96 protein-coding genes (2 of these 96 running past the window's edge) are annotated in these 115343 nt (G+C 30.0%); 68 read left to right on the plus strand and 28 right to left on the minus strand.

Annotated features, from left to right (window positions below; all coding sequences use genetic code 11):
* The 3 genes in view from MED152_RS10395 to MED152_RS10405 are tightly spaced (each overlapping or abutting the next) and all read left to right on the plus strand, a layout consistent with a single transcriptional unit that may run on beyond the window.
* Positions 1-1426, plus strand: the 3' portion of a protein-coding gene (locus MED152_RS10395) for a hypothetical protein (RefSeq protein ID WP_015481838.1). The gene continues 905 nt to the left of window position 1, outside the view; the window shows 1426 of its 2331 coding nt (coding positions 906-2331); its start codon lies beyond the left edge, outside the window; it ends in the stop codon at positions 1424-1426.
* The gene (recO, locus tag MED152_RS10400) at positions 1426-2148 is read left to right on the plus strand and encodes a DNA repair protein RecO (protein ID WP_015481839.1); all 723 of its coding nucleotides are present in this window, start codon (positions 1426-1428) and stop codon (positions 2146-2148) included. The genes MED152_RS10395 and recO overlap by 1 nt, the downstream gene beginning before the upstream one ends.
* The gene (locus MED152_RS10405) at positions 2148-4637 is read left to right on the plus strand and encodes a TonB-dependent receptor (protein ID WP_015481840.1); all 2490 of its coding nucleotides are present in this window, start codon (positions 2148-2150) and stop codon (positions 4635-4637) included. The genes recO and MED152_RS10405 overlap by 1 nt, the downstream gene beginning before the upstream one ends.
* Positions 4638-4642: 5 nt before the next feature.
* Here MED152_RS10405 and MED152_RS10410 read toward each other — a convergent pair whose 3' ends face one another.
* The 3 genes from MED152_RS10410 to MED152_RS10420 are packed head-to-tail and all read right to left on the minus strand — an operon-like array spanning position 4643 to position 7058.
* Positions 4643-4990: an SdpI family protein gene (locus MED152_RS10410; protein ID WP_015481841.1), complete on the minus strand. Its 348-nt coding sequence runs from the start codon at positions 4988-4990 to the stop codon at positions 4643-4645.
* 23 nt (positions 4991-5013) lie between these two features.
* A complete protein-coding gene (locus MED152_RS10415; protein ID WP_015481842.1) occupies positions 5014-5880 on the minus strand; it encodes an acyl-CoA thioesterase II in 867 nt (288 codons plus the stop codon).
* Complete coding sequence (locus tag MED152_RS10420) at positions 5877-7058, minus strand: peptidogalycan biosysnthesis protein (RefSeq protein WP_015481843.1); 1182 nt, start codon at positions 7056-7058, stop codon at positions 5877-5879. The genes MED152_RS10415 and MED152_RS10420 overlap by 4 nt, the downstream gene beginning before the upstream one ends.
* 197 nt (positions 7059-7255) lie before the next feature.
* Here MED152_RS10420 and MED152_RS10425 point away from each other — a divergent pair, with 197 nt between their 5' ends.
* The 7 genes from MED152_RS10425 (at position 7256) to MED152_RS10450 (ending at position 14940) form a co-directional block, all read left to right on the plus strand.
* Positions 7256-8371, plus strand: coding sequence for an efflux RND transporter periplasmic adaptor subunit (locus tag MED152_RS10425; RefSeq protein ID WP_015481844.1), 1116 nt, complete (start codon positions 7256-7258; stop codon positions 8369-8371).
* A gap of 4 nt (positions 8372-8375) precedes the next feature.
* Positions 8376-11708 carry an efflux RND transporter permease subunit gene (locus MED152_RS10430; RefSeq protein ID WP_015481845.1) on the plus strand — a complete coding sequence of 1111 codons (3333 nt, stop codon included), beginning with the start codon at positions 8376-8378 and terminating at the stop codon, positions 11706-11708.
* A complete protein-coding gene (locus tag MED152_RS10435; RefSeq protein ID WP_015481846.1) occupies positions 11695-13038 on the plus strand; it encodes a TolC family protein in 1344 nt (447 codons plus the stop codon). The genes MED152_RS10430 and MED152_RS10435 overlap by 14 nt, the downstream gene beginning before the upstream one ends.
* Positions 13039-13104: 66 nt before the next feature.
* Positions 13105-13236 carry a hypothetical protein gene (locus MED152_RS13860; protein WP_015481847.1) on the plus strand — a complete coding sequence of 44 codons (132 nt, stop codon included), beginning with the start codon at positions 13105-13107 and terminating at the stop codon, positions 13234-13236.
* Between the two features lie 85 nt (positions 13237-13321).
* Positions 13322-13963, plus strand: coding sequence for a Crp/Fnr family transcriptional regulator (locus MED152_RS10440; protein WP_015481848.1), 642 nt, complete (start codon positions 13322-13324; stop codon positions 13961-13963).
* 56 nt (positions 13964-14019) lie between these two features.
* Positions 14020-14316 carry a thioredoxin gene (trxA, locus tag MED152_RS10445; RefSeq protein WP_015481849.1) on the plus strand — a complete coding sequence of 99 codons (297 nt, stop codon included), beginning with the start codon at positions 14020-14022 and terminating at the stop codon, positions 14314-14316.
* Positions 14317-14361: 45 nt separating this feature from the next.
* The gene (locus MED152_RS10450; RefSeq protein ID WP_015481850.1) at positions 14362-14940 is read left to right on the plus strand and encodes a methyltransferase; all 579 of its coding nucleotides are present in this window, start codon (positions 14362-14364) and stop codon (positions 14938-14940) included.
* Positions 14941-14989: 49 nt separating this feature from the next.
* On the opposite strand, the gene MED152_RS10455 is transcribed toward MED152_RS10450, so the two are convergent.
* The gene (locus MED152_RS10455) at positions 14990-16168 is read right to left on the minus strand and encodes an acyl-CoA dehydrogenase family protein (RefSeq protein WP_015481851.1); all 1179 of its coding nucleotides are present in this window, start codon (positions 16166-16168) and stop codon (positions 14990-14992) included.
* 177 nt (positions 16169-16345) lie between these two features.
* Between MED152_RS10455 and rnpA the strand changes: the two genes are divergently transcribed.
* From rnpA to purD, 17 genes are all read left to right on the plus strand, one after another.
* The gene (gene rnpA, locus MED152_RS10460) at positions 16346-16744 is read left to right on the plus strand and encodes a ribonuclease P protein component (protein WP_041383598.1); all 399 of its coding nucleotides are present in this window, start codon (positions 16346-16348) and stop codon (positions 16742-16744) included.
* A complete protein-coding gene (locus tag MED152_RS10465) occupies positions 16728-18359 on the plus strand; it encodes a S41 family peptidase (protein ID WP_015481853.1) in 1632 nt (543 codons plus the stop codon). The genes rnpA and MED152_RS10465 overlap by 17 nt, the downstream gene beginning before the upstream one ends.
* A 27-nt stretch (positions 18360-18386) precedes the next feature.
* The gene (locus tag MED152_RS10470; RefSeq protein WP_015481854.1) at positions 18387-20066 is read left to right on the plus strand and encodes a hypothetical protein; all 1680 of its coding nucleotides are present in this window, start codon (positions 18387-18389) and stop codon (positions 20064-20066) included.
* Positions 20067-20093: 27 nt separating this feature from the next.
* Positions 20094-21140 (plus strand): hypothetical protein, encoded by a 1047-nt coding sequence (locus MED152_RS10475; protein WP_015481855.1) that lies wholly within the window; start codon positions 20094-20096, stop codon positions 21138-21140.
* A 2-nt stretch (positions 21141-21142) separates the two neighbouring features.
* The gene (gene rfbB / locus MED152_RS10480) at positions 21143-22150 is read left to right on the plus strand and encodes a dTDP-glucose 4,6-dehydratase (RefSeq protein ID WP_015481856.1); all 1008 of its coding nucleotides are present in this window, start codon (positions 21143-21145) and stop codon (positions 22148-22150) included.
* 4 nt (positions 22151-22154) lie between these two features.
* On the plus strand, positions 22155-23009 hold the full coding sequence (gene rfbA / locus MED152_RS10485) for a glucose-1-phosphate thymidylyltransferase RfbA (protein WP_015481857.1): 855 nt from the start codon (positions 22155-22157) through the stop codon (positions 23007-23009).
* The gene (gene rfbC / locus MED152_RS10490; protein ID WP_015481858.1) at positions 23009-23539 is read left to right on the plus strand and encodes a dTDP-4-dehydrorhamnose 3,5-epimerase; all 531 of its coding nucleotides are present in this window, start codon (positions 23009-23011) and stop codon (positions 23537-23539) included. Before rfbA ends, rfbC begins: the two co-directional genes overlap by 1 nt.
* 57 nt (positions 23540-23596) lie before the next feature.
* Positions 23597-25033 (plus strand): oligosaccharide flippase family protein, encoded by a 1437-nt coding sequence (locus MED152_RS10495; RefSeq protein WP_015481859.1) that lies wholly within the window; start codon positions 23597-23599, stop codon positions 25031-25033.
* The gene (locus MED152_RS10500) at positions 25030-25971 is read left to right on the plus strand and encodes a glycosyltransferase (RefSeq protein WP_015481860.1); all 942 of its coding nucleotides are present in this window, start codon (positions 25030-25032) and stop codon (positions 25969-25971) included. The genes MED152_RS10495 and MED152_RS10500 overlap by 4 nt, the downstream gene beginning before the upstream one ends.
* Positions 25972-27186, plus strand: a complete 1215-nt coding sequence (locus MED152_RS10505) for a hypothetical protein (protein WP_015481861.1) — start codon at positions 25972-25974, stop codon at positions 27184-27186.
* Positions 27176-28357 (plus strand): glycosyltransferase, encoded by a 1182-nt coding sequence (locus MED152_RS10510; RefSeq protein WP_015481862.1) that lies wholly within the window; start codon positions 27176-27178, stop codon positions 28355-28357. Before MED152_RS10505 ends, MED152_RS10510 begins: the two co-directional genes overlap by 11 nt.
* 64 nt (positions 28358-28421) lie before the next feature.
* Positions 28422-29198: a 2OG-Fe(II) oxygenase gene (locus MED152_RS10515; protein WP_015481863.1), complete on the plus strand. Its 777-nt coding sequence runs from the start codon at positions 28422-28424 to the stop codon at positions 29196-29198.
* 2 nt (positions 29199-29200) lie between these two features.
* Complete coding sequence (locus MED152_RS10520; RefSeq protein ID WP_015481864.1) at positions 29201-30307, plus strand: DUF1972 domain-containing protein; 1107 nt, start codon at positions 29201-29203, stop codon at positions 30305-30307.
* Positions 30308-30659: 352 nt separating this feature from the next.
* A complete protein-coding gene (locus MED152_RS10525; RefSeq protein WP_187288759.1) occupies positions 30660-31499 on the plus strand; it encodes an O-antigen ligase family protein in 840 nt (279 codons plus the stop codon).
* A complete protein-coding gene (locus MED152_RS10530) occupies positions 31496-32851 on the plus strand; it encodes an exopolysaccharide biosynthesis polyprenyl glycosylphosphotransferase (protein ID WP_015481866.1) in 1356 nt (451 codons plus the stop codon). Before MED152_RS10525 ends, MED152_RS10530 begins: the two co-directional genes overlap by 4 nt.
* Positions 32852-32854: 3 nt before the next feature.
* Positions 32855-33628 (plus strand): glycosyl transferase family 2, encoded by a 774-nt coding sequence (locus MED152_RS10535; RefSeq protein ID WP_015481867.1) that lies wholly within the window; start codon positions 32855-32857, stop codon positions 33626-33628.
* Between the two features lie 44 nt (positions 33629-33672).
* Positions 33673-34947, plus strand: a complete 1275-nt coding sequence (gene purD / locus MED152_RS10540; RefSeq protein ID WP_015481868.1) for a phosphoribosylamine--glycine ligase — start codon at positions 33673-33675, stop codon at positions 34945-34947.
* A 3-nt stretch (positions 34948-34950) separates the two neighbouring features.
* Here purD and MED152_RS10545 read toward each other — a convergent pair whose 3' ends face one another.
* Both MED152_RS10545 and MED152_RS10550 read right to left on the minus strand, forming a co-directional pair.
* Positions 34951-35991, minus strand: coding sequence for a cell wall metabolism sensor histidine kinase WalK (locus MED152_RS10545; protein WP_015481869.1), 1041 nt, complete (start codon positions 35989-35991; stop codon positions 34951-34953).
* Between the two features lie 10 nt (positions 35992-36001).
* Positions 36002-36691: a response regulator transcription factor gene (locus MED152_RS10550; RefSeq protein WP_015481870.1), complete on the minus strand. Its 690-nt coding sequence runs from the start codon at positions 36689-36691 to the stop codon at positions 36002-36004.
* A 188-nt stretch (positions 36692-36879) separates the two neighbouring features.
* On the opposite strand from MED152_RS10550, the gene MED152_RS13425 reads away from it, so the two are divergent.
* A complete protein-coding gene (locus MED152_RS13425) occupies positions 36880-38979 on the plus strand; it encodes a T9SS type A sorting domain-containing protein (RefSeq protein WP_015481871.1) in 2100 nt (699 codons plus the stop codon).
* Between the two features lie 86 nt (positions 38980-39065).
* Positions 39066-39785, plus strand: coding sequence for a 3'-5' exonuclease (locus MED152_RS10565; protein ID WP_015481872.1), 720 nt, complete (start codon positions 39066-39068; stop codon positions 39783-39785).
* Here MED152_RS10565 and MED152_RS10570 read toward each other — a convergent pair.
* Positions 39782-41650: an ABC-F family ATP-binding cassette domain-containing protein gene (locus MED152_RS10570; RefSeq protein WP_015481873.1), complete on the minus strand. Its 1869-nt coding sequence runs from the start codon at positions 41648-41650 to the stop codon at positions 39782-39784. The two genes, MED152_RS10565 and MED152_RS10570, sit on opposite strands and share 4 nt — an antisense overlap.
* A gap of 308 nt (positions 41651-41958) precedes the next feature.
* Between MED152_RS10570 and MED152_RS10575 the strand changes: the two genes are divergently transcribed.
* From MED152_RS10575 to MED152_RS10595, 5 genes are all read left to right on the plus strand, one after another.
* Complete coding sequence (locus tag MED152_RS10575) at positions 41959-42975, plus strand: sugar nucleotidyltransferase (RefSeq protein ID WP_015481874.1); 1017 nt, start codon at positions 41959-41961, stop codon at positions 42973-42975.
* Positions 42976-43956: a lipopolysaccharide assembly protein LapB gene (locus tag MED152_RS10580; protein ID WP_015481875.1), complete on the plus strand. Its 981-nt coding sequence runs from the start codon at positions 42976-42978 to the stop codon at positions 43954-43956.
* Position 43957: 1 nt separating this feature from the next.
* Positions 43958-44728: a DUF4292 domain-containing protein gene (locus MED152_RS10585; protein WP_015481876.1), complete on the plus strand. Its 771-nt coding sequence runs from the start codon at positions 43958-43960 to the stop codon at positions 44726-44728.
* A complete protein-coding gene (locus MED152_RS10590; protein ID WP_015481877.1) occupies positions 44728-45963 on the plus strand; it encodes a murein hydrolase activator EnvC in 1236 nt (411 codons plus the stop codon). The genes MED152_RS10585 and MED152_RS10590 overlap by 1 nt, the downstream gene beginning before the upstream one ends.
* A 129-nt stretch (positions 45964-46092) precedes the next feature.
* Positions 46093-46653: a type 1 glutamine amidotransferase domain-containing protein gene (locus MED152_RS10595; RefSeq protein WP_015481878.1), complete on the plus strand. Its 561-nt coding sequence runs from the start codon at positions 46093-46095 to the stop codon at positions 46651-46653.
* Positions 46654-46703: 50 nt separating this feature from the next.
* Here MED152_RS10595 and MED152_RS10600 read toward each other — a convergent pair whose 3' ends face one another.
* From MED152_RS10600 to MED152_RS10610, 3 genes are read right to left on the minus strand one after another with little or no spacing between them, the layout of a single operon-like run.
* Entirely contained in the window at positions 46704-47207 is a 504-nt protein-coding gene (locus MED152_RS10600) for a mechanosensitive ion channel domain-containing protein (protein WP_015481879.1), read from the minus strand.
* Positions 47208-47210: 3 nt separating this feature from the next.
* Complete coding sequence (locus MED152_RS10605) at positions 47211-47723, minus strand: acyl-CoA thioesterase (RefSeq protein WP_015481880.1); 513 nt, start codon at positions 47721-47723, stop codon at positions 47211-47213.
* 43 nt (positions 47724-47766) lie between these two features.
* On the minus strand, positions 47767-48672 hold the full coding sequence (locus MED152_RS10610; RefSeq protein WP_015481881.1) for an SPOR domain-containing protein: 906 nt from the start codon (positions 48670-48672) through the stop codon (positions 47767-47769).
* A 94-nt stretch (positions 48673-48766) separates the two neighbouring features.
* Here MED152_RS10610 and dprA point away from each other — a divergent pair, with 94 nt between their 5' ends.
* Together dprA and MED152_RS10620 are read left to right on the plus strand one after the other, a co-directional pair.
* A complete protein-coding gene (dprA, locus tag MED152_RS10615) occupies positions 48767-49873 on the plus strand; it encodes a DNA-processing protein DprA (RefSeq protein ID WP_015481882.1) in 1107 nt (368 codons plus the stop codon).
* 38 nt (positions 49874-49911) lie between these two features.
* Positions 49912-50970 (plus strand): hypothetical protein, encoded by a 1059-nt coding sequence (locus MED152_RS10620; RefSeq protein WP_015481883.1) that lies wholly within the window; start codon positions 49912-49914, stop codon positions 50968-50970.
* 52 nt (positions 50971-51022) lie between these two features.
* Here MED152_RS10620 and MED152_RS10625 read toward each other — a convergent pair whose 3' ends face one another.
* The 4 genes from MED152_RS10625 to mfd all read right to left on the minus strand — a co-directional run bounded on the left by MED152_RS10625 (position 51023) and on the right by mfd (position 59234).
* The gene (locus tag MED152_RS10625) at positions 51023-52387 is read right to left on the minus strand and encodes a hypothetical protein (protein WP_015481884.1); all 1365 of its coding nucleotides are present in this window, start codon (positions 52385-52387) and stop codon (positions 51023-51025) included.
* Positions 52388-52399: 12 nt separating this feature from the next.
* Entirely contained in the window at positions 52400-54811 is a 2412-nt protein-coding gene (locus MED152_RS10630; RefSeq protein ID WP_015481885.1) for a TonB-dependent receptor plug domain-containing protein, read from the minus strand.
* Positions 54812-55044: 233 nt separating this feature from the next.
* On the minus strand, positions 55045-55902 hold the full coding sequence (locus MED152_RS10635) for a DMT family transporter (protein WP_015481886.1): 858 nt from the start codon (positions 55900-55902) through the stop codon (positions 55045-55047).
* Positions 55902-59234: a transcription-repair coupling factor gene (gene mfd, locus MED152_RS10640; RefSeq protein WP_015481887.1), complete on the minus strand. Its 3333-nt coding sequence runs from the start codon at positions 59232-59234 to the stop codon at positions 55902-55904. Before mfd ends, MED152_RS10635 begins: the two co-directional genes overlap by 1 nt.
* 160 nt (positions 59235-59394) lie before the next feature.
* Here mfd and MED152_RS10645 point away from each other — a divergent pair, with 160 nt between their 5' ends.
* Positions 59395-59907, plus strand: a complete 513-nt coding sequence (locus MED152_RS10645; protein ID WP_015481888.1) for a hypothetical protein — start codon at positions 59395-59397, stop codon at positions 59905-59907.
* Between the two features lies 1 nt (position 59908).
* Here the strand turns inward: MED152_RS10645 and MED152_RS10650 are convergent, their stop codons facing one another.
* Both MED152_RS10650 and MED152_RS10655 read right to left on the minus strand, forming a co-directional pair.
* Complete coding sequence (locus tag MED152_RS10650) at positions 59909-60385, minus strand: thioredoxin fold domain-containing protein (RefSeq protein WP_015481889.1); 477 nt, start codon at positions 60383-60385, stop codon at positions 59909-59911.
* Between the two features lie 5 nt (positions 60386-60390).
* The gene (locus MED152_RS10655) at positions 60391-62622 is read right to left on the minus strand and encodes a TonB-dependent receptor (protein ID WP_015481890.1); all 2232 of its coding nucleotides are present in this window, start codon (positions 62620-62622) and stop codon (positions 60391-60393) included.
* Positions 62623-62718: 96 nt separating this feature from the next.
* On the opposite strand from MED152_RS10655, the gene MED152_RS10660 reads away from it, so the two are divergent.
* From MED152_RS10660 to MED152_RS10730, 14 genes are all read left to right on the plus strand, one after another.
* Positions 62719-63375, plus strand: coding sequence for a metal-dependent transcriptional regulator (locus MED152_RS10660; RefSeq protein WP_015481891.1), 657 nt, complete (start codon positions 62719-62721; stop codon positions 63373-63375).
* Positions 63372-64208 carry a ZIP family metal transporter gene (locus MED152_RS10665; protein ID WP_015481892.1) on the plus strand — a complete coding sequence of 279 codons (837 nt, stop codon included), beginning with the start codon at positions 63372-63374 and terminating at the stop codon, positions 64206-64208. The genes MED152_RS10660 and MED152_RS10665 overlap by 4 nt, the downstream gene beginning before the upstream one ends.
* A 116-nt stretch (positions 64209-64324) precedes the next feature.
* Positions 64325-67450, plus strand: a complete 3126-nt coding sequence (locus tag MED152_RS10670; RefSeq protein WP_015481893.1) for an exodeoxyribonuclease V subunit beta — start codon at positions 64325-64327, stop codon at positions 67448-67450.
* A 46-nt stretch (positions 67451-67496) separates the two neighbouring features.
* Entirely contained in the window at positions 67497-68690 is a 1194-nt protein-coding gene (gene kbl, locus MED152_RS10675; protein WP_015481894.1) for a glycine C-acetyltransferase, read from the plus strand.
* 115 nt (positions 68691-68805) lie between these two features.
* Positions 68806-70164, plus strand: coding sequence for an OmpA family protein (locus MED152_RS10680; protein WP_015481895.1), 1359 nt, complete (start codon positions 68806-68808; stop codon positions 70162-70164).
* 152 nt (positions 70165-70316) lie between these two features.
* Positions 70317-71828: a F0F1 ATP synthase subunit beta gene (atpD, locus tag MED152_RS10685; RefSeq protein WP_015481896.1), complete on the plus strand. Its 1512-nt coding sequence runs from the start codon at positions 70317-70319 to the stop codon at positions 71826-71828.
* A 100-nt stretch (positions 71829-71928) separates the two neighbouring features.
* A complete protein-coding gene (locus MED152_RS10690; RefSeq protein ID WP_015481897.1) occupies positions 71929-72222 on the plus strand; it encodes a F0F1 ATP synthase subunit epsilon in 294 nt (97 codons plus the stop codon).
* Between the two features lie 239 nt (positions 72223-72461).
* On the plus strand, positions 72462-73085 hold the full coding sequence (locus MED152_RS10695; RefSeq protein WP_015481898.1) for a hypothetical protein: 624 nt from the start codon (positions 72462-72464) through the stop codon (positions 73083-73085).
* Positions 73086-73676: 591 nt separating this feature from the next.
* Positions 73677-74429 carry a sensor histidine kinase gene (locus MED152_RS10705; protein WP_015481900.1) on the plus strand — a complete coding sequence of 251 codons (753 nt, stop codon included), beginning with the start codon at positions 73677-73679 and terminating at the stop codon, positions 74427-74429.
* Positions 74422-75063, plus strand: coding sequence for a response regulator transcription factor (locus MED152_RS10710; protein ID WP_015481901.1), 642 nt, complete (start codon positions 74422-74424; stop codon positions 75061-75063). The genes MED152_RS10705 and MED152_RS10710 overlap by 8 nt, the downstream gene beginning before the upstream one ends.
* A gap of 20 nt (positions 75064-75083) precedes the next feature.
* Positions 75084-75479, plus strand: coding sequence for a 30S ribosome-binding factor RbfA (rbfA, locus tag MED152_RS10715; protein ID WP_015481902.1), 396 nt, complete (start codon positions 75084-75086; stop codon positions 75477-75479).
* A gap of 15 nt (positions 75480-75494) precedes the next feature.
* Positions 75495-76697 carry an ABC transporter permease gene (locus tag MED152_RS10720; protein WP_015481903.1) on the plus strand — a complete coding sequence of 401 codons (1203 nt, stop codon included), beginning with the start codon at positions 75495-75497 and terminating at the stop codon, positions 76695-76697.
* A gap of 61 nt (positions 76698-76758) precedes the next feature.
* Positions 76759-77262: a hypothetical protein gene (locus MED152_RS10725; protein WP_148284813.1), complete on the plus strand. Its 504-nt coding sequence runs from the start codon at positions 76759-76761 to the stop codon at positions 77260-77262.
* Complete coding sequence (locus MED152_RS10730; protein ID WP_015481905.1) at positions 77262-77849, plus strand: hypothetical protein; 588 nt, start codon at positions 77262-77264, stop codon at positions 77847-77849. The genes MED152_RS10725 and MED152_RS10730 overlap by 1 nt, the downstream gene beginning before the upstream one ends.
* Before the next feature lie 246 nt (positions 77850-78095).
* Here MED152_RS10730 and dusB read toward each other — a convergent pair whose 3' ends face one another.
* The 5 genes from dusB to MED152_RS10755 all read right to left on the minus strand — a co-directional run bounded on the left by dusB (position 78096) and on the right by MED152_RS10755 (position 85053).
* The gene (dusB, locus tag MED152_RS10735; protein WP_015481906.1) at positions 78096-79097 is read right to left on the minus strand and encodes a tRNA dihydrouridine synthase DusB; all 1002 of its coding nucleotides are present in this window, start codon (positions 79095-79097) and stop codon (positions 78096-78098) included.
* 6 nt (positions 79098-79103) lie between these two features.
* Positions 79104-79505, minus strand: a complete 402-nt coding sequence (locus tag MED152_RS10740) for a DUF4345 domain-containing protein (RefSeq protein ID WP_015481907.1) — start codon at positions 79503-79505, stop codon at positions 79104-79106.
* 36 nt (positions 79506-79541) lie between these two features.
* Entirely contained in the window at positions 79542-83003 is a 3462-nt protein-coding gene (locus MED152_RS10745) for an Ig-like domain-containing protein (RefSeq protein ID WP_015481908.1), read from the minus strand.
* A gap of 419 nt (positions 83004-83422) precedes the next feature.
* Positions 83423-83806 carry a hypothetical protein gene (locus MED152_RS10750; protein ID WP_015481909.1) on the minus strand — a complete coding sequence of 128 codons (384 nt, stop codon included), beginning with the start codon at positions 83804-83806 and terminating at the stop codon, positions 83423-83425.
* A gap of 23 nt (positions 83807-83829) precedes the next feature.
* Positions 83830-85053 carry a M28 family peptidase gene (locus MED152_RS10755; protein ID WP_015481910.1) on the minus strand — a complete coding sequence of 408 codons (1224 nt, stop codon included), beginning with the start codon at positions 85051-85053 and terminating at the stop codon, positions 83830-83832.
* Between the two features lie 43 nt (positions 85054-85096).
* Between MED152_RS10755 and MED152_RS10760 the strand changes: the two genes are divergently transcribed.
* From MED152_RS10760 to MED152_RS13755, 5 genes are all read left to right on the plus strand, one after another.
* Entirely contained in the window at positions 85097-86194 is a 1098-nt protein-coding gene (locus MED152_RS10760) for a PD40 domain-containing protein (RefSeq protein WP_015481911.1), read from the plus strand.
* A 70-nt stretch (positions 86195-86264) separates the two neighbouring features.
* A complete protein-coding gene (locus MED152_RS10765) occupies positions 86265-86543 on the plus strand; it encodes an EF-hand domain-containing protein (RefSeq protein ID WP_015481912.1) in 279 nt (92 codons plus the stop codon).
* Positions 86544-86549: 6 nt separating this feature from the next.
* The gene (locus MED152_RS10770) at positions 86550-86825 is read left to right on the plus strand and encodes an EF-hand domain-containing protein (protein WP_015481913.1); all 276 of its coding nucleotides are present in this window, start codon (positions 86550-86552) and stop codon (positions 86823-86825) included.
* Between the two features lie 112 nt (positions 86826-86937).
* A complete protein-coding gene (gene lepA, locus MED152_RS10775; protein WP_015481914.1) occupies positions 86938-88734 on the plus strand; it encodes a translation elongation factor 4 in 1797 nt (598 codons plus the stop codon).
* A gap of 10 nt (positions 88735-88744) precedes the next feature.
* Positions 88745-88915: a hypothetical protein gene (locus tag MED152_RS13755; RefSeq protein WP_015481915.1), complete on the plus strand. Its 171-nt coding sequence runs from the start codon at positions 88745-88747 to the stop codon at positions 88913-88915.
* A gap of 84 nt (positions 88916-88999) precedes the next feature.
* Here MED152_RS13755 and MED152_RS10780 read toward each other — a convergent pair whose 3' ends face one another.
* Together MED152_RS10780 and MED152_RS10785 are read right to left on the minus strand one after the other, a co-directional pair.
* Entirely contained in the window at positions 89000-91372 is a 2373-nt protein-coding gene (locus tag MED152_RS10780) for a TonB-dependent receptor (protein ID WP_015481916.1), read from the minus strand.
* A gap of 211 nt (positions 91373-91583) precedes the next feature.
* Entirely contained in the window at positions 91584-92282 is a 699-nt protein-coding gene (locus tag MED152_RS10785) for a zinc metallopeptidase (RefSeq protein ID WP_015481917.1), read from the minus strand.
* Positions 92283-92427: 145 nt separating this feature from the next.
* Here MED152_RS10785 and MED152_RS10790 point away from each other — a divergent pair, with 145 nt between their 5' ends.
* From MED152_RS10790 to MED152_RS10815, 6 genes are all read left to right on the plus strand, one after another.
* Entirely contained in the window at positions 92428-93459 is a 1032-nt protein-coding gene (locus MED152_RS10790; protein WP_015481918.1) for an asparaginase, read from the plus strand.
* A 237-nt stretch (positions 93460-93696) separates the two neighbouring features.
* Positions 93697-94419, plus strand: coding sequence for a MotA/TolQ/ExbB proton channel family protein (locus tag MED152_RS10795; protein WP_015481919.1), 723 nt, complete (start codon positions 93697-93699; stop codon positions 94417-94419).
* 8 nt (positions 94420-94427) lie between these two features.
* Positions 94428-94889 (plus strand): hypothetical protein, encoded by a 462-nt coding sequence (locus MED152_RS10800; protein WP_015481920.1) that lies wholly within the window; start codon positions 94428-94430, stop codon positions 94887-94889.
* A 3-nt stretch (positions 94890-94892) separates the two neighbouring features.
* Positions 94893-95537 (plus strand): biopolymer transporter ExbD, encoded by a 645-nt coding sequence (locus MED152_RS10805; protein WP_015481921.1) that lies wholly within the window; start codon positions 94893-94895, stop codon positions 95535-95537.
* 24 nt (positions 95538-95561) lie between these two features.
* Positions 95562-96032, plus strand: a complete 471-nt coding sequence (locus tag MED152_RS10810) for a biopolymer transporter ExbD (protein ID WP_015481922.1) — start codon at positions 95562-95564, stop codon at positions 96030-96032.
* 113 nt (positions 96033-96145) lie between these two features.
* Positions 96146-96820, plus strand: coding sequence for a porin family protein (locus MED152_RS10815; protein WP_015481923.1), 675 nt, complete (start codon positions 96146-96148; stop codon positions 96818-96820).
* On the opposite strand, the gene MED152_RS10820 is transcribed toward MED152_RS10815, so the two are convergent.
* From MED152_RS10820 to asnS, 3 genes are all read right to left on the minus strand, one after another.
* Complete coding sequence (locus MED152_RS10820; RefSeq protein WP_015481924.1) at positions 96815-97414, minus strand: hypothetical protein; 600 nt, start codon at positions 97412-97414, stop codon at positions 96815-96817. The genes MED152_RS10815 and MED152_RS10820 overlap by 6 nt on opposite strands.
* Positions 97414-98868 carry an RNA polymerase factor sigma-54 gene (gene rpoN, locus MED152_RS10825; RefSeq protein WP_015481925.1) on the minus strand — a complete coding sequence of 485 codons (1455 nt, stop codon included), beginning with the start codon at positions 98866-98868 and terminating at the stop codon, positions 97414-97416. Before rpoN ends, MED152_RS10820 begins: the two co-directional genes overlap by 1 nt.
* 83 nt (positions 98869-98951) lie before the next feature.
* A complete protein-coding gene (gene asnS / locus MED152_RS10830; protein WP_015481926.1) occupies positions 98952-100385 on the minus strand; it encodes an asparagine--tRNA ligase in 1434 nt (477 codons plus the stop codon).
* A gap of 146 nt (positions 100386-100531) precedes the next feature.
* Between asnS and MED152_RS10835 the strand changes: the two genes are divergently transcribed.
* The 6 genes from MED152_RS10835 (at position 100532) to MED152_RS10860 (ending at position 112298) form a co-directional block, all read left to right on the plus strand.
* Positions 100532-101509, plus strand: coding sequence for a hypothetical protein (locus tag MED152_RS10835; RefSeq protein ID WP_015481927.1), 978 nt, complete (start codon positions 100532-100534; stop codon positions 101507-101509).
* A gap of 10 nt (positions 101510-101519) precedes the next feature.
* Positions 101520-102917, plus strand: coding sequence for a LytTR family transcriptional regulator DNA-binding domain-containing protein (locus MED152_RS10840; RefSeq protein WP_015481928.1), 1398 nt, complete (start codon positions 101520-101522; stop codon positions 102915-102917).
* Positions 102918-103046: 129 nt separating this feature from the next.
* Positions 103047-103796, plus strand: a complete 750-nt coding sequence (locus MED152_RS13430; RefSeq protein ID WP_015481929.1) for a response regulator transcription factor — start codon at positions 103047-103049, stop codon at positions 103794-103796.
* A gap of 79 nt (positions 103797-103875) precedes the next feature.
* A complete protein-coding gene (locus MED152_RS10850; protein WP_015481930.1) occupies positions 103876-107733 on the plus strand; it encodes a leucine-rich repeat domain-containing protein in 3858 nt (1285 codons plus the stop codon).
* A gap of 10 nt (positions 107734-107743) precedes the next feature.
* Entirely contained in the window at positions 107744-111187 is a 3444-nt protein-coding gene (locus MED152_RS10855; RefSeq protein WP_015481931.1) for a T9SS type A sorting domain-containing protein, read from the plus strand.
* 79 nt (positions 111188-111266) lie between these two features.
* Positions 111267-112298, plus strand: a complete 1032-nt coding sequence (locus MED152_RS10860) for an ATP-binding protein (protein ID WP_015481932.1) — start codon at positions 111267-111269, stop codon at positions 112296-112298.
* Positions 112299-112300: 2 nt separating this feature from the next.
* Here MED152_RS10860 and MED152_RS10865 read toward each other — a convergent pair whose 3' ends face one another.
* Positions 112301-113029, minus strand: a complete 729-nt coding sequence (locus MED152_RS10865; RefSeq protein WP_015481933.1) for a LuxR C-terminal-related transcriptional regulator — start codon at positions 113027-113029, stop codon at positions 112301-112303.
* Between the two features lie 177 nt (positions 113030-113206).
* On the minus strand, positions 113207-115343 hold the 3' portion of the coding sequence (locus MED152_RS10870) for an RND family transporter (protein WP_015481934.1). It continues 242 nt past the right edge of the window; 2137 of the gene's 2379 nt are visible here — the last part of the coding sequence; its start codon lies beyond the right edge, outside the window; its stop codon occupies positions 113207-113209.

The raw sequence follows: 115343 nt of genomic DNA on the forward strand, positions 1-115343 counted from the left end.
TCAATTTGGAGTGTTGTCTAGAAATTTGGGGCAAGCTGCAAATTTTACAGAGATTCATCCAGAAGGGCCTTTGTCTAACGATGTGTTTTCAATAGCAGCAAAAGACAACGACCTGTGGGTGGTTTATGGAGGTTATAATTTGTTTTACAGTCCATTATTAAAAAGACAAGGATTTAGTCATTATAATGGAGAAGAATGGTTTAATACACCTTTTGATCCTAATTTTCCAGTGATTGATTTGAATCATGTTTCTATAGATCCAAATGCAGAAAATAGAGTCTACATAAGTTCTTTTGGTGATACAAGTGATATTAATTCGGTTTCAACAGGAGGACTTTTAGTAGTAGAGAATAATGAAATAAGCACATTTTACAATCGCTTAAATAGTGGTTTAGAAGATTTAGAACCCACACAACCTAATAGAGTAACTTTACGAATAAGCGGTTCTAAATTTGATAGAGAAGGCAATCTTTGGGTAGCCAATATTAATAGAACAGATGAGCTTAAAAGGTTGTCACCCTCTGGAGTTTGGAGTAGTTATGATTTAAGTGGATTAAAAATCAATCCAACCTTTTTTGGTTTAAGTGAAATTGCAATAGATAACAACCAAACCATTTGGATGGGTACTAGAAGAAATGGTATTTATGCCTTTAATGAAAATGGCAATAGAACTAGAGCATTAGTAACCACGCCAAATCTTGGTAATTTGCCAGATACAGATGTGTTAACAGTGGCAGTAGACAGATCTAATAGAATTTGGATGGGTACCAGAACAGGAATGGTTGTATTTAGAAATGCATCTACCGTTTTTGATGCAGAAGTTTTAAACGCACAACCTGTAATCATAGAAGAAAATGGTGTAGGTGAACGCTTGTTAGGAGACCAAAGAGTAAATACAATAAAGGTTGATGGTGCAGACAACAAATGGTTTGGAACAGAAAATGGTGGAGTTTTATATACGAATCCTTCAGGAACAACTACCCTGAATAATTTTAGCACTCAAAATTCGCCTTTACCATCTAACAAAATTTTGAAAATTGCTATAGATGATTCAAGTGGAAAAGTGTTCTTTGCTACTGAAAAAGGAATAGTTGCCTACAATAGTAATGTAGCACCTTTTGGTGAAGTTTTAGATGAAGTTTATGCCTACCCAAACCCTGTTTTAAAAAACCATAATACTGTTACAATAACTGGTAGAAATGGAAATAATTTACCTAAAGGTACTAATGTAAAAATTCTTGATGTTGCAGGCTATTTAGTTTATGAAACCAATGTTGTAGAAGGGCAAGAAGTTCAAGGAGGTAAAGTAGTTTGGGATAAGCGAAACCTTGCAGGTACTAAAGTTTCATCTGGTGTGTATATTGTTTTGTTGTCTAATGATGATGCCTCTGAAACTGCAACAGCTAAAATTGCAATTGTAAATTAATGGCAATTGTAACTACAAAAGCAATTGTGCTTAGTGCCATTAAATATGGTGATACCAGTTTAATTGTAAAATGCTATACACAAGAAGAAGGTATTAAAACTTATATGATTAGAGGTGTTTTAAAACCTAAAAAGAAAGGTATAACTGCTGCTTATTTTCAGCCACTAACCCAATTGAAAATTGTAGCCAATCACAATTCGAAAAATACATTAAACTCGCTTAAAGAAGTACAGGTTCATCAGCCTTATAAAACAGTATACAGCAATATTGTAAAGCAGTCTGTAGTTTTATTTTTATCTGAAGTTTTGAGTAATGCCATACAAGAAGAAGAGCAAAATACCACTCTTTATGAGTATTTAGAAACAGCATTACAATGGTTAGATTTGCATGATAATGTTGCCAACTTTCACTTGTTGTTTTTACTAAATTTAACTGGTTTTCTAGGTTTTTATCCAGACTTGTCTGATCATACTAAAAATGGTTTTGATCTGTTAGAAGGTGTTTATTCTGATAATTTTGCCAATAAAAATGTAATTCATAAAAACGATTTTTATCAATTTAAAAAGCTGTTAGGCATAAATTTTGATGAAATACAAGAAGTGTCTTTTAGTAAAGAAGAAAGGCAGGTAGTTTTGCAGATAATAATTCAGTATTTTAAACTACATTTGGGCAATTTTAGAAATCCTAAATCTTTACAAGTTTTAGAAACCGTTTTTAGTTGATGATGAAGAACATTTTTATTTATTTTATTTTTTTGGTTGGTGGCTCATCTATAGCGCAAACTGTTAAAGTTTTAGATAAAGAAACAGGCAGAGGAGTTAAAAATGTTAGTATTTTTAATGAGGATAATACTGTAAGTTTATCTACAGATAAAGAAGGGTTTGCAGATGTATCTCTAATTAAGGATAATGAGGTAATTATATTTTCTCACATCTCATATGCAGTTTATCGCATAAAAAAATCAAACTTAAAAAATCGAAATTTTGTAATTCAACTCATCAAAGAATCTGAACAACTAGATGAGGTTGTAATTTCTGCATTTAAAAAAGATGTAAAAACCAAACGAATTGCAGAACGAATAGCTGTTGTTTCTAAAAAAGATATCCGTAAAATTTCGCCACAAACTTCTGCAGATTTATTAGCAGCAATTCCTGGTATTAAAGTACAAAAATCTCAATTTGGTGGTGGTAGTCCTGTAATTAGAGGAATGGAATCTAACCGTGTTTTATTGGTGGTAGATGGTGTTAGAATGAACAATGCAATATATAGAAAAGGGCACTTACAAAATTCAATAACACTGTCTCCTAACTTACTTGAGAAAACAGAGGTTGTGTTTGGACCATCTTCTGTTATTTATGGTTCAGATGCTTTGGGTGGTGTTATTCATTATTACACAAAAACACCTCAATTATCAGAAAATAACGAGGTAAAAAGTCAACTTTTTTCTAGATTTTCAACAGTAAATCAAGAAATAACCACAAGTGTTTCTGCTGAGTTAAGTTTCGAAAAATGGGCATCTTTTACAAGTATTTCTTATTCTGATTTTGGCGATTTAAGAGCGGGTAAAAATAGAAATCATGGTTTTGAAGATTGGGGTAAAGTGTTCTATTATTCCGAAAATGTAAATGGGAATTACGCTGCAAATCCTACACTGAATTCAAATCCTAATTTATTAAGAAATACTGGATACAATCAAACAGATTTCTTACAAAAGTTTTTCGTGCCTTTGTCAAAAGACACCGATCTTAAAGTAAATTTACAGTATTCTACGTCTTCAGATATTCAAAGGTTTGATAGGTTAACAGAGTTAACAGACCTTACAGATGTGTCTTCTTTAAAGTTTGCAGAATGGTATTATGGGCCTCAACAAAGATTTTTATTATCCTCTCAATTAGATGTTCATCCGCACAAAAATTGGTTGGAAACAGGAACAATAACAGCTGCTTATCAAAATATAAAAGAGAGTAGAATCCAAAGAAAATTTGGTAGTTTAGATAGGTCTTATAGAGAGGAAACTGTGAATGTTTTCAGTTTAAATGGCGATTTTTCTGTGCCTTTAGCAAATAATAATTCACGAATTTTATCTTACGGATTTGAGTTTGCTTATAATGATGTTGCATCGAATTCATTTGGAAAAACCTTAAACATAGAAAATGGTCAAATCAATGGTTTTTCTAATGATTTTAAGGTACAGTCAAGATATCCAGATGGTGGTAGTAACTTTTTAACTTCTGCAGTTTATATTGGTTACAGGCAAGATTTGAATAGAAAATCTACTCTAAACTCTGGTATTCGATTTACAAATATTCAGAAAAATGCAACTTGGATCGATGAGACATTTTTAACCTTCGATGATAAAGATATATCTAGAAACAATTCAGCTGTAACAGCCACTTTAGGATATGTTTATAAACCAAATACAAATTGGCAATTAAACAGTGTTTTATCTTCTGGTTTTAGATCTCCAAATATTGATGATGTAGGTCGTGTTCGAGAAAAATCTGGTAATGTAACTATCCCTAATATTAATGTAAATCCTGAATTTGCATACAATGCAGAGTTTGGTTTACAGAAGTATTTTAATAATAAAAAATTTAGGCTAGGAGCTAATTTCTATTACACTCTTTTAGATAATTATATTCAAAGAGATTTTGTGTACAATGCAGATGGTTCTATTCAGCAAGTAGAATTTGATGGCGAATTCGGAAATGCAGTTAATAATCAAAATAAAGGTACAGCTTATATTTTGGGGTATACAATTAATTATTTGGGTAAAATTTCTAAGACGATTAATACATCAGGATTTGTAACCTATACAAAGGGTAGAACTTATGATACTGAAGAACCAATGTCATCTATTCCGCCATTATTTGGTCAGTTTGAGGTAAATTATAAGAAAGAAAAATTGGCTTTAGGAGCAGAGTTTAGATTTAATAGTAAAAAAGATATCGAAGATTTTAATTTTACAGAAGGTACAGACAATCACGATTTAACTCCGATTGTAAATGCTAATGCTACCAGTGATGAAGATATATACTTTGGTTCTCCTAGTTGGATGACTTTTGGATTAAATGGATCTTATGATGTAAGTACAAATTTTTCTGTGCAAGCCAGATTAGACAATATTTTTGACGAGCACTACATTGAATTTGCTTCTGGTGTATCTTCTCCAGGAAGAAATTTATCTGTTTCTTTCGTGGCTAACTTTTAACTAGATTATTTAATACGTTTTCCTTCGTCATCGAAGTTTTCATTTATTGCACGTTCTGTTTTAATTAAGCTAACCAAAATTGCTAACGCCACAAAAACCATAGGTTGCCAAGTTAATTGTTCTACACTAATACTTGTTAAAACCAAAGCTGCTAGTAAAGAAATACCACTATATTTTAAAAAAGCCACATTAAAAGTTGAGTTGGCAAAATGCCAAATATCTTCATTTTGCATGGCTTTTGGAGTTCTGTAACCATATAAACCATTGATTTTTTTTGGTGGAAATTTCCAGAAAATAATGCTAATTAAAAACAATACACCATTTGTAGTTAATATATAAATATAAGGTTCCATTTAAAATCTGTTTTTGTTATATTTTATTTTTTTATAGGTCTCATTAATCCTTCTTGAGCAAAAGAAGCCACCAATTTACCATCTCTGGTAAAAATGTTTCCTCTGCACAAACCTCTTGCACCATAAGCATTTGGTGAGTCTGCAGAAAAGAGCATCCAATCATTAAAATCAAAATCTCTAAAAAACCACATAGAATGATCTAAACTTGCAGTCATTGTATTTGCAAAACTATAGTTTTCTGCATTAGGATTAAAGGCTGCATTTAGAACATTATAATCAGAAATATAGGTTAGTATTTGGTGCTTTAATTTTAAGTCCATTTTAGGAATAGTGCCTTTTAATTTAAACCAAATTTCTTCTTTAGCTTCTTTGTTTTCTGGCTTTAAAGGATTTGGTACAACTACAGGCTTAAATTCAATTGGCCTTTCTATACTTAAAAAAGACTTGACACCTTTTGGTAAAAAGTCGCCAAATTTTACAGCCATTTCTTCCCAACTCAATAATTCTTCTGGCTGTTTTACATCAAAATTCATTTTTGTTTGATGCTCAAAACCTTCCTCCTTTTTATGGAAAGATGCAGCAAGAATAAAAATGGTTTTTCCATTTTGGCTAGCAGTTACTCTTCTTGTGGCAAAACTACCTCCATCTCTCATAATAGCAACATCATAAGAAATAGGAACCTTCAAATCTCCTGCCTCTAAGAAATAAGAATGCAAAGAGTGCAAAAATCGATTTTCTGGAATGGTTCTATAAGCTGCATTAACGGCTTGTGCTAAAACTTGACCACCAAAAACAATAGCACTACCTATGGTTACACTTTCTCCTAAAAAAGTACGTTCATTTACTTCTTCTAAGTTTAATAAGTTTATTAATTCTGCACTTGTTTTCATTGGGGTTTATTTTTAAAAGGTAAATTTTGACGAAATGGAGTGGGTTGCACTCTCATTAAAAATAACTTTATTAATTTATTGGTTATACTTTTCTTATGACGAAGGTACATGGTTAAATCTTGTGGTTCTGCACCTACAGAGCTTTTAATTTCGCTTGCTGTTCGTCCAAAGTTCAAGGTTTTTAAATTATGATCAATAGCAATTTTAATATAATCGTAAAGCATTCTTTGATAGATGGCCAATTGTTTATTTAAACTATAATCTATGCCTACAAAATGTGCATCCAGATTTTTGTTATTTATAACGCCAGTCATAAAACCAACCATTTTATCTTCTAAATAATACGTTTTAATAATGTAATTGTTATTTAATTGATTGATAAAATCTTTGTAGGTGCTTAAATTAAAATCACTCAAATTAAAAGAAGCATTTTTTGCCACTTTTTTATAAAGCTCTTCCATTTTAGGAAGCTGTTCTTCTATAGAGTTTTTGGTTACAGTTTTTACAATTAAACTTGCACTTAATTTAAAGGCTTTTTTTGCTTTAACTCTAAATTTGGTTTTAAGGGCTTGTAAATAATCATCAAAATTTTGCCAACTTTCATCTATATGCAATACCATATTAGGCTCAACAGAAAAAGGGTGATAGTTATAATCTTTTAATTCATTAGTTATTGAAAGAGATTCGTTTACAAAATCTTTTAAAAGAAAAGCATCAATTTGCAATTTATCGTTTTTGTTGACGTAATTAAGAATGGCCTTTGCCAATTCTTTAATAGTTTGCTTTTTATCAAAACCGTTCGCTATTAAAATGCCATGTTCTCCACTTACAAAGGTATTACCACAAATTAAAAGTTTAAAAGGTTTTTTCTTAGGAAATAAGTTTAATTTTTGACCAAATTCTTTTACTTGTTTCGCAAATGATTCTAAATCATTCTTTACGGTTTCAAAGTAAAAATCTACTATTTGTATAGAGCCAAAACACTTGGCATTTTGCGCTTCATCTAATAAAACCACATAGAAAAAATCTAAATTTTCATGATTATCTTCTATTGATTTTAAAAAGGCCTTTTTGAAATAAACATTATCATTAGCATTTAAAGAGCTCCAAACTTTACTAGGTATTTCATCAACAGACGAGTAATAATTAGCACTGAGATTTTTAGTGGAACAATTCAAAGAATGTATAGTGTTTTTTTGGTTTTGCAAAGTTCTTAAAAATAAATCAGTTTAAAAATTTTGCCATAGAAATAAACAATTATAACGTTTCTTTAACATAGATTAATGAGCACAAATGCACTCTGTTCAATCAAAAAAGTATCTTTGTAGCCTATTTTAAAAAGCTTGTTTACAAGTTCACTTCAACTAACTAAGTTATGAGAAAAGTAATTTTGGCTATTTTAGGTGTAGCATTTATTGCTGGCGCTGTTTTATTAGGTAATTATTTTATCGATAAAAATCAAAAACCAAGACCAACCTTTAAAAAAAGTGTAAAAACTGTTTTTGTTAAGGAAGTTATCAACGAAGAAGTTCCTATAATTTTAACGGCAAATGGTAACCTACAAGCAAAGAATAAAATAGATGTCTTTTCTGAAGTACAGGGTGTATTAAATGCCGGTTATAAGGCGTTTAAGCCAGGAACAAAATATAATAAAGGCGAAATATTATTAAGCATAAATAGTGATGAGTTTAATGCAAGTTTAAAATCACAAAAAAGTAATTTATTCAATTTAATTACTTCTATACTTCCAGATATACGTTTAGATTATACATCAGAATTTAAAAAATGGGAAACGTATTTGCAGAATTTTGATATCAATAAAACCATTGCAAAATTACCTGAGTTTGCTACAGATAAAGAAAAGTACTTTATTTCTGGTAGAGGAATTTTAACAGCGTATTACAATGTAAAAAACTTAGAAGTTCGTTTGTACAAACATCAAATTAGAGCCCCATTTACAGGTGTTTTAACTGAGGCTTTAGTTACCCCAGGAACTTTAATTAGATCAGGTCAAAAATTGGGTGAGTTTATAGATACAGATATTTATGAAATGGAAGTTTCTGTAAGTGCAGAGTTCGCAGATTTATTAAAAGTAGGTAATACTGTAAAGTTGAATAACCTAAACAAGTCTAAAAATTACAAGGGCAAAGTAATTCGTGTTAATGGTAGAATTGATCAAGTTTCTCAAACCATTACAGCGTATATTGATGTTAAGCATCCAGATTTAAAAGAAGGTATGTTTTTAGAGGCGAATTTAGAGGCAAAATCAGAGTCTGATGCCATTGAGATTTCCAGAAAATTATTGGTAGATAATAGCGCAGTTTATACTGTCAAAAATGATAGTGTATTAACATTATCAACGATAGAACCAGTTTATTTTGGTGCAGAAAAGGTGATTGTAAAAGGTTTAGAAAATGGCGATAAGATTTTAACTCAAAATTTACCTGGTGCTTTTGATGGAATGATTGTAAAAACAGAATCTAAAAAGTAATTATATGAAAAAAATAATTACTTATTTCATAAAGTATCCTGTTGCTGTAAATGTAATGATTTTTGCGTTTATCATCTTTGGTGCAGTTGGTGCAATTAGTATGAAATCTTCCTTTTTTCCTTTGGTAGATTCACAGTTAATAAGAATCAATTTAACGTATCCTGGAGCTTCACCTGCAGAAATGGAAGAGGGTGTTGTGCTTAAAATTGAAGATAATTTAAAAGGAATTGTTGGTGTAGAAAGAGTAACTTCTGTATCTAACGAAAATGCTGCAGTTGTAAATGTAGAGGTAGAAAAAGGTAAAAATATAGATGTTGTTTTATCGGATGTAAAAAATGCAGTAGATAGAGTGCCTTCTTTCCCTTCAGGGATGGAACCTGCAGTAATTGCTAAAGTAGAAAGTATTAGACCCACAATTAGTTTTACAGTTAGTGGCGAAAATGTATCGTTAAAATCTTTAAAACAGTATGCTAGAAATATTGAAAATGATATTAGAGGTATCGAAGGCATTTCTCAAGTTGCCATATCTGGTTTTCCTGCAGAAGAAATAGAAATTGCAGTTCGTGAAAATGATTTGTTGGCGTACAACATGTCTTTTACGGAAGTTGCAAACGCTGTTAGGAATTCAAATATTTTAATAACGGGTGGTAATATTAAAACTGCAGAAGAAGATTATTTAATACGTGCAAGTAATCGATCTTATTATGGTGTAGAATTACAGAATCTTATTGTTAGAACAGAAACTAGTGGTAATATTATTCGCTTAAAAGATGTTGCAGAAGTAAGGGATACTTGGTCAGAGAATCCAGATCGATTGTTCTATAATGGAAATTTAGCAATCGATATTACAGTAAGTAATACAAATAACGAAGACCTTATTTCATCTGCAGAAAAAATTAAAGAATACATTTATGAGTACAATCAAAAACAACAGAATGTTCAGTTAAATGTTTCTAGTGATGCTTCTATTACTTTAAATGGTAGAACAAAATTATTGATAGAAAATGGTGTTGTTGGTATATTATTAGTGCTTTTCTTTTTAGCATTATTTCTAAACTTACGTTTGGCAATTTGGGTAGCTTTTGGCTTGCCTGTTGCCTTTTTTGGTATGTTCATTTTTGCAGCGCAATTTAGTGTTACCATTAATGTATTATCACTTTTCGGAATGATTATCGTTATTGGTATTCTGGTTGATGATGGTATTGTAATTGGTGAAAATATTTACCATCATTATTACGATTTGGGAAAATCTAAAATACAAGCTGCAATAGATGGAACAATGGAAGTGATTCCACCAATTGTTTCTGCAATTCTAACCACTATTATTGCATTTTCTACCTTCTTTTTTGTTGATGGTAGAATAGGTAGTTTCTTTGGTGAAGTATCTACAATTGTATTATTAACACTATCTGTTAGTTTAATTGAAGCTCTTATTATTTTACCTGCACATATAGCGCATTCTAAAGCGTTAAAGAGAAGAAAAGAAGAAAATTTAGCAGCCAATTTTAATTTTGATCACTCAGAAATTGAATCTATAGAACACAAGAAGAATCAAGTAATTGTTGTAAAAAATGGTGAAACTATAATTCTTGAAAAAGAAAGTAAAGTAGATGCCTTTTTTGCAAAGGTGAATGGTTTTGCAGATAAATATTTAACTCTTTTTAGAGATAAATACTATGTGCCTTTATTACGTTTTTCTCTTAAAAATAAGTTTTTTGCATTTAGTGTACCTATTGCTATTTTGATTTTTAGTTTTATGGCTATTGGTGGTGGAATTGTAAAAACATCATTCTTTCCAAGAATTGCGAGTGATAGAGTTCAGATTTCTTTAAATATGCCTCAAGGTACAAACGAGCAAATTACAGATTCTATTATCTCTTTTATAGAAACCAAAGTTTGGGAAGTCAATGAAGAATATACAGCCAAACAAACAGGTAATATTCAGGTTGTAGAAAATGTAATTAAAAGAGTTGGGCCAGGTTCTGCAAACGCCACTTTAACTGTAAATCTTTTGCCTGGAGAAGCTAGAGATGTTTCATCACCAGAAATTACAAATGCTATTAGTGATAGAGTAGGTAAAGTATATGGTGTAGAAAGTTTGGTTTTTGGTTCTGGAGGTAATTTTGGAGGTAGCCCAGTTGCAGTATCACTTTTAGGTAACAATATAGAAGAACTTAAAGCAGCAAAAGAAGAGTTAAAGTTTGAGTTAGAAAATAATTCGCTGTTAAAAGATGTTTCAGATAATGATCCTGCAGGAATTAAAGAGGTTAAAATTACTTTAAAAGACAATGCCTATTTACTTGGTTTGAATCTGCAATCTATTATGACACAAGTTCGTTATGGATTTTTTGGTTTTCAAGCTCAACGTTTTCAAAGAGGGCAAGATGAAATAAAAGTTTGGGTGCGTTATGATAAGCAAGATAGATCTTCTATAAAAGACTTAGATGATATGCGAATCATAACTCCTACAGGTAATAGAATTCCGTTTTCAGAAATTGCAAATTATGAAATTGAAAGAGGTGATATTGCTATCAATCACTTAGAAGGGAAACGTGAAATTCAAATTACAGCAGATTTAAAGAATTTAGAAACTAGTGCAACAGAAATATTAGATGATATTAAGGCGAACATTATGCCAGAGATTTTATCTAAATACCCAACTGTTTCACCACTGTTTGAAGGTCAGAATAGAGAGGCTAAAAAAACTACAGATTCTGTAAATGTTGTTGGGCCAATTATTTTGTTATTAATTTATATTGTAATAGCATTTACATTTCGTTCTTACAGTCAGCCAATTTTATTACTTATTATGATACCTTTTAGTATGATTGGTGTTGTCTGGGGGCACTATTTCCATAATTTCCCAATCGGTATTTTATCATGGTTAGGTATTATTGCATTAATAGGAATCATGGTAAATGATGGTTTGGTTTTAATAGGTAAATTCAACAGTTACCTCAAAGAAGGTATGAAATATGATGATGCTTTAATAGCTGCGGGTCAATCAAGATTTAGAGCTATTTTTCTAACTTCATTAACTACAATTGCAGGTTTAGCACCACTTTTATTAGAAAAAAGTAGGCAAGCACAATTTTTAATACCAATGGCTATTTCTATTGCTTATGGTATAGCAATTGCAACGCTTTTAACTTTAGTTATGTTACCACTTTTACTCTCTGTATCTAACTCATTAAAAGTAAATATTAAGTGGTTAAAAACAAATAAAAGGGTTAGTAAAGAAGAAGTAGAAAGAGCCATTATAGAATCTAAGGTTGATGAAGATGATGATGAGGATACAAGTTTAAACCCTAAAAATGTAGTTTATGAAATTGAATAGATACAGCACACTTATAGGTTTATTCATATTGAGTTTTAACGGATTTACTCAAGAAGTTTTAACCAAAGAAAGAGCATTAGAAATTACATTAGAAAATAATTTCGGAATTAAAATTGCGAAGAATAATTTAGCAATAGCAGAGAATAATACAAGTATTTACAATTCAGGAAAATTACCAACTGCTACCATAAATTCTGGTGCTAATTACAGTAGAAATAATCAAAGTTTAACCTTTACAGATAGAGATACAGGAGATGATTCTGAGATTTCAGGAAATGGAGTTGTTGCCAAAACTTACAACGCATCTTTAGCTTTAAACTATACCATTTTTGATGGTTTTGGTCGTAAGTACAATGTAGAGCAGTTAAAACAAACGTATAATTTAACTGAGCTACAAGCTAGAGAAACTATAGAAAATACTTATTTACAGTTGTTTACTACATATTTTCAAATAGCACGTTTATCAGAAAATACAGACAATTTAGCAGAAGCACTTACCATTTCTAAACAGCGTTTACAACGTGCACAGTATCAGTATGATTATGGACAATCTACCAAATTAGAATTTTTAAATGCACAAGTAGATGTAAATAATGATAGCATAGCATTAATTGCTGCCAAACAACAATTAAACAATGCCAAACGTGGTTTAAATGTAATTTTAGGTAAAGATACTAATGCTAAGTTTTTAGTAGAAACAGAAGTAGAATATAACAATATGCTAAGTTTTGAAGAGTTAAAAACAAAAACTTTGCAAAACAATTCTTTGCTAAAACAAAACGAACAGAATATTGCAATTAGTGAGTTTAATGTTAAAATTAATAAAGCTAGTTATATGCCATCTTTAAATTTTAATGCTTCTTATGGCTACAATAGAACTAGAAATGAAAATTTAATAAATCCTTTTGGAGCGAAGTTAATCACTTCAGATGGTTTAAATGCAGGTCTTAATTTAACCTGGAATATTTTTGATGGAGGCTCAACAAAAACTAGAGTAGCAAATGCTAAAATTGCCTTAGATAATCAACAAATTTTATTAGAACAGCAGAAAGTTAATATAGAGAACAACTTAAAAAATACGTGGGAGAACTATAAAAATCAGCTATTTATTTTGAGTGCACAAGAACAAAATGTACAGAGTAATCAAAATAATTTCGATAGAACTCAAGAGCGTTTCAAATTAGGTCAAATTACATCTGTTGAATTTAGGCAAGCTCAAATCAACTTAATTAATGCAAAAACGGCTTTAAATAATGCAAAGTTCGATGCAAAGTTGATAGAACTGCAGCTATTGCAATTAAGTGGAGATATTCTAAACGTGAAATTGTAGAAACCTGATATTTATCATTTCTCATTATTTACGTATTCTCTAATTTTATATTCAAATTAGAATCTTATGAATATGCTTAACTTTCCTTTAGTTTCTTGGGTAAATGGTACTGTTATGATTGGTGTTTTTGTACTAGTTGTTCTAGGCTTAGTACTTGCAGTTTATCTTTTAATGAAAACAGATCAAAAAGCAAAATAGCACAATAATCTCATTATAATTGGTGCTTAAATAGTTTTTCTATGTGTCTATGAATTCTTAAATTTATACATAGAAAAAATTATACATGTCTGATTTTAATTCAAAACTAAATTCCAATTTTGGCTATTTATTTGAAACCGAACTTTTAGAAGAAATCGAAAAAGTTGGTACCTATAAAACTGTATCTAAAAATGAGATTATTATAGATATAGAAGATTATATAAATGCAATGCCACTTCTGTTAAATGGTGCTATAAAAATTTTAAGAGAAGACGAAAAAGGAGATGAGTTGGTTTTGTATTACTTGGAAAAAGGAGATACATGTGCAATAACGTTATCTTGTTGTATGGGCCAAACCAAAAGTAAGATTAGAGCAGTTGCAGAAACTGATGTGTCTTTAATTATGTTACCAAAAGAAAAAATGACAGCTTGGCTTAGTACTTATAAAAGCTGGCAATCTTTTATACTACAAAGTTACCATAACAGGGTAGAAGAACTTTTACAAGCTGTAGATACTATTGCCTTTTTAAAAATGGATGAACGTTTGTTTAAGTATTTAAAAGACAAAGCTATGGTAAATAGTAATGATGAGTTAACAACAACCCATAAACAAATATCCGATGATTTACACACCTCTAGAGTTGTAGTTTCTCGTCTTTTAAAAAAGTTAGAGAATGATGGTAAAATAAAGCTTTTTAGAAACAGTATAAAAGTTTTAGAATTGTAACAAACGTTACTAAAAATGGCGCTATTAAAATTTACCTTTGAGAAAAATATTGAAATATGAGTAGTTTTACAGAAATAATAAATCAGAAGAAACCTGTTTTAGTCGATTTTTTTGCAGTATGGTGTGGTCCATGTAAAATGATGAGTCCAATTTTAAAAGAGGTAAAAGCAGAATTGAATGATGAAGTTTCAATAATTAAAATTGATGTTGATAAAAACCAAAGTTTAGCCGCAAAATTTCAAGTAAGAGGCGTACCAACATTTATGCTTTTTAAAGATGGAAAGCAAGTTTGGAGACAATCTGCAATGTTGCAAAAAAACGATTTAATTTCAGTGATTAAACAGTACAGTTAATATTAATTCAAACACCTTTTTTTAGGTGTTTTTTTATTTTTTAAGATGATTTTTGACGAACAATTTTGGGATAATAAATACATAACGAATAAAACAGGATGGGATTTAGGGCAAGTGTCACCACCCTTAAAAGCCTATTTTGATCAACTCACAAACAAAGACTTAAAAATATTAATTCCAGGAGGAGGCAATTCTCATGAAGCAGAATATTTATTGGAAAATGGTTTTACCAATGTTTATGTAATTGATATTTCTAAGTTAGCTTTAACTAATTTAAAGAATAGAGTACCAGGTTTTCCATCATCGAATTTAATTCATCAAAACTTTTTCGAATTAAACCAAACATTTGATCTTGTTATAGAGCAAACCTTCTTTTGTGCTTTAAACCCCAATTTAAGAGAGGAATATGTTTCTAAGATGCATAGTGTTTTAAATGACAATGGCAAATTGGTAGGCTTACTTTTTGATGCGAAATTAAATGAAGATCATCCACCTTTTGGAGGTAGTAAAAAAGAGTATACATCTTTATTTCGAAACCTATTTACAATTGAAGTTTTGGAAGAATGTTATAATTCTATAGAAAATAGAAAAGGAATGGAGTTGTTCTGTAAGTTTGTAAAATAAAAAAACACCAAATTATTTGGTGTTTTTTGTCTTTAAAGAACTAGTTATTTTATTTAAAACCATTTAAACCTGTAATGTCTAAACCTGTAATTAGTAAGTGAATATCGTGTGTACCTTCATAGGTAACTACACTCTCTAAATTCATCATATGACGCATTATAGAGTAATCTCCAGAAATACCCATTCCACCCAACATTTGCCTTGCTTCTCTTGCAACTTTTAAAGCCATTTCTACATTATTACGCTTTGCCATAGAAATTTGTGCTGAGGTTGCTTTACCTTCGTTTTTCAAAGTTCCCAATCGCCAAGCTAATAATTGTGCTTTGGTAATTTCTGTAATCATTTCAGCAAGTTTCTTTTGTTGTAGTTGAAATTGACCAATTGGTTTGCCAAATTGCTCACGTTCTTTCGCATAACGTAAAGCAGTGTCATAACAATCCATAGCTGCACCAATGGCACCCCAAGAAATTCCATATCTAGCTGAATCTAAACAACCTAAAGGCGCTCCTAATCCAGATTTATTTGGTAATAAATTTTCTTTTGGAACTTGTACATTATCAAAAATAAGTTCTCCAGTTGCAGAAGCACGTAAAGACCATTTATTATGTGTTTCAGGTGTAGAGAATCCTTCCATGCCACGTTCTACAATTAAACCATGAATTCTGCCTTCTTCATTTTTAGCCCAAACCACAGCAACATCGCAAAAAGGTGCATTTGAAATCCACATTTTAGCCCCATTTAAAAGATAATGATCTCCTTTGTCTTTAAAATTGGTTTCCATTCCACCAGGATTAGAACCATGATTTGGCTCGGTTAAACCGAAAGAACCCATCCATTCACCAGAAGCTAGTTTTGGTAAATATTTTTTTCGTTGTTCATCATTTCCATAGGTAAATATAGGATACATCACTAAAGAAGATTGTACTGAAGCAGTAGATCTTACACCAGAGTCGCCTCTTTCAATTTCCTGCATGATTAATCCGTACGAAATTTGATCTAAACCAGCACCACCAAATTCTTCTGGTATGTAAGGACCAAAAGCACCTATTTCTGCTAAACCATTAATTATTTGTTTTGGAAATTCAGCCTTTTGAGCATAATCTTCAATAATTGGTGATACATCACGTTTAACCCAATCTCTTGCAGAGTCACGAATTAATTTATGCTCTTCTGTAAGTAAATCATCTATGTTATAATAATCTGGTGCTTGAAATAAATCTGGCTTCATCTATGAATCTTATTTTTCTATTTGTGTAATATTTAACAAAAATATCAATATTTGTTTTATTTACAACAATTTAAATTATAAATGCTGTAAGTTTTGCGTATATAAAAATACGTAAAATTTGAAAGTTACTTCAAAGAAACGTTTTAAAAGTTATTGTTTTCTGTTAAGTTTGTAATGATGAAGTATACCCTTGGAAAACAAGAGAGATTAAAAAGTAAAAAACTCATAGAAAAGCTATATAAAGAAGGCAGTTCTGTAAAAGCATTTCCGTTAAGAATGGTTTTTTTACAAACAGAACATACTTCAGAGTATCCTGCACAAATGGGAGTTTCTGTAGCCAAAAGAAATTTTAAAAAAGCACCAGATAGAAATAGACTTAAAAGGTTAATGCGTGAAAGTTATCGTTTACAAAAAGAAATTGTTTACAATAATGCAGATAAGCCTTATGTTTTTATGATTTCGTATCTTGGTAAAGAAGAAAAAGAGTATCATGAAATCTATACTAAAATGAACAAATTGTTGCATTTGTTTGTAAGTGAGATAAAAAACAAAAAAAACGATGAACATCAATCATAAAAAGAAAATAGGCATTGTTGTATTTGTGGCAGTGCTTTTTTTATCATTTTCATTTAAATCTAAATTTTTTGAAGTAGCAAAACAGATTGAGATCTACAATTCTTTATTCAAGGAGTTAAATATGTATTATGTAGATGAAATTAATCCTGCAGATTTAACAGATAAAGTTATTAAAAACACCTTAAAAGATTTAGATCCTTACACTAATTTTTATAACGAACAAGATGTTGAAGATGCTAAAATTAGAAGAGAAGGTGAGTATGCAGGAATTGGTGTTTCTGTGTATTACACAAATCAAGGAATTCAAATTAAAGAAATTTACAAAGGGTTTTCTGCTGATAAATCTGGTTTAAAAGCAGGTGATATAGTTGTTTCTGTGGATGGCCAATCATTAAAAAATATGGAGAGAGACGAACTTTCTATGTTTTTAAAAGGTACACCAAACACAAAGGTGAATGCCAAAATTTTAAGGCAAGGTCAAATTCTAGATAAAGTTTTGGTGAGAGAAAAGGTTGTTGTAAACCCTGTGCCTTTCTATCAAATGATAAACGAAGAGACTGGATACATTACCTTAACTCGATTTAATAATAAAGCTTCCTCTGAAGTAAAAAAGGCTTTTATTGATTTGAAAGCCAAAGGAATGAAAAAATTGGTTTTTGATTTGCGTTCAAATCCTGGTGGATCGCTTTTAGAGGCTATAAATATTTCTAACTTTTTTGTACCAAAAGGCAAAACCATTGTAACAACAAAAGCAAAAATTAAAAAATGGAGTAATAATTATAAGGGTTCTAATGATCCTTTAGATTTAGAAATTCCGATTGTAATTTTAGTAAACGGAAGTTCTGCTTCAGCATCAGAAATTGTAAGCGGTTCTCTGCAAGATTATGACAGAGCAGTTATTATGGGTCAGCGTTCTTTTGGTAAAGGTTTAGTTCAACGTCAAAAAGAACTTACCTATGGTACACAATTAAAACTAACTATTTCTAAATATTACACCCCTAGTGGAAGGTGTATACAAGAATTAGATTACACCAATAGAGATACTAAAACAGGTATTGTACCTAAGTTTTCTGATAGAGGTATTAACGCTTTTAAAACGGCTAATGGAAGAACGGTTTATGATGGAGGAGGAATTATGCCAGATGTGGAAATTAAATTATCAGCTAAAACAGAGGCTACAGATGCATTAATAGGCTCTAAAGCATTGTTTAATTTTGCCACAGACTACTATTATGAAAACACAAATATTGCAGATCCAGAAAACTATGTTTTTACAAAAACTGATTTTAAAAAGTTTACGAATTATTTAGTTAGCGATACTACGTTTGTAACTCCACAAGAAAAAATGTTCGAAAAAGCATATTTAGCTACCGAAAACAATGCTATTGCTAAAGAATACCAAAACTTAAAAAACAGTTTAGTTGAACAAAAATTAAGTGCAATTAAGAAGAATGAAGATATACTTACAAATTTGTTGCAAGAAGAAATCTTGTTAAAATATTATTTTAAAGAAGGGGTTTATCAAAATAGAATTAAGAAGGATGAGGTTATTTCTCAGGCAGTTAATTTGCTTAATAATCAGCCAAAGTATAATCAAATATTATCAGGCAAATAACTATATATTTGCAAGACAAAATTTAGAATGTTACATACCAAAAATATAGAGAGAACAAGGGCTCAAGAGTCTACAAATGCCATTGAAAAATTATACATTTCAATGCGACACCTATTTACAAGAGGTTTTTATAAACCAATGGGTGTTTCTGGAGAAACTTTACGAAAATCGTTATTGTTATTACGTCCAGAAATTTACGGTTCTATTGCAGAAGAAAAAATTGAATTAGATGGTTTAGTTTATGTAATTGAAAGGTTGCCAGAAGGAATTGAGCAATGTCAATTTATTAATTTAACTGCAGATGAAGGTTATAAAAACTCTCATTTTAAGGCAATAATTCCACCAAAAAGAAGAAGAAATTGCTACAGAATTGATAAAGATCAAATGAATATTGAAATTACCAGAGGTAGATCTGAGATTTATGATATTCTAACCCACTTAACATTTTTATTTATAGAGTCTCATAAAATTCAAGAGCGAGTTTCTATTAATGAAGGTGAAGATTTTACCAGAGAATGGCTTCATTTAGAGGATGTTGTTTTACATCAAAAAGAAATATCCGAAGAAGAAAAAGAAGTAATTATTGTTCATTTGGGTAATATTTTAGGTAGAACTTTTGATGAAGTTTCTGCCACTTACAAGATTTTTTCAACAGAAGAAAATCCACATAAATTTTTCGGATTAATTTATTGGTTAGGAAAATTAGCCATTAAAGAAGTGCTTGAAAGTAAAAAAAGAACAGTAACCTTTAGCTCACTATTAATAGAAGAAATTGGGCATCATATTTATGGTGAAATTTGGGCAAATGACATCAAACATATTTTAAAAGAATATCAATTATTAGAAAGACCTTTGCATATTATAAGTGCAAATATGCACAGTGTTCTTAATTCTATTTATGCAAAAGGAGCTTTGCCAAAAGAAGCAGAAAGTCATAAAGAATTTGAACTTTATCAACTTTTAAGTAATTCAGATAGTAAACCATTGCAAAAGAAAGTGATGGATTATGCTTCAAAAAATGGTTTGATTTACGTTAAAGATACTTCAGGTACCAATATTAATGTACAAATTATTGATACAGATAAAATAAATTTTAATGATTCTCCGTTTCAAAAACAGCATTCTTTAGAAGAGAAACCTGTAATTATTGTTATGGATTATGCTTTTGGTGAACAAGCTTATGAAACGATGGACGAATTGTTAAAGCCATATGAAGCAGATGCAGAAAAAGTTCACTTAGATGTTAAATCTATTTCAATTATGGGTAAAGCTGGTATTTTAGAAGGTGGTAAAGGAGATATAATGATTCCTTCTGCCCATATTTTTGAAGGTACAGCAGATAATTATCCTTTTAAAAATGAACTTAAGAAAGAAGATTTAGAGGGTTTTGGAGTAAAAGTTTTTGATGGTTCTATGATTTCTGTTTTAGGTACATCTTTACAGAATAAAGATTTATTAAAATTCTTTCATGATTCTACATGGAATGTAATTGGTTTAGAGATGGAGGGTGCACATTACCAAAAGGCAATTCAGTCTGCATCTAAAATTAGAGGTAATATTTCTGAAGATGTAAAAGTAAGATATGCTTATTATGCCTCAGATAACCCTCTGGAAACAGGAGCAACATTGGCTTCTGGAGGATTGGGGATGACAGGTGTTACACCAACATATGCCATAACACAGAGAATTCTCGAACAAATATTTTAAATTAAACTAGCTTTAATATATAGTAATATGTCAACAAATCAACCAAACAATAAAAACGAAGAAGAAGTAGATTTAGGATCATTATTTGTAATTATTGGTAAAGGATTCAAAAACTTTTTCAATTTTATTGGTAATATCTTTAAAGGGATTTTCGACTTTTTTATCGTTATTCTTTTATTTCTAAGATCTAATTTTATCAAAATTTCTGGGGCTTTACTTCTAGGAATTATTGTTGGTTTCATTTTTGAGACCTCAAAACCAGATTCTTTTGGCTCAGAAATGATACTTCAACCAAACTTTAAAAGTTCTAGACAGCTCTACAATAACATTAATTTTTATAATGATCTTGTAAAACAGAAAGATACAGCAGCGCTTCAAAAAGTATTTAATTTAGATAAAGCTGAGGCAGCTTCATTACAAAAATTTACCATTGAGCCAATTAGGGTTGAGAACGATATTATAAATGCTTACGATCAATTAGTTTTAGAGGTAGACACTTTAACCATTAAAAGTTACGAATTTGAAACTTTTAAAAATTCGTTTACAGACTATGATTATAATTTTCACAAGATTAATGTAGTCGCTCAAAAAAATGATGTTTTTGATAAGTTAGATGAGGTTATAATTTCATCTGTTGTAAATAATAAATATTTCAAAAGATTTAAAGAACTAACCAATGAGAATCTAAACAGAAAAGATTCCTTATATCGTAAAAATTTAGTTCAGTTAGATTCTTTGAGAAGGGTCTATATGCAGGTAATGCTAGAAGAAGCTAAAAACCCAAATTCAGGAACAAGTATAGATTTAGGTTCAACTGCAACTAAAACCACAAATGAATTAGAGCTTTTTAATACGAATAGAAGACTTAATTCAGATCTAGAAGAAATATCAGAAGAGAAATCAAAAAATTACGAAGTAATCAATGTAATTTCTAATTTTCAACCTATTGGTCATGAATTTAAAGAGGTTACCAAAAATTATGCATTTTTAGTAGGTATTGCATTTGCAGGTCTAATGATCTTAATACTTCTGTTAATTAAATTGAATAGGTATTTAGAAAACTATAATAAATAGCTATGAAATCACTTTTAATCACTGGTGGAGCAGGCTTTATTGGCTCTAATTTTATACCCTATTTTTTAGAAAATAATAAAGATGTAAAGGTTGTAAATTTAGACTTGTTAACTTACGCTGGTAATTTAGAGAATTTAAAGGAAATTGAAGATCACGATAATTATGATTTTGTAGAAGGTGATATTTGCGATAGAAAATTAGTAGAATCACTTTTTAATAAACATAATTTTGATGGAGTAATTCATTTTGCAGCAGAATCTCATGTAGATAATTCCATTGAAAACCCAGATGCATTTGTAAGAACCAATGTCTTTGGAACGTTTAATATAATTGATGTTGCAAAGAACTTTTGGATGCATTCTCCATTTCAATTTAATGAAGGTTTTGAAAATTCTAGGTTCCATCATATTTCTACAGACGAAGTTTATGGTACATTAGGAGATTCAGGCTTATTTACAGAAAAAACACCTTATTCACCCAATAGTCCTTATAGTGCTTCAAAAGCATCTTCAGATTTTTTGGTGAGAAGCTATTTTCATACGTATGGTATGAATGTAATTACAACAAATTGTTCTAATAATTATGGTCCTAAACAGCATAATGAAAAGTTAATACCCACCATTATTAGAAAAGCTTTATCGAATGATAAAATCCCCATTTATGGAGATGGAAAAAATATTAGAGATTGGTTATATGTTTTAGATCATTGTAGAGGCATTGATTTGGTGTATAAAAACGGTAAGTTCGGTGATACCTACAATATTGGGGGTAGAAATGAAAGAGACAACTTATATATTGCCAATAAAATTTGTGAGATTTTAGATGAAGTTCAACCTAAAAATGAATCTTATAAAAATCAAATTAGTTTTGTAAAAGACAGACCTGGTCATGATTTTAGATATGCTATAGATGCTGATAAAATAGAGCGTGAATTAGGCTGGAAAGCTCAAGAAAATTTTGAATCAGGAATCAAAAAAACTATTGAGTGGTATTTAAAAAAATATCAATAAAATTATGAAAGGAATAGTTTTAGCAGGAGGTTCAGGTACAAGATTGCATCCACTTACGTTAGCCATAAGCAAGCAATTAATGCCTGTTTATGACAAACCTATGATATATTACCCAATTTCTACCTTAATTTCTGCAGGTATCAGTCAAATATTAATTATATCTACACCAAAAGATCTTCCACTTTTTAAAGATCTTCTTGGAGATGGAAGTAAAATTGGATGTCAATTTGAGTACGCAGTTCAGGAAAGTCCAAATGGTTTAGCAGAGGCATTTATTATTGGAGAAAAATTTATTGGCGATGATGCTGTAGCTTTAATTTTAGGCGATAATATTTTCTATGGATCTGGTTTGGCAAAACTGCTCAAAGAAAACACGAATCCAAAAGGAGGAATTGTATATGCTTATCATGTAAACGATCCAGAAAGATATGGTGTTGTTGAATTTGATGATGATAACAAGGCTATTTCTATTGAAGAAAAGCCAGATCATCCGAAATCTAATTACGCAGTTCCTGGAATCTATTTTTATGATAACAAGGTTGTTGCAATTGCAAAAAATATACAACCAAGTAAAAGAGGTGAATTAGAAATTACAGAAGTAAATAATGTATATCTAAAAAAAGGAAAACTTTCTGTAGAAATCTTAGATAGAGGTACAGCATGGTTAGATACAGGAACTTTTAACTCTTTAATGCAAGCAGGTCAATTTGTTCAGGTTATAGAAGAGAGGCAAGGCTTAAAAGTGGGTTCAATCGAAGAAGCAGCTTTTAGAGCAGGTTTTATAAGTAAAAAAGAAATGATAGCGATCTCAGAACCCTTGCTAAAAAGTGGATATTCTAACAATTTGTATAAGATATAATGAAAGTTACAGAAACATATTTAAAAGGTTGTTTTGTTATAGAACCAACAGTTTATAAAGATGAAAGAGGAACCTTTGTGGAAAGCTTTAACCAACAAGAGTTTGAAAAGGCTATAGGCACTACAGTTAATTTTGTTCAAGATAATGAGTCAGTTTCTAAAAAAGGTGTTATTCGTGCTTTACATATGCAGAAAGAGCCTTATTCTCAAGCAAAGTTAGTACGTGTAGTAAAAGGAAGGGTTTTAGATGTAGCCGTCGATTGTAGAAAAGACTCTCCAACTTTTGGTCAACATTTTTCCATTGAATTATCTAGAGAAAATGGGAAACAACTTTTTATTCCAAGAAATTTTCTACATGGTTTTTCAACATTAGAAGATGATACTATATTTAATTATAAATGTGATAATTATTATCAAAGAGGCTCTGAATTAGGTATTATTTATAACGATGCAACTTTGGGAATTGACTGGAAAATAGGAAGTGAGGAGATAATATTGTCAGAGAAAGATGCTATTTTAGGAGCATTTTAAAAATAATTAGTTTATCTATATGAAGTTGGTTCTTCTTATCGCAAAAATCACAAGCTATTGAAGTTAATAAAGAAAAACTTTATTTATAATAATTTATATAACCTCGTAAATTTATTAATTCCATTAATTATTTTTCCTTATATCTCGAGGATTTTTGGTCCTGTAGGTTTGGGTAAAATAAGTTTTACAATTTCATTGGTAAGTACTTTTGTAATTATTAGTTCTCTAGGTATTCCAATTTATGGAATAAGAGAAATTTCAAAAGTTAAAAATGATAAGATATTATTATCCAAAACTTTTATCGAAGTTTTTAGCATTCAACTTATATGGCTAATAATTATCATGTTATTTTATGGCATTTGGATTAGTTTCACTAATACTTTTCAAGGAGACTATATTTTAAAAATAGTGTCTTTTTTTCATTTAGTAGGGTTAGTTTGTATTATTAATTGGTTTTATCAAGGAATAGAAAATTATAGATTTGTAACAATTGTTAATGTTGGAATTAAATTTTTAACAATAATTTTAGTTTTTCTTTTTGTTAATAATGAAGACCAATATTGGCTTTACTACTGTATTTTAGTAGGTCCAATTTTTTTAGCGTTTATATTAAGCCTTATAAACACCAAACAGCATCTAATTTTTTCTTTAAAAAATCTTTCTCTAAAAAAACACGTAAAATCAATTGGAATTATATTTGCTACACAAGTTGCAATAGGTGTATATACCAATTTAAGTATTGTTTTCTTAAAATACTTTTCTAATGATGAACAAGTGGGTTTTTTTACTCCAGCTTTAAGATTAGTTAAAATTTCTACGACTGTAATTACGGCTTTAGGCATTGTTTTAATACCTAAAATAACTGAGTTTGTTAAGAATAATAATATAACAGAATGTAATCTTATAATAGTAAAGTCTATTAAGTATACTTTTTTGGTGTCTAGCCCTTTAGTGGTTTTAATTTATTTAAATGCCAATGAGATAATATTAATCTTTGCAGGAGAGAATTTTAACCAATCTATTGTATTGTTAAAATATTTAACTCCACTTATAATTTTTATAGGGCTTAGCAATATTTTTGGGTTGCAAATTTTAATACCTTTTCACAAAGAAAAATTGTATTTGTATGCGGTTGTATTAGGTTCTGTATTTAGCATATTTTTAAACTATTTTTTAATGACAACTCTACAGTCAAAAGGGGCGGTTTATGCTATTTTAATAACAGAATTTATTATTGCACTTTGCACTGGCTTTTATGCTATTAAAACGTTGTCTTTTAGGTACCCTTTTAAAACAATTTTAATTTATGTCTTTCTGTCGTTATTATTTATACCTATTACATTATTTACAGGAGTTTATTTTAAAGGTTGGGTTTTATTAATTGTAAATTTCGGGAGCTGTTTTTTGCTTTACTTTTTTGGTTTAATTTTATTTAACGAACGGTTTTTTATCGATAAAATATTTTATCCAGTTTTTAAGATTCAAATAAAATGATTGTAACAGCAGTGATTGTAACTTACGGAGATAGATTTTGTTTTTTAGAAAAAGTTATTTTTTCTTTAATAGAAGAAAATGTCGATAAAATTGTTGTAGTTTTAAATGGTATTCTAAAAAGTAGTAAAGACAAGATTTTTCTTTTACAAAAAAACTATCCAGAAATTCATTTATTAGATCTAGGCATTAATACAGGTTCTGCAGGAGGTTTTTATAATGGAATAAAAAAAGCAATAAAATTACAAACCGATTTCATTTGGTTGTTAGATGATGATAACAAACCAGAAAAAGAAGCCCTTCATAACTTACTTAAAAACACTAGTGATATAGCTTTTAATCATCAAAAAGATGCACTTTTATCTTTCCGAAAAGATAGACCTTTATATTTATCTGCTAAAAATAATAATAATGGAAGTTTAATGCTAAAAGAACAAAATGCTGCTTTAGGTTTTTCAGTGTTTAGTAGTAAAACATCATTTTCTAATTATAACAAAAAAGGTTTAAAGGTAGCCCCTTATGGGGGTCTTTTTTTTCATAAAGATTTAATTGATAAAATAGGTTTGCCAGATCAATCTTATTTTTTATATGGTGATGACTTTGATTTTTCTATTAGAATATCTAAAAATAATGGGAAAATTTTATTGGTTGAAGAAAGTGAAATAACTGATATAGAAAAATCTTTTCATCTTAAAGAAAAAAAGTGGTACCAAACTAGATTTCATTTAACAGATAATTATCTATTAATAGAGTACTCTGTTAAAAACGGAATTGTTTTTGAGTTGAGTCATATTGTGAAATTAAAATTAAATTATATTATAAACCTTTTTCTATATTCTTTAATAGTTAGTTTTTTACTATTGTTATCTTTAGAGCTTAAAAAGACTAAGGCTTTTTTAAAAGGTGTATTTCGAGGATATGCTAAAGCAAATAAAAGTTAAATGAAAATTAACCTTCGCATTATAAATGACTTATATATGATAGTTTTTATCATATACTATTTTGTTCTTTCTGGTTTTTTAAGTTTTTTTTTAGGAGTTTCAAATACTATTATCAGTCTTTTTTTTTCTTTCTCTTTCATTTTTTGGTATTTAATAAAGCCTAACCGAATTATAAGAAAAGAAATATTAAATTTTGGACAGATTACTGTATTTATAATTATTTATATTTTTTTTACTTCTTTTATTAATAAACAAGGTATAATAAGACCAATAATTTATTCACAGTTTTACGTTATTCCTTTAATTTTATTATTCCTTATTTATGAAAATGATATTCTTACATTTAGATTTTTAACTTTAAAGAAAATAAAAAATTGGATGTTATTATTAGCGCTTCTTCAGTTGCCAATATTATTAATTCAAAATAATTTTTTTGATGTTTTAATAGGTTTCAATTTTTCTGGTCAAAAGATATACTCCGTAGATTTTGAGTTTGGTTCATTTCCCTTAAAAAATGACCATGCTTTAGGCTTTTTTTTAGTTGTTAATTTGCTTTATATCTGGTCTAATAAAGTTTTAATAAATAAACTACAATTGTTATTGGCTAGTATTGTTATAGTAGTGAATTTATTACTAACAAATTCTAATGTTTCTATTCTTTTTGCCGCAATTGCTATTGCATTTTTAATTTTAAAGAAAAGAAATGAAATAAAAATTAAAATATCATTTAAAAAGATTTTAATTATCTTAATTTCTCTCTTTTTAGTAATAGTTTTAATGGAATATACTGAGTTGAAATTTTACGGTGATTTTAAAAATAAATTTTCGCATAAATTAGATATTAGAACATCATTAAAGTGGTTTAAAAAAGGTTTTGCAAGAAGAGAACAGATAATTTTAGTTTTACTTAATGACAATATTACGTATTTAGGCAACGGAGCATATGCTTATTTTGATATTTTAGCTGGTAAATTTAATAGAACTTTTAGACATTTTAGTCAGCTAATCTGGTCATATTATGATCTTGGTATTATCGGTTTATTAGCTTTTTTTTACTACATAAAATCTCTAATAAAACTTTTTAAACACAAAAGAACGTCTTTTAATATTTGTTTGACAGTAGCTATAATTATGTATTCTTTTTTTACAATACCAACTTTTGATTATAGTTTTATGCTAACCTACTTTATTTACATGCTTAAAGATGAAAATTAATTTAACTTATATACCCTACCACGATTGGAGAAAAATTAAGCAAGAAGGTTTTAGAACTAGAGATGCACATTTTATACAATCGTTTAGAGAAGATAAAAGTGTAGAAAAGTTAATTATTTTAAATAGACCTATTACATTTGCAGAACTTTTTATCAAGAAAAAAACAATCCGAAAAAAAATTAAAGGAAAAATTATTTATGAGGCTAAAAATGGTTGTCTGTATCAGCTAGATAATAATACCTATCTAATAGATTACTTTTTGCTTCAGAATATTAAACATCTTACCAAAAAAAGAGTTTGGTATTTTAATGCTTATGGACATAAGAAAGTTGTGAGCTTTTATAAAGATTGTTTAGATTTATTAGAAATAGATACAAGTAATATAGTTTCTTCTAATTTGTTTGCTTATAAATTCTTAAATAAAGTATCGGGGAAAAAAATATTTGATGGTTGGGATAATTTTAATTTAATACCAGATGTTAAATCAGCAAAAGTAGAGATTAATAAAGCTTATAAATCTTTAGCCTTAAATGTAAAACAGTGGGTAACAAATTCTACAGAAAACCAACAATACTATATAGATAAGTTTAATGTTAAAAACGTAGAAATAATAAAAAATGGTGTAAAATTAAAACCTTTTACTCTAGTTCTTGAAACCCCTAAAGATCTAAAAAAGATTAAAGATAAAGGAAATTTAGTTGCTGGTTTTGGAGGTAAAATAACACATTTATTTGATGTAGATTTATTTAATTTTATAACAAAAGAAAACAAAAATATAGAGTTTGTTATTATAGGTCAAATTATTTTAAAAAGTATTTTTTCAAAAATCATTTTTAGAGAAAATGTGCATTATTTAGGAGATAAGCACTACGATATTTATCCTAGTTATGTTAAAAATTTTGATATAGGTATTGTACCTTATAAAATTAAAGATGAGCAACATGGTGGAGATGCTATTAAAGTATACGAATATTTAGCAGCTAAATTGCCAGTAGTCGGTACTAGAGGAAATGGTCTTCAGTTCTTAGAAAATTATATAGACATTTCAGATACTTTTGAAGAGTTCAGTTATTTTCTAAACAATTTATCATCTAAAGACACATTTTATTTAGAAAAAATACGTTGGCAACATAAATCAAAAGAATTACTTAATTTGTTTGATAAGTTTTAATGCATTAAATTACTTTTAACTATTATTGTAATTAAAAAATGTATTTTGCAAACTAAAATTTATAATGATAAATTTCACTTTTTTAGAAGAGAATAAAGAAAATCTTAGACTAGAGTATCTTACAAACAAACCATTTTCTCACTTAGTTTTAGACGCTTTTTGTGATGAGCATAAACTTTTAGAACTAAGAAGGCAAATTCCCGAGCTTAATAATAAAAGTAGAGATTATATGTTTGCTAACAATAAGTTTGAAAAATCTAATTATAAAGAATTAGGTAGTTTGTTTTTAGAGCTTTACAACGATTTAAAATCAAAAAGATTTAATGATTTCTTAAGCTATATTTCTGGAAAAACTGTTTTTGTAGACCCTAGAAATCATGGAGGTGGTTTACATCAAGGTAAGCAAAATAGTAGTTTAGACATGCATTTGGATTTTAATTATCATCCTTTAAAACATAATTGGTTTAGACAAATGAACATTTTACTATATTTAAATATAGATTGGAAGGAATCATACAAAGGACACTTGAAACTAGAAGACTTAAGAACAGGGGAGAAAGATGAAATTGGTGTACCTTTTAATAGAGTAATAATTCAAGAGTGCGGGTCTCACAGTTTGCATGGATATGATCAAACATTTTTTCCTGAGGGAAACTTCAGAACTTCTATAGCCACTTATGCTTATACCGTGCATAATAAAATATTAGAAAAACCCAGAACTACAGATTGGTTTCCAACAGAGGATGCTTCTAGCTTTAAAAAGTTTGCAGCTAAACATTACAATAAAGCTGTTACAATTAAGAATAAATTATTTGGAAGTGGAACAGCAAAAAATCAGTGATTTTGACAAACTTTAAGATTGCCATAATTGGTACAAGAGGAATACCTAATCATTACGGTGGTTTTGAGCAGTTTGCGGAATCTTTATCAGTTTTTTTAGCAAATAAAGGACATGAGGTTACAGTATATAACTCAGAGAATCATCCATATAAAAAAACCGATTACAAAGGGGTGAAAATTATACATAAAAAAGATCCTGAGAAACGAATAGGTACTGTTGGTCAATTTTTTTATGACTTATATTGTATTTTAGACACAAGAAAACGAAATTTAGATATTATTCTTCAGTTGGGCTATACAAGTAGTTCTATTTGGTCTTTTTTGTTTCCAAAAAAACCAATTATTGTTACGAATATGGATGGTTTAGAATGGAAGCGTACTAAGTTTTCATTAATTGTACAAAAGTTTCTGCTTTTTGCGGAAAAAAAAGCTGTAAAAAAAAGTACTCATTTAGTTTCAGATTCTAAAGGTATTCAAAACTATATTAATACTAAATACAATGTAAAATCAACATATATTGCATATGGTACAGATATTTTAAATAAAGCGAATGTTTCTTTAATAGAAAATTTTGAACTAGTTAAAAAAGAATATGATTTACTTATTGCTAGAATAGAACCAGAAAATAATATTAAGATGGTAATTGAGGGGTATCTTCTAAGTAAATCTAAAAAAAAATTAATTGTAGTTGGAGATTATACAATAAACACCTTTGGTAAAAGTTTATATGCTGAGTATGCTAAGAATCCTAAAATTAAATTTTTAGGTAGTATATATGATAAAGAAGTTATTAATAATTTAAGATACTATTGTAACATATACTTTCATGGACATTCTGTTGGAGGCACAAATCCATCTTTATTAGAAGCAATGGGATGTTCTTGTTTAATTTTGGCTCATAAAAATCAATTTAATAGTTCTGTTTTAGAAAAAGATGCCTATTATTTTGATAGTGCAGTTAGTCTCTCAAAATTAATTGATACTACTTTTGCAAAAGATGAAATTCTTAAAGTTAATTCAAATTTAGAAAAAATTAGAAACTACTATAATTCTACTAACATTAATAATTTATATGAAACACTATTTTTTGAACTTCTTAAAAAAGAGTGATTTATCTGTGAATGAGTTGTTTTCTAGCCTAATTCTTTGCTCACTTATGTTGCCAAGAATTGTAAATAGTTTAGCAATTGGTCTTTTTTTTATCTACTCTATAATTATCTTTTTTAAATATAAAGGAACAAAGTTTAGGTTTACTAAAATCTCTCTTTTTTTTATATCTTTTTTTGTCATTTGTGTATTATCCCTTTTTTGGTCTATAGATTTAACTGCATCAAAAGAAGGAATTTCTCGCATTGTATCTTTTATTTTAATACCAATTAGTTTCTCAGTAAACTACCAGAAAATTAGACCTCTAAAAATATTTTATTTCTTTAGTTATTTTACTTTTTTTGTAGCTTTATTAATGTTACTTAAAGCAATAATTAATTATTTTCAAACTAAAGATTATCATGTTTTTTTCTATCACAATTTAAGCAATACAATTAGTGATTTGCATGCAATTTACTTTTCAATCTTTGTTTCTTTTTCAATCTTCCTTTTACTTCTAAAAGATAAAAATAAATTAGATTTGGTAGTTACAATTTTTTTAATACCTTTTTTATTTCTGTTATCATCTAAAACAGTAATTGTAATTTCATTTATTTTATGGATTTCTTTTTTTAAGAAAAACTTTCTATTTTTAAAAAAAGGCTTTATTGCAGTTATTACTTTGTTGCTTTTAAGTTCTGTTTTTTTTAAAGAAAGAATTTTTAAAGAGATTAATAATTCTAATTTGATAGAAATATTTCAAAAAGAAAATTTTGGGTGGCAATACAAATGGTCTGGTATAGGTATTAGAACACTTCAAATAAGAACTTTTTATGAATTATTAAATGAAGATGATTTTATGCTACATGGTTATGGGTACAATGCAGTAAGAGAAAAAATTATAAAAAAGCATAAATCATATAAGTTATATTCTGGTATGGTGGGTATAGACTTTCACAATCAATACCTACAATTAATAGCAGAAGTTGGTTTATTGGGCTTATTCATAATTTTAATGATTTTTATGTTGTCAATTAAAAAAGCTGTAACAGAGAGAGATCTGTTGTTTTTTAGTTTTTCTGTGCTTTTAATATTTGTTTGTATCACAGAAATTTATTTGGCTAGACAACGTGGTTTAGTTTTCTTTGTTACAACAACGCTTCTTTTTGTTTATGGCAAAAAAATTCAACATAAAATAATAAAATATAATAAATGAAAGTAGGTTACTCCTTTTTAATAAGGCCTATTAATATTACTATTGACTTAGTTGTTATTAATTTAATTTTCTACTTAATTGGAGATGAAAATTATCTTGATTTTATATTTTTATTATATATAAATTCGCTTTGGTTTTTAGGGGCTTTCTATTCAGATTATTACAAGATTGGCAGAATTACTGGTATTTTTAAATTATTAGGTGTAATACTTGCCCAGTTTTTTATATTTAGTCTTGCTTTTTTTTCATTTTTTACACTTTTTAAAGAAGGTAAAGTAGTTAACAAACAATTTGTATCTATTTTACTTATATTTTTATTTTTGTTCATAGCGAAATTCCTTTTTTATTTCTTTTTAAAACTTTATCGGAAATTTGGTAACAACTACAAAAGAATTGTAATAATTGGCCAAGATGAAACAACTTTAAAACTAATCACTTATTTTAACTCAAATGAAGATTTGGGTTACATGAATAAAGGTTTTTTTTCTGATAAATCTTCAAAATCAAAAAATTATTTAGGGACTATATCAGAGAGTTTTAATTATGTTATAGATAATAATATAGACCAAATTTATTGTTCTACTTCTTCAATTAGTAGAACACTAATAAAAAATATAATATGGTTTGCTAAAATCAATCAGAAAGAAATAAAATTAATACCATCAGCTAAAGATATTTTAAGTGAAAATATTTCGATTGAAAAATACGATACTATACCAGTATTAAAAATTAAAAAACTACCTTTTGAATCAGCTCAGATAAGATTTTTAAAGCGAAGTTTTGACATTTTTTTCTCATTTTTAATTTGTGTGTTTGTTTTATCTTGGGTAACACCTCTAATATGGGTTTTTATAAAGTTGGAGTCAAAAAATCAACCATTGTTCTTCAAGCAAAAAAGAACTGGTTTTCAAGGTAAAGATTTCTATTGTTATAAATTTTCTTCTATGATAACAAATAAAGAGTCCAACACACAACAAGCTATAAAAGGAGATAAGAGAGTTACCAAAGTAGGTGCCTTTATTAGAGCTACAAGTTTAGATGAATTGCCACAATTTATAAATGTTTTAATGGGAGATATGAGTGTTGTAGGTCCTAGACCCCATATGACAAAACAATCATTAGATTTCGAAGATAAAATTCAAAATTATATAAGAAGAAGTGCTGTAAAGCCTGGTATTACAGGTTTGGCTCAGGTTAAAGGCTATAGAGGAGAAATTATAAAGAAGTCTGATATAGGAAATAGAGTACGTTTAGATGTATTTTATATAGAAAACTGGACTTTTATTTTAGATATAAAAATTATATTTCAAACTCTAATTCAGGTTTTAAAAGGTGATGAAAAAGCGTATTAATAAATGAATAAAAACATATATATAACAGCTTCTATTGTACTTTTTAATGAGGATTTAAAAGAGTTAGAAAATACTGTGTCTTGTTTTTTGAATGTAAAAATTTCCAAGAAATTATATTTAATAGATAATACGTTAAATGGAGATTTTAAAGGCTTATTTCATCATCAAGATATAGAATATATTGCTGTGCCCTCTAATATTGGTTTTGGTGCTGGTCATAATAAAGCTTTAAAATATTTAAAAGATAAATCTGATTATCATTTAATTTTAAATCCTGATGTCTCTTTTAAGCCAAAAATTATTACAACATTAATTAGCCAGTTAGAATTAGATAATTCAACTGCTATGATAGCTCCAAAAGTTTTGTTTCCAGATGGCAGGCATCAATATTCCTGCAGAAGATATCCAACTGTTTCAGAATTACTAGCAAGAAGATTTACATTTTTAAAATTTATTTTTAAGAAACAAATTTTAAAAGGTACCTACAGGGATTTAGATTTAAATCAGTCATTTTTTGCAGATTATATCACAGGGTGTTTTCATCTATATAGAACAGAAGATTTTGTGAAATTAAATGGTTTTGATGAACGCTATTTTTTATATATGGAAGATGTAGATATTTGTAAAAAAATAGACTTGATGGGTAAAAAGAAATTATATTATCCTCAAGAAGAAATTATTCATGTTTTAAAACAAGGATCGTCAAAAAGTTTTAAGCTATTTTTAAGACATACATTTTCGGCAATTAAATATTTTTTAAAGTGGGGTTTTAGGTAGCCAATTTTATTTAAAATATATTTGCAATCCATAAATTAATTACCATGAATATTTTAATATTAGGTTCTGGAGGAAGAGAACATGCATTTACATTAAAGTTAGTTGAAAGTCCAAAAGTTAACTCGGTTTTTGTTGCACCTGGAAATGCAGGTACAAATGAAATTGCAACAAATGTAAATATCAATCCTACAGATTTTGATGCTGTTAAAAAACTAGTGTTAGAAAATAATATTAAAATGGTAGTTGTTGGGCCTGAAGCACCTTTGGTAAATGGTGTTCATGATTTCTTTTTGGCAGATGATGAGCTAAAAAATATTCCTGTTATTGGTCCTAAAAAAGACGGAGCTTTATTAGAGGGGTCTAAAGATTTTTCTAAGAAATTCATGGAAAAATATAATGTGCCCACTGCAAAATATAAGTCTTTTACTAGTGATAATTTAGAAGATGGTTTTGCTTTCTTAGAAACCTTAGAACCACCATATGTTTTAAAAGCAGATGGTTTAGCAGCAGGTAAAGGAGTTTTAATTTTAAACTCTCTAGAAGAAGCTAAAATAGAATTAAAAGAAATGGTTTCTAATCAGAAGTTTGGTGAAGCCTCATCAACTGTGGTTATCGAAGAATTCTTAAAAGGAATAGAGCTGTCTGTATTTGTTTTAACTGATGGGAGGAATTATAAAATTTTACCTTCAGCAAAAGATTACAAACGAATAGGTGAAGGTGATGTAGGTTTAAATACTGGAGGAATGGGTGCAATTTCACCCGTGCCTTTTGCAGATGATAATTTTTTAAATAAGGTAGAAGAATTAGTTGTAAAACCTACCATTCAAGGTCTTCAAAAAGAAGGTATAGACTATAAAGGTTTTATTTTTATAGGTTTAATGAATGATAATGGAAATCCTTCTGTTGTAGAATACAATGTAAGAATGGGAGATCCAGAAACAGAAGTGGTTTTACCAAGAATTGAATCTGATTTATTCGAGTTGTTTGATGGTGTTGCAAATCAGACATTGAATGAGAAATCTTTTGTTGTAACTAAACAAACAGCAACTACTGTTATGTTGGTTTCTGGAGGTTATCCTGAAGCTTACGATAAAAACAAAGAAATTAGTGGTTTAGAAGATACTGCAAACTCAACCATATTTCATGCAGGTACAACTTTAAAAAATGGTAAAGTAGTAACAAGTGGAGGTAGAGTCATGGCTATAACTTCGTTTGGAGATTCTATTCAAGAGGCTTTAGATAAGTCTTATGAAAGCATTCGCAAAATATCATTTGATAAAATGAACTACAGAAAAGATATCGGATTCGATTTAGTTTAAGAATTAACTTGCTTTTTCTAGTGTAAATGAAAATTCAGAGCCTTCACCAAAGGTGCTTTTTAATAAGATATTTTCATTATGTGCTTCAACAATATGCTTTACGATAGAAAGGCCTAAACCAGAGCCTCCTTGTTCACGAGATCTACTTTGGTCTACTCTGTAGAAACGTTCGAATAAACGAGATATGTGCTCTTTTTTAATACCTTCTCCATTATCGGTTACTTTAATAATAAATTTTTTGTCTGAGTAACTCTCAACACCAACATACGTGGTTCCATTAGGATTTCCGTATTTGATTGAATTTACAATAAGGTTAATTAAAACCTGCTCAATTTTTTCGATATCACCTTTAACAAAAACTGGGAATTCGTATACCTTATCAAACTTTAAAGAGATGTTTCTTTTCTTTGCTTTCATCTCAAATAAATCAAACACATTCTGAATTAGTTCTAGAATATTAAAAACTTCAATATCTAAATTAGTTCCTTCATTTTCAAGTTTAGCAATCATGTCTAAATCCTTAATTACAGCAACCAACCTTTCAACGCCTTTGTTAGCTCTATTAAGGTATTTCATTCTAATCTCCTTATCATTTACAGCTCCTTCAAGTAGTGTTAATATGTAACCCTGAACTGTAAAAAGTGGAGTTTTTAACTCATGAGCAACGTTACCTAAAAAGTCACGTCTAAAAGAATCTCTTTCAGTTAAACTCTTTATTTCTAAACGTTTTCCTTCAACAAATTTTTGCATACTTTTAGAAAGCTTGTCAATATCTGTTGTAGCAGATTCTCTTTTTAAATCATTTACGTTTAAAATAGAAACTTCTTGATAAATTTTACGTAATCTTCTGTAGATAAAGTGTTCAGCTCTATATTGAATGATAAAAAATGAAATTATAAAAAGAGCGATAATAGATGCTATGATACTTCCAAATCCTAAGTTTTTACTTATCATAAAATAGGAAATAGAAGAGATAACAACAGCCAATAGTGTTAAATATACAGCTGATGAAAGAGCATAAGAATATGTTTTTTTAATTCTCAATAAATTATATTTAATCTTTTAAAACAAATTTATAACCAACACCTTTTACAGTTTTAAAATGGTCATCACCAATTTTTTCTCTAAGTTTTCTTATGTGTACATCTATTGTTCTACCACCAACAACTACTTCATTACCCCAAACTGTATCTAAAATAACTTCTCTTTTAAAAACCTTACTTGGTTTAGAGGTTAATAGCGAGAAAAGTTCGAATTCTTTTCTAGGTAAAGCTATTTTTTTACCAGCTTTGTATACTACATATTCATCTCTATCAATTACAATATCACCTAATTTAAGAGTCTCTTCACTTTCCTCTTCACTCTTTAATCTGCGTAAAAGAGATTTAATTTTACTAACTAATACTTTTGGTTTAATTGGTTTTGTAATATAGTCATCTGCACCAGCTTCAAAACCAGCTACTTGAGAGTAATCTTCACCTCTAGCAGTTAAAAAAGCAATAATTACATTATCTAGATTTTTAATTTTTCTAATTTTTTCACAAGCTTCAATACCATCCATCTCTGGCATCATGATATCTAGTAAAATAAGATGTGGTGTATTTTTTTTAGCAGATTTTATGGCTTCTTGGCCATTTTCGGCAGTAAAAACTTGATAACCTTCATTTCTTAAATTGTAACCAACAATTTCTAAAATATCTGGTTCATCATCTACTAGTAAAATTTTTATATCACTTTTATTCATAATTGTGCTGTTTATTCCTCTTCAAAAATAGCGATTAATATTTTATGATGATTACTACTTAACAATCATTTAATCTTAACTAGGTCTTTTAGGGTAAATAACTTAACAATTACTTAATCTATCTGTTTGATAGAAACACGCTTATAATTTTCTACTTTTATAGCTCTTAATTAAAAAATTAATCAAACATGAAAAAAAATTACTTATTTACTTTATTATTAACCTTATTCTTTAGTGCCATTTCTTTTGGTCAGGTACTTATAACAGAATTAGCAGATCCAAATAATGATGCAACAGCAAGGTATGTAGAGATATATAATGCTGGAACTTCTGCACAAGACATGACTGGCTGGACTTTACAGAGATACACAAATGGGAATTCTGAATTATCTACAAACGTAGTAGATTTAGCGCCTATTGGTAGTTTAGCTGCTGGCTCTTTTGCTATTATTGCATCTAATGCTACAAATTTTCAAACTGTTTATGGTATGGCTGCAGATATAGATGCTGGGACAGGTGGTCCAGGAGATAGTAATGGTGATGATCAAATTGTTTTATATAATGGATCTACTGTGGTAGATATTTTTGGAGTTCCAGGTGAAGATGGTTCAGGAACTTGCCACGAGTTTGAAGATGGAAGAGCAGAAAGAAAAGCTACAGTAACTTCAGCAAATCCAACTTGGAGTAGTTCTGAGTGGAATGTATGGGCAGATAGTACAATAAGTGGCTGTACAACACACACAAACTCTCCGAGAGAAGCCCCTACTGATTTTGACCCTAAAGCTTGGATTGGTACAAGTGTTTCTTCAGATCCAAATTTATTGATTTCTTCTCCAACAGAGGCTAACGTTTACACTTCAACAATGGTAGATGTTACAATAGATATTTTTAACTTTTCTTTATCTGCGGATAATGGTTCTGGAGCAAGTGATAATTCTGGAGATGGGTATATAAAATCAACTTTAGTAACAGTTGGTGGTTCTACAGAAAATGCAGATTTTTTTACAACAACATTACCACAAATAGAAGTTGTACCTGGTTCATCTTATACTTTAACCTTAGAATTAGTAGATAATGATGGGGCTTCTTTGTCTCCAGCAGTGTCTAAAAGTGTTTCTTTTTCATCAGATTTTCCTTGTGAACTTGCTTTAGGAGCAATTACGACTTCTTGTGAAGCAGTCACATCAGCTTCTGACACCTACTCTGGAACTATCGCATTTACAGGCGGAAATACAAGTGCAACTTATACAATTACGGCACCTTCTGGTGTTACAATTGGTGGGGATAATCCAGATATAGTTGCAGAGGGTACAATTACTTTTTCTGGAATGACAGAGGGTACTGATACAGAAATTACAATTGTTGGAGCAACGAATAGTTCGTGTGACTTAACAAGAACATTATTCAGTCCATCTTGTATTGGCTTACCAATATCTGATGATTTTTCTTATGCAGATGGTAGTTTAGTAGATAATCCATTATGGGACAATTTTAGTGGAACATCAGGAGATTTACTGGTTACAGCTGGTCAAGCATTAGTACAGCATGGAACACCTAGTGAAGATGCGCAAATACAGTTTGCAGCAGTTACTGGCAGTGTTTATTATGCATTTGATTTTACAGTTGTAGATCCAGGTGGCCCAATATCAGGTACTGATAATGAATACTTTGCTATGTTTAAGGATGCCTCATTTACTTATAGGGCTAAACTTGATATCGTTCCTCCTGCTTCTTCAGGAGATTTTACTGTTGGAATTGCTACAATAGGTAATACTGCAGATGCAGTTTGGGCAACAGATTTAACTTATGGGGTTTCTTATAGAGTTACTGTTATGTTTAATCAAGATGATAATATTGCCAAATTATGGGTAGACGCAACTTCAGAATCAGATACCTCAATTTTAGGTTCTGACGAACAAGATCCAGGAATTTCAATTGAAGGTTTCGGATTAAGACAATCAGACTCAGATTTAAATGAAGGAATTCTTGTTGACAACCTGAGAATAGGATCTACTTTTGCTGACACTACTTTATCTGTAAGTAATTTAGAAATCGATGGTTTTGCACTTTATCCAAATCCTGTAACTAATAATAACTTAACAATTACTAGTAACAGTGCAGAGGTTAAAAACATTTCAATCTTTAATGTTCTAGGTAAAAATGTATTAAGTACAACTGTTGCTGGGAATAAAGCAGAAATAAATACTGCATTATTATCATCAGGAATTTACATTATTAAAGTTCAAGAAGGTGCAAATACTGCAACTTCTAAATTAGTAATTAAGTAAATTACAATATTCATATTTTGATAAAGCTCTGAATTTTCAGAGCTTTTTCTTTTTTACTATATTTATAAAAAAGAAATTGTATTGCTATGAACTTAACTTATCAGTTAAATGATATCCTCTTTTTGGATATCGAAACTGTACCTCAGGAAGAATATTGGTCAAACTTATCGATAGAAACCCAACAATTATTTGATGCAAAAACCAAATATCAAAGAAAAGAAGAATTTACTGCAGAAGAATTTTATGAAAGAGCAGGTATTTGGGCAGAGTTTGGTAAAATTGTTTGTATTTCTGTAGGGTATTTTAATAATACAGATACTAATAGACAATTAAGAATTCGTTCTTTTTTTGGTGATGATGAACATCAAATACTTACTGATTTCAAAACTTTATTAGATAAGCATTTTGCTAAAAAATCGAACATTTTGTGTGCGCATAATGGAAAGGAATTTGATTTTCCGTTTATAGCTAGACGAATGATTGTACATCAAATAGAGTTGCCAAAAAAATTAAACTTATTTGGTAAAAAGCCATGGGAAGTACCACATTTAGACACCTTAGAACTTTGGAAGTTTGGTGATTTTAAGCACTATACTTCTCTAAAATTATTAACGTCTATTTTAGGAATACCTTCACCAAAAGATGATATTGATGGTAGTGAAGTAGCAGAGGTATATTATAAGAAAAAAGACATTGATCGTATTGTAACTTACTGTGAAAAGGACACAGTTGCAGTGGCACAAATACTTTTAAAATTTAACAATGAAGCTATTTTAAACGACCATGAAATTGTAAACGTGAATTAATCTTCTAGCTTTAAAGACAATTCTAACCAGCGTTCTTCTTTTTGCTCTAAATCATTAATAATCTGTTGTAATTCCTCAGATTTTTTGGCAATATTTTCTTCTGCAATTTCTACGTTTAGAAACTGTTTTTCAATGCGTTCTTTTTGATTCTGCAAACGCTGAATTTCATCTTCTAGAGCACCAAATTCTCGTTTTTCATTATAACTTAAAGTACTTTTGCTAGATTTAGTTGTATTCGTTTTTGAAACTGCTTTAATATTTTCAGATACTTCTTGTTCGTAAGGATTAGAGTTTTCGTAAGCTCTAAAATCTGAGTAGTTTCCAGGAAAATTTTCTACAATTCCATCTCCTCTAAACACAAATAAAGCATCTACAATTTTATCCATAAAATACCTGTCATGTGAAACCACCATAAGATTTCCTGGGTAATCTAATAGAAAATTTTCTAAAACATTTAGCGTAACTACATCTAAATCATTAGTAGGTTCATCCAATATTAAAAAATTAGGATTTTGTATTAAAACAGCACATAAATACAAACGTTTTTGCTCACCTCCAGAAAGTTTTTCTACAAAGTCGTACTGTTTTTTCTTATCAAATAAGAAACGTTCTAATAATTGAGAAGCAGATATTTTTCTTCCTTTTGTTAACGGTATAAACTCACCAAACTCTTTTATAACTTCAATAACTTTTTGGCCTTCTTTAATGTTAATTCCAGATTGTGTGTAATAACCAAACTTTACAGTTTCACCAACTACCACTTTACCACCATCAACAGGGTTTTTCTGGGTAATTATATTTAAAAAAGAAGATTTTCCTGTCCCGTTTTTACCAATAATTCCAATTCGTTCTCCACGTTTAAAAACATAATCAAAACCATCTAGAATTACCTTATCTCCATAAGACTTTTTTAATTTATGAAGTTCAAGAATTTTACTTCCTAAACGTTCCATATTAATCTCTAATTGAACTTTATGATCTTTTCTACGTTGATGTGCTTTTTCTTTTATTTGATAAAAATCATCAATTCTAGACTTCGATTTTGTGGTTCTAGCTTTTGGCTGTTTACGCATCCAATCTAGCTCTTTTTTAAAGAGGTTTTTAGCCTTTTCTGTAGTAACCTTTTCAAGCTGAATGCGTTCTTCCTTCTTTTCTAAATAGTAAGAGTAGTTTCCTTTATACTTGTATATTTTACCATGGTCTAATTCTAAAATTTCATCACAAACACGTTCAAGAAAATACCTGTCATGTGTAACCATGAATAGTGTAATTTTTTCTTTCGCGAAAAAATCTTCTAACCACTCAATCATTTCTAAATCTAAGTGGTTTGTTGGCTCATCTAAAATTAATAAATCTGGTTTGCTTATTAAAACAATAGCTAAAGATAGGCGTTTTCTTTGTCCACCTGAAAGAGAAGAAATCTTCTGACTTAAATCTTCAAGTTTAAGTTTAGATAATATTTGTGTGTACTGCGTTTCAAAATCCCAAGCATTGAATTGATCCATTAAATCAAAAGCAGCTTGATAAGCTTCTGCATCATCAGGGTTTTTTAAAGCGCTTTCATATTGTTTTATTACAGAAAGTATTTTATTGTCTGTATCAAATATGGTTTCTTCAATAGTTAAATCAGGATTTAAATCGTCATTCTGAGCAAGGTAAGCAATAGAAATACCTTTTCTACTAACAATTTGCCCTGTATCAGAACTGTCTAAACCAGCTATAATATTTAAGATTGATGTTTTACCTGTTCCGTTTTTGGCAACAAATGCTATTTTTTGATCTTTATTAATACCAAATGAAATGTCTTGAAACAAAACACGCTCACCATAAGATTTAGATATATTTTCAACAGAAAGATAATTCACAAATACAAAATTTAGTTTGTACAAAGAAACAAAAAACCCAAGAGTTAACTTGGGTTTTTTACATCATTTGCAAACGAAATCTTTGTGGGGGAATTGGGGGATTTTTTGGGGGATTAATTTCTTGATGTAAAATTACTTCAAATAAGAGTGCTTGTCAATCCCTATAAATAGTGAAATTTTTTAATCCCCATAAATAGGGAGACCTCTCCCTATTTATGGGGAGAAAATATATTTTTTAGCCTTTAAACAATTTTACATTTCTACTATTTAATACTATCTTGCAACTATATATAGATAAAGAATATTTTATGAAGATTATAGTGCCAATGGCAGGTATAGGTTCTCGTTTAAGACCTCATACATTAACAGTTCCAAAACCGCTTACAGTAATTGCTGGTAAGCCAATTGTACAACGTTTAGTAGAAGACATTGCTTCTGTAATAGATGAAGAGATAGATGAAATAGCTTTTGTAATTGGTAGTAGAGCAAAAGGTTTTCCTGCAGATACAGAAGAAAAATTATTAAAAATAGCTGAGGAATTGGGTGCAAAAGGTTCAGTTTATATTCAAGATGTTGCCTTAGGTACTGCTCATGCAATTTACTGTGCAAAAGAATCTTTAAGTGGGCCATGTGTTGTTGCTTACGCAGACACACTATTTAAAGCAGATTTTACATTAGATGTAAATGCAGATGGTGCAATTTGGGTAAGTAAAGTAGATAACCCAAGTGCTTTTGGAGTGGTAAAATTAGAAGATGGTATTATTACTGATTTTATAGAAAAACCAAAAGACTTTGTTTCAGATTTAGCAATTATTGGTATTTATTACTTTAAAAGTGGAGAAAAACTTCTTGAAGAAATTCAATATTTAATTGATAATGATTTAAAAGAAAATGATGAGTATCAATTAACCAATGTCTTAGAATCTTTAAAACAACAGGGAGCTAAATTTATACCAGGAACAGTAAGTACTTGGATGGATTGTGGTAAAAAAGATCCTACAGTAGATACTAATAAACAAACTTTACATTTCGAACACGAAGCTGGTAATAACTTAGTTGCTGATGATGTAGTGCTAGAAAATTCAGAGATAATTCAACCTTGTTTTGTGGGTAAAAACGTTGTGCTTAAAAATTCAAAAATTGGGCCTTATGTTTCAATAGGTGAAAATAGTGTTGTTGAAAATTCAACAATCAATAATTCATTAATTCAAACAAATGTATCGATTTCAAACGCAACATTAGATAATGCAATGATTGGAAATCATGCAAAATATAATGGTGAATATACCTCTGTAAGTATTGGCGATTATACAGAATTAACGTAGATGACAAACATCGAAAATACAAAAACACATAGGCAAGAGAGGCAATTTAATTATTTTAAATTGGCTCTTTTGTCTTTAGCTTTTTGTCTACTTTCGATGACTAGTTTTGGGCAAGACAGTATTCCAGAAAAAGAAGATTTAACTGAAGAAGCAGAGTTAATATTTCAAGCCTTCTTTTTTAAAGCATTATCAGATAAATCAATTGGTAATCATCAAAAAGCAATAGAAAATTTAGAGAGTTGTAATCAGCTTTTAGCGAGTAATACAGCAGTGTATTTTGAGTTTTCTAAAAACTATTTAGCACTTAACAATGTTAATTTGGCCAAAGAATACATTACTAGAGCATTAGAGCAAGAGCCCAATAATGTTTGGATGTTAAAGCATTTGGTAAAAGTATATCAGAAAGAAAATAACTTGAATGATGCAATTCTTACGCAAAAAAAACTGGTAGCTATAAATCCAAAAGAAAGGCCTTTTTTAGTTAGACTTTATCTTTATAACAGAGCTTATGATAAAGCCATTTTATTAATGGAATTGTTAGAAAACGAGAATGCATTAACTGCTGATTTAAAGAGAATAAAACAACGTTTAAACACCAGAAAAGTTCCCGAACAAAAAGCAGTAAAATTAAACGATATTTCTGTTTTAGAAAAAAAATTCCAGCAAGATAAATCTTACGAAACCTTAAAACAGATTTTAAAAATTTCTGAATCTAATACCATCAACCTGTTAAAGTATAGTGAAGAAGGTATAAGTTTGTTTCCTGCACAACCTTTGGTTTATTTAATGAAGGCAAGAGCCTTAAATAATCAGAAAATGTATAAAAAAGCGTTATCTACTTTAAATAATGGTATCGATTTTGTAATAGAAGAAGAAATGGAGGTAGATTTTTATATAGAAATGGCGAATTCATATAAAGGTTTAGGTAACAAAAATGAAGAAAACAAGTATTTGCAAAAGGCGAAACAATTAAAAAGTTAACATGAAGTTTTTTAAATATTTAGTACTTTTTACCATAGTATTTACATCATGTAAATCCAACAAAAATATGATTGATGCAACAGCTGTAGCTAAAAATTTTTCTGCTAAGAAAGTAGCAAGAAAACATATGGCTGCTAATTTTGATAAGCAAACCATAGATGCAAAACTTAAAGTAAATTTTGATAATGGTAAAACAAATCAGAATTTAACTGTAAGTATGAAGATGAAAAAAGATGAAGTAATTTGGTTAAGAGGTACTAAGTTTATAACAGTTTTTAAAGCAGAAATTACACCTACTAAAGTGCGTTATTATTCATCAGTTTTTAAACATTCATTTGAGGGCGATTTTTCTATGCTTAAAGAATTGCTTGGAGTAGAGATTAATTTTGAACAATTACAGAATTTATTTTTAGGGCAAGCCTTGCAAGATGTTACTGCTGAAAAACAAGATGTAAATGTTCTAAACAATAGATATGTTTTAAACCCAGAGCAACAAGCTTTGCTATATAATATTTTTTATACTATAAATCCTGCACATTTCAAGTTAGATAATCAAAGTATTGTAAATGATGAAAAAGGTTTACGTTTAGATATTAAATACCCAAACTATAACTTAATAAATTCGGTAGTTTTTCCTACTGCTATTGAAATTAAAGCTAAAGACAAAAAAAGAATAACTGTAATTAATTTAGAATATAAAACTGTTGAATTTGATACTGACGTTAATATGTCTTTTAATATGCCTGCAGGTTATAAGCAATTAACTTTTTAATGAGGTTTATTAGAATTTACATATTATTTTTCATTGTACTTTTTGCAAGTAGTACTCTCTTTTCTCAAACCAGAAAAGAGTTAGAAAACCAACGTAAAAAATACAAGTCTGAAATTAAACAACTAAATAATTTACTCTTTAAAGAAGTTAAAAAAGAGCGCAATGTTTTAGAAGAATTAAAAGATATTCAGCAAAAAATAGAAGTTAGAAATAAGCTAATAAATACCATCAATTTAGAAGCAAAACTATTGAGTAATGAAATTCGTGAAAACGAAAAACAGATTGCAAAACTCAATAAAAATTTAGCCGATCTTAAAAAAGATTATGGCAATATGATTTACAAATCTTATAAAAGTAAATCACAGCAGAGTAGGGCCATGTTTTTGTTGTCTTCAGAAAATTTTTATCAGGCATATAAAAGGTTAGAGTATATGAAACAATATACATCCTTCAGAAAAAAACAAGGAGAAGAAATCGTTAGTCAGACTGTTTTTATTGGTAAAATGAATGATTCTTTGTTGAATCAAAAACAAATAAAAGATACGCTAATTTTATCTGAAATTAATCAGAAAAAAGCCATAGAATCCGATAAAAATAAGCAAGAAAACTTATTGTCTTTAATTAAAAAGAAAGAGAATAAATATAAAAAGGATTTAAAGAAAACCATTCAAGAAGAGAAAAGAGTTGCTGCTAAGATTGATAAAATTATCAAAGAGGAAATAGAAAGGGCTAATAGATTAGCACTTGCTAAGCTTAAAAATAAACCAAAAACGGTAAAGAAAAATGAGTTTATTTTAAGTCCAGAAGCAAAAGCATTGGCAGCAAGGTTCGATTTAAATAAAGGTAAATTGCCTTGGCCAGTTTCTGAAGGTATTATTGTTAGAAGGTTTGGTGTGCAGCCACATCCAATTTTTCCTGGAATTACGATTAATAGTACAGGTGTGCATTTTGTAACTTCAGAAGGTGGTGAAGCAAAATCAATTTTTGATGGTGAAGTATTTAATGTTCTAATTGGTTCTGGAGGTAAAAAGAACGTTTTAGTTAGGCATGGTAATTACATCACATCTTATAACAACCTTGAAAACTCTTATGTTAAAAAGGGAGATAAAGTAAAAGTAGGGCAGAGCTTAGGTAAAATTTTTACTGATAAAATTAATGGCAAAACTACTTTAGTTTTTGTATTACTTAAAAACACTGTAAAGCTTAATCCTGCTTCTTGGATGCTAAAAAGATAAAATTATCTTAAAATATTTTCTGTGTTAATTTCTATACGAATTGCGTTAAAAAATATCGAGTTCTATTTATAATTTTGGGTAGTTGGTTAATAGTAATCAGCAGAATTAAAAACTATAAAAAAGAACAAAATGGAAAATTTAAACAAAAAACGTGTAGCAATTTTAGCTACAAACGGATTTGAAGAAAGTGAGTTAAGAGAACCTAAAAAAGCTTTATTAGAAGCTGGTGCAGATGTAGATATTGTTTCTTTGGAATCAGGTGAAATTAAATCTTGGAATGATGGTGATTGGTCTGAATCTTATAAAGTAGATAAAACTTTAAACGAAGTTTCTCAAGAAGATTATAATGCCTTGGTTTTACCTGGTGGAGTTATAAATCCTGATGTATTAAGAAGAGAAGAAAGTGCCATTGATTTTATTAGATCTTTTTTTAAAAATCATAAACCTGTTGCAGCAATTTGCCATGCACCATGGTTATTGGCAGAAACAGGAGTTTTAGAAGGTAGAGAAGTAACTTCTTTTAGCTCAATTAAAACAGATATTATAAATGCAGGCGCAATTTGGTCTGATAAAGAAGTGGTTGTAGATGCTGGGTTAGTAACTAGTAGAAACCCTGATGATTTACCAGCATTCAATGCTAAAATTGTAGAAGAAATTTACGAAGGTAAACATGAAGAACAAACTGTATAATAGATAATAGTATACATAAAAAAAGGTGCAATTTTTAGTTGCACCTTTTTTTATTTATGAGGTTTAAACCGAATGTTTTTCTGTAAAATTACGGTGTTTGGTAAGGTAATTAAATCTCCATTTTCTACAGTTAACGTTATAAAAAAGGCGCCAATGTCATTTATAATACCAGTTATATTATTGTCTTTTTCAAGTATGGTAATTGTATCACCTATTTTAACAGGATAATTAATATATAAAATTAAACCTGCTGTAATATTTGATAAAATAGACCATTGAGCGAAAAAAGCAATACCTAAAATGGTTAAGAAAGATGATACATAAACCATCAATTGCTTTTCATCTACACCCCAAATAAAAGCTATTAGAACTATTACTGCAGCATAAACTAAGAAAGTTATAATTCGGTTTACAATTAAAACTCTGGTTTTTTGAAACCCGAATTTAACTCGAATTTTTTTCAAAGAATTCGTAATCATTATTCTAATTATAGAACCTACAACAATAATTATTAGCGATTCAATAATTTTAAAATGATTTAAATATTCTAACATAATTTAAGACTTAAAGAGTGCTTTTAACTCAGTAGCTTCATCTGGTTTCATTTTACCTGCTAAAACTAAACTTAGTTGTTTTCTTCTAAGAGCGCCATCAAAACGAATTTTTTCTAATTCAGTCTCTGGTACTATTTGTGGTATTTGCACAGGCTTACCAGTTTCATCTACAGCTACAAAAGTATAAATACCTTCGTTAACCTTTGTACGCATACCAGATTGTCTATCTTCAATCCAAACATCAACATAAATTTCCATAGAAGATTTAAAGGCTCTAGAAACTTTTGCTTCTAAGGTTACTACACTTCCAACAGGAACAGATTTATTAAATGCAACATGATTTACAGAAGCAGTAACTACAATTCTAGAAGAATGACGTCTTGCAGCAATACTACATGCTCTGTCCATTCTTGCTAACAATTCACCCCCAAAAAGATTATCTAGGTAATTTGTATCTCCAGGTAAAACTAAATCTGTAAGTATTGTTAAAGATTCTCTAGGCGTTTTTGCTTCCATTTTAAAAATTTCTGCAAAGATAAGGATAGCCCTTAAATAAACGTTATTTTTTTACTAATAACCAAGCGTCTTTGCATACAGAATCTTGAATTTTATAAAGTTCATTTATGGCTTCGTTTCTATCAGCAAAACTATTAAAAACTACTTCTGTTAAGCCCCATTTATTTACGCCAATAATTCTAGCTTCATACCCTTCTTTTTGAAGTTGCTTTACCTTTTTTTCTGCATTTGCAGGAAATTGAAATGCACCAGCTACAATATGAAATTGTTTTGCCTTTTCTTTTATAGCATTTAATTCAATAGTTGGTAAAGGATTTGTAATGGTAAACGTAGCAGATTGAATCTTTTTTTCTAATGCCTTTTCTTGAGAAGCTAAAATAGTATTTTGCTTATTTTGTTGATAAAGGTTATTTCCAACAAAACCTAATGTTAATAAAATAGCAGCTGTTGCAGCATACTTTAAAAGTGTAGGTAAAACTTTATTATTTGCTGTATTGGTAACAGTCACTAAAGGTTTTACAATTGCTTGTTTTCTTTCAATTTCTGACGTAACAACAGTAGCCAATCCAAAAGATTCAGCCAAATAGTTTACTTCAGTATTTGGTTCAAAAATTATCTGCTGATTCTCATTTAACCTTAATGTACCAACTTGTGCTAATTCTATTGCATCTTTTTGTAATTGAACCTTCCAATTATTTACTACTGTAGCTAAAGTTTTATTTGCATCTTCAAAAGACATACCTTCTACAGAAGCTATATAATTTGCCAATAAACCATCATTCTCTTTTAAATTGTTATTAAAAGCAATTTGTTTGAATGGTGGTAAGAAATTAGAAGTATGTGAATTATATGTAGCACTCATTCTGTTGGTAATGAAACCACCAAAATTAGGTACAATTACACAGTCATATCTATAAAGTAAGTCTTTGATGTAGTTGGCTAAAATCATATAAACAAATATATAAATTCTACTGAGTTTTAAGAATTAGAGCTGCAAATTTTATCAACAATTATTTTATATATTGGTTCTCAAATTGTTATTGATGAAAGATGAAAAATTACTTGCGGTTTTGCGCTTGCAAAAAAGTAAGGCAATAGGAGATATTCTCTCTAAAAAGTTAATTGCAACTACTGGAGATGTAGAAAAAATATTCGCAGAAAAACCCTCTACTTTAGAAAAAATAAACGGAATTGGTACACATGCTCTAAAGCATTTACTAGATAAAAAGAACTTAATTGCTGCAGAGAATGAACTTAAGTATATAAGAGAAAATAATATTGCTTACACCTATTTTTTAGAAGATGATTATCCTAAGAATTTAACGAATTGTATTGATAGTCCTATTTTAATATTTAAAGATGGTAATATCGATTTTTCTAATAATTCTAAATTTATTTCTATTGTTGGTACTCGAAATATGAGTTCTTATGGAAGTCAGTTTTGCAATCAAATCATTAAAGATTTAAAAGAATATAACCCCGTAATTATTAGCGGTTTTGCTTATGGTGTAGATATTTGTGCTCATAAAGCAGCAATAGATAATGATTTACAGACCATTGCTGTTTTAGCTCATGGTTTTGAGCAGATTTATCCTAAAGTTCATAAAAAATACATTCATCAAGTAAATGAAAAGGGTGGATTTTTAACCGAATTTTGGAGCGAAGAACAACCTTTACGTGAAAACTTTTTAAGGCGAAATAGAATAGTAGCAGGCATTTCTAAAGCTACTATTATAATTGAATCTGCAGAAAAAGGTGGCTCTTTAGTAACAGCAGATATTGCCAATTCTTACAATAGAGATATTTTTGCATTACCAGGCAGAGCAACTGATGTGTATAGTAAAGGATGCAATAATTTAATTAAAAATAATAAAGCAAATTTACTTACTTCTGCAGAAGATATTGTTAAAATGTTAAACTGGGATTTATCATCAACAGAAACAAAACCCATTCAAAAACAACTATTTGTTGATTTAAATGAAAACGAACAAAAAATATACGATTTGCTTTTTGAAAAAGGTCAGAAACTATTAGATGTTATTGCTCTTGAATGTAATATTCCTATTTTTCAAATATCATCTATTCTATTACAGATGGAATTAAAAGGTGTGTTAAGGCCTTTACCAGGCAAAATGTTCGAAATTATTTAAACATTATCTGTATTTTTGAGCTCAATCAATAATTTAAGATGGCAGTAGAGAAGAGGTTGATGTCTAAGAAAAAGCCAGCATTTCCTGTAAATGAAATGCTGAATGCCTATTTAAAAAATTATAAAAGAGATATTAAAATCTCTATTTACTACGAAGATTTATTGCGCTTTCAAGGTTCTGTAACTGTGTATGACAAGAATGATGAAGACACACTTTGGATTCGAACTTATTATTCTGATTCTGATAGAGCAGAAATTGATATGAGTCTAAAAAAAGTTTACACTATGTTACATTCTGATGGTAATGAAGAAACCATTCCGTTTTTAAATGTAGATGCTGTAGACTATTGTACGTTTGGTAATTCGAAACCTTTTCGTATTAAAATTAGAAACATTCTTAATGATAACTTTACCTATTTTTATGTAAAAAAAGCAGATGCTTCACGAATTTACGGCTTAGAATTAGAGCATATTTTATCTCCCTACAGTATGAACTTTTTAGTACATGGAAATACACTTATAGAAGAACATATTGCAGGTATTCCTGGAGATGATTTTATTAGAGATATTTTACCAACGTGTACAGAATCTGAAAAATCGCAAATTGCCAAAGAGTTTGTGAAATTTAAAGAACGTTGTTTGGTAAGGCTTTTAGGAGATATGCGATCTTACAATTACGTAATTACACCTACGCACGATTTTGATCATATTATTTATAAAATTAGAGCTATTGATTTTGATCAGCAGTCTTTTGAAGGGAATTTAAAAGTGTATAATCTGCAGTTCATGAAAGAGAATTTTAAAATGGTAGAAATGGTAAGTAAGAAATTGCAAAACGATTCTATTAGGCAATATAAAATTGAAGAAAGATCTTATATGGCTAAAAGGATGATTACCACACCTAGAAGAACTTTAAGGCTGATAAAATGTATGAAAAATGATTCTATTTCATATCCAGAGAATGTAACTCTTCTTAAAAAACATTTAATACAATATGTTGGAGATGTAAAGTTTAAAGATTGTACAAATATGGGTGAAATTTTAGAAACTATTTTAGCTTTTGTTAAGCGTAATTACTTGGATATAAGTACAAAATAAATAAAGCACAAACCAAGGTCTGTGCTTTAAAACATTTGAAGTTTTATAGGTTTTAAAAAGCTCCAATAAAATGACTTCCTTCAACATTTACTAATTCAGCTCCCTTTGTAACTGCACCAGTTTCTGTGTTGATAACATATATGTTTCCATTTTGGCCAACAGGAGCTTGGGTTACATAAACCTCATTACCATCGATAACAAAACCTTGATATTGAAATAAATAAAAATCAACATCATAAGGTATAGCCGTAATTTTTTGAGCAGTTTTTGCATTTAAATCGGCTAAAGCAAAGTAACCTTGAGCACCAGCAATACCATCTGCAGAATCATTATGTCTGTATGCAATTACTGCTTTACCATCTTCAGTTGGTCTCCAAGCCAAAATATATGCCCCTTCAATACCTAAAGCATCATCTAAATTAAAATCATAAGTATTATCATATTCATTGTTTGCATCAATCTTTAAAATATGAGAACCTTCAGGATCATTTTGATTAGCTTGATACACACTAACATTATATTCAAAAGCATTAATACTTCTGTAGCCATTGGTGTCTCCAAAACCAACTGTTGATGTAATAATAGTAGGGTTAAGTAATGAAGGGTAATCTAAGACAATTGTTTTTGAACCTAGTATTTCATAATCATTTTCTCTTTCTGCTGTTGCAGGATCTACTTTACTTAAACGTGCACCAATATATAATTTGTTACCTGCTGCATTTAAAGTTGGCATATCTATTCTAGAAATATAATAACCCAAAGCTTCTTCTTCTGCAGATAAAGGTATACTAGCTTCTTGAAAGTTTTTAATTATAGAATTCTCTAGGTCTAATGTAACAATTCCCATTGTTGCTTCTGTTCTTAAATATACATCATCAGTATCGTCATTTGGTGTTCCTTTGTCATCAAATTGATTTTCAGTTGAAACGTAAACTGCAGCACCAGTTTTATCTCCATCAAACAATTTAATCCATCTAGGAGCAGTTCCTACATAAGGAGCTATGCTTACTTCAGAACCAGTTGGAGCAAAATCCTGACCACCATTTACAGTGTATTTAGTGTAATTTCCTCCTGTATCACCTGCGTAACTAATGTTAAAAATAGTTGATCCATCCTCTGATGATTGTAGTCTTGCAGTTCTGTTAGAGGGTACAATAAATCCGTTATCAAAAGGAGCTACAGTTTTTGTGGGGTCTTTGGCATCTGAGGCACTTACAGCATAAATTAAAGTACCACCATTTCCATCTCCAGGATTATCTCCCATTTTTGCAGCAGCAATGGTAATCCATCTACCATCTTCTACAGGATCTGTTTCTGGATCTAAGCTTTCATTTACCTCATTATTACATGATAGTAAAACACCTGTTAACAGGGGTATTGATACTAGTGTTCTAAGATTTAAAAAATTACGTCTCATTTTTAGTTGTATTTAAAGTTTATTTATTGAATAATTAAGTTTGAGGTAAAAAGCTCTACCTGGTTTTTGAACCGATAAATTGTCGTAAACAGGTTTGTCTAAAATATTTTTTATGTCGAAACTCATTACGAGTTTTTGATTCGGAAAAGCGTAGCTTAAACCTAAGTCTTGTGCAAGTTGCTGAGGTATTTTAAAAAAATCGTCACCTACTGTATTTGAGCCTTGAGGAACCAAGTACGAAAATTGATCTGTAAAGTATATGTTGTAAAAAAGGTTTAGTCTTGCTTTTTTGCGAATGACATCTTTAAATGAATAGCGTAAGCTACCATTCATAGTAAAAAAAGGAGTATTGGGCACATCTATTTCTACACCATTGTTAATCAGTTTTAAATCGAAACGAGATATATTAAAATTTAAACCAAAGTTGTTTTTATAATTGTAGTTTAATTGTGCATCAAAACCCTTAGATGTTCCACTACCTTGATTTACATAAACAATTAATTCATCATTAATATTGGTTGAGTTTTCTATGGGTAGGCCAATTCTATCTTTTAAATTTCTAGTAAATAAATTGGTAGATAGGGTGAAATTGTGATTGTTAAAATGGAAGGTTCCTAACCTGAAACCTAAGTTAAAATTATTACTTTGTTCTGGATTTATACTTGGGTTTGCAACCACATTATCTCCATCATTACCAAAAACCTCAGTTTCATTTGGCAAACGAATGGCTTTCTCTGCAGAGGCCAGTAAAGTAATTTTTGGATGAACTGTATAAGAAATTGCAAAACCATAACCATTAAGAGTTTTGTTGCTGCTTATAATTTCATCTATAATTTTATCATTGCCATTTTCATCTTCTGCAATTGCAGGATCTAGGTTTACTGTGTTCTGTTGATAATGTTTACCAAATAAATTGGCTTTAAGTCTATTTTTGAATGCATTGATTTCATAGGTAATTGAATAAATATTTTTTCTTAATTCTCTTGACCCTATAAATGTGTTTTCTAATACAGATCTTAAGGCATCACTATCTTGCCTATCAATTCCACTATACAAATGGTTAGCCAAAACTTTATGGTTTTTATCAAATGTGTAAGAAATTCCTGTTCGAAAAGAAGCAACATCTCTATTTATTTTAGCCAAAGTTGGTCCTCCTTCTTGTTGAGATCCCCAAGAATATTCAAATTCATTTCCTCTAAAATCTATAGCTCTATTGCCATTCCAGCTATAGGCAGCAGCAACAGTGTCGTTAAGCATTCTATTTCGCTTACCATATAAACCATGAATGTTTATCTCTAAACCTCTAGTAAGAAAATTTTTCTTTTGATAGGTTATGTTGGCGAGTATTGCATCAGACTCAAAAAATCTACCTTTATATGGTGTTATTGTCATAAATGCACCATGTTGTACTTCTTTATAATCTTCAGAACCAGTAACACCAATAAAAAATTGATCTGCCCATTTTACATCAGTATAACCAGCTTGAATCATACCTCCTGTGGAACTGTAAGCATCATTAAATCGTTTTGAAACAATTGGAGTTTGTGCACCACCTATACCTGTAACTACCACACTTCTGCCTGATACTTTATAATTGTTATCTGAATAATTATGAAAAAGGGAGGTTTTAAAGGTTATGCCGGATTTTTTAAATCGATACAAACCATTTGCACTTGTTTGTAGCGTATTAAATGATCCATAGGAAATGGAACCATTTAGATTACTTTTCGCATTTTTATGAAGTACAATATTAATGGCACCTCCTAAAGCATCATCTGCAAGATGACCAGGAACCACACCTTTATACACTTCAATATTTTTAATCATTGAAGGTGGAATACTATTTAAATTAAAGGATGAACCATAAACTGAAATAGGAATTCCGTCTATAAAAATACGAACTGCATTTCCAGCCAAACCATTTAAGCTATAATTAACTTCAGAACCTAAACCACCATTTTGTCTAATCTTTACACCTACAGTTGTATTTAGTAATTCGTTAGTTTGTATGTTTCTAAGACTGGATTCTTTGGTTTCTATTACATTAACTGAAAAACCTTTTGTTTCGGTTTTTGTTTTTTTAGATTTAGTAGTAACTAAAACTTCATCTAACTGATTTTCAAAATAATCTAGAACTACATCAATTTCTTTTCGCTTTGTATTTAATTGTACACTTATATTTTTTGGTTGCGAGTTTAATGATCTAATTTGTATTTCATAAGTGCCAAATGGTATGTTTTTGAAAGAGAAACTACCATTAAAATCGGTTGATGTTTCTCTGATGTAATTTTTAGAGGTTAATATCAAATATGCATCAATAACAGGATCATTATTGTCAAATTTTACCTTTCCATAAATGCCCCCTTTTTGTGCCAAAATTGAACAAGAAATCAGAAGAAAAATACCTGTATTTAAAAATTTCATGGAATATATTTTTGGCAAATATACCCTTATTTTTAATTAATCTAAATAAAATTAATTTAATTATGAATATTTAGTTGGTTACCGTTTTTTATTTAGAAAGGCGAAAAGATGGTCTTAAATAATTATAGAATTATAAGTATTACTAATGAAAATTAATAAATATTAATATTAAAGTGAATTCCAAGCAATTTTTAAAAGCCCTTAAAATATCAGTAAAAAAGCAAGTTGAAAATTTACTTTTTACTTCTTAAACTTTCAATAATCACTGTAGCCAAAATTAGAGAACCTCCCCAAAAGGTATGTACAGTAGGAATTTCTTCTAAGAATAAGTACGCTAAACCAATGCCGAAAATAGGTTGCAGGCTACTAATAATACTGGCAGTTGCTGCAGAGAAAAATTTTAAAGAATGCAACATTAAGCTATGACCAATAGCTGTTGTTATTAAGGCTAATAATAAAATATAGGGTAGTTGACTTTCTAAGCCAGACAAATCCATAAAAAATAAAACAGGAAATAAAAGAATGGTAATAATTACTGTTTGATAAAACATAAGCATAGTTCCATTATAATTGGCTACATGTTTTTTCATTATTAAAATTCGAATGGCATAACAAAATGCCGAAAATACCCCAAACAAAACACCTTTTAGTTGTGAACTTTCTAAATCAAATTCTGGTGTTAAAATGAATAAACCTAAGAGCACCATAAAGCCCAATAAAATATAAATGGGGTTAAATTTAATCTTGAAAAACAAAGGTTCTAATAAGGCGATTATTATTGGGAATGTATACAAAGTTAAAATTCCAATAGCTACATTAGAAAGCTTTAGCGCATAAAAATACGTTACCCAATGTGCAGCCATTAAAACACCCCCAATTATAAAAGTTTTATAATCTTTAGTAGATTTTATGGTTAAATTTATTTGTTTGTATCTGCAAAAAACAAATAAAAAAACCATTGCCAATATTGAGCGAAACCAAATAATCACTTCTGAAGGCATAGCAATGTGCTTACCTAAAACACCAGAAGTACTTATAAAAAATGAAGCTAATAATAAACCAGAAAGTTGTTTGATATAAGATTTATCCATTAAATTTTCTGAAGCGTTTCTAAGGCAACTTTTACAGAGGTTATTTTTATAAATGTAATCATTAAACGTAAACCATTTTTAGTTTGTTTTTCTTTCATAACTACACTTTTAGGATTGTGCTGCACGTATTTTAAAGTTCTAGTAAACGCTTCTGTTTGGTAAAAATCACTTTGTTGATCTGATACAAAGTAACCCACCAATCTTTTTTGCTTTAAAATCACTTTCTCTAAACCTAATTCTTTTGCCAACCATTTAATTCGCACAGAATTTAACAAATCTTCAACTTGAGTTGGTATTTCTCCAAATCTATCTATAATTTCAGATTCAAATACTAGTAATTCCTCTTCTTTTTCTAGTGTGCCTAATTTGTTATATAGCGCTAATCTTTCTGTAATTGAATTAATGTAATCATCAGGAAATAAAATCTCGAAATCAGTATCAATTTGTACCTCTTTTACATATTCTTTTGGTTTAGAATTGTCTGTTGGATACAGCTCTGCAAACTCATTTTCTTTTAATTCTTCAATGGCTTCTTTTAGTATTTTTTGATAGGTATCAAAGCCAATGTCGTTTATAAAACCACTTTGTTCACCACCTAATAAATCTCCTGCTCCACGAATTTCTAAATCTTTCATGGCAATATTTATTCCACTTCCTAAATCAGAAAATAAAACTAAAGCTTCAATTCGTTTTCTGGCATCATCTGTCATCATATGATAAGGAGGAGTTATAAAATAGCAAAATGCTTTTTTATTACTTCTACCCACTCTACCTCGCATTTGATGTAAATCACTCAAACCAAAATTATTGGCATTATTAATAAAAATGGTGTTTGCATTTGGCACATCTAAACCACTTTCGATAATCGTTGTTGAAACAAGTACATCAAATTCACCATTCATAAAACCAAACATCAATTCTTCTAGTTTTTTACCCTCCATTTGTCCATGACCAATACCAATTTTTGCTGATGGTACTAGCCTTTGCAATAAACCAGCGACTTCTTTAATATTATCTATTCTATTGTGAATAAAGAAGACTTGGCCACCTCTAGAAATTTCATAAGAAATAGCATCTCTAATAGTTTCTTCAGAAAATCGAATTACATTACTCTCTATTGGATGTCTGTTTGGAGGTGGTGTTTTTATAACTGATAAATCTCTTGCAGCCATTAAACTAAACTGTAAGGTTCTAGGAATTGGTGTTGCAGTTAAGGTTAAGGTATCTACGTTTTCTTTAAGTGTTTTTAATTTATCCTTTACAGCAACTCCAAATTTTTGTTCTTCATCAATTATTAAAAGCCCTAAGTCTTTAAATTTTATTCGTTGATTCGTTAATTGATGTGTTCCAATTATAATATCTACAGAACCATCATTTACACCATTAATTGCTGCTGTTTTTTGTTTTGCTGTTCTAAATCTGTTTAAATAATCAATCTTGATAGGAAAATCTTTTAAACGTTCAGAAAAAGTTTGATAATGCTGAAAGGCCAATATTGTAGTTGGTACTAAAATTGCAACTTGTTTACCATTATCAACAGCTTTAAAAGCGGCTCTAACTGCAACTTCGGTTTTACCAAAACCAACATCGCCACAAACCAATCTATCCATAGGTTGGTCTTTTTCCATATCTCGTTTTACATCTTGTGTAGCAGAATATTGATCTGGTGTATCTTCGTACATAAAACTACCTTCCAACTCGTGCTGAATGTGCGTATCTGGACCAAAAGCAAACCCTTTTTGTAGTTTACGTTTTGCATACAATTGAATTAAATTAAACGCAATATGTTTAACTCTAGCTTTGGTTTTTTGTTTGATTTTTTTCCAAGCTCCAGAACCTAATTTGTATATTTTTGGAGGCTTACCATCTTTACCATTAAACTTAGAAATTTTATGTAAAGAGTGAATGCTCACATATAAAATATCACGCTCTCCGTAAATTAATTTTATGGCTTCTTGTTTTTTACCTTGAACATCTATTTTCTGTAAACCACCAAATTTTCCTATTCCATGATCCATATGCGTAACATAATCTCCAATCTCAAGTTTGTTAAGTTCTTGAAGTGTTATGGCTTGCTTTTTTGCATATCCGTTTTTTAAACGGAATTTATGATAACGTTCAAAAATTTGATGATCTGTATAACAAACCAATTTTTGATCTACATCTATAAAACCTTGGTATAAAGGAAAAACAATGGTTTCATAATGTACTTCTTGATCTGCGTCATCAAAAATGTCATGAAAACGTTGTGCTTGTTGCTCATTTGCACAAAAGATATAATTGGTAAAACCTCCTTTTTGATATTCGTTTAAATTATCTATTAATAAATTAAATTGCTTGTTAAAGGATGGCTGAGGATTTGTATTGAACGCTATCTCTTGCCCTTCTACTTTAGAGGTATTTCCAAAATGGACAATTGTAAAATTATTCAGTTCATTTTTAATAAAACTACCATCACAAAATAACTCTGAAGGTTTAAGGTGATTTATTTCTTTAGATAAATCATTAAAAGCATCTTCGGCCTTTTTAAAGAATTTATCTAATTTTTGAGACATTAAGTCTACGTTTTTAGAAAACACAACAGTATTAGAAGCAATATATTTTAAAAAACTTTGCCTGTTCTCTTGTAATGTTTTGTTTTCTACATTTGGCATAATTGAAACTTTTTTCAGTTTCTCTTTAGACAATTGTGTTTCCACATCAAAGGTTCTAATACTATCAATATCATCGCCAAAAAACTCAATTCTATAAGGTTCATCATTAGAGAAAGAAAACACGTCTATAATTCCACCTCTTACAGAAAAATCACCTGGTTCTGTTACAAAATCTACGCGTTTAAATTTGTATTCAAACAATACTTCATTTACAAAATCGAGCGATAACTCTTCACCTACAGTTATTTTTAAGGTGTTTTTTTCTAATTCTTTTTTAGTAACTACTTTTTCGAAAAGTGCAGTTGGGTAAGTAACAATTATTGCTGGTTTTTTTCTAGAATTAATTCTATTTAAAACTTCAGAACGTAAAAGTACATTGGCATTATCTGTATCTTCTATTTGATATGGTCTTCTGTAAGAACCAGGATAAAAAAGTACATTCTTATCTCCTAAAAGTTGTTCTAAATCGTTCAAATAATAAGCAGCTTCTTCTTTATCATTAAATACTAAAAGATAAGGTTTGACTACTTTTTTAAAACTTTCGGAAATAACAAAAGACAATGAAGAGCCAGCCAAATTCGATATTTGAAATTGGTTTTTCTCTTGTTGAAGGGCTGTAATTACCTGCGAAACTTTCGCAGATTGTTGGTATTGATTAACAATGTTCTGCTTGCTCAACTGTAAAATTTTTTACAAATGTACTGTGATAATTTATAATAAACCAAAAAGCAAATTCTTTTCTAGGTGAAAGCAATATATTTGTGATGAAGCAGTTAAAAATCTATAATCAATCAATATGTTGTCAAAAATTTCTACTTGTTTTTTGTTTTTCTTAATTATGCTATTTATCAATCCTATTATTGGACAGAATAAAAAAAGTGAATGGACGATTGGGCTAAGTTTAGCCTCTGCAAAGTACACAGACAATCAAGGTAAAGTTTTGGGTGGTTCTTTTGTAAACCAATCACCGAGAATTAATATTTCTAAATACTTGTTTAAGAATTTTACAGCTGATGTAGGCTTTTCCACAGCCATTTTCGATACACAGAAATACACCACTTTTGATGGAATTTTGCGTTATGATTTTGGAACATCTATAGATAATGTAGTGCCTTATGTTTTAATTGGAGGTAGTTTTATTAGTGCCGTTAAAACTACGCCAACTTTAAATTTAGGTGCTGGAAATACATTCTGGATTAAGGAAAATTACGGAATTAATGTTCAAGTAATCTATAAATACTCTGAAGATCGATTTGAGAGTCAGTATTCACATTTTTACCCAACAATTGGCTTGGTATATAGTTTTAAACCTAGGAATTTGAATCCTAGATTATGGCATATGAATAACTAAATTAGTGCTTCAGATATTTGTTTAAAATTGAAGTTAATTTTTTAGCATTTAGGTAACCAACTATAAGTAAATCAATTTCGTAATTTGTATTTAAAATAATGGTTGTTGGATAACTAGTTCTTTTTTCTGAAATGGTAAGTTGTTTTGCCAATTCATGCATGCCAGAATTTCCTGAAGGTTGGTATGAGAAGGTTTTACCTAAAAATGTAATGTTTTCTTTTTCTTCGCCATTAAATAGAATAAGATGGTAGTCTTCGTTTAATTTCTGAATTACCTCCGGATTTTGAAATGTGTTTTTTTTCATTCCAAAACAAATTTTACACCAATCTGTATATAAAAAAATCACAACTGGTTTTGGTGCTTTTTTTTGCAATTGTTCAATTTCTTGAAAGTTGTAAGAATTTAAATCAACCTTAGTTTTTTGAGCATAGTTACTTATGCTAACCATAAAAGCGCCTATAAATAACCAATGCTTCATAATTTTTAAAATAATGTAAATCTAACTCCTAAAAAAGCTCGTATACCTTGATTTGATGCGTACACATAACTAGGGTCAAAAGTTAAAGCATCAGGGTCATTGGGGTCTACTTGTTCATCAAAAGGATCAAAAGGTCTAGATATACTGTTGGCTGCAGGTGTAAAATTTAATAGATTTTTTACTCCTCCATAAATTTCCCAAGAGTTGGTAAATTTTTTAGTTAATTGAATATTCTGAATACTAAACCAAGGTGAAAATTCTGCTCTATCATCTTTAGGGCCTAATAAAGGCAAACGCATTGGTCCATATAAGTTTCCAGTATAATCAATTGTAAAATCTTTAGCAAACCTGTAAGAAACAGACCAAACTCCACTAAAACTTTCGGTTAATAATTGTCTTCTCTTTATGTTGTTTTCTGTTACTGAAACATCCATTAAAGTAGCTCCTGCATTAATGGCTAAACCATTGGTGAATAAAATATCTGCATTTAGAGAAACTCCTTTAGACACAGAGAAACCTTCTAAATTTGCATAAATAATTTTATTAGGATCTGTTTCATAATCAGGCAATATTCTGTTGTTAAAATAGGTGTAAAATGCACTAGCATCTAAAGTGATGAAAGAATTTGCAGTATTGATTTTTTTAACAAAATTGATGTTGGCATTCCAAGAAGTTTCTGGGTCTAAATTACCATCAAATTCAACTTTTCTTGCACCTGTTAATGCTGCATGATCTTCTGTAAAAACATTAGCAACTCTAAAGCCATTACCAGCACTAATTCTAAAAATATTCGATTTATCTCTAGAACTCCACTTGTAATTTATTCTTGGAGATACAATATTTCCATGAACACTATTGTAATCCCATCTAACACCTAAGAGTAATTTTTTTCTATCGGAAATACTAATTTCATCTTGTATAAAAATTCCTGGTAAGTGAATTTTTGAGGGCTGATTAAAAGTGCCAGTTTCATCTAAAGTTGCAAACGTATTATCATCATAATAAGTATATCTATAAGCCAAACCTACTAATAAATCTTGGGTAGCGTTTATTTTGGTATCATAAACCAGTTGGGCAAAACCAATAAGTTGAGTAGCATCATAAGCATCTGTGCCATAAAATGAATCTTGATAATGCCCATTTGCACTAAATTGAAAGTTTATATTTTCTGTTGTTGGTAATTGGTATGTTCCAAAAGTTTCCCATCTATTGGTATAAATGCTTTCACCATAAACGATGTTACTACCTCTAAATTTTCGCTCCCAATCCAATTCTCCTCCCCATCTATCTTCATAAACATATCTACCAGCAATGGTAAAAACTTTGTTGCTTTTGCGCTTAAAATTAATTTTATTAAAGATTGATATTCTATTTTGTAAAGTAAGGTCTGTAAAATTATCATTGTTGTTATCTACCCTATTTTGAAAATTAAAATAATTTACACCTAACAGACCTTCTGCTTTTTCAGAGATTTGATAGCGCAAACCAATATCTGTATTTACTTCTCCCCAAGAACTGGCAAAAACATCTGTAGATAATTTTGGTGCATTTGTTGGCTTTTTGGTGATGATGTTAATAATACCACCAACAGCTTCAGAACCATATAAAGTAGAGGCTGGCCCTTTTACAACTTCAACCCTTTCAATTAAAGCCTGTGGAATTCCAGTTAAACCATATACTGTAGATAAGCCACTAACAATTGGCATACCATCTATTAAAACAAAAGTGTAAGGACCTTCTAAACCATTAATGTGAATGTCTCCTGTATTACAAACATTACAATTTAGTTGAGGTCTAATTCCGTTTACATTTTGCAAAGATTCAAATACAGAAGGTGTAGGATTTTTCTTAAAAAACGTTTTGCTATATACTTCTACAGGAACAGGACTTGCAGTTTTAGATACAGGCCTCAAAGTGCCAGAAACTACTATTTCATCTAAAGTATTATCGTCTTCTAGAACAACATTTCTTGTAAGATTATTACCATTTAAAACCAAAGGAAATGTTTTTGTCTTAAAACCAATGCTACTTACCACTAATGTATAACTACCATTTAAACTATAATTTAATTGATAGCTACCATCTTCTGTAGAGGTGGTTCCAAGTTTGGTGTTTTTGATATAAATATTAGCAAAAGGAATGGCATCACCATTTTTAGAAGTGATTTTACCCCTTATATTTTGACCAATTCCAAGAGTAGAAATAAGTATAAACACTAAAATTATATGATTTTTCAAACTTAAAATTTATGCAAATATAAAATAAAGTTTAGACTTGTCTAAAAAATTATTTATATAATTAAAAAGTTTATATTTGCCTCATATAAAAGTTATATGTTTTCACAAGCAGAAGAAAATTATTTAAAAGCCATTTATCATTTAGAATCAGATTCTAAAGTAGGTATAAGTACCAATGCAATTGCTAAAAGTTTGGCAACAAAAGCATCATCTGTTTCTGATATGATTAAAAAATTATCAGATAAAGAGGTTGTGCTTTATAAGAAATACAAAGGCGTCACATTAACGAAATTAGGCAAAAAAACAGCCGCAAATATTGTTCGAAAACATCGACTTTGGGAAGTTTTTTTGGTTGAAAAACTAAATTTTTCATGGGATGAAGTACATGATGTGGCAGAACAGTTAGAGCATATTAAATCGCAAAAGTTAATTAATCAATTAGATGCATTATTGGGTTTTCCAACTCACGATCCTCATGGAGATCCTATTCCAGATGAAGATGGTGTAATTAATTCTATAGATAAAAGTTTACTTTCTACTTTAAATGTAAATGAAACAGGCGTTTGTGTTGGTGTTAATGACTCTTCTTCAGACTTTTTACAGTTTTTAGATAAAAAAGGAATAACATTAGGCAAGAAAATTAAGGTTACAGAAAAAGAAGATTTTGATGATTCTTTATCCATTTTAATAGGTGATAAAAAATTATCAATTTCAAATAAAATTGCAAACAATTTATACATTAAAAAATCATGAATACATTTGAACAATTAGTAGCTTTTGGCAAAGAACATCCAATACAAGCTGCTTTATATGCTTCACTTTTTACTTGGGGTTTAACAGCCTTAGGGGCTGCTTTGGTTTTCTTCTTTAAGAAAATGAATAGAGCAGTTTTGGATGGAATGTTAGGTTTTACTGGTGGTGTTATGGTTGCAGCAAGTTTTTGGAGTTTGTTGGCACCAGCTATAGAAAATAGTCCTGGAGAAGGTTTTATGAAAGTTTTTCCTTCAGCTATTGGTTTTGCATTAGGGGCTTTGGCTTTATTTGGTATGGATAAAATTTTACCTCATTTACACATCAATTTTAAAGAAAATGAAGCTGAAGGTGTAAAAACAGAATGGCATAAAACTACTTTATTGGTTTTGGCAATTACATTACATAATATTCCAGAAGGTTTAGCTGTTGGTGTTTTATTTGGTGCAGCTTCAACCTTAGTGGGTGTTGAGCAAACAGAAATGATAATTGCAGCAATTTCGTTGGCAATAGGTATTGGTATACAAAACTTTCCTGAAGGATTTGCAGTAGCAATGCCATTGAGAAGGCAAGGTGTAAGCAGGTTTAAAAGTTTTTGGTACGGACAGCTCTCTGCAATTGTAGAACCTTTTGCAGCAGTTTTAGGGGCTTTAGCTGTTTCTTTCTTTACCCCAATTTTACCTTATGCTTTAGCTTTTGCAGCTGGTGCAATGATTTTTGTTGTAGTGGAAGAGGTAATACCAGAAACACAAAGAGATAAGTATACAGATATTGCAACACTAGGTTTTATAGCTGGCTTTATTGTTATGATGTCTTTAGATGTAGGTTTAGGTTAAAATGATCGTTTTAGATAAAATTTAAAAGCAGAATTTTTAAAAAGAAATTCTGCTTTTCTTTTTAAGGATGTTTTGCTTTTGATTGCAAATAGATTAATTTGCATAAAAAATTAGTTGTGCAAAAACCTGAAATTTTCGAAGTTTATAATGCCTCTGCTGGAAGTGGAAAAACTTTTACGCTTGTAAAAGAATACCTAAAAGTTTTACTGAGTGCAGATGATATTTTTACTTTTCAAAAAATATTAGCCATTACTTTTACCAATAAAGCTGCAGGTGAAATGAAAGAGCGTGTACTTTCCAATTTGGAAAGTTTCGCTGAAGGAGAAGAGAATGATTTATTTACAATAATAAGTAATGAAATTGCTGTAGATAAAGAAACTATTCAAGTAAGAAGCAAGAAAATTATCGATGTTATTCTGCAGAATTACTCTGCATTTTCTATAACAACTATTGATAGTTTTACTCATAAAATCATAAAGAGTTTTGCTTATGATTTAGGTCTGTCTTTAAATTTTGAGGTAGAAATGGATGCAGTTTCTTTACTTAATGAAGCTGTAGATGTATTAATTTCTAAAATTGGTACAGATAAAAAATTAACAAAATTACTTATTGATTATTCGTTAGATAAAATAGATGATGATAAATCTTGGGATATTTCTCGAGACTTAAATGAGTTTGCCAAAGTACTTTTGAATGAAGATGATATTCATCACTTCAGAGAATTGTCTAAAAGAAAATTAGAAGATTTTACAGATTTAAAATCTAAATTATATGCACATCAACAAGAGCTTAAAACATCATTTACAAAAATTGGTGAAGCTTGCTTAGAATTAATTCATGCAAAAGGATTAGAGCAGAAAGATTTTATGCGAGGAACCATACCAAAATTCTTTGCAGATATTAAAGAAAAATCGGTTAATTTTAGTTTTCTAACTAGGTCAGAAACCATTGCAAAAGCTATAGATAATCATCAATATTATTCAAAATCTACCACAGATGCTATTGCTCAAGATATAGAAAGTATTGTTCCACAAATTATAGCTTTTTATGAGCAAGCAAAAGAAATTTACAGTCAGTTTTTGTTAAATAAATTGGCCTTAAAAAACCTAATTCCTTTAGCGGTTTTAAATAATATCAATCAAGAATTAGAGAGCATAAAAGATGAAAGTAATATTCGATTAAATTCAGAATTTAATCAATTAATTTCAGACAATATCAAAGAGCAACCTGCCCCTTTTATTTATGAAAGAATTGGGCAACGTTTTCAACATTATTTTATAGATGAAATGCAAGACACTTCTGTTTTGCAATGGCAAAATCTAATTCCGTTAATAGATAATGCATTAGCGCAAGAAAATAGTAATTTACTTTTGGTTGGCGATGGTAAACAGGCTATTTATAGATGGAGAGGAGGTAAGGCTGAACAGTTTATTAGTTTGGGAGCTTCAGAAGAAAATCCGTTTTCAATTTCTAAAGAAGTAAAACATTTAGAAACCAATTATAGAAGTTTTTCTGAGGTTATTAATTTTAACAATTCGTTCTTTCAGCATACAGCAAATTTTTTACAAAATGAATCTTACAAAAGTCTTTTTCTTGAAGGAAATACTCAGTTAGAAAATAAGAAAAAGGGTGGTTATGTTTCTTTAGATTTTTTAGAGAAGGAAGAAGAAAAAGAGGATGAGGAGATAAAATATCCGAAGAAAGTTTTAGCACATATTCTAGCACTCAAAAATGAGTTTGCATTGGGTGAAATCTGTGTTTTAACAAGAACAAAAAAAGACGGAATTGCAGTTGCAAATTATTTGTCAGAAAATGAGGTGCCTATTGTATCTTCAGAAACGTTGTTGCTAAATACGAGTACAAAAGTCAATTTTATTGTTGATGTTTTAAAGGTAATTCAAAATCCTAGTGATCAAGAAACTCGTTTTGAAATGTTGTATTTCTTACATCAACATTTAAATATTTCTGCTGATAAAACATCATTTTTAAAAAAATATGTGGCTTTAGAAAATCATGAGATTTTCAAGGAATTAGAGCAATACAATGTTGTATTTGATATTGGTAGGTTTAATCAATTTCCATTTTATGAAAAAATAGAAGAAATAGTTAGGGGGTTTCAATTATTAGAGACTTCAGATGCTTATGTTCAGTTCTTTTTAGACATTGTTTTAGAGCAACAAAGAAAATCTACAGATATCAATGCGTTTTTAGATTTCTGGGAAAACAAGAAAGACAAACTTAGTATTGTAGCTCCAGAAAGTGCAAATGCTGTGCAAGTAATGACTATTCATAAATCGAAAGGTTTAGAGTTTCCTGTCGTTATTTTTCCTTGTGATGTTGAGATTTACAGAGAAATTAAACCAAAGGCATGGTTGAATGATTTGCCAGAAAGTTTTGGCGAGTTTAAAGAGTTATTGCTGCCTTTTAATAAAGAACTAGGGCAAGTAAATGCTAGAGGTTTACAAATCTATGAGCAAAGAAGAGAGGAGTTAGAGTTAGATAATTTTAACCTTTTATATGTTGCGTTAACCAGAGCTGTAGAACAATTGTATGTAATTACAGAAAAAAGAATCTCTGCAAAAGGTGTTGAGAACACTAATTATTATTCGGGTGTTTTTATTAATTATTTAATACAACAAAATCTTTGGAAAGACGATTGTTTGCATTATTCTTTTGGCGATAAAAATAGAGTTAGTCAGTTGATAGAATCTGAGAGTGTTGCAGAAACGCATCAAAAATTTATTTCTACTTCTTGGCAAGAGCATAATGTAGTTTTGTTAGCAAGTGCCTCTAAGTTATGGAATACAGCTCAAGGTGAAGCCATAGATTATGGAAACTTATTTCATGAAATATTGTCTAAAATCTTTACAAAAAGTGATGTTGCTCCAATTTTGAATCAGTATCATCAACAGGGTTTTATAGATGATGAGCAAAAAAAATACATGTTTCAAAAAATTATTGAGATTGTAGCGCATCCAGAATTGAGATCTTTTTATGCAAAAGATGTCATTATATATAATGAAAGAGAAATTGTAGACGTAGACAATCAAATTGTAATTCCAGATAGATTGATTTTTAAGGATGATAAAGTAACTATTATCGATTATAAAACAGGAGTTGCTTCTAACAATCACAAGCAACAATTGCTGAAATACGCGCAAGTTTTACAGTCTATGAATTTTTCTGTGCATTATAAATTACTCGTTTATATTAATGAGAATATAGAAGTAGTAAAGGTGTAATCTATTAAAATAACTTTGTAAATTTGTATTTCTAAATTCATAAAAAATGTACGGTAAAATTAAGGATACTTTAAAAAAAGAAATTCAGGAGATAAAAGACGAAGGATTATATAAATCTGAGCGAATTATAACATCTTCTCAAGATGCTGTAATTAAATTATCTACAGGAGATGAGGTGTTAAATTTTTGTGCAAACAATTACTTAGGGTTGTCAAATCATCCAGAAGTTATTCAGGCAGCCAAAGATGTAATGGATACTCATGGATTTGGAATGAGCTCAGTACGTTTTATCTGTGGTACACAAGATATTCATAAGCAATTAGAAGATAAAATTGCTGAATTTTATAAAACTGAAGACACCATTTTATATGCAGCATGTTTCGATGCAAATGGTGGTGTATTTGAACCATTACTAACTAAAGACGATGCTATCATATCAGATAGTTTAAATCACGCTTCTATAATTGATGGTGTACGTTTGTGTAAAGCTGCACGTTACAGGTATCAGAATAATGACATGGCTGCTTTAGAAGAGCAGTTGATTGAAGCAAACAAACACAATCATCGTTTTAAAATAATTGTTACAGATGGTGTTTTCTCTATGGATGGTATTGTAGCCAAGCTAGATGAAATTTGTGACTTGGCAGATAAATACGATGCATTGGTTATGGTTGATGAATGTCATGCAACAGGTTTTATTGGTAAAACTGGTAGAGGTACAGTAGAGCTTAAAAACGTAATGGATAGAGTAGATATTGTTACTGGAACTTTAGGAAAAGCGTTAGGAGGAGCAATGGGTGGTTATACTACAGGTAAAAAAGAAATTATAGATATTTTACGTCAACGTTCAAGACCTTATTTATTTTCAAACTCTTTAGCACCCTCTATAGTAGGTGGTGCCTTAAAGGTTTTTGATTTAATTGCAGAAGACACTACTTTAAGAGATCAATTAGAATGGAACACCAATTACTTTAGAACAGAAATGGAAAAAGCTGGCTTTGATTTAGTAGGGGCAGATGCAGCTATAGTACCAGTAATGTTATACGATGCAAAGCTATCGCAAACAATGGCGAATAAACTGTTGGAAGAAGGTATTTATGTTATAGGTTTCTTTTTTCCAGTGGTTCCAAAAGGCAAAGCAAGAATAAGAGTGCAGCTTTCTGCAGCTCATAATAAAGAACATTTAGACAAAGCAATAGCAGCATTTACCAAGGTTGGTAAAGAGTTAGGTGTTATTTAAAATCAATAAAAACACATATTTTTTTTAATATTTTATTGAATTATCTTTGTAAATAAGTTTGAACAACTTACTTTTGTGTATTATAATAATGAACTTTTAATTTAAAAATTTGATAATGAAACGATTAAAAATAGCTGTGATAGCTTTATTTGCGTTAGTAGCGGTTAGCAACGTTAACGCACAAGATGAAAACAATCCTTGGGTTGTAGGGTTTGGTGTTAATATTATAGATTTCTATAATGGAGATGATTTTTCTGACCAAATTAAAGATGCTTTAGGAAATAGTGACTGGAACTTTTTACCTTCTATCTCAAGAATTTCTGGAGAAAAGTATTTAGACAAAGGTTTTACTTTACAGTTAGCTGGGTCATTAAATCAAATTGACTTTTTACAATCTGAAGATGATGTAGATTTCTTATACTACTCTATTGATGCTATCGTAAAATATGACTTAAACATGTTATTTGGAGAAACTGGATGGTTTGATCCTTATGTATATTTAGGTGGAGGATACGTTTCTGTTGATGGTAATGGAGAAGGTATGATCAACGCTGGTTTTGGTTTCAACACTTGGTTTAACGATAACTTAGGTTTAAACTTCCAAACTGGAACTAAAAAAGGATTTGCTGATGAAGTTCGTGCACACTACCAAAGTACTTTAGGTGTTGTTGTTAAATTTGGAGGTAAAGATACTGATGGAGATGGAGTATATGACAAAAATGATGCTTGTCCAGAAGTTGCTGGTTTAGCTGAATTTAATGGTTGTCCTGATGCTGATGGTGATGGAATCAAAGATTCTGATGATGCTTGTCCTAACACACCTGGTTTAGCTTCTATGAACGGTTGTCCTGATGCTGATGGTGATGGTGTAGCTGATAAAGATGATATGTGTCCTGATGTTAAAGGAACTAAAGCTAACAAAGGTTGTCCTGATACTGATGGTGATGGCGTAGTTGATAAAGATGATAAATGTCCTACTGTTGCTGGTCCAGCTGCAAACGCAGGTTGTCCTTGGCCAGATACTGATGGTGATGGAGTTTTAGATAAAGATGACAAATGTATTAACGAAGTAGGTCCTGCATCTAACAATGGATGTCCTGAAGAAGTTATTACAAAAGAAGCTACAGAAGTAATTAACTTTACAGCTAAGTCTATCTTATTTAACTCTGGTAGAGCTACATTTAAAGCAGGAGTAACTAAGCAATTAGATGCTATTGTAGATGTAATGGCTAAATATCCAAAAGCAACTTTCTCAATTGGAGGTCATACAGATAGTAGTGGATCATCTTCTTTAAACTTAAGATTATCTGAAAAAAGAGCTATCGCTGTAAGAGACTACTTAGTGAAAAACGGAGTAGAGACTACAAGATTAGAAGCTATTGGTTATGGTGAAGGTTTCCCAATCGACACTAACAAAACTAGAGCTGGTAGAGCTAACAACAGAAGAGTTGAAATTAAAGTTACTAACGAGTAATTTCTACTTAACAATATTTAAAAGCCTCATCATTTTGATGAGGCTTTTTTAGTGAAAAAAGTTTTTTTAATTGTAATCAAAAAATTACCTTTGCACCTTGAAAAAGGGTCAAGAATCCTATTTAAAAAATAATAACTTAATTAGATATAAAAATGTCTACAACTACAGGTAAAGTTTCTCAAATTATTGGGCCAGTTATTGATGTTGAATTCAATACTGAAAATAACGAACTTCCTAAAATTTACGATTCATTAGAAATTACAAAAGCTGATGGTTCTATTTTAGTATTAGAAGTTCAACAACATATAGGTGAAGATACAGTTAGAACTATTTCTATGGATGCTACAGATGGTTTGCAGAGAGGTGCAGAAGTTGTAGCTACTGGAAACCCAATCCAAATGCCTATTGGAAATGATATTTATGGTCGTTTATTTAATGTTACTGGAGATGCTATTGATGGTCTAGGTAATTTAAGTAAAGTAGGCAAAGATGGTTTATCTATACATAGATCAGCACCTAAGTTCGAAGACTTATCTGTATCTACAGAAGTTTTATTTACGGGTATTAAAGTAATCGATTTAATTGAGCCTTATGCAAAAGGTGGTAAAATTGGTTTATTTGGTGGTGCAGGTGTAGGTAAAACTGTATTAATTCAAGAATTAATTAACAACATTGCAAAAGGACATGGTGGTTTATCTGTGTTTGCAGGTGTTGGTGAAAGAACTCGTGAAGGAAATGACTTACTTCGTGAAATGTTAGAGTCTGGTATTATTAAATACGGAGATGACTTTATGCATTCTATGGAAGAAGGTGGTTGGGACCTTTCTAAAGTAGACAAAGCAGGAATGAGAGATTCTAAAGCTACTTTCGTATTTGGTCAAATGAACGAGCCACCAGGAGCACGTGCAAGAGTTGCATTATCTGGTTTAACTATCGCTGAATATTTTAGAGATGGTGCAGGTGAAGCACAAGGTAAAGATGTACTTTTCTTTGTAGACAATATATTTAGATTTACACAAGCAGGTTCTGAGGTGTCAGCACTTTTAGGACGTATGCCATCGGCAGTAGGTTACCAGCCAACATTAGCAACAGAAATGGGTGCAATGCAAGAGCGTATTACATCTACTAAAAAAGGTTCTATTACTTCTGTACAAGCAGTATATGTACCTGCAGATGATTTAACAGATCCAGCACCAGCAACAACGTTTGCTCACTTAGATGCTACAACTGTATTATCTCGTAAAATTGCTGAGTTAGGTATTTATCCAGCAGTAGATCCTTTAGATTCTACTTCTAGAATTTTAACTGCAGATATTTTAGGTGATGAGCACTATAACTGTGCACAAAGAGTAAAAGAAATTTTACAACGTTATAAAGAATTACAAGATATTATTGCCATTTTAGGTATGGAGGAATTATCTGAAGAAGATAAATTAGTAGTTCACAGAGCAAGACGTGTACAACGTTTCTTATCTCAACCTTTCCATGTTGCAGAACAATTTACTGGTATACCAGGAGTTTTAGTAGATATTAAAGACACTATTAAAGGATTTAATATGATTATGGATGGTGAGTTAGACAAGTACCCAGAAGCAGCATTTAACTTAAGAGGATCAATTCAAGATGCAATTGATGCTGGAGAAAAAATGTTAGCAGAGGCGTAAGCTAAAGCCATTGCCGAATTTATTTTTGGTAGTAATTAAATTATATATTTATATTAAATAAATCCTGAAACAAGTTCAGGATAGTAAAATAAATTTTACTATGTATTTAGAAATTGTAAGTCCAGAGGCTATTTTGTTTTCATCAGAGGTAGATGCTATTACAGTGCCAGGTGAACATGGTGAGTTTCAAATGTTAAATAATCACGCACCAATTGTTGCAAACTTAAAAGAAGGTATGGTTAAAATACACGTACATTCTCAGCAACATTTAGAGTTGAATGATTTAAATGGTTTGTTAGTACCACATGTAGATGATGATAAAATACTAACATTACAAATTAATTCTGGTACTTTAGAATTTAACGATAATAAAGCAATTGTATTGGCAGACTAATACCAATTGTTTTCAAATAAAAAAAATCTCAAAATTTAATTTTGAGATTTTTTTTTGTGCAATTTTCCCTTTCGAGACTTTTTGTTTTTCAAGTGTAAAGATGTTGCTTTTTGTAAAAGTACAGCTAGGGTTTAAACCTAAAGCACTTAGGGAAAAACCCCTTTTTTAGATTCAAGTAGAACGTATCTTAAATTTAATTGTATTTTAGATTTTCAACTAACCTTAAAAACTTCATACTAATGAAAATCAAAGCTTTTAATTATTTACTAATTTGCAGTATTGCACTAAGTATTATTTCTTGTAAAACAGAATGCGAACATACCAGTGATAAAACTGTAGATGAATCTTGTTACCCAAATAGCACAAAACCATCTCAAATTATTACGTATGAAGAAATGGCAGATATGATGGATACCTTTGAAAAAGGACCTAAAAAAGAATTAGACAAGTATCTAAAAAAAGTTAGTGGTGGAAAACGTACTATATCTACTGTTTACAATTGGTACGAGTTAGATGATTTAAAACAATACATAGCATATATAGAGAGAATATCTAAAGAAAAAGACATACCACTTACTGGTTTTAGAATTTACCCATCTACATATCCTAAGAACTATAAAGATAAAGAATTAAGAAATGTACAAACTTTAATTTTTACGCCAACAACTACCATTGGTGGCAAAGATGATGTTGCTTTTGAACCCTTATATTCAGAAAAAGGAAAGCCAGCAGAAATTTTACAGTTTTTAGAAAAAGTAAGAGCAAAACAAGTAGATAAAGCAAGTATGCTTAACTTAAATAGGCAAGGTGGTTTAGAGAGTTCTTCTGCAAATAGAATTAAACCAACACCTCCTCCATATTAATAGTATGGAATTATTTCAGGATTCATTACTATATGTAGAATTAATAAGTCTGCTTTTAACGCTTCTCTTTCTTAAAAGTTATAAAAGTAAACAGTATTGTTTTTTTATTGCGTATTTGCTGTTTGCAGTTCTAGCTGATTTTTTAGGCGGTTTAATTAATGAAGGTAGTGATGCTTGGTTGTATAATATCTATACTTTTTTTGAGTATGGTTCAGTAGCTTTAATTTATTACTATGCAACAAACACAAAACTCTCTAAAAAAGTAATTGTTTATACTTCAATTTTTTTTTATACAATTTACGGTTTGAGTTTTGTGTTTACTAGCTGGCAGACTTACACTGTAATTCTATTGCATTTTTGTGTGGTACCTTTTTTCTTTTTTTATTTTCAAGAGTTACTCAACTCTAAAAAAATTATGAACTACAAAAAACAATTGTTTTTTTGGGTAACAGTCGGATTTTTAATTTATTATTTTGGTAACTTACCATTTATTACGCTATCTTTTATTGGTATGCTTCAAAATAGAATTTTATATTCAGTGCCTACCTTTATTTTGCTTATTGTGCATGGAATTTTTATAGTGAATTTAATATGGTTGAGAAAAGTTCGGAAATTGTCATAATCATTACCACAATCATTGTGTTATTAATGGTTTTTGGTATTATTATTTTATTTTCAATATTTCAACGAAGAAAAAATGATATTCTAACAGAACAAGAAAAAGAAAGAGAAGAATTTGAAAGAACAATTGCAGAAACCCAAATAGAAATTAGAGAAGAAACACTAAGAAACATTAGTTGGGAGCTGCATGATAATATTGGGCAACTACTCACTTTAGCAAAAATACAATTGCAATCTGCCACAGAACAAAATATTGCAGAAGTAAGAGATACCATTACAAAAGGGCTAACAGAGGTTAGAGCATTGTCTAAATTAATTAATCCAGAAGCATTAGATAACATCAACCTAAAAGAAGCAATTCAATTAGAGGTAGATCGTTTTAATCGTTTAGATTTCATTAAAGCCACCTTAGAAATTGTTGGTGAAGAAAAAGAAATCAACCAAAAGGCAACTGTTATTTTATTTAGAATTCTACAAGAGTTTTTTTCGAATACCATTAAACATGCAAGAGCTTCAGACTTGGTAATTAGGCTAAATTACTCAGATACAGATTTACACATACTTACAAAAGATAATGGGGTTGGTTTTAAATCGTCTACCAAAAAAGAAGGTATAGGTTTGTTAAACATTAAAGCTAGAGCCAAATTAATTGGGGCAGAAGCCAACCTAACATCAAAAGAAAACAAGGGTACTAATTTAGAAATAAGATATAATTATGAGTAAATTTTCGGTAGTGGTTGTAGATGATCATACATTGTTGTCTCAAGCCATACAAACTATGGTAAATACTTTTAAAGATTTTACAGTGCTGTATACTTGCAAGAATGGGCAAGAGTTGGTAGACCGTTTTTCTGAAAATGGTAAAAAGCCAGATGTGGTTTTAATGGATATTAATATGCCTGTAATGAATGGTATAGAAGCAACAGCATACATTGCAGAACATCATCCTAAAGTAAATGTTATGGCACTTTCTGTAGAAGATGATGACAAAACCATTTTAAAAATGATAAAAGCTGGGGCTGTAGGCTATTTGCTTAAAGACACAGAAAAAACAGTTTTAGAAAAAGCATTAAGAGAAATTGTAGAAAACGGATTTTACCACACTAAAAATGTAACCAATTTACTTATGAAATCTGTAAATGGTGTTCTTAAAGATGATGTGGTTTTAAAACCAAGAGAAATAGAGTTTTTAAAACTTGCTTGCACAGAAATGACGTATAAAGAAGTTGCAGATAAAATGTGTTTAAGCCCCAAAACCATAGATGGCTATAGAGAGGCTTTGTTTGCAAAATTAAATGTTAGAAACAGGGTAGGTATGGTAATATATGCAGTAAGAAATAAAATTTACACTGTGTAAAAATATTGTAAATTTGCAGCATGGAAGAAACGAATAGACAAAGAAAAATTGCAGGTGTGCTGCAGAAAGATTTAGTAGATGTGTTGCAAAAAGCCGCACAAGATGGTATGAAAGGTGTAATTATTTCTGTTTCTAAAGTGCATGTTACTTCAGATTTGGGTGTTGCAAAAGTATACCTAAGTGTTTTTCCTTCAGAAAAGAGAGATGAGTTGGTTAAAGGTGTGCAATCTAACACTGTTTTAATTCGTCATGAAATGGCAAAAAGAACTAAAAATCAATTACGTAGAATGCCAGAATTGTTATTTTTTGGTGATGATACTTTAGATTATTTAGAAGAGATAGATAAATCTTTAAGTGGGCAAGATGAAGACCCAATTAAAAATCCTGATGTATTACCAAGAAGAAAGAAATTATAAATTCAAACCAACTCTTTGAATTTTTCTTACTACATAGCCAAAAGATACTTATTTACAAAAACTAGCAATAATGCTATAAACATCATTACTATAATTGCTTCATTTGGAGTTATAGTAAGTTCTTTAGCCTTGTTTATTATTTTGTCTGGCTTTTCTGGTTTAAGAACCTTTAGTTACAGTTTATTAGATGCATCAGATCCAGATTTAAAAATAACTTCAGTAAAAGGCAAATCGTTTTTAATAGATGATGCTTTTACCCAAATCTTAAACGATAATTCAGCTATTGTTACTTATTCTAAAATAATAGAAGAACGCGTTTTTCTAGAATATGGAGATAAAAATGAAGTTGCTTTTATAAAAGGTGTAGATACCAATTATGCCAATGTTACTAAAATAAACGAATCTATTTACATTGGTGATTGGTTAGATACTACCTATGCAAATACAGCAGTTATTGGTAGAGCCATTGCCATAAAATTATCTTTGGGTGTTAATAGTTATGGTAGGCCATTAACAGTTATGATACCAAAACCAGGCAAAGGTTTTATAAACCCTAACAATGCATTTTATAAAATAGATGTGCAAATTTTGGGCTTGTATACAGGTACAGAAGAATTCGAGAATAAGTTTGTGTACGTAACTTTAAATCAAGCAAAAAACCTATTAAGATTTAAACATAATCAAGTTACAGGTATAGAGCTTAAATTAGCAGATGTTACACAATCTAACACTGTAGCAGACGAGTTACAAACCTTATTGGGTAGTGCTTATAAAGTGCAAACTAAAGAGCAATTGAATGAGGTTTTTTACAAAGTAATAAACACAGAAAATTTTGTGTCTTACCTAATTTTTACTCTAATTATAATTATTGCTTTATTTAATGTTATTGGAGCCATAATTATGATGATTATCGATAAAAAACAAAACTTACAAACCCTTTATAATTTAGGTACCACCATTCAAGAAATTAAAAAGATATTTGTGTATCAAGGCTTTTTACTTACCTTTTTTGGTATGTTGATTGGTTTGTTTTTGGGCATCATTCTAGTATTTTTACAAGATGCTTTTGGTTTATTTATGATTACTGAAAACTTGGCTTACCCAGTAGAATTTCAGTTTTATAATGTATTAATTGTTATATTTACCATAACATTATTAGGTTTTGTTGCAGCCAAAATAGCTAGCAGTAGAATCAACCAAAAATTCATTGAAAAATAATATGCGTAAACTTTTTAAAATGACTTATGCAATAGGGTTCTGCCTATTGTTTATGAGTTGCGTGAGTACAAATCGTAATAGATATCTTAAAAATGGAAAGGTTTTAACAGGAGATTATACTAATTATGAAAAAGGCTATACTTTAAAAATACCAGATACCTGGGTTGGTTTTTTAGATACCCATAGTCAGTTTGCTTACAAACCAAAAATATCTATAAATCAGAAACCTTATATAGTAGTTCGTGTAATGAACGAAAGTACTTTAAAGGTAGATGATAACATTTCAAACTTAGAGGAATTTACAAATGCATATGTGAAAAATATAGTTGCTAAAAATGTAAATCCTAATTTAAATGTAAGTTATCAAGAGCATAATTTATACAAAAAGTATTCTGTTGTAAGTTATAAAACCTCTTTTTTAGGTAACAATTATACGAGTTTAGCTATTAGTTTTTATTACAATTCAAAACCTTTCAGAATCAGTTATTTTGCTCAAAAAGATGAGTTTGCTAATTATGTAGAGGATTTTACTAGCATGCTAGAAACTTTTAGAATTACGGAATAATGATAAAAAAGGTCCTAATTTTTAGCTTATTAGCAGCAATACTTTCTTGTTCATCCGTAAAAAGAGTAGAAAAATCTTGTAGAGAAAATCCTTTTGAAAAATTAGATAGTTTGCAAAAATCAAATCAAAAATTAAATTACAAGATATATAAACCTAAAGACTGGAAAAATGGCAAAACTAGTTATGGAGATTGGTATTCTTTGCAAGGAGAATTTACAGACTCTTTAAATTACTATAATAAAGCTAATGTGTATATAGGTTTGCATAAAATAGCTAATGAATGCAATTCAACTGCTTATACAATAGATGATTATTTGTCCTATTTTATTGATTATACCAGCAAACATTTTCCAAAAGATAAATTCAAGTATTTATTATTAAAAGGCAAGCATAAAATTTATGGTTCTATTTATATTGTAAAATACACAGAAAAAATAAATACGAATAAAAGTTATACTAGAAGTTTTTTTCTCTTTTTTGAAGCCAATATAGGGTATAACATACAATATGTTACAGAGCCCAAATACTATGACACCTATCTTCCTGAAGTACAAAAGATGGTAAATTCCTTTAGAATTTTAGAATAATTAAAGTTTAAAATAACCTAGCTAGATTGTTTTTTGATGTTAATTATTAATGTTTCTTTTTAGTGATCTCTTTTTACTTTGTATTGAGATTTACTTTATGTTTCATTAATGCTTAACGTATAAAAGTTGTTTGTAAAACCTTTACTATACCCTAAAGATAAAATTTATTTAAGTTATAAAACATTTAATCAGATACTTAACTAGTAACTGTCGTTTAAATTCTGATAAATGTAGATTATTGGTTTGTTAACGAATATCTGGTATTAATGCATTTCCAAATTTTGCTTCAACTTCATCAAACGTTTTAAAAACATCTGCAGGATCATCTGAAGTAACCATTTTTAAACGATAATCTTTAAAATGAGGAATGCCTTTAAAATAGTTGGTATAATGCCTTCTGGTCTCTACAACTCCTAAACGTTCACCTTTCCAATCTATAGCCATTTGCAAATGTCTTCTAGCCACTTTTGTTCTTTCTGCAATAGAAGGTTTTGCTAAATGTTCTCCTGTTTTAAAGAAGTGTTTAACTTCGTTAAAAAACCAAGGATAACCTATAGATGCTCTACCAATCATAGCACCATCTAAGCCATATTTGTCTCGCATTTCCATGGCTCTTTCTGGTGTAGTAACATCACCATTACCAAAAACAGGAATATGCATTCTTGGGTTATTTTTTACAGCTGCAATAGGCACCCAATCTGCATTACCTTTATACATTTGAGCACGAGTTCTACCATGAATAGAAATTGCCTTACAACCAACATCTTGCAAACGTTCTGCAACTTCTACAATTCGTATTGAGTCATGATCCCAACCCAATCTTGTTTTTACAGTAATAGGTAAATTTGTATGCTTAACCATGGCTTCTGTAAGTGAAACCATTAAATCGATATCTTTTAAAATACCTGCACCTGCACCTTTAGAAACCACCTTTTTTACTGGGCAACCAAAATTAATATCAATGATATCTGGATTCGATTTTTCTACAATTTCTATTGTTTTTAACATCGAATCTAAATTCGCACCAAAAATCTGAATTCCTACAGGTCTTTCTTTCTCGTAAATATCTAGTTTAATTACACTTTTAGCAGCATCTCTTATTAAACCTTCTGATGATATAAATTCGGTATACACTACATCTGCACCATTTTCTTTACACAAAGCTCTAAAAGGTGGGTCAGACACGTCTTCCATTGGTGCAAGTAGCAATGGAAAGTCAGGAAGTTCTATTTGATCAATTTTTACCAAAACGAATTAATTTTTTGCAAAATTACTGTTTTTATATGTTAAAACCCAAAGACCGTAAAAACCTAGAAATAGTTCTGCATACATACCAAATAAAAAGCCGAAGGTTGGTGAACCATCTAATACAAAACTTAGCACTCTACCAAAACCTAAACCCAACATAAATATCATATTGGTTACTAAAGCAGTTTTTAAAAATTTTGGTTTTATGATGCCTAAAAGCCAAAGTAGGGCAAATCCCAAATACAAACCCATAATAGCTTTAAATGCATTTTGCTCATCTAACGTTTCTGGGTAGATTTCAAATTCTGAACTAGGGTTGAAGCCATAAACAAACGCAACAGGAATTACAATACATACAGAAATAATAAGATGTATTTTTTGTATAAATTCCTGTTTTGTTTTTAGCATCTACTTACCTTTAAGCTTTTCTTTTGTAAAGATAGCTTATTTGATAATTAGTTTTTTAATTCCAAAATCTACTTGACTACTCACAATGCGAACAAATTTAACTCCTGAACTTAAATCTAAATTAAAATCGAACTCATTCTTACCTTTTTGAATAGTAACCGCTGATGAAAACAAGGTTTTACCAGTAATGTCTGATATCATTAAATTGGCTTTTGTGTTGACATCACTAAATAAAATACTTTTAAAGTTTCCAACAGAAGGATTTGGGTATACATCAAATTCGTTAAATACTAAGTTGCTATCTGTTTCTATTGATGTATTTAAACTACCATTTTTAGAGGCAGCTTCACCAACTATAGTAATAGTAACAGTAGCAGAATCTGCAAAACCATTTCCATCTGTAATTGTGTAAGTAAACGTATCTGTACCTACAAAATTAGCAGGAGTAGAATAATTAATTTGTCCATCAATAACACGAATATCACCTCCATTATCGCTAGCTGTAACCATTTTGCCATTGGTTAAAGTTAAAGGATGAGAAGAGTTTTTACCATTTGCACCATAATTGTCATTTGCAGTAACATCTATAAGTATATCTTCACTTTTTTCTGTTACTGTTATTTCATCATCAAGAGCATCTACAGTTCCTGTTTGAACCACTTCCTCTTCAACCGTTAAGAAAACAGTGGCAGTAGATTGTATCCCTTCATTATCTTCTATGGTATAGGTAAAAGAGTCTTCACCTTCAAAATCTCCTGTTGGTGCATATACCATTAAATGATTATCTCTAGAAATAGTAAAACCTTCAGTACTTAAAGCATCATATTCAATGATAGTACCATCGTTTGTAATATCGTTCTCTAAAACATCTAAGGCTGTTGCTGAATTTATGTGAATTGTAAAAGTATCATTATTGGCCTTTGTTTCTAAAGGTTCTGAGGTTACTGTAATTCTTACATTTGCTTTAGAGGCAAATCCTTTTTTATCTGTAATTGTATATTCAAAAGTATCTATACCTGTAAAACCTGTTGGTGTACTATATTCAATATTGCCATTTAAAACTCGAATGGAACCACCATTAGTACTCTCTGTAGATAATTTACCATTGGTTAAGGTTAATGGATGATTTTCATTAGGTCCGAAAGTTCCAAAACTATCATTGGCTAAAACATCAATACTAATATTGCTGCTATCAGCAAGTAGCGCTAAAGTATCATTTACGGCTGTTATTGGCCCACTTTCTATAATTTCTTCTTCTACAATAAGGGTAACTGTGGCAGTAGATTGCACTCCATTTGCATCTTCTATGGTATAGCTAAAACTATCATTGCCTTCAAACCCGTTTATAGGTTCATAAACAAGTTCTGAATTCACCAAAGAAATGGTAAAACCTTGTTCACTGGAATTATCAAAATTTACAATTGTAGCAGTTGTTGGAAAATCATTTTTAAGCACATCTAAACTTGTACTTTCGTCTATTTTTATGGTATAACTATCACCTTTAGCATCCGCAGGCAAATCTCCACCAACAGTTATGTTTACAGTGGCATAATCTGCAAAACCTTTGGCATCTGTAATGGTATAGGTAAATGAATCTGAGCCTACAAAATTTAAGGGAGTTGTGTAGATTACTGTACCATTAGCAACACTTATAGTTCCACCATTATTGCTGGCAGTAACTAATTTACCATTAGTTAATGTTAATGGGTGAGAGCTGTTCATACCATTTACACCATAATTGTCATTTGCTAAGACTTCTATCACATTATTTTCACTACCAATATTTACACTTACGGTATCGTCTATAGCTTCTAATGAACTTGAATTTACAGTTTTTGGTTCAACCGTTAATGAAACTATTGCACTAGATTGATTGCCATCTGCATCTTCTATGGTGTACGTAAACTCATCCATACCTATAAAACCATTAGTTGGGGTATATAAAATTGCTGAGTTCTCTATAGATAATGTGAAACCTTGGTTACTATTCGCATCTACAGATACTATACTTACATTTTCTGGTAAGTCGTTAACCAAAACATCTAAACTAGTTGCAGTATCTACATCTATCGAAAAATTGTCATTTGCAGCTTCTGCAGGATAATCGCCTCCAATAGTTATGGTAACTGTTGCAGTATCTGCGTAACCATTGGCATCTGTAATTGTGTACACAAACGTATCTATACCTGCAAAATTCGCTGGAGCAGTGTAATACACTTTTCCATTGTAAACACTAATAAGTGCACCATTATCACTGGCAGTTGCAGTTTTACCACCTGGAAGTGTTAAAGGATGTGTTGGGTTTTCGCCAAATTCACCATAAAAATCATTCGCTAAAACATCAATAGCAATATCAGAGCTACCAACATTTATGGTAATAGCATCATCTGCTGCTTCTAAAGGTCTTTCGTTTACTTTTACAGTAACTGTTGCTGTTGCTTGCACCCCTTCTGAATCTTCTAAAGTATAGGTAAAACTATCATTTCCAGAAAATCCGCTTGCAGGTGTAAAGGTTAGAACATTATTACTTTCTGTTATTAAATTTCCGTTTACAGAGTTGTTATCAAAAGAAATTATAGCAGTGTTTTTTGTATCGTTTTCTAAAACATCTAAATCAATTGGCGTATTAAATTCGGTGATAAAGTTATCATTTGCAGCAAAGGTTTCTACCTCAATTGGTTCTATTTTTAAATAGTCTATAACCATGGTTTGAGTTCCACTCCAATTAAAATCATTAGCCCAAGGTAGTTGTCTAAAGCCAAAAATAACTTCAGATTTTCCTGTGGCAATATTTGTAGTAATGGTTTCTTGTAAAACATTGTCTATAAAGAAATCAATTCTATCTGCTCTCCAATCAATAGTATAGGTATGAAACTGATCGTCTATCAATGAAATTTTTTCATTATTATCATTAATAATAGCTTTCTTAGTACCTGTAAAAGGGCGTGCAGAATTTTCGTTTGCGTTTCTCCATGTGTTGAATCTAGCATCTGTCCAGCCATTATTTTCTGGTAAAGTTTCATGAGAAGGAGTGGCACTATCATTAGCAACAACCTCTATATCTACTTCATTAAATTTAATACCTTCTTGATTGTAGGTAAATAAAAAACCTACTAAGCCACCATCTACAACTGCACCTTTCATTCTCACTTCAAGACGATGATTTTCGGCAACTCCACCAAAAATTAAAGTTTGAAAAGGATGAATCCAATCTAAATCGTTAGTAATATCTGCATCTACTTGTATGTAGGCATTACCATCTCCAGGAATAAATTTATTCCAAGAATCTTGATTGGGATGAATTTCGTTGTAAAAAGACCAATAGGCACCTGTAGGTGTATTTGCTGGATAACCAGGATTGTCAAAATCTTCAAAATAAGTTAAACTTTCAGGGTTAAATTGTGCTAAAGAGTTAACAGTCGTTAGAAGAATGCAGGTTATAAGTATATATTTTTTATATACGTATAACTTACAAGCATTGGGTAATGTTGTAGTCATTAGGTTAGGGGTTAAAAAGTTGGAAAAGGGGTTAGTTTGTAGTTAAGGGGTTAGTAGGTTTTAAGGGGTTTAGTAATTTGTTTAGCTGTATAAAAAACACATAAAGTGTTCATTTATTCGAAATCAAAGCTAATAATAAAAATTTAAGTAATCACTAAAAAATGATATTTTTTTAATGATTTAAATTTAATAAATAATTGACAGTCAAGTGGTGCACCAGTTTTAATTCTCCTTTTTTGGACTGAGAAATAGCTTTAGATCTTAGAAATTAACTTCCTTTTCAGCTTTTTAAACTCTTCTTGTGCTAAGTGCTTTAGTTGTGTTGCCTTTATCAAAAATAGATTATACACGCCTATTGCTCATTGTATTTGTAACAACACAATCAGCTTAGTAAATCATAAAATATATTTGAAACTGATTTAATCAATGCTTAGAATAACACATTGTTCTAAAAACAAATCACCCATCAAACTGTCATATTTAGCCACTTTACCTTTAATGGTAACTTTTTGATTTAGTTTTATAGGTTTATCTAGTTTTTGATATTTACAAAAAGCCTGGCTATTTAGCGTAAAACTTGTTGCAGTTATAAAAGTAACTCTACCTTTTAAAGAAACAGTTTTATTTGTCCAACTTAAGGGATCTTTATGAATTTCTGCATAAAATTCTTCTGTTGTGCCCGTAAATTGTATTGTTTGTGTATTTGTACTTGATGAATTTTTAAAATATGTATAACTACCAAAACCAATACATAATGTAGCTAATACAAAAATAATAATGATTTTATTTTTTCGTGCTTGCATAACTTTACTAATTATATACCTGTTTAAAAATTAATTTCTTTCTCTACTTTTTCTTCTCCTCTTTTAACAACCACTTTTGTTTTGCTGCCTTTATCAAAAACAGAAAGTGCACGCATGTAGCTCATCATATTTGTAACAGTGCTATCACCTAATTGAATTACAATATCACCTTTTTGTAAACCTGCTTTTTGTGCTGGTTTATCTTCAGAAATACCATCAATTCTCATACCTACACCATCAAATAAATAATCTGGAATTACACCTAAACCTACTTTAAAACGAGGAGTGCTATCACTTTCGTTTTTTGTTTTTCTAAATGCCAACTTTCCATTATCATCTAAATCAGAGATGATAGCATAGATGTAATCAGAAATTAAATACATACCCTCATAATTTAATTTTTCTGAGTCATCACCTGGTTTATGATAGTCTTCATGTTGCCCCGTAAAAAAATGTAATACAGGCATATCTGCCAAGTAAAAGCTTGTGTGATCACTTGGGCCAACACCAGATTCTTGCTGAACTAGTTTAAAATTATCATTATGAGATTTTAAAACTTGTTTAAAAATTGGCGAAGTTCCTGTGCCATAAACAGCTAACGTAGAATCTTTTTTCATTCGGCCAACCATATCCATATTTATCATATAAGATACTTTTTTGGTATCAATAGTTGGGTTTTTTACAAAGTAATTCGAACCTAAAAGGCCCATTTCTTCTCCAGAAAATGCCATGAATAAATAATTATTGTTGGTATTTTTGTCTTTAAGCTTGGCAGCCAAATTTAAAAGAATGGCAACACCAGAAGCATTATCATCTGCTCCATTATGAATAGCTTTTATAGAATCTCTGTACAAAGAACCTTCACCTCCAAAACCTAAATGATCGTAATGTGCACCAATAATAATGGTATTTTCTGCTTGGTTGTCTAAATAACCTATTACATTATTTCCTGTAATAGTTCCATCACCATTTACATCGAACTTTACTTCATCATGAGGATTGGTTTTTGGTTTAAATGTAAAGGGTTGTAAATAGTTGGTAGTACCTTTTTCTAATAAACCCAACTCTGAAAATCTTTCTGAAATGTATTTAGCAGCTTTTTTCTCACCTTCAGTACCTGTTTGCCTGCCTTCTAAGGCATCAGAAGCTAAAAAAGCTACATCTTCTTTTATTCGGTTTTCTTGGTTAATTTCTGGTTTACAAGAAACTAAAATGCTCAAAAAGATTAGAATTATACTGTATTTCATGATGATAATATTATTTTTGTAAAGTTAATTAATAAAATAGAAAATGAGAATTATTTCCTTTGTAGTATTAGCTTTATTGATGCTTTCTTGTAAAAACGAACAAAAACCAAAAGTAGTTTCAAATTCAGAAGTAGAGGTTGCTAAAGATTCTTTAATATATCCTGAAGAAAAATACTTTAAGAGTTTAAGACAAGTAACCTTTGGTGGAGATAATGCAGAAGCTTATTGGAGTTTTGATGACAAGCAATTGGTTTTTCAATCAAATTACACAAAGTGGAATGTTGGTTGTGATCAAATGTTTTTAATGAATGCAGATGAGAATTTTAAGAACAGCATGCCACCAATGATTTCTACAGGAAAAGGACGTACAACCTGTGCTTATTTTTTACCTGATAACAAACATATTATTTACGCTTCTACACATTTGGTAGATGAAGAGTGCCCAGAAGTTCCTCTTCGTAAAAACGGAAAATACATTTGGCCTGTTTATGATAGTTTCGACATTTTTGTGGCAGATTTAGAAGGTAATATTGTAAAACAACTTACTAATGAAGTGGGTTATGATGCAGAACCAACTGTTTCTCCTAAAGGCGATAAAATTGTTTTTACATCAACAAGAAGTGGAGATTTAGAATTGTATACTATGAATATAGATGGCACTGATGTTAAGCAAATAACAGATGAATTGGGTTATGATGGTGGTGCTTTCTTTTCACCTGATGGGACAAAAATTATCTTTAGATCTTCTAGACCAAAAACAGAAGAAGAAATTAAAGCCTATAAAGATTTATTGGCTGAAGGTTTAGTAGAGCCTACAGAAATGGAGCTTTATATTTGTAATGCTGATGGTTCTGATTTAAGACAATTAACAGATCTTGGAAACGCAAATTGGAGTCCGTTTTTTCATCCTTCAGGAAAAAAGATTCTTTTTTCATCGAATTTTGAGGCAGAAAGAGGCTTCCCATTTAATTTATATTTAATAGATATAGATGGTAAAAATTTAGAAAGAGTAACACATGGCGAAACTTTTGATGCATTTCCTGTTTTTTCTAACGATGGTAAAAAACTAGCCTTTTCTTCAAATAGAAATAATGGAGGTGGTAGAGATACCAACTTATTTATTGCAGAATGGCAGGACTAAAAGGATAGACATTCTGAAATCAATAAAAAGAGAGATCAATCTATTGCTTATAGAATGGCAAGACTAAATTATGGCTTGGACAAAAGATAAAATCTTAGTGAATATAGAAGCTTTAATGCGAAGTAAATTTACGAACCCTAAAGAGGCCTTCGATTTTTATGATGCAGATAAAGATGGTTTTTTAACTAAAAGTGATTTTAAAGTACTTTTAAAAGAGGCCAAAGTGAGTAGCTTAATTCGAGGTTTGGTTGCAGAATTTATGATGCAAAGCTTCGATCAGAATAAAGATGATTTAGTAAGTTGGGATGAATTTCAAGAAGCTATTAAAGAATCTGGAATGAAAGAATAATTTAAAATGGGAGCAAAAGAAAATATTTTAAGAGATATACATACGTTAATTACCACTAAATTTGCGACTACTGAAGAAGCCTTTTTAAATTTTGATAAGGATAAAGATGGTGCTTTAAACAAAGATGAAATTAAAGATTTGCTAAAAGAAGCAGGTGTAAATGGTTTTATTCGAGGTATGGTTGCAGGAGAAATGCTCAAAGGTTATGATAAGTCTGGAGATGACACCATCAATAAACAAGAGTTTAACATAGCTATTTCAGAACTAAAAAGAGACTATTAATTTCAGCTCAAAATTAAAGTTAAAGTACAATGATTTTCGTTGTACTTTTTTTGTTTGAGAAGGTGTGTAAATAGCATATCTTTGTAGATTGAAAGTAGTTAGATAACGAAGTATGAAGAACATTAGAAACTTTTGTATAATTGCACACATAGATCATGGTAAAAGTACTTTAGCAGATCGATTGTTAGATTATACTGGCTCTGTAACTGAACGTGAAAAACAAAATCAGTTATTAGACAATATGGATTTGGAGCGTGAACGTGGAATTACCATAAAATCACATGCAATTCAGATGGATTTTATTCATAATGGAGAGCCTTATATTTTAAATTTAATTGATACTCCAGGTCACGTAGATTTTTCATATGAAGTTTCAAGATCAATTGCTGCTTGTGAAGGTGCTTTATTAATTGTAGATGCTGCACAAAGTATACAAGCACAAACCATATCTAACCTATACTTGGCTTTAGAGAACGATTTAGAGATTATTCCAATCTTAAATAAAGTAGATTTACCTTCTGCAAATCCAGAAGAAGTAACAGATGATATTGTAGACTTATTAGGTTGTGACCCAGAAGAAGTAATACACGCAAGTGGTAAAACTGGTTTTGGTGTAGACAATATTTTAGAGGCAATTATAGATAGAATTCCTGCACCAAAAGGTGAGCCAGATGCTCCTTTACAGGCACTAATTTTCGATTCAGTTTATAACTCTTACAGGGGAATTGAAACGTATTTTAGAGTAATTAATGGCGAAATAAAAAAGGGTCAAGAAATTAAATTCATGGCTACAGGCAAAAATTATTTTGCAGATGAGGTAGGAACTTTGAAATTAAGTCAGGTTGTTAAAAAATCTGTAAAAACAGGAGATGTTGGGTATTTGATTACAGGTATTAAAACAGCAAAAGAAGTAAAGGTAGGTGATACTATTACAGATGCACATAAACCAACTACAGAAATTATTGATGGTTTTGAAGATGTAAAACCAATGGTTTTTGCTGGTATTTATCCTGTGGATACAGAAGATTATGAAGAGTTGCGTTATTCTATGGAAAAACTGCAATTAAATGATGCTTCTTTGGTGTTTCAACCAGAAAGTTCTGCAGCATTAGGTTTTGGTTTTCGATGTGGATTCTTAGGAATGTTGCATATGGAAATTATTCAAGAACGTTTAGAACGTGAGTTTAACATGACAGTGATTACTACTGTACCAAACGTGTCTTACCATGCATTTACAAACAAAGAACCAAACGAAATATTAATTGTTAATAATCCTTCGGATTTACCAGAACCTTCTAAATTGAATAGAGTAGAAGAGCCTTTTATTAAAGCTTCTATTGTAACTAAATCAGATTTTGTAGGGCAAGTAATGTCACTTTGTATCGAAAAAAGAGGGCAAATTGTAAATCAAACGTATTTAACTACCCAAAGAGTAGAACTTATTTTCGAAATGCCTTTGGCAGAAATTGTTTTCGATTTTTACGATCGTTTAAAAACCGTTTCTAAAGGTTATGCTTCTTTCGATTATCATCCAATAGGTATGAAAGAATCGAAACTAGTAAGAGTAGATATTCTATTAAATGGTGATACTGTAGATGCACTTTCTGCTTTATTGCATGCAGACAATGCTTACACTATTGGTAAAAAAATAGTAGAAAAATTAAAAACGTTAATACCTAGACAACAGTTTGATATTCCTATTCAGGCTGCAATTGGTGCCAAGATTATTGCTAGAGAAACCACAAAAGCTTTACGTAAAGATGTAACTGCAAAATGTTATGGAGGAGATATTTCTAGAAAACGTAAGTTATTAGAAAAGCAGAAAAAAGGTAAGAAAAGAATGCGTCAAGTAGGTAATGTAGAAATTCCACAAGAAGCATTTATGGCAGTTTTAAAACTGAACGATTAACAAAAGCTAAATGAATAAATTTAGAATTATTGGTGTTTTAATTTTAGCAGTAAGTACACTTTACTTAATTGTTTTTAATTTTAGTAACGATGTTTTAGATTTCATTGCAGGTATGCTAATGGCTGTTGGAACTGCATTTACGTTTGGTATTTTACCGAAGAAAAAGCAACAAAAGAAATAGTCTAAAACTAAAAATAAAATACAGAAAACCTCTTTAAGAAATTAAAGAGGTTTTAAATTTGTAGCTACTTGCTGCTTGTAAAGTTTAATTATCTGCGTTTATTCTATTTTCTTCGTCTCTATTTCTATTTCTGCTTGCTTTTTTCTTACCAAATTGATCTCCAAAACTGTAGGTTAATCTAAATTGAATATTTTGTCTAGAGCCATTACTTTCAACAGCTGCAGTTCCATTTCCATAATCTATATTACCTACAAAACCTCTGTTTAGCATTTTATTGAATCCTAAATTTGCTTTTAATTTTTTGTTTAAGAAAGATTTACCAAAAGAGAAGTTTAATTCGGCTAACCAATCTACTTCTATTTGACCTTCTAAAGCTCCTGTTCCATAATTACCATTTACTTCAAAAGTAACATCCCAAGGCAATTCATAGCTTGCTTGTACAAACCAAATTAGGTTCCATTTGTTTAAATCTACTCCATAAGTAGAAGATTGAAAATCTGTATTTGTAACTATTATACCTGTGTACCCTTCTAAACCATCAGTTAAATTTAAAGGGGCAAATAATCTAAAATTCCAATTGGTGTTGTTTTCTACATTTACTTCTTGTTGGCGAATTTGTGCTGTGTCATTATCTTGACGAATTAATTGAAAAATTACATCATCTGTTTTGCTATAGCCAATTGTAAAAAATGGTTGGCCTTCATAGGTTAAGTTAAATTGATAATTGTTAGTGTAAGAAGGAGTTAAAAATGGGTTTCCTTCACCTGCAGAAAAAGGATCTAAAAAAGTCGCGAAAGAGTTTAAACTATTGTAAGATGGTCTCTGTATTCTGTAACTGTAAGAAACACTGGCTCCTAAAACATCAGTAATTTTTCTACTGATAGAGGCACTTGGAAAAAGTTTTTTTATGGGCCTTTCTAAAATCTCTGTTCTTAAATTTCCATTGTCCATAAAAATAGAAGTACCATCTGTATTACTATCTTCATAACGTAAACCTCCAGAGAAAGACCATTTGCCAGATGTTGCATTAATTTTAGAATATATGGCAAATATGGTTTCATCAATTAAAAACTGGCTGCTTTCATCTTCAACAAAGTCAAAACCACCAGAATTGTTTGCAATTAATGACTGTAAATCATTATTAGTGGCAACATCTGCAAATCGTGATCCTAAACTTAATTTAAAGTTATCTGTAAATTGCTTGCTGTAATCTATACTGTAGGTTTTTATATTATAGGTACCATCTTGTATGTATCTTCTATCTGTAAACGGAATTGTACTGCCTGCAACATCATATAAAGTATTGGTGTTGTCATTTACAAAATCTAAATAATTAAAATCAATTAATAGTCGATCTGTATCTGTTTTATATTCATAATATGGGTTTATTGAATAGTTTTTACGTTCTCTATCAAAACTATTCTCAGAAAAAAGCGTGTTGGTATTATTGGCATCAGAAATAATGGTTTCACTAGATGCTATTCTGGTTGAATTTCTAGTATTAAAGCTTGTACCTAAACCAATAGAATTTTTGTCATTTATGTAATAATCTAAACTACCACTTATTCTAAAATTATCTGGATCATAAGGTTCTCTTGTAGTTTGATCGTAGGTTTCGTTACCTACAGTTCTTACCAAGAATAAATCTTCTCTAAATGTTGGTTGTGAGTAGCCTACACTTGTTTGCCAATTTAATTTGTTTTTGTAGCTGGCAATTGAAAAGCCTGAACCCCACTCAAAACCTTGGTCTTCACCAATCCAAGAATTTACACTTCCATGGGTGCCTAATTTTACATTTTTCTTTAAAATGATATTAATTATGGCAGCAGAACCAGATGCTTGATATTCTGCTCCTGGTTGTTCTACAACTTCTATTTTAGAAATATTATCTGCAGGAAAATCTCTCAATAGTGTCTCAACATCCATGTATTCAGTAGTTTTTCCGTTTATTAAAATTCGAACACCACTATTTCCAGCAATGGTAATTCCATTATTGGTTACTAAAACACCTGGCACTTTACGCATTACATCCTGCAAAGAGGTATTAATCATTTCAGATTGTTCTAAATCTACAATTAATTTTTCTGCAGTTTGCTTAATTACAGGTCGTTTGCTTTTAACGATAACTTCATTTAAAGATTGACTTGTTTCTTTTAAAGTGATGTTAAATGTTTTGTTTGATGATAAACTGAATTTATCAATTTTCTCAGTTTCGAAACCTAGCATTGACACTTCTAAAGTGTAGTTTCCATCTGCAATGTTTTCAAGAATGTAAGTACCATCATCTTTAGATACAGTTCCTTTAGGATTTTCGGCTTTATCAGCATTATACAAAACAACGTTTGCAAATGGTAATGGTTGATTTTGTTCGTCTACTATTTTACCATTGATATTATTTTGTGCAATACAAGTTAAAATTCCGAAGAAAAATAGCGTTGAGGTTAAAAGAAATTTCATTTTTGGTTGGATTGTTTTTATTATAACACTGAAAAAGTGACATTTTGTTACACAAGAAATATGAAAATCTGATAAAGTGCCTATAATTTTCTTTAACAGAGATTAAATTTCTATAAAAACATAGACGCCAAAAATGTGCAAATAGTTTCCTAGCAAAAAAAAGCACTCTTAAAAAAGAGTGCTTTTTTTAGAATACTTTTTTTGATAAAGTTTAATCTCTACCTCCAAGAACTTGTAATGCCCAATATAAAAGCATTGCTAAAGAACTTAATGCAGCAACTAAATATGTTCTTGCTGCCCATTTTAAAGCATCTTTAGACCCTGCATATTCATCAGGAGTTACCATGTTTTTATTTTTTAACCAAGCTAAAGCCCTGTTACTGGCATCATACTCTACAGGTAAGGTAATAAAGCTAAAAATAGTTGCAAGTGCCATCATTGCTAAACCAGCAACAGCAACATAAAAACCAATGCCTGAAGCACCAGATGCAGCTCCTAAAATTAAACCACCAATTACTAGCCATTGAGAAAATCTTGAAGAAACGCTTACAACAGGCACTAATTTAGAACGCATTGTAAGCCAGTCATAAGCAGTAGCATGTTGTACTGCATGCCCAACTTCATGTGCTGCAACTGCAGCAGCAGCAGCATTTCTTTGGTTGTAAACAGCCTCGCTTAAATTTACAGTTTTATCTTTTGGGTTGTAGTGATCTGTTAATCTACCAGGAGTAGAAATTACTTTTACATCATAAATGCCATTATCTGCCAACATTTTCTCAGCAATCTCAGCACCACTCATTCCATTTCTTAAAGCAACTTTAGAGTATTTTTTAAATTTACTCTTTAAAGTGTTGCCTACAAGCCAGCTTATTAGAGAAATAACTCCAATAAGTATATAAAATCCCATCATAATTTATAATTTTTAAAATTGTATATCATATTTGTTTGATAAATTTACAACATAAATTATTCCATTTTATTTTTTATCAATAAAAATGTAGAATAATCACAAATAGGCAGATTATACAAGAAGTAGCTAATTTAGAAATGACAATATGACAAATAAACCTAATATTCTTATTGTTTATACAGGTGGAACCATTGGAATGATTAAAGATTATAAAACCAATGCATTAAAGGCGTTTGATTTTAGTCAGATTACCAAAAACATTCCAGAATTACATCAATTAAATTGTAATATAGAAAGCATTTCTTTTGATGAACCTATAGATTCATCGAACATGAATATCGACTTTTATCGAAAAATTGTAGATATCATAGAAGAAAATTATAAAAAATACGATGGATTTGTTGTGCTTTCAGGTTCAGATACCATGTCTTACGTATCTTCTGCAATTAGTTTTATGCTAGAAAATCTTCAAAAACCGATCATTTTTACAGGATCGCAATTGCCAATTGGAGATTTAAGAACAGATGCTAAAGAAAACTTAATTACTTCTATAGAAATTGCATGTGCTAGAAAAGAGAATAAGCCAATTATTGCAGAGGTTTGCTTGTATTTTGAGTATAAACTTTACAGGGCGAATAGAACTACAAAAATTAACGCAGAGCAATTTGAGGCATTTACTTCCATGAATTATCCGCCTTTAGCAGAAAGTGGTGTGCACTTAAACTTTAATGAATATTATATTCATAAACCAGATTTCAATAAAGAGTTAGTGGTTAGAAAAAATCTAGTAAATGATATTGCTATTCTAAAACTCTTTCCAGGAATTACAAATAATGTAGTAGAAAGTATTTTAAATGCTAAAGGTTTAAAAGGGGTAGTTTTAGAAACTTATGGTGCAGGTAATGCTCCAGATCAAGAATGGTTTTTAAATTTACTTAAAGATGCTGTGCAAAAGAATATTAAAATAATTAATGTAACACAGTGTGTAGCGGGTTCTGTTTCTCAAGGGCATTATGAAACAAGTGTGGTCTTAAAAGAACTGGGCGTAATTAGCGGAAAAGACATAACAACTGAAACTGCAATTGCAAAATTGATGTATTTATTGCATGAAGATTTAAGTAATGATGAATTTACTCACTATTTTGAAAAACCATTAAGAGGAGAATTAACGATTTAATGCATTTTTCATAAGAATTAGATAATATTATCAAATTATTAATAAATGTGCTTAGAAAACAGAAAAGCATAAAAAAAAATTTTTTTATGCATAACATTTTTTGTTACTTGGCACTCTCTTAAAAGAAAAGGTTATGTTTTAAGCGCGAAAAAAGATAAAGTGCTACATAATTTCTATTTTTGAGATGAAAATTTATATCTTTAACCCGTTAACTATTAAAATTAATTTATAACTAAGATGAAAAAAGTAGTAAATGTCTTATCTGTAACAGGATTTATGTTTTTTGGAGCTGTACAATCTACATTCGCTCAAGAAGCAGCAACTGAATCGCAAACATTTCACCAAATATTAAAGCAAAACTTTATTGATGGTGGACCAGGATTTATGGGAATTGTATTAGTAGCTTTAATTTTAGGTTTAGCTATTGCCATTGAAAGAATTATTTATTTAAACATGGCAACTACAAACACTAAAAAATTATTAGCAAACGTAGATGATGCATTAAGTTCAGGAGGAGTAGAAGCAGCAAAAGAAGTTTGTAGAAATACAAAAGGACCTGTAGCATCTATTTTTTATCAAGGTTTAGATAGAGTTGATGAAGGTATTGAAGAAGCTGAGAAAGCAGTAGTTTCTTATGGAGGAGTTCAAATGGGACAATTAGAGAAAAACGTATCTTGGATTTCTTTATTTATTGCATTAGCACCAATGCTTGGTTTCATGGGTACTGTAATTGGTATGATTGGAGCATTTAACGACATTGCTGTAGCAAACGATATTTCTCCAGCAGTAGTAGCAGGAGGTATTAAAGTAGCCTTATTAACAACCGTATTTGGTTTAATTGTGGCTATTATTCTTCAAATTTTTTACAACTACATCGTTGCAAAAATCGATAGTATTGTAAACAATATGGAAGACGCGTCTATCTCATTGATAGATTTATTAGTAAAGTATAAAAAATAAAACTTAGTATGAAAAGTAATAAAATTTTAAGTATTTTAATTGCTGCAATTGCTCTAATTGGAGGTTTCCTTTTCATAAGAATATTTATGGAAGATGCTGAAGTGATTGAGACTGACGTAGACGTAGCTAATAGCGTGGTTAGCCCATTAATCTATTATTCAACATATTTATTTTATGCTGCAGTAATAATTACTATAGGTTTATCGTTAATTAGTTTGGTAAGAAACCCTGAAAATCTAAAGAAAACTTTAGGTGGTTTGGCTATCTTAGGAGTTCTATTACTTGTAGCTTATTTCTTATCAGACAGTGAAGCAGTTTATAATGCAGCTGGTGGTATAGAAGAAGGAGGAGAAGAAGGCTCTGCAGTAAACAAATGGGTTGGAACAGGAATTTGGTATAGCGTTATCTTAGGAGGTATAGCTAGTTTATTCTTTGTTTGGGACTTATTAAAAGGATTATTTAAATCATAATATATGGCAAGAAGAGATAACCCAGAAATTAACGCAGGTTCTATGGCAGATATCGCTTTTCTGCTATTAATTTTCTTTTTAGTTACTACTACAATGAACGTAGATTCAGGTATCTCTAAGAAGTTATCAGAAAAGCCACCTATTGATTATGTACCACCTGTAATTAAGAAAAAGAACATTTTTGAAGTAAATATTAACAGAAATAACGAGTTACTTGTAGAAGGCGAACGTATGGATGTTAAAGATCTTAAAGATGAAGCTGTAAAGTTTATTGATAATGGTGGAGGTGTAGGAAACCCTGGAGAGGATGGTACACCTGGAAAAGCATGTGATTATTGTAAAGGAGAAAGAAGCGATGCTTCTTCAGATCATCCTAACAAAGCAATTATTTCTGTTCAAAGTGATAGAGGTACAGATTATGGTACTTATATTGTAGTTCAAAATGAGCTTTTAAAAGCTTATACTGAGTTAAGAAACAGATTAGCTAGAGAACGTTATGGAATGTCTTATCAAGAATTAGAACAAGCTTTTTCTGATGCTAAGAAAAGTGCAGATCTATCTAGCGAAGTAGATAAGTTGAGAAAAAAGGTTGAAGATATTAAAACATCTTATCCTCAAATTATTTCTGATGCAGAACCAACTTCATAATTAATTTAAATTTAAAACAAAAGTATGTCTAAATTTAGAAAAAAGAAAAAAGGAATGCCAGCTGTGAATACAGCAGCTCTGCCAGATATTGTATTTATGTTACTATTTTTCTTCATGGTTACAACTACTATGAGAGAAACAAATTTAGTAATAGAAAATCCAAGACTTCCTGGAGCTACAGAGATTAAGAAGTTAGAAGATAAAAGTTTAGTAAGTACTATTTATATTGGTAAATCTAAAGATCCTAATAGAGATGGTGTTGGTTATAACAAGATTCAGTTGAATGATAAGATATCATCAGCAGATCAAGTACCAGCTTTTATTTTTAGCAAGAGAGATAAGATAGCAGAGGCTTTACACCCTTTTATGACAACGTCAATAAAAGCAGATAAAGAATCTAATGTAGGTACCATTATAGATGTTAGATTAAAATTAAGAGATGTTAATGCTCTTAAAATTAACTACTCTACAACAGCAGCTGCACAGAATAATTAAAGACATTTAGTTATATATACAAGGGGTTAATTCATTAGAATTAACCCTTTTTTATTGAACCTATTTTATTTATTATATCGAATCTTGTATCTTTAAAATCGATTAATGCATTCATGAAAAATATTTTATTTCTTACTATTTTCTTAATCTTTTCTCAGTTAAGTAACGCCCAAAAAGATTCGTTACAACTTGGAGATAGATATTCTGAAGATCATTTGTATGCATCTATTTCTTATGCACAATTAATGAATCAGCCAACAGGAATTACTAGAAGTGGCTTTTCTTATGGTATTTCTTTAGGATTTATAAAAGATTTTACGCTAAATAAACAAGGTAATATCGCTGTTGCAGTAGGTGTAGGTTATGGTTATGATTTCTTTAACCATGAGTTAAAAGTAGAAGATGTAAATGGTAATACAACCTTTGATTCAGGTATAGATTTAGAGTCTAATAAATTCTCAGCACACAATTTAGAAATTCCTATTGAATTTAGATGGAGAACGTCCACAGCTAAAAAGTATGATTTCTGGAGAATTTATCCTGGTATTAAGTTCTTATATAACTTCTCTAATAATTTTAATTTTATTGATAACAATACATCTTTTTCTTTTGATGATGTGGCTAGTTATCGAAAATTACAATATGGTTTAACTTTATCTGCAGGATATGATGAATTCAATTTTCATGTTTATTATAGCTTAACACCTCTTTTTGAAAATGCTACTTTAAATGGAGAAGAGATTAATAGTTCTATCATAAAGTTCGGTTTGATATTTTATATCTTATAGCAACCAATACAATCCAAATACAGCACCTATTCCTATAAAAAAGCCCAAGTATACTTCTTTTGGCGTATGCGCTTTTAAATGTAATCTAGCACTTGCTAATAGGCCTGCAATCAAAAAAATAATAATTATAATTGGCATATAAGATCTATTATCTACATAGCTTAACAGCATAAAAAATCCGCAGGAAATACCAATAGATAGTAAGTGAATACTAGATTTTATATTAAAATGAAGTAATATATAGGTAATTATTAATCCAATTGAGGTTGCATAAAAAAGTAAAGATAAATCTTGTAGCGCATCTACATAACTAAATAAATTACCAAGGCCATAAAACAACAAAACCATTAAGCCTATTGGTATTCTCCTTTCCTTCTTGCTTTTGAGTTGATAACTATTAATCAAATTAAATTTCTTTAAAAGAATTAAGAGTAAAAGAGGTAAAATGTAAGTAGCTCCAAAAATTAGAATTAGTGTGACTAATTTTTGATTGCGCTCTATTGCTAATGGTGAAATTAAGAAATAAATGATGACACCAACTGTAGGAATTACAATTGGGTGAAATACAGTTGATATAATTTTGTTAAACCTCACTAAATTTCTTTACGTAAACGAGCAACAGGTAAGTCTAATTGTTCTCTATATTTAGCCACAGTTCTTCGAGCAATTGGGTATCCTTTTTCTTTTAATATACCTGATAATTTTTCGTCAGTTAAAGGCTTCTTTTTGTTTTCTTCTGCAATAACTGTTTCTAAAATTTTCTTTATTTCTCTTGTTGAAACATCTTCTCCCTGATCGTTTTTCATAGATTCAGAAAAGAATTCTTTTATTAATTTAGTTCCATAAGGTGTAGAAACATATTTGCTATTGGCAACTCTAGAAACCGTAGAAACATCCATGTTTATTTTATCTGCAATGTCTTTTAATATCATTGGTTTTAACTTGCGTTCATCACCAGTTAAAAAATAATCATATTGATAATGCATAATGGTGTTCATAGTAACCAATAAAGTCTGCTGACGTTGTTTTATAGCATCTATAAACCATTTAGCAGCATCTAGTTTCTGTTTGATAAAAAACACTGCATCTTTTTGCGATTTACTTTTTGTACTAGATTCTTGATACCCTTTTAACATGTTATTGTACTCTCTAGAAACATGAAGTTCAGGTGCATTTCTTGCATTTAGGGTTAAGTCTAACTCTCCATCTATAATTTTAATAGAAAAATCGGGTACAATTTGTTCTGCAATTTTATTATTGCCTGCATAAGAACTTCCTGGTTTAGGGTTTAACTTAGAAATTTCGGTGTTTATTTCTTTTAATTCATCTTCAGAAATACTGAACTTTTCTTGAAGTTTTTTGTAATGTTTTTTTACAAAATGATCAAAAGCATTTTCTAGAATTTCTATAGCTAAGCTTCTAACTTTATTAGATTCTTTGGTTTTTAATTGAATGATTAAACACTCTTTTAAATCTCTTGCTCCAACTCCTGTTGGATCTAAAGTGTGAATTACCTTTTTTAAAACTTCGACAACCTTTTCCTCTGTGGTAAAAACATTTGCAGTAAAAGCAAGGTCATCTACTAGATCTATAATTTCTCTTCTAATATAACCACTATCATCTATGCTACCTACTAAAAAATCTGCAATAGCTCTTTCTTCCTCATCTAAATTAAATGTGTTTAGTTGATTTACTAAGGATTGATGAAAAGAGGTGCCAGCTGCATAAGGCACATTTTTTTCTTCATCATCAGAAGAGTAATTGTTGGCCTGAGTTTTATAGTTTGGTATTTCATCATCACTCAAATACTCATCTATATTAATATCTTCAGCTTCAATTTTTTCGGTACCAGCATCTTCATATTCATTAGAGAAATCATCGTCTGTATCTGAGGTATCTTTACCTGTATCTAAAGCAGGATTTTCTTCTATTTCTTGTTTCAATCTTTCTTCAAAAGCTTGTGTTGGCAATTGAATCAATTTCATTAATTGAATTTGCTGAGGAGATAACTTTTGTAAGAGTTTATATTGTAAACTTTGTTTTAGCATATACACAAATATAACAAAACGTATAAAATAAAATCGCCATTCTTGTAGGAATGACGATTGAATATTTTATAGAATTTAGTTTCTTAAAATTCTGCATTTTGTGGTGTTCTTGGAAAAGGAATTACATCTCTAATATTACCCATTCCTGTTGCAAATTGTACTAATCTTTCAAATCCAAGACCAAATCCTGAGTGAACTGCTGTACCAAATTTACGAAGGTCTAAATACCACCATAATTCTTTCTCCTCTATATCTAAGGTTTTCATTTTTTCTACCAAAACATCAAAACGTTCTTCTCTTTGAGAACCACCAACAATTTCTCCTATTCCTGGAAAAAGAACATCCATGGCTCTTACCGTTTTTCCATCGTCATTCAAACGCATGTAAAATGCTTTGATATTTGCAGGATAATCAAATAAAATAACAGGACATTTAAAATGCTTTTCTACTAAAAAACGTTCGTGCTCAGATTGTAAATCTGCACCCCATTCATTAATTGGGAATTGAAACTTTTTCTTTTTGTTTGGTTTTGAGTTTCTTAAAATATCAATGGCTTCTGTATAAGAAACACGCTTAAAATTATTGTCTACCACAAACTTAAGTTTTTCAATTAAACTCATTTCGCTTCTTTGTGCTTGTGGCTTGCTTTTTTCTTCTTGGGTTAATCTTTGATCTAAAAACTCTAAATCGTCTTTACATGTTTCTAATACATCTTTTAAAACCGATTTTATAAAGTCTTCAGCCAAGTCCATATTACCATCTAAATCCATAAAGGCAACTTCTGGCTCAATCATCCAAAATTCAGCTAAATGACGAGTAGTATTAGAGTTTTCTGCTCTAAATGTTGGGCCAAAAGTGTAGGCTTTACCCAAAGACATTGCAAAGGTTTCTGCCTCTAGTTGGCCAGAAACAGTTAGGTTGGTTTCCTTACCAAAAAAGTCTTTACTATAATCTATTTTACCATCTTCTGTTACTGGTGCTTTATTATCTTCAAAATTGGTTACCCTAAACATTTCTCCTGCTCCTTCTGCATCAGAACCTGTAATTATAGGCGTGTTAACGTAGTTAAAACCATTTTCTTGAAAGTATTTGTGAACTGCGAAAGAAAGTTTAGAACGCACACGCATAACAGCACTAAACGTATTTGTTCTCATGCGTAAGTGTGCATTTTCTCGCAAAAATTCAAAGCTATGTTTTTTAGGCTGAATTGGGTATTCATCAGGATTTGAATCTCCTAATATTTCAATATCTGCAACCTGAATTTCTACTCTTTGTCCTCTTCCTTGACTCTCTACAATTGTACCTTTAATTGCAATTGCTGCTCCTGTAGTAATTCTTTTTAGTGTTTCTTCTGCAGTGTTTTCAAAATCGATAACACATTGTATATTTTTTATGGTTGAGCCATCATTTAAAGCAATAAATCGATTACTTCTAAATGTTCTAACCCATCCCTTTACATGAACTTCTTGTAAAATTGTACTCGATTCCAATAATTCTGCAACGTTGCTCACTTTCATCTTTACTTTTTTCTTTGATTAATACAATATCATTTTACTAAAGTGTAAAGATACTTTTTTGAGGTTATTCTGGCAATTGAATATTTAAACTTAGTATTCCTAAAAAAATAATGTATTTTAGTGTTCTAAATCCCTGTAAGTAAGCTATGAAACTTAAATTTACATTGGCAATTTTATTGATTGTTTCTAGTGTTTATGCTCAGTCAGAATTATATCCTATTGGAGAAGATGCAAGTGTTAACTTTAATTTTACCAATAAATCTGCCATTGACGAAGCCATACTTTTTGAGGCTAAACCTATAGTTCGTTATAGTTTTTACAACAATATTAAAGATAGATTATTGGTAGATAAGCCTAAAAATGCATCTACAACTTATGCCATATTTTCTCCTCATTTAAGAATGTATAATGAAAATTCTGCACCTGTAAGAATGCCTTCATATAAAGTTGCTTTGGGTTTTCAGCAAGTGTGGAAACTTAAAGTAAGTAAGCTACTTACAACTAATATGATTTCTTTTTTAATTGAAAATGGTCATTATTCAAATGGTCAATCTGGCTGTGCTTTTTCTAGTGATTACAATGATGGTTCTGTGCCTTGTAATTCTATCTATCAAACAATAAATAATAATCAAAATATTAATTTATCTGATTTGGTAAATAGGGAAAATGGTCATTTTCAAACTAATTTTACAACACTCTACCTTAATCATAGAATTAACACAAAATCTAATAAGTCTATTTCATACTCTTTTGGATACACACTTTATCATAAAAACATGTTTTTATTGTTTGATTTAGGTGGTTATAGTGATAATGATATTCAAGTTTATGGCAAACACAGATTTTATTTTGATGCAGAATTTTCGTTCAAATTTTGTAATAATACTTATGGCGTTTTACAGCAAAAACTGGCTCTTATAAATGGTTCGCATCAAAGTATTACCAATTACAGATCAAATACTTCGTTTTCTGTGTTTCCTTTTGATATTACCAAAAACTTCGGATTTAAAATAGCTTATATAAGAGGTTTTGATGATTATAATTTACGTTTTGTAGATAATGTAGATCAATTAACAGTTGGCGTAGTTTTTAGTCCTTTTGGTATTTTTTCATTTGATAATTAATTAAATAAATATGATTAAAAATAAACACTTTGTACTTTTTATTCTTTTATTTTTTTCTTTCGTTCTTAGAGCTCAAGAAAATTCCGATGTAGAAACTAAAATTAATCAACTTTTTCAGAAAGTATATGAAGCTGGTAAGGATACAGAAAAGGCTACTGGATATGGAAAAGAAATTTTAGAATTAGCTGAAAAGCATAAGTTGCCAGAATTCCAAATTAGAGCTTATTTACTTTTAGGTTCTGTAAGTAGTAGAAACCAAAAGTTTGAAGAAAGCATAGGGTATTATTATAAGGCAAAATCATTAGCAAAAAGAACAGGTAATGAAGAATGGTTTTTTAAATCTAATCAGAATATAGGTAACCTTCACTTAAGAACATCTTACTTAGATTCAGCTTTATATTACTTCAATAAATCTGTTGATTATTCAGAAAAGATTGCAGATAATTTTCAGATTGCAACATCAAGAGTAGGTTTGGCAAATACATTTTTTAGACTAAATAAACTAGATTCTGCAATGCTGAATTTTGAAAGAGCCAATGTGAGCATTAATGCGATTAAAGATCAGAGATTTAAAAATCAATCAGGCAGATTATTTGGGAATAACTATATAAGAATGGGCGAAATCTGCTTTCTTAAAAAGGATTATGAATGTGCCATAAATTATGCAGAAAATTCGTTAGAAATTGCAGAGAAATATAACATACCATACATTTTTAAAAGTAGCTTTAGTCTTTTAGGTAGAAGTTACACGAAGTTAGGCAAAACAGCTAAAGCTGAAGAATATTTTGACAAGCAATTAAACTTAGACGTTCGTAAAATTGACCCTAAAAGGATTACAGTAACCGAACCAAGAAATTCAACTGTAATTTCTGAACGCAATTTTGCATTAGATAAAACAATAAAAAAAACTGTAGAAAAAAGGAAATTTTATCAATCTGGTTTGTTTATTAGTTTAATTATAGTCATTATTCTGTTACTTGGTCTTATTTATTACATCAACAAAAAAAGAACTATTGAAAAAGAATTTTTAGTTATTCAAGAAGAGCTAGATCTTCTAAAAAGTAATAAAGAAGACGTTGTTAAAGAGCAAAAATTTCTTAAGCTAAAAAGCAATGCCATTATTAATGTAGCAGATATTTTATATGTAAAGTCAGATGGTCATTATGTAGAATATTATTTGGTTAATAAAGAAAGGCCTGAGATAGATAGGAACACTTTAACTGAGGTTACTAAAGAACTGCCATCAGACACGTTTGTAAGAATGCATAGGTCTTACATTGTAAATATTTACAAAATTAAAATCATCAATTCTACAAAGCTGATGTTAGATAATGGAGTTTGGCTAAATTTATCTAGAACCTATAAGCAACATTTAAAAGATTTACTACAACAACAGGTTAATTACTAAAAACTTTAATTTAAAGGATGTGTTATTCGTGAATAATATCTTGTCATTCACGACATAAATTTAAAAGGTAGCTTTTTTTAGTATTCATTTGTATTGACTTAGAAAAAAAATGAAAAGTCAATTCAAACTATGGAAACTATTTATTCGAGTAATTATTTACAAACCTTTTACGATGTAGAAAGTAATTTAATCATCCAAAAGTGGCTTTCATCTCCAAATTCTTTAGAAATTTTTAAAAGTGAAATGTTAGCATTCGTTTATTTGTATAAAAAATATCGAGCTAAAAATTTACTTTGGTTGCAAAAGAATTTTAGTCTAGAACTTAATTCAGATACACAAATTTGGTTAGAGGAAAATGTAAATATTCCTCTATTAAAAAATGGCAATAAAAAATGTGCTTTTGTAATTGGTAGCGATTTATATGCTCATTTGACCATTTTAGAATCTTTTGATAAATGTCACTCTTGCATTGCACCAAAACATTTTGCGACAGAAAAATTAGCTCGTAAATGGCTCGAAGAAGAGTTGTTAATTTCTCACGGTAGTAGTAAGAAAAGATTCTTTTTTGATGGTTTAGATGATGAAGATAACTTGATAATTAGGCTACCATCAAAGGATATAAAGCATACTTTAAAATCTTTAAATATTTTGTTGGAAAAAGAAAATTTCAAAACTAATAATCAGAAGAAATTTAATTTGCTTACCAATAGAGAAAAAGAAATAATGATGTACATCTCAAAAAGAGAAAATCATCAAACCATTGCAGAAAAGCTATTTATCTCTGTGCATACTGTAAGAACCCACTATAAAAATATAAAAGCCAAACTAAACTTTGAAAGCAATAAAGAGTTATTGAGGTTTATGAATTCTTACGGCTAAATATTATCTAAATATACCTAAAAGTAGGTATTGCTTTCAGTACCATTTTTAATGAATTTTGAACATAAAATAAATAGCTATGAAAACAAAATTATTTTTATTCTTAACTTTTTTCTCATTTTTTGTAAACGCTCAAGTCTCTCAGCAAGAAAGACAAGCATTAATCGATTTTTATAACGCTACAGATGGCGATAATTGGACCAATAATACCAATTGGGATACAGACCCAAACTCTACTTCTGATGTTTCTACTTGGTTTGGGGTTACAACCGTAAATAGTAATGGGCAAGAATATGTTGCTAGATTATTTCTAAATAGTAATAATCTTGTTGGCAATTTACCAGATTTTAAAAATTTAACAAAATTATTGCGTTTGGAAATTGCTAATAATACTATCTCTGGTGAGATTGATATTAACAAATTACCATTAACACTAAATGTTTTACAGTTATCTAGTAACCAAATAACTGGAAGCATCCCAGATTTAACGCCCTTTACTAATTTACTGCATATACAATTAACTCGAAATAAATTTGTAGGAAATGTGTCTGAAAAACTGTTTCCTTCATCAATTCAAACTATTTCAATTGGTTATAATGATATTTCAGGAACATTAGATTTTAGGTCTTTTCCAGATTTAAGAACCATAATACCAGCAGAATCCAATATTAGTTTTTTAAAATTTCCAAGTAATGGAATAATATCATCAGTATTTAATTCAACAACTTCTTTTTCTGTAAAAAATATGCCAAACTTGGCTTTTATTGAAGTACCTAATGTTTCAGGTTTTACAAATTTAAGAGAAGAATATTTCGATTTAGGTTTACGAATTGTTGATTATGACCAAGCAGATCAAACAGCAACTCCAAATGCAAATGAGCGAGAAGCTTTAAAAAAATTATACGAAAACAAATCTTACACGTATGCAAGTACTATTAAATCTGATATAAATGACACAGAGTGGCTAGAAATCGAAGTAATAAATGGAGAAACTAGAGTTACAGAAATTCATGCAACCAATTTAGCCGTAAATGGAGAAATGCCAACAGAAATAGGTGTTTTTACAGAGTTAACACATTTGCATATTCCAAGTTCTGGGATTAATACTATAGCTACAGAACTAAAAAATGTTACAAAATTAGAAGAATTGTATTTGAATAATAATTCTATTACTGAAATTCCTAGTGATTTTTATGATTTGGTAAAATTAAAAACACTAAACCTTAATAACAACCAAATACCTTCAATAGCAAATGGTTTAGGTAATTTTATAGATTTAGAAGAACTCTATTTTAGCAATACACAAGTAGATGTAATACCCACAACAATTGGTAATTTAAAAAAATTACAAATTTTAGAGTTTGCCAATACAAGAATTACTTTATTACCTCCAGAAATTGGTGGTTTAATAGAGCTTACAAGGTTGGTAGCAGCACCCAATAACATTGCAAGTATTCCTAGTGAATTTGGGCAATTAACCAAACTACAGTTTTTAGATTTTGCCAATTGTGAGCTATCAAATACACCTGCTGCTTTTGCCAATTTAACAGAACTACAAACCTTATTTTTAAATGATAATGAGCTGCAAGTAGTTGTTGGTTTAGGTGGTTTTACCAAGTTAAAGTTTTTACGTTTACATAATAACAGATTAGGAGAAGACAACCCAAATTTTAATACTGATTTACCAGAAGATATGTCTGATTTAGTTGATTTGGAAGAGTTGACTTTATATAATAATAAATTGACAAAACTGCCTGCTAATATTGGTAATTTGAATAAGTTGACAGAATTAAGATTGGAAAATAATAGACTAACCAATTTACCAGAATCAATAGGAAACATCATAAGTTTACAGCAATTAACTTTAGATAATAATAACTTAAAGTCACTACCGACAACAATAGGAGCTTTATCTAATTTAAAGATATTGCAATTGACAGGTAATGAATTGACGAGTTTACCAAATGAGATTGGAGATTTATCGAATTTGGAGAATTTAAGTATCGGTCAACAGTCAAAGGTAGAGAATAATGAAACGATAAGGACGTTAACAGCTGTTCCTGCTACATTAACAAACTTGGCAAAGCTTACTAGTTTTTCAGCAAGTTCAAACAAGATAACAGGTTTAGTAGATTTAAGTGGCATAAATACATTACGTTTTATATCTCTTGAAAATAATGAGATTACTGATTTAAAATTAGGGGAAGTACCAACAGGAGTTAGTACCACTTATCGCATTCAGCAAAATCCATTTATCACCTGTGTAGAAGTACCTACTTCACAAATTACTATTTGGGAGCAGCGTTTACAAAGAGATAATGGAGTAGCTATTAGCGATAATTGTACAGGATTTAGAGTTCCACAAAAAGAACGTCAGGCTTTAATAGACTTTTATAATGCTACAGGAGGAGGAGATACTTGGGAAGGAACTAATTGGGATAATGACCCAACAAGATTAACCAACGTTGGCTCTTGGGCTGGAATAACAACAGAGGTTGTTAATAGTCAAAAACACGTTACTAAAATCAATATCACACAGTTTATAGGTATAACAGGACAAATTACAGGAGATATAGCATCATCTATAAAAGATTTGGAAGAATTAACTGAATTAATAATTTCTTCTACAAATTCTAGTTTGAATGCTGATATTGAAAGTTTACCATCAGAAATAGGTCTTTTATCAAAGTTGGTAAAAATAAACTTACAGAGAAATAAGCTTTCAAGTCTACCAAATGAAATAGGAGATTTACCATTATTAGAAGAATTAAATGTACAAGAAAATGAATTAACTAGTTTGCCATCAGGTATTGGAAACGCTGTTGCATTAAAAAACTTGTATGTAAGAAATCAATCGAAGGTCAACCCAACAACAGGTAGTGAACAAACATTAACTAGTTTACCAAATGAAATTGGGAATATTAATACGCTTGAAATTTTGGATGTAAGCTCTAATATATTGGCTACTTTACCATCTACTATTGGCGATTTAGATAATTTGGAAGACTTAACTTTAGATAATAATAACTTAAAGTCACTACCGACAACAATAGGAGCTTTATCTAATTTAAAGATATTGCAATTGACAGGTAATGAATTGACGAGTTTACCAAATGAGATTGGAGATTTATCGAATTTGGAGAATTTAAGTATCGGTCAACAGTCAAAGGTAGAGAATAATGAAACGATAAGGACGTTAACAGCTGTTCCTGCTACATTAACAAACTTGGCAAAGCTTACTAGTTTTTCAGCAAGTTCAAACAAGATAACAGGTTTAGTAGATTTAAGTGGCATAAATACATTACGTTTTATATCTCTTGAAAATAATGAGATTACTGATTTAAAATTAGGGGAAGTACCAACAGGAGTTAGTACCACTTATCGCATTCAGCAAAATCCATTTATCACCTGTGTAGAAGTACCTACTTCACAAATTACTATTTGGGAGCAGCGTTTACAAAGAGATAATGGAGTAGCTATTAGCGATAATTGTACAGGATTTAGAGTTCCACAAAAAGAACGTCAGGCTTTAATAGACTTTTATAATGCTACAGGAGGAGGAGATACTTGGGAAGGAACTAATTGGGATAATGACCCAACAAGATTAACCAACGTTGGCTCTTGGGCTGGAATAACAACAGAGGTTGTTAATAGTCAAAAACACGTTACTAAAATCAATATCACACAGTTTATAGGTATAACAGGACAAATTACAGGAGATATAGCATCATCTATAAAAGATTTGGAAGAATTAACTGAATTAATAATTTCTTCTACAAATTCTAGTTTGAATGCTGATATTGAAAGTTTACCATCAGAAATAGGTCTTTTATCAAAGTTGGTAAAAATAAACTTACAGAGAAATAAGCTTTCAAGTCTACCAAATGAAATAGGAGATTTACCATTATTAGAAGAATTAAATGTACTAAGAAAATGAATTAACTAGTTTGCCATCAGGTATTGGAAACGCTGTTGCATTAAAAAACTTGTATGTAAGAAATCAATCGAAGGTCAACCCAACAACAGGTAGTGAACAAACATTAACTAGTTTACCAAATGAAATTGGGAATATTAATACGCTTGAAATTTTGGATGTAAGCTCTAATATATTGGCTACTTTACCATCTACTATTGGCGATTTAGATAATTTGGAAGACTTAACTTTAGATAATAATAACTTAAAGTCACTACCGACAACAATAGGAGCTTTATCTAATTTAAAGATATTGCAATTGACAGGTAATGAATTGACGAGTTTACCAAATGAGATTGGAGATTTATCGAATTTGGAGAATTTAAGTATCGGTCAACAGTCAAAGGTAGAGAATAATGAAACGATAAGGACGTTAACAGCTGTTCCTGCTACATTAACAAACTTGGCAAAGCTTACTAGTTTTTCAGCAAGTTCAAACAAGATAACAGGTTTAGTAGATTTAAGTGGCATAAATACATTACGTTTTATATCTCTTGAAAATAATGAGATTACTGATTTAAAATTAGGGGAAGTACCAACAGGAGTTAGTACCACTTATCGCATTCAGCAAAATCCATTTATCACCTGTGTAGAAGTACCTACTTCACAAATTACTATTTGGGAGCAGCGTTTACAAAGAGATAATGGAGTAGCTATTAGCGATAATTGTACAGGATTTAGAGTTCCACAAAAAGAACGTCAGGCTTTAATAGACTTTTATAATGCTACAGGAGGAGGAGATACTTGGGAAGGAACTAATTGGGATAATGACCCAACAAGATTAACCAACGTTGGCTCTTGGGCTGGAATAACAACAGAGGTTGTTAATAGTCAAAAACACGTTACTAAAATCAATATCACACAGTTTATAGGTATAACAGGACAAATTACAGGAGATATAGCATCATCTATAAAGGATTTGGAAGAATTAACTGAATTAATAATTTCTTCTACAAATTCTAGTTTGAATGCTGATATTGAAAGTTTACCATCAGAAATAGGTCTTTTATCAAAGTTGGTAAAAATAAACTTACAGAGAAATAAGCTTTCAAGTCTACCAAATGAAATAGGAGATTTACCATTATTAGAAGAATTAAATGTACAAGAAAATGAATTAACTAGTTTGCCATCAGGTATTGGAAACGCTGTTGCATTAAAAAACTTGTATGTAAGAAATCAATCGAAGGTCAACCCAACAACAGGTAGTGAACAAACATTAACTAGTTTACCAAATGAAATTGGGAATATTAATACGCTTGAAATTTTGGATGTAAGCTCTAATTTAATTAGTGAATTGCAATTCAATTTTGAAAAATTAGAAAAACTAAAAACTTTAAACTTAAATTACAACAGAATATCAGGTAATTTAGATTTAATTAACCAAAAAGTAATTACATCTTTAAATATTCAGTATAATAATATTAATACTTTAAAATTAAATGTGTCACCAACAACATTTGGTTCTAATGTAGGAAGTTTTTCAGCAAATAGAAACGCTCTAGGTTGTATAGAAGTACCAACAGATGAGTTAGTGGCTTGGCAATTGTCTGAAGCAAATGAAGCAAATAATAAAATAGATAATGGTGTAGTCTATTCAGACAATTGTGCAGCAGTTACCAACAATTCTATTCCAGATACAGAAAGAGACGCTTTAATTGCTTTATATAACAACACAAAAGGCGATGATTGGAGAAACGATTTATCTGGTTCTTATAATGGGGTGACTTGGGTTAATGATGCTACTCAAAAAAGAAATGTAGGTGCTTGGTTTGGGGTAACTACTGCAATAATTAACGGTCAAAAACATGTTGCCAAAGTTGAGTTGAATAGCAATCTATTGGATGGTACTATTCCATCAGTAATTAAAAATTTAACGCAATTAAAGGAGCTAGAATTCAATAGTAATGCTATTTCAGAAATTCCTTCTGAAATAGGTGACTTGGCTAATTTGGAACAACTAACGTTTACGAATCAATATCATTCTGAGAACCAAGAATATGTTTTAAAGAGCATCCCAACAGAAATTAATAACATTGTCTCTTTAAAAAGATTAGAATTAAGCTCTAATCAATTAGAAGGAAATTTAGATTTTTCAAATTTGGTTAATTTAGACAATTTATCAGTTTCATCTAATCAAATAACAGGTTTAAGAATAGGCACTTCGCCATCAGTTTTTGATAATGGCTATGATTCTGAAAGACAGTATCGTAGAAGTTTTGATTTTTCAAATCAATATTTAAATTGTGTTGCTGTGCCTCAAAATACAGTTGCAGATTGGGAAGCAAGTTCTTTTGCAACAAGTGCACCAAGTATTGTTTGGGGGCAAGATTGTACGCTTTATAACAATGTGCCTGAGAAAGAAATTCAAGCTTTAGTAGATTTGTATAATAATTTAGATGGTGCAAATTGGGTTAATAAAACCAATTGGGATGGTAATTTAGCTAGAGCAATGATAAACAACCCATTTAACGCTACTAAATGGCAAGGTATAACTACTAAAATAGTAAATGGAGAAAAACATATAACAGATATATCGCTTAGTAATAATGGCTTGAAGGGTGAACTACCAGAAAGTTTTGGAGATTTAACGAAGCTAGTAAACTTACAATTAAGTTCTAATGAAATTTCAGGTAATCTTCCCGCAAGTTTTGGTAATTTAACTGCATTAAAAGCTATTTATTTAAATAGTAATTCTATAGAAGGTTTACCTGTAGAGTTAGGTAATTTGTCAACCTTAGAAACTGTTTATCTTCAAAATAATGAAATCTTTGGTCAATTACCAGACTTGACAAATAATGCAAACTTGGCACAATTATTTATTAATGGTAATAAACTGCAATTTGGAGATTTTGAAAATGAATTCAATTCATATCAAAATTTACAGGCATTTAGTTACACAAATCAAGCTAAGGTTGGTGAAGAACAAGTTATAGATTTTGGCGAAGGTTATAGTACAACCTTTACAGCAGAAGTGTCAGGTGTAAATAATACATATCAATGGTATAAGAACTTTTCATCAATTACAAATGAAACAAATAAAACTTTAGTAATAACTAACGCTAATCAGCAAGATGCAGGTTCATATTATTGTAAAGTGTCTAATACAGTAATAACTAATTTAGATATTGACACAGAAACAATTACACTAAATTTTGATGCTGCTCTTTCTACAGAGGATAATAGTCTAATAAATGAGATTTCTTTATATCCAAACCCAGTAAGTGGAATATTACAGATCAAAATTAGTAATGACATTTCAATAGAAGAAGTAGAAGTATTTAACACTATTGGAAAAAAAGTTAGAGTATTTCATAAACCAAAAGATATAATTAATCTTACCAGTTTATCTAAAGGTATTTACATAATTAATATGATTACAGAAAAAGGAAAAGTTACAAAAAGAATAGTGAAAAAGTAAAAAGTGTTTTTTAATTATGTTAGTAAACCAGATGCTTGTAAAGTGTCTGGTTTTTTTATATTTATAAAAAATTAGGCGGATGAAAAATCATATATCAGTAAAACGAATTTTTCAACAAATTAAGGCAGATGCTATAGGTAAAGATTCACATAGAGGAATTACGTTAACCTATGCTTGGCTGGCCAATCAATTTGGACATATATCTCTGGGTTTCATTCCATCATTTCTAGTATATCAATTATTTGATGTAACTCCTTTAAAATCTGCATTGTACGTAAGTTTATTTTGGCTTTGTTTTGAAGCCTATAATTTTTTAGGTCCTTTATTACTTAAAAAAGAATCGCAATCGGATGCTGTTTATATACCTAAAAAATCCAATTATAAGTTTAAACCCAAATGGCTTAATGTTGCTTTTGACACCTTTACTGATGTTTGTTTTTTTGCTTTAGGAGCTTGTTTATTTTGCCTTAGCATGATTGGTTTTGAGAATAAAACAATAAACATAGTTTTCATAGTGCTTTTCATTTATTTGTTAATTGCTGGCAGGTATTGGTTCATTACTAAAATGTATCAATTTTATGCACGTTTCCCTTTTCAGTTTAGATTAAGTCAGTGGGATTTTAACATCAGTAAAGGTCAAAAAGATATTGTTGATGACTTTTTGAGTGCTACAGATGTTGGAAATCATTTGTTAATTTATGGTAATTTAAATACAGGGAAAACTAGTTTGGGAGTAGGTATTTTAAATGAATTAAGTATAAAGAATTATGCCTGTTTGTATGTAAATGCCATTAAATTGTACAATTATCTTTTTAAAGATGAGAATGACGTGTTAGAAGCTCATGAAATTTGGGATTGGAGAGGAGCCGAGTTTTTAATGATAGATGATATAAATCCAACAGATCCTATAAAGGAAGAACTTATAAAACCTGAAAAGTTATTGTCCTTTATAGATAATTTTGGAAAACCAAATTGTAACAATAGAAAAACGTTGCAAAATAAAAACGTAATATGGGTTTTAGGCAATAGAGAAATTGCTACAGATTCTTGGGCAGCAATGCTTATTTCAATGGGAATTCAACAAGATAAAATTAGCACGATAATTCTGTAAGATTATAGAATATAATTATCGTAAGAAAAACTAATTAAATGTGGTAAACTGTTTACTTTAAATCTTTTATATAAAGGTATGATGCGCTTTTCTATCGCAGACTGACTCACATTTAGCTTATTAGCAATCTCTTTAAAGGCAAATCCTTTTGCAGCTAGTTCTAATGCTTCTTTTTCTCTATTAGAAATACGAAATTCACTAAAAAGTTCTTGGTCTAAACTTTCTTCAAAATTAGAAGTTTCTGGTCCAAAAACTGCATATTGCATAATGTTTCCTAACTTTCTGGAATGTAATTTTTCTGATATTCCAATAACTTCAAGAATTTGTCCATTATGAGATTTGTATATACCTACTCTTGAGAATAAAGGAACTATGGTTCCGTTCTTATGTATTTTTTCTACTTCAATTGTAAAACTGTATTTATCTAAATCCTTATCTAAAGTATTTAAGTATTGCAGAGCTTTGTCATTCAATTCATTAGAAAAATTAAAGTGTCTTTTAGAGGTGGAATTTACAATTTTATAAAGGGTAATTTCATCATTTTTATAACCCAACAATTCTTCCCATCCATTAGCAAATACCATTCTTTGTTTTACAAAAGAATAGATATAAACAGCTTGCCCCATAAATAGCGGAACCTTCTCTTTATATTCATTATACAAAGGATCTTCAATGTCAAAAGGAACATCAGAAACTCTTTCTCTAGTGTATTTACCAAACTCACTTTTCATAAGTCTAAGATACAAAAACTGCGTAAAAACACAGTTGTAAATTATAGAATACTAGCTTATTTTTGATATAAATCTATTGAACAAGAAATAAAAATTGCTATGAAAAGAAATGTTTGATATATTTATTATAATCCTCCAAGATAAGCCTTTACTAATAAGTTAATTAGTAAAGGTTTTTTATTTAGAAGGCTCTTCTAAATCTTTGGGTGGTATAATTTTCATTGCAGGTTCTCTGAACACTTTTTTGTTGGCAATCTTCTTTTCGAATGTTAAAAGTAAAGATGGTAAAAGTAGTAGGTTAGATACCATTGCTAATAATAGTGTTACAGAAACCAAACCACCAAGTGCAATTGTACCTCCAAAGCTAGAAAGTGTAAATACTAAAAAGCCAAAAAATAATACAATTGATGTGTAGAACATACTCACTCCAGTTTCACGCAAAGCTGCATAAACAGAGGGTTTAATTTTCCATTTATTTGAGATCAATTCCTGTCTGTATTTTGCTAGGAAATGTATAGTATCATCAACAGAAATTCCAAATGCTATACTAAATACTAATATCGTTGATGGTTTTATTGGAATATCTAAAAAGCCCATAAGACCTGCTGTAATTAACAATGGTAATATGTTAGGAATTAGAGAAATTAGTATCATTTGCGGTGATCTAAACATCCAAGCCATAAACAATGCAATCAGTAAAATGGCTAAGGATAAAGAGAATACCAAATTGGTTATTAAATAATTTGTTCCTTTAATAAATACTAAGGCTTTACCTGTAATAGAAACAGCATACTTTTCAGAAGGAAACTCCTTATCAATTACAGCTTGTAAACGTTCTTGAATAATATCCATTTTATCTGTACCAATATCTTTCATAAACGTGGTAATTCTTGCATAACGTCCTGTAGAATCTACAAAAGTATTCAGCATTCCAGCATCAGAATTAGAGTTTTTGGTATAAGAAAATATATAACTTTGTTCTTGACTTGTGGGCAACTGATAGTATTTTGGATTCCCCTTATAATAGGCTTGCTTAGAGTATTTAACCAAATTAACTATTGATATTGGCTTAGATAATTCAGGAAAAGATTCAATAGTTTCATTAAGTTCATCCATCTTTTTCAAGGTGGATAATTTCATAACACCTTTGTCCTTTTTAGTATCTATAAAAATTTCTAAAGGCATAATACCACCAAATTCTTTTTCGAAAAATTTAATGTCTTTATAGAAGCCCATACTTTTAGGCATGTCTTCTATTAAGCTACCAGAAACTCTAATTTTATAAACACCAATAATACCTAAAACAATAACAATAACTGTGGCAAAATAAATGGCAATTCTTTGTTCTTTTACGGTTTTTTCCATCCAATTTACCACATTTTCAATCCATCTTCTTTCTAAATGATTTAAATGCTTCTTTTTAGGTAAAGGCATAAAACTGTATATGATTGGAATAATCAATAAAGCAAGAATAAATATACTTACAATATTTACGGAAGCTAGAATTCCAAATTCACGTAAAAGCGAACTTTTTACAAATACAAAGGTTGCAAAACCAGATGCAGTTGTAATATTGGTCATTAAAGTAGCATTCCCAATTTTAGAAATTACTCTTTGTAATGCCTTCGCTTGCTGACCGTGTTTTTTTATTTCTTGTTGATACTTATTAATTAAGAATACAGCATTTGGTACACCAATAACAATTATTAAAGGTGGTATTAAGGCTGATAATACTGTGATTTCAAATCGAAATAAACCAATAAATCCAAAAGCCCAAGTTACACCAACCATTACTACTAAAAGAGTGATGAATGTTGCTCTGTAAGACCTAAAGAAGAAGAAAAATATTACTGCTGTTATTAAAAGGGCACCACCAACAAATAAAATTATCTCATCTTGAATGTTTTGGGCGTTTAATGTTCTAATATATGGCATACCAGAAATTCGAACATCTACATTGTAATCCTTTTCAAATTTTTCAATAATGGGAATTAATGTATTGAAGATGAAATCTCTCCTTTTCGGAGTATTTATAATTTCTCTTTTAATGTAAATGGCAGTCTGTAAAGTACCAGTCTCCTTATTAAATAGAAGATTGTCGTAGAAAGGTAGCTTTTCAAAAAGTTGATCTTTTATAGTTTCAACTTCTGCTTTAGTAGAAGGCTCTTTATCATATAAAGGCTCTAAAATAAATTTTCGTTGTTTACGGTCTGCTTTTAATTTTTGAACATCAGCAATAGAAAGTGTAAAGTCAATTTCATCTAAATCATTAAATTGATTAACTAAACTATTCCAAGCATTAAATTTGGCTGGT

The organism is Polaribacter sp. MED152, from assembly GCF_000152945.2.
Classification (GTDB): Bacteria; Bacteroidota; Bacteroidia; order Flavobacteriales; family Flavobacteriaceae; genus Polaribacter.

Excerpts from the sequence above, each read along its gene's own strand:
- MED152_RS10515 (WP_015481863.1), top strand. The coding sequence starts at position 28,422 with ATGATAAATTTCACTTTTTTAGAAGAGAATAAAGAAAATCTTAGACTA.
- kbl (WP_015481894.1), top strand. The coding sequence starts at position 67,497 with ATGTACGGTAAAATTAAGGATACTTTAAAAAAAGAAATTCAGGAGATA.
- MED152_RS10410 (WP_015481841.1), bottom strand. The coding sequence starts at position 4,990 with ATGGAACCTTATATTTATATATTAACTACAAATGGTGTATTGTTTTTA.
- MED152_RS10680 (WP_015481895.1), top strand. The coding sequence starts at position 68,806 with ATGAAACGATTAAAAATAGCTGTGATAGCTTTATTTGCGTTAGTAGCG.
- MED152_RS10425 (WP_015481844.1), top strand. The coding sequence starts at position 7,256 with ATGAGAAAAGTAATTTTGGCTATTTTAGGTGTAGCATTTATTGCTGGC.
- rpoN (WP_015481925.1), bottom strand. The coding sequence starts at position 98,868 with ATGCTAAAACAAAGTTTACAATATAAACTCTTACAAAAGTTATCTCCT.
- MED152_RS10465 (WP_015481853.1), top strand. The coding sequence starts at position 16,728 with ATGAACATCAATCATAAAAAGAAAATAGGCATTGTTGTATTTGTGGCA.
- MED152_RS10850 (WP_015481930.1), top strand. The coding sequence starts at position 103,876 with ATGAAAACAAAATTATTTTTATTCTTAACTTTTTTCTCATTTTTTGTA.
- MED152_RS10835 (WP_015481927.1), top strand. The coding sequence starts at position 100,532 with ATGAAACTTAAATTTACATTGGCAATTTTATTGATTGTTTCTAGTGTT.
- MED152_RS10620 (WP_015481883.1), top strand. The coding sequence starts at position 49,912 with ATGGCAGTAGAGAAGAGGTTGATGTCTAAGAAAAAGCCAGCATTTCCT.
- MED152_RS10865 (WP_015481933.1), bottom strand. The coding sequence starts at position 113,029 with ATGAAAAGTGAGTTTGGTAAATACACTAGAGAAAGAGTTTCTGATGTT.
- MED152_RS13425 (WP_015481871.1), top strand. The coding sequence starts at position 36,880 with ATGAAAAAAAATTACTTATTTACTTTATTATTAACCTTATTCTTTAGT.
- MED152_RS10650 (WP_015481889.1), bottom strand. The coding sequence starts at position 60,385 with ATGAAGCATTGGTTATTTATAGGCGCTTTTATGGTTAGCATAAGTAAC.
- MED152_RS10665 (WP_015481892.1), top strand. The coding sequence starts at position 63,372 with ATGAATACATTTGAACAATTAGTAGCTTTTGGCAAAGAACATCCAATA.
- MED152_RS10585 (WP_015481876.1), top strand. The coding sequence starts at position 43,958 with ATGAAGTTTTTTAAATATTTAGTACTTTTTACCATAGTATTTACATCA.
- MED152_RS10440 (WP_015481848.1), top strand. The coding sequence starts at position 13,322 with ATGTCTGATTTTAATTCAAAACTAAATTCCAATTTTGGCTATTTATTT.
- MED152_RS10470 (WP_015481854.1), top strand. The coding sequence starts at position 18,387 with ATGTTACATACCAAAAATATAGAGAGAACAAGGGCTCAAGAGTCTACA.
- purD (WP_015481868.1), top strand. The coding sequence starts at position 33,673 with ATGAATATTTTAATATTAGGTTCTGGAGGAAGAGAACATGCATTTACA.
- MED152_RS10765 (WP_015481912.1), top strand. The coding sequence starts at position 86,265 with ATGGCTTGGACAAAAGATAAAATCTTAGTGAATATAGAAGCTTTAATG.
- MED152_RS10550 (WP_015481870.1), bottom strand. The coding sequence starts at position 36,691 with ATGAATAAAAGTGATATAAAAATTTTACTAGTAGATGATGAACCAGAT.
- MED152_RS10815 (WP_015481923.1), top strand. The coding sequence starts at position 96,146 with ATGAAAAATATTTTATTTCTTACTATTTTCTTAATCTTTTCTCAGTTA.
- MED152_RS10630 (WP_015481885.1), bottom strand. The coding sequence starts at position 54,811 with ATGAAATTTTTAAATACAGGTATTTTTCTTCTGATTTCTTGTTCAATT.
- MED152_RS10430 (WP_015481845.1), top strand. The coding sequence starts at position 8,376 with ATGAAAAAAATAATTACTTATTTCATAAAGTATCCTGTTGCTGTAAAT.
- MED152_RS10530 (WP_015481866.1), top strand. The coding sequence starts at position 31,496 with ATGAAAGTAGGTTACTCCTTTTTAATAAGGCCTATTAATATTACTATT.
- MED152_RS10745 (WP_015481908.1), bottom strand. The coding sequence starts at position 83,003 with ATGACTACAACATTACCCAATGCTTGTAAGTTATACGTATATAAAAAA.
- MED152_RS10660 (WP_015481891.1), top strand. The coding sequence starts at position 62,719 with ATGTTTTCACAAGCAGAAGAAAATTATTTAAAAGCCATTTATCATTTA.
- MED152_RS10645 (WP_015481888.1), top strand. The coding sequence starts at position 59,395 with ATGCTATTTATCAATCCTATTATTGGACAGAATAAAAAAAGTGAATGG.
- rfbC (WP_015481858.1), top strand. The coding sequence starts at position 23,009 with ATGAAAGTTACAGAAACATATTTAAAAGGTTGTTTTGTTATAGAACCA.
- MED152_RS10805 (WP_015481921.1), top strand. The coding sequence starts at position 94,893 with ATGGCAAGAAGAGATAACCCAGAAATTAACGCAGGTTCTATGGCAGAT.
- MED152_RS10535 (WP_015481867.1), top strand. The coding sequence starts at position 32,855 with ATGAATAAAAACATATATATAACAGCTTCTATTGTACTTTTTAATGAG.
- MED152_RS10415 (WP_015481842.1), bottom strand. The coding sequence starts at position 5,880 with ATGAAAACAAGTGCAGAATTAATAAACTTATTAAACTTAGAAGAAGTA.
- MED152_RS10795 (WP_015481919.1), top strand. The coding sequence starts at position 93,697 with ATGAAAAAAGTAGTAAATGTCTTATCTGTAACAGGATTTATGTTTTTT.
- MED152_RS10595 (WP_015481878.1), top strand. The coding sequence starts at position 46,093 with ATGGAAAATTTAAACAAAAAACGTGTAGCAATTTTAGCTACAAACGGA.
- MED152_RS10770 (WP_015481913.1), top strand. The coding sequence starts at position 86,550 with ATGGGAGCAAAAGAAAATATTTTAAGAGATATACATACGTTAATTACC.
- MED152_RS13860 (WP_015481847.1), top strand. The coding sequence starts at position 13,105 with ATGAATATGCTTAACTTTCCTTTAGTTTCTTGGGTAAATGGTACTGTT.
- asnS (WP_015481926.1), bottom strand. The coding sequence starts at position 100,385 with ATGAAAGTGAGCAACGTTGCAGAATTATTGGAATCGAGTACAATTTTA.
- MED152_RS10810 (WP_015481922.1), top strand. The coding sequence starts at position 95,562 with ATGTCTAAATTTAGAAAAAAGAAAAAAGGAATGCCAGCTGTGAATACA.
- MED152_RS10690 (WP_015481897.1), top strand. The coding sequence starts at position 71,929 with ATGTATTTAGAAATTGTAAGTCCAGAGGCTATTTTGTTTTCATCAGAG.
- MED152_RS10505 (WP_015481861.1), top strand. The coding sequence starts at position 25,972 with ATGAAAATTAACCTTCGCATTATAAATGACTTATATATGATAGTTTTT.
- MED152_RS10730 (WP_015481905.1), top strand. The coding sequence starts at position 77,262 with ATGATAAAAAAGGTCCTAATTTTTAGCTTATTAGCAGCAATACTTTCT.
- MED152_RS10625 (WP_015481884.1), bottom strand. The coding sequence starts at position 52,387 with ATGAGACGTAATTTTTTAAATCTTAGAACACTAGTATCAATACCCCTG.
- MED152_RS10840 (WP_015481928.1), top strand. The coding sequence starts at position 101,520 with ATGATTAAAAATAAACACTTTGTACTTTTTATTCTTTTATTTTTTTCT.
- MED152_RS10605 (WP_015481880.1), bottom strand. The coding sequence starts at position 47,723 with ATGGAAGCAAAAACGCCTAGAGAATCTTTAACAATACTTACAGATTTA.
- MED152_RS10510 (WP_015481862.1), top strand. The coding sequence starts at position 27,176 with ATGAAAATTAATTTAACTTATATACCCTACCACGATTGGAGAAAAATT.
- MED152_RS10710 (WP_015481901.1), top strand. The coding sequence starts at position 74,422 with ATGAGTAAATTTTCGGTAGTGGTTGTAGATGATCATACATTGTTGTCT.
- MED152_RS13430 (WP_015481929.1), top strand. The coding sequence starts at position 103,047 with ATGGAAACTATTTATTCGAGTAATTATTTACAAACCTTTTACGATGTA.
- MED152_RS10580 (WP_015481875.1), top strand. The coding sequence starts at position 42,976 with ATGACAAACATCGAAAATACAAAAACACATAGGCAAGAGAGGCAATTT.
- atpD (WP_015481896.1), top strand. The coding sequence starts at position 70,317 with ATGTCTACAACTACAGGTAAAGTTTCTCAAATTATTGGGCCAGTTATT.
- dprA (WP_015481882.1), top strand. The coding sequence starts at position 48,767 with ATGAAAGATGAAAAATTACTTGCGGTTTTGCGCTTGCAAAAAAGTAAG.
- MED152_RS10525 (WP_187288759.1), top strand. The coding sequence starts at position 30,660 with ATGTTACTTAAAGCAATAATTAATTATTTTCAAACTAAAGATTATCAT.
- MED152_RS10435 (WP_015481846.1), top strand. The coding sequence starts at position 11,695 with ATGAAATTGAATAGATACAGCACACTTATAGGTTTATTCATATTGAGT.
- MED152_RS10590 (WP_015481877.1), top strand. The coding sequence starts at position 44,728 with ATGAGGTTTATTAGAATTTACATATTATTTTTCATTGTACTTTTTGCA.
- rfbB (WP_015481856.1), top strand. The coding sequence starts at position 21,143 with ATGAAATCACTTTTAATCACTGGTGGAGCAGGCTTTATTGGCTCTAAT.
- MED152_RS10800 (WP_015481920.1), top strand. The coding sequence starts at position 94,428 with ATGAAAAGTAATAAAATTTTAAGTATTTTAATTGCTGCAATTGCTCTA.
- MED152_RS10705 (WP_015481900.1), top strand. The coding sequence starts at position 73,677 with ATGGTTGAGAAAAGTTCGGAAATTGTCATAATCATTACCACAATCATT.
- MED152_RS10575 (WP_015481874.1), top strand. The coding sequence starts at position 41,959 with ATGAAGATTATAGTGCCAATGGCAGGTATAGGTTCTCGTTTAAGACCT.
- rfbA (WP_015481857.1), top strand. The coding sequence starts at position 22,155 with ATGAAAGGAATAGTTTTAGCAGGAGGTTCAGGTACAAGATTGCATCCA.
- MED152_RS10760 (WP_015481911.1), top strand. The coding sequence starts at position 85,097 with ATGAGAATTATTTCCTTTGTAGTATTAGCTTTATTGATGCTTTCTTGT.
- MED152_RS10695 (WP_015481898.1), top strand. The coding sequence starts at position 72,462 with ATGAAAATCAAAGCTTTTAATTATTTACTAATTTGCAGTATTGCACTA.
- MED152_RS10610 (WP_015481881.1), bottom strand. The coding sequence starts at position 48,672 with ATGATTTTAGCCAACTACATCAAAGACTTACTTTATAGATATGACTGT.
- MED152_RS10750 (WP_015481909.1), bottom strand. The coding sequence starts at position 83,806 with ATGCAAGCACGAAAAAATAAAATCATTATTATTTTTGTATTAGCTACA.
- MED152_RS10450 (WP_015481850.1), top strand. The coding sequence starts at position 14,362 with ATGATTTTTGACGAACAATTTTGGGATAATAAATACATAACGAATAAA.
- MED152_RS10600 (WP_015481879.1), bottom strand. The coding sequence starts at position 47,207 with ATGTTAGAATATTTAAATCATTTTAAAATTATTGAATCGCTAATAATT.
- MED152_RS10475 (WP_015481855.1), top strand. The coding sequence starts at position 20,094 with ATGTCAACAAATCAACCAAACAATAAAAACGAAGAAGAAGTAGATTTA.
- MED152_RS10740 (WP_015481907.1), bottom strand. The coding sequence starts at position 79,505 with ATGCTAAAAACAAAACAGGAATTTATACAAAAAATACATCTTATTATT.
- MED152_RS10785 (WP_015481917.1), bottom strand. The coding sequence starts at position 92,282 with ATGATGGGATTTTATATACTTATTGGAGTTATTTCTCTAATAAGCTGG.
- rnpA (WP_041383598.1), top strand. The coding sequence starts at position 16,346 with ATGAAGTATACCCTTGGAAAACAAGAGAGATTAAAAAGTAAAAAACTC.
- MED152_RS10780 (WP_015481916.1), bottom strand. The coding sequence starts at position 91,372 with ATGAAATTTCTTTTAACCTCAACGCTATTTTTCTTCGGAATTTTAACT.
- MED152_RS10565 (WP_015481872.1), top strand. The coding sequence starts at position 39,066 with ATGAACTTAACTTATCAGTTAAATGATATCCTCTTTTTGGATATCGAA.
- trxA (WP_015481849.1), top strand. The coding sequence starts at position 14,020 with ATGAGTAGTTTTACAGAAATAATAAATCAGAAGAAACCTGTTTTAGTC.
- MED152_RS13755 (WP_015481915.1), top strand. The coding sequence starts at position 88,745 with ATGAATAAATTTAGAATTATTGGTGTTTTAATTTTAGCAGTAAGTACA.
- MED152_RS10790 (WP_015481918.1), top strand. The coding sequence starts at position 92,428 with ATGACAAATAAACCTAATATTCTTATTGTTTATACAGGTGGAACCATT.
- MED152_RS10500 (WP_015481860.1), top strand. The coding sequence starts at position 25,030 with ATGATTGTAACAGCAGTGATTGTAACTTACGGAGATAGATTTTGTTTT.
- MED152_RS10405 (WP_015481840.1), top strand. The coding sequence starts at position 2,148 with ATGATGAAGAACATTTTTATTTATTTTATTTTTTTGGTTGGTGGCTCA.
- MED152_RS10635 (WP_015481886.1), bottom strand. The coding sequence starts at position 55,902 with ATGGATAAATCTTATATCAAACAACTTTCTGGTTTATTATTAGCTTCA.
- MED152_RS10755 (WP_015481910.1), bottom strand. The coding sequence starts at position 85,053 with ATGAAATACAGTATAATTCTAATCTTTTTGAGCATTTTAGTTTCTTGT.
- rbfA (WP_015481902.1), top strand. The coding sequence starts at position 75,084 with ATGGAAGAAACGAATAGACAAAGAAAAATTGCAGGTGTGCTGCAGAAA.
- lepA (WP_015481914.1), top strand. The coding sequence starts at position 86,938 with ATGAAGAACATTAGAAACTTTTGTATAATTGCACACATAGATCATGGT.
- MED152_RS10455 (WP_015481851.1), bottom strand. The coding sequence starts at position 16,168 with ATGAAGCCAGATTTATTTCAAGCACCAGATTATTATAACATAGATGAT.
- MED152_RS10860 (WP_015481932.1), top strand. The coding sequence starts at position 111,267 with ATGAAAAATCATATATCAGTAAAACGAATTTTTCAACAAATTAAGGCA.
- recO (WP_015481839.1), top strand. The coding sequence starts at position 1,426 with ATGGCAATTGTAACTACAAAAGCAATTGTGCTTAGTGCCATTAAATAT.